Source organism: Paraburkholderia sp. GW821-FHT02A12, assembly GCF_059422005.1.
On sequence record NZ_JBWKWA010000001.1, the window covers coordinates 2,761,884 to 2,876,468 of the forward strand.

A 114,585-nucleotide genomic window follows, 5' to 3' on the forward strand; every position below is an offset into this window, starting at 1 on the left:
CAACTCAACGAGCAACTGCCCCGGTGCTCCTCGCTGGCGGTGCGATGGTGCTCGAGCGCCTCGTGCGCGTGCTGAAGCGTCTCCTTCCCGCCGCTCCGGTGGCTTCGTTCGCACGGTCGAACCCGTCCGTCACGCGCGAGCAGATGCGCGCATCTCGAAAGAGCGAAACGGCGCGTAAGCTGGATGACGAAGTCATGTCCATTCCCGGGCAGTCCGACCTTCGCACAATAGTCAGGTCATCATGCCGAACCATACCGAAACTCCGAACGCACTTCATACAAATCTCGATCTTTATCCAGTGGACCGTCTGATCGATACCTTTGTTAAAGACCAGATCAATGCGGTGAAGGCCGTATGGGCCAGCCGTACCCAACTGACTGACGCGGTGCGTGCAGCGGTACCCCGGATAGCTGCCGGTGGCCGCCTGATCTACGTCGGCGCCGGCACCTCCGGGCGCCTCGGGCTGCTCGACTCGGTCGAGCTCTACCCGACCTTCTCCTGGCCAAAAGCGCGCGCGATTGCTTTGCTGGCAGGAGGTGCCACCGCCGTCACCGAAGCGGTTGAGGGCGCCGAGGATAACGAGGAGCAAGGCGCGGCAGACCTGCTGGCAACGCAACTTTCTCCAGACGATGTGGTGCTGGCAATTGCGGCATCGGGGCGTACCCCATACGTGCTCGGTGCGCTGCGCGCCGCGCTGCGTGCCGGCGCGCTCACGATCGGCTTTGCCAATAACCCGCAATCCGCGATCGTGGTTGAGGCGGAGATCGGCGTTACCCTGGATACGGGGCCGGAGATCATCTCTGGTAGTACGCGGCTCAAGGCCGGCACCGCCCAGAAGATCGCGCTAAACAGTTTCTCCAGCGCGTTGATGGTGAGCCTCCACAAGGTATACGGCAACCTCATGGTCGACCTGCGGCCTACCAACGCCAAGCTGGTCCGTCGCTCGGTCAATTTGACCATGCGCGCGACGGGCGCCTCGAGTGACCTGGCGCGCCGGACGCTGGAGTCTTGCGGGTTCAAGGTCAAAGTGGCCATCGTCGCGTTAAAGCGCGGCATCTCGGTCGAAGATGCCGAGTCGCACCTGGCGGTTGTCGGCGGTAGCGTGCGCCGCGCCATCGAAGATTGAAGCAGCTTCACCCCGTTACGCGGAGTTTCGTCATGCAAGCCTTCAAGGTCCCGGTCGCGGGGGCTGACCGCGATCGAGGCCGAGGTCGTGCGCACAGGGCTTGCCGAAAAACCTTGAGGCGATGGCCGCGTTGGACGTCACACCGTCAGGGTGCCGCTTTCACATCGGCCGCCGGCGCCGGGACATACTTGTCCAGCAACCCTTGGGCAATCGCGTCGGTTTCGGCGTCCGGATTGCCCGCGTAATCGCGCGGACGGAAATGCATCTGGAACGCCGCGACGACACGGCGCGTGCGCTCATCGAACACGCCGTCAGTCGCCACTTCGTAGCCGTAGCGCGCAAGCTTCTCCTGCAGGCCGCGCACGTCGGCCGGAGCGTGGGGATCGCGGCCGGCCAGATGTGCGGCCACCGTCGCGGCATCCGGCCATGCGCCGATGCCCGCGTCGTAGAGCTGCTTCCACGGAAACAGCGGGCCTGGATCGATCTTTCGTTGAGGGGCGATATCGCTATGACCGACGACGCGCGTCGGCAGGATCGAATAGCGCGTGACGATATCTTTCGCGAGGCGGATCAGCGCATCGACCTGAGCCGGCGGATACGGCTGCCAGACGCAGCCCTGCGGCGTATCGACGGGCCCGCACCCACGGTTGACGCTCTCGATGCCGATCGACGCCGCATTCAGTTCGGTGGCGCCCTGCCAGTAGCTGACGCCCGCGTGCCAGGCGCGTTGCGGTTCCGGCACCAGTTGCCAGACGACCGGTTCGCCGTTGTTCTCCTGCGGCGCGTCGGGAACGACGTAGTGGGCGCTGACGGCTTCGGTGGTCAGGACGCGCAGCGATTGCTCCTCGTCGATCTCAGTGTAGTGCATCACGACGAAACGCACGCGGGAGTCGGAATGCTGCGCGTGGTAGCGGGTGTCGGCGATGTAGGTGCCGCGATTGATTTGCGTGGTCGAACAGGCGGCAAGGAGGAGCGTGCCGAGTGCTAAAGCAGCATGGCGCGCAAGCCGCACATGGCGAGCGGGTTGCGGTAATCGTGCGAAATCTGGCGCTGGTGTCTTGTCGGCCATTGCTTTAATTGATTTTCCAGAAATATGCCTCGACCCAGCCGGCGCCTGCCACCACGCTCAACGAGGCAGCGAGCAAGGCGACGACGGCCACCAGCCGTTGACTCCGCAGCATCCCGACTTCGGTCGCGGCAGCCATCCAGGCCCGCCGGGCAGCGCATTGTGCACATTGTGCGTCATGATCGTTCGCGGCTCCGCGTTTCAATGGGGTGGCGCGTCGGGGGTGGTCGGCAAGACCAGCACCGCGCGCCGCACCGCCCCGTCTTCGATCGCCGAAGGGCTCGACATCGGCAGGCCCGCCGGGAGCATGTCGGGAATCACAGAGGCCGCCGGCCAGGTCGTGGTGGCGCCCAGCGTGACGAAGTGCCACGGTTGCTGGAAGGCTTCCTGGTAGAGCGCGCCGTACCAGATCGGTGTATCGGTCACACCATCGGCCCTGGTACCGATCGCCAAGCGGTAACGGGACCGCCAGAGGCGCAGCACTAACCGGTTCATAGGCCGTCGCGGATCGAATTTCACGAAAACCAGCTCAGCGCTGTTTCCTTCCGAAAGTTTCTGCAGCACGGGCAACGCGGCCACCGATGTCTGGGGCGACAGCCACAGCAAGGCGGACGTGGCGGACCACGCCGGTGCCGGTTGCCAGCCCGCCGATTCGAGGCGATGTGCGATCGCACTGGAACTGGCGGCCCACTGCAACGGCAGAGACTCTTCCTCATCGCCGCTCAGCTCGGTCCGGCGACCCGGCAGCGCATGCCATCCTCCGTCTGTCCATTGGCTGAGCGCGAGCACGGTCGGGTGTGTTCTGGGAGCGTATCGCGCGAAATCGGCCTGAAAACGTTCAGGGTTCGTCCAGGGGCCGAAGACGGCGAGTACCCCGATAGCGATGCAGGCCAGAAGTCCTGGCTGCACGTCGTCATGCACCTGCCTGTACGTGTAGACACCGGCCAGTACCGCGAACCACGCGAGCCCCAGGCTCCAGCCGCCCAGCACGTCCGCCAGCCAGTTTTGCCCGAGATACAGGCGGGCAAACCCGGTGAGCGCGATCCAGATGGCGACGACGGAGATGACGGCGCCGCGCCAGAGGGGAGCTTGCCGGCGCACCAGCAGCCAGGCCAGGAAACCGTACACGAGCACGTTGAACGTGGCATCGCCGCTGGGTAACGGCGCATGCGCAGCGCCGGCCTGCCACGCGAACGGTCGCGCATAATCATGCCCGGGTTCGATCACCGGACTCAAGGCCCCCGCTATCCCGACCGCGAGAATCCAGTAGCCTGCCGTGCGCCAGCATCGCCGCACGATGAGCCAGGCAAGAACGGCGGCGGCTACCGCCAGACCCACATCGTATGCGCCCAGTTCAACCACGCCTGCCATCACGTAGTCGGTCGGCGCCGTCCGCAACGTCTGCAGGAAGCTGTAGATGATGGTGTCGGCGCGAACCAGCGGATCGTGCGCGACCACGTCCTGCAGGATCCCCAGAAACAGCCACACGCTGCCAATGAAAAGCAGCGCCAGCACCAGGAGTGTCTGCGCCTCAGGTCCGCCTGGATCGCCGAGGCCCGATAACCGGCTCGCCAGCCGCGGATGCCGGCGACTTAGGCGTCGTAGAGCCAGTTGGGAAGCGGTCCTGGCGAGCGGCACGCCGCGCTGAAGCCCCAGACGCGTCAGCCGGACGACCAGCCAGAGCAGTGCCGCCAGCAGGAGCAACATCGCGGCAAGGCGCCCGCTGACCGCTTCGGCGAGTTGCGCAGACGCGCCGAACACGATCCCCGGGCCGATATGCGTCGGCGACCAGGCCAGCGCCGACGCGATGTTGATCGGATAGAACCTGCGCCGCGGCATGTGCGCCGCGCCGACGACCAGCGGAACGATCGCGCGCACGGGCGCGAAGAAGCGGGCCAGAACGATACTTTTCCCGCCGTGCCGTTGAACGAAACGCTCGCCACGCTCCCAGACGGCCTCGTGTCCCTTCGCCACCCACCACGCGCGCACTTCCCGGTGATACCGGTGACCAAGCTCGAAGCTGATCCCGTCGCCGGCTACGGCGCCGAGTGCGCCGACGGCAAGCGTCACCCACCCGTTCAAGGCGCCGGCCCCGACCAGCGCGCCCGCGGTAAACATCACGACGGCCGCGGGGATGAAGGTCCCGACGACGGCCAGCGACTCCACGCACGCGACGCCGAAGACGACGGCGAGCACAATCCAGGGATGGGCGCCAATGCTGGCGAGCAACGCGTGCATATGCGGCTCCGGTTAGATGCGGGGTTCGCGAAAGTGCATTGATCACCCGCTCGATGCGGCGGCTGCAGGTTTCTTAGGGCTCCGCCAGCGTGTCGCGCTCGAAGCGGCCATAGCGCAACGCGAGCGTCGGCAGCACGATCAGGTTCAGGATCGTGGAGGTAGTCAGTCCGCCGAGAATGACGATCGCCATCGGCCCCTCGATCTCGTTGCCGGCCGCCCCGCTAGTCAGTGCAAGCGGCAGCAAGGCGAGCCCGGTCACGAGCGCCGTCATCAGGATCGGCACCAGCCGCTCGGACGCACCGCGCACGGCCGCCTCCATGCCCCATGCCATTTCGTCGACGTGCACCAGGTGCTCGTAGTGGCTGATCAGCATGATCGAGTTGCGCAGCGAAATGCCGAACAGGGTGACGAAACCCACCATGCCGCCCAGTGACAGGTCGCCGCCTGTCAGCAGCACGCTCAGCACCCCGCCCACCAGCGCGAACGGCAGGTTCACCATCACCAGCACGATCCCGCGCCGGCTCTTCATCGCGAGGAACAGCAGCAGTGCGATGCCGACGATGGACATCGCGCCATACGCGAGCAGGTCGCGCTGCGACTGCGTGCGCGCTTCACTTTCGCCCGAGAACACCGCGTAGGTGCCCTTGGGCATCACGATGTCGCGATTCACACGCACCTGCGCTTCGCTCACGAAATCGCTCACCGCCCGGCTGCCGAGGTTAACGGAGACCGTCTGCATCCGCCGGCCGCCGTCGTGCGTGATCTGGTACCGGCCGGAAACCTGGCCGATGCTCGCCAGTTCGCGCAACGGCACGGCCAGCCCATCCGGATTGCGCAGCATCAGCGCGCCGACGTCGGCCAGATTCCTGCGCGCACCGGGCGCGAGAATCACGGTGACGTCGTACGGTCGGCTGCCTTCATAAGTCTGTGCAACCGTGCTGCCTTGATAGGCGCTCTGGATCGCGTCGAGCACGTCGACTGGCCGGAAGCCCCGGCGGCTCAACGGGCCGGGCTTCAGTCTGACGTCAAGCTCTGGAATGCCCGGCGGCGATTCCACCCGAACGCTCGCCGCGCCGCGGATCGTGCCGAGCAGCCGGGCGATGTCCTGCGCCTTGCGATCGATCACATCGAGGTCGTCGCCGAAGACGTTGACCGCAACGGGCGCCGTCACGCCCGAAATGGTCTCGTCGATCCGTTCGACCAGAAATGTGTTGACTGAGGTGGTGAGGCCCGGAAAGCGGGCGAGCGTTTCCTGGATGCGGTACAGGATCGTACTCTGCCGGGCCGCGCTCATCGGCTCGAGGTCGACCTCGAACTCGCTCAGCTGAACGCCGACCGGATCGACGACCTCGTTGGCGCGGCCGGCCCGCTGCGCGACCAGTCGCACCCCCGGCACGTGCATCAGCGCCTGCGACACCTGCGTGCCGATGCGCATCGATTCGGCGAGCGACGTGCCAGGCGCCAGGCCCATGTGCACGATGTAGTGCCCCTCGCGTAGCTCAGGAATGAAGTTGCCGCGCAGAAACGGCAGCGCGGCCAGAGCCGCCATGCACATCACGGCGACCACCACCATGACCGTCTTCACGCGCTGCTCGACCCTCAGCAGCAACGCGGCATAGCGCGCCTTCAGCCACGTCAGCAGGCGCGGCTCGTGAGCCGGCAGCGGCCCGCGCGCCAGCAGCGCAAGCGCCATCGCCGGCGTGAGCGTGAGCGCGACGCCGAGCGACGCCAGCACCGCGAGGATGTAGGCGACGCCCAGCGGCGCGAACAGCTTGCCGGCTATGCCCGAGAGCGTCAGCACCGGCAGGAAGATCAGCATCACGATGAAGGTGGCGAATACGACCGCGCTGCGCACCTCGAGCGAGGCGCGCAACACCACGCGGAACGCCGCCAATGGCGCGGGCCGGGTGCGGTTCTCGCGCAGCCGACGGTAGATGTTCTCGACGTCGATGATCGCGTCGTCGACCACTTCACCGAGCGCGATCGCGAGGCCGCCGAGCGTCATCGTGTTCAGGCTCACGCCGAACGACGTCAGCACGATGATCGCGACCAGCAGCGAGAGCGGGATCGCGACGGCTGAAATCACCGCGGTCCGGACATTGAGCAGGAACAGGAACAGGACCGCGATCACCAGCACCGCGCCGACCAGCAGCGCGGTGCGCAGGTGGCCGACCGCCGCGTCGATGAAGTTGGCTGGCCTGAACACGTCCGCATTCAGGTCGACGCCTTGCTGGATCAGTGCCGGCTTGAGCGCGGCGAGCGTCTTCTCGATGTCCTTGGTGACGGCGAGCGTGTTGGTGCCGTACTGGCTTTCGAGGACCAGCATCACGCCGGGCGTGCCCATGATCGATGCGGCACCGACCGGAGGCGCGCTTCCCCAGGTGACGGTCGCAACGTCGCCGAGCCGCACGGCTGCGCCATTGCTCCAGCGCAGGACCACACCGGTCATGGCGTCGGGTGTCCGGATCTGGCCATCGGTATTGATGGCGATGCGCTGATTCGCGCTCTCGATGAAGCCCGCGCCGCGCACGCCGGTGGACGTCCGGGCTGCGGCGATCACGTCCTGGATCGACAGCCCGTAGCGCATCAGCCTGGCCGGATCGACCTGAATCTGCAACTGCCGCGTATCGCCGCCGAACACGATGGCGTCCGCGACGCCAGGCACGCTGAGCAGTTGCGGCTTGACCGTCCACTGTGCGATGTCGTACAGGTCCATCAGCGAACGGGTTTTCGACGTCAGGCCAATGGTGCGCACCACGCTCGTCGTGGTCGTGAGCGGCAGCAGCCTCGGCGGCTGCACGCCAGCGGGCAGCGTCGCGGCCAGCGCGTTGACGCGCTCGGACACCAGTTGCCGGACCTGCAGCAGGTTCGCGCGGCTATCGAACACCACCGTGATCGCGGACAGGCCTTGCAGCGACTTCGACCGCATCGACTGCAGGCCGACCATGCCGGCGAGCGCGTTTTCAACCGGCTGGGTTACGAGCGTCTCGACCTGCTCGCTCGTGAGACCCGGCGCCTCGGTTTGCACAATGCTCATCGGCGGAGCGAACTCCGGAAACACATCGAGCTTCGCGCGCGTGAGGGTATAGAGGCCATAGCCGGCCAGCAGCACGGCCAGCGCGTAAATGACACCGCGAAAGCGCAGCGAGAATCGGATGATGGCGTTGAGCATCGGCGGCCAGAAGTGTGCGGTGTGGGCGAAGCGGGAAACCGATCTGCGGATCAGTCGTCACATTCGGGCGGATCCTTGCACGCCGTCGCGATGCCCTGTGGCCGGAGTTCCTGGGAGAGCAGCAGCTGCGCGCCATGCATCACCACTTCATCGCCCGCGTGAAAACCATCGGTCACGACGAAACCCTGATCGCTGACAGAAGCATCCGGCACGTAACGTCGCGTGAAGCGATCGGGTGCGGTGCGCACGTAGACCCATAGCTGTCCGCCGTACCAGATCACGGCAGCTTCGGGAATCACGAGCGCGGACGCGCTCCGGCTCGACGCCGGCACATGCGCGTCCGTGTGCGTTCCCACGGGCAACGCGCGCCCGGCCGCGTAGAAATATGGGTTGCCCTGGACCGCCGGATCGCCTTGCGGCGAGGCAGAGAGTTTCTGTGCCGCGACCGGCTGGCCGTCCGGCGCGTCGACCTTGATGCGCTCGGGCGCAGCGCCGCTGTAGCCGGCGGGCAGCGTCACGCGCAATACAACCGCGCGGCCGGTGAGCAGGCGCTGGAACAGGTCCGAGGCCGGCGCCAGCGCGGCGCTGGCGAGCGCATCGCCGAACTGCTGCCGCATCGTCGCGTCCAGCCCGCTTTGCGCCGCTTCCGCCGACTGCAGCTTCGCCTGATCGCCCTGCATGGCCGCTCGCGCATCCTGCAGGCTCTTCTGCGAGACGTTGCGATCGTCTTCGAACAGCACGCGGTTGCGCTCGTATTGCGCGTGCGAATTGCCGGCCTGTGCGCGCAATGTGTCGTAGTCCGCCCGCGCGGCCGCGAGCCGGTTGCGCAGATCGAACAGAGGCTGCAGGTCGACCACCGTCGCGTATGCAGTGTTCTCAGGCTGGATGGCAACGACCGTGAGCGGCGCGACATCGATATGGCTGGCACGCTGCACGTCCGCGCCGACCACGACCACCGTTTCGCCGTTCTCCGTCTGCACGGACGGCTGGGCGACGGCCTGCGCAGGCGCGTCCGGCCTCGGTTGACTGGCAACGAGTGTCTGGTAGATGAACCAGCTGGCGCCGGCCGCCAGCAGCACGGAGACAACGGAAAGAATGACCAATGTGCGTTTCATCGGGGTATCTCTTGTTGGGTCACAGTGGGGTTGACGGCCTCCAACGCGAGCGGCCGCTGCATCGCGTCTTCGAGCGTGCCGGCTGCCTGCTGCGCGGCGATCACGGCGTCCAGATGAGCGATCTCGCTTGCCTCGTAGTCCGCCCTCGCTTGTGTGAAAGTCAGGCGGTCGCTGGTGCCGGCAGTGAAGCTGGCGGCCTGGCTGTCCAGTTGCTTTCGCGCGGTTGCCAGGCGTGCGACGGAGCGCTGCACGGCATCGAGGCTCGCCTGGTAATGGGCGAGTGCATGGTCAAGGTCGTTGAAAATCGTGTCCTGCAAGGCTGCAGTGCGTGCGGCCGCCTCCTTGCGTTTCGCCTCCGCCTGAGCGATGCCACCCTGGTTCTGGTCGAAGACCGGCAGCGTGATGCCGGCGAGGCCGAAGGCGATCTTGTGCGTGCCGGTGTCGTAGGTGTAGCCGGGGCCGAAATGAATGTCCGGATATTGCTTCGCGACCTCGAGCTGCAACGCCGATTCGGCGGCCGCGTACTCGGCAAGCGATGCCAACAGATCGGCGCGATGGAAAACCGCTTCGCGCTGCGCGTCAGCGGCGGGCGGCGCAGGTGGCGCGGTAACGAACGCCTCGCCATCGAACTGGATGTCCTTAAGCGCGGTTACCGGCACGCCAATTGCCGTCGCCAGTTGTGAACTCGCGTCCTGCGCGGCACTGCGTGCGGCGGCAAGATCGGCCTGTGCCTGGGTGGCTGCGAGCACCGCCGCATCGACGTCCGGTCCGGAGTTTTCGCCGACCGAACGGCGCTTCGTCACCATCGCGACGATCTGCTGCTGCGCGTCGGCTTTGCGCGCCAGGAACGCGGCGTGCTGCCGGGCCGCGTACAGCGAAATCAGCGCGTCACGCACCTGAGCGCGCACCTTCCAGGCCTCGTTGCCGATGGCGAGGCGCGCGGCTTCCGACAGGTGTGACGCCTGGTCGATCCGATAGCCGCGCTTGTGCGCGGTCTCGATCGGAATGTCGAGCGCGGGGCCGACGACCCATGGCGCACCCGGGCCCGGGTTGGGCGTTGCGTACTGGAACGGCAGTTGCAGGACCGGGTTCGGCATCGCGCCCGCGACATCGATGCCCGCTTTGGCGGTGCCCCATTGCGCACGGGCGATATCGAGGGCCGGGCTGTAGTAGTCAGCCGCGAGCGTGAGCATCTCGCGGTTCCAGCGCGGCAGAGGCCACGGATCGATATCGTGTCCCAGCTGCCGCGCGAGGTACGCGCGTAGTTCGGCGTCCGCAAGCGTACGCTCCTCGAAGCGTTGCGCGAGTTGCATCGGCGCGATGGGCTGCGGGTGGTAAGTCGCGCATCCCGTCAGCATCAGGCAGGCGAGCAGCAACGATCGGCGCATGGCGGCATCCAGGGTCTGTTGGCCATCTGTCGAGATGGCCACAGACGTGGATGCTACGCAAGCGGCTGTGAAGTTTTCGTCAAGAGGACGTCAGGTTCCTGTGAAGTCAGGAGAATTCTTGCCCGCGACCGGCAAACCGACCGACACGCAGCTGCCCTCGCCCGGTTTGCTGTCGAGCCGGACCGGCCACCCGTAGCGGTCGCAGATCTTCTTCACGATCGCCAGCCCGATGCCGAATCCTCGCCCACTCGTCTCCCCCGGACTGGCCTGATAGAACCGGTCGAACACCTGTGGCAGCGCGTGCGCCGGAATGCCGGGGCCAGTGTCCTCGATCCGCAACCAGCCGTCTGCGTATGAGAAGCACAGATGCCCATGCTCGGTGTGGCGTACGGCGTTGTCGATCACGTTTGAGAGCACGATCGCGAGTGCGGACCGGTTTGCTACGAGGTGAAGATCGCGATCCACATCAATGATCGCCTCAACACCCTTGTTCGCGAGACGCCCGGCGAACGGAGCGAGCGCAGTTTCGACCATGCGCGCCACGCTCACCGGTTCGGGGTCCTCTGCCGAATCCTCCCGCGCAAGCATCAGCAGCGCGTTGACCAGCTCGCGCATGCTGTCGGCGGCCCTGTCGATCTGCTTGAGCCGTGCGCGTGATTTCCCGCTGATCGTGGGATCCTGTTCGAGCAGCTCGCAGCTGGTCTTGATGGTGGTCAGCGGAGTGCGCAGTTCATGGCTGACGTTGCCGGTAAATTCTTTCTCGCGCTCGATCATCTCCGCCATACGCCGGTGATAGTCATTGAACGCCTCGACGAGCCCGACGAGCTCGGCTTCGTCGTATTTGCCCGGGTTGACCGGCGTCGATCCCCCGAGCCTGAGTGCTTTGACCTGCCGCGCGAGACCTGCGACCTGACGCACCAGCAGGCCCGACAGGCCAAACGAGAGCCAGATCGTCAGCAGCGCGAACACGCCGGTACCGGCCATCAGTGCGTTGATCACGTCCTTGAAACGCTGCTCGTAAGTGCTGAAGTTGTAGACCCGATACAGGCGGGTCGTGCCGAACGGCACGATCGCGACATGAATCTCCCGCTCATCGACGATGATCTCGTGAATGCCGTCGGGCAGATTCCTGGCCGATGCTGGCAGTGCGACCGGCGGGTGGTCCGCGGCCGACAGGTAGCCATTCAGGCGTGCATCGAAGGGTGGCAGCAGGGCCGGATTGGCGTGGTAGCCCTGCAGCACGTTGGTCATGTCGTCGTGGATCAGTGCGGCGATCAGTCTTTCTTCCTGCGCTTCAGCCAGCGTTTTGACGCCCAGTGCCTGGGCGACGAGCAGGATGATCGTCAGCGCGGAAAAGACGAGCGCGACCTTGAAGCGCAGGCTACGACGCATTGGCATCGCTTACGACGAACCGGTAGCCGAGGCCATGAACCGTCTCGATGAGGTATTTTTCGCCCGGTGCCGTCAAGGCGCGCCGCAGCGTATAGACGTGTGTGCGCAGCGTGTCGCTGCCCGGCAAATGCTCACCCCAGACTTCAGTTTCGAGCTCGGCGCGACCGAACACACGGTTCGGCGACTGCATCAGGATGCGCAGCAGCTGCAGGCACTTGGGCGGCATCTTGATCGGTCGACCGGCACGCTCGACGCTCAGAGTCTGCAGATCGAAGCGCACGTCCGCGCAGCAGAGGATCGCCTGCGTGACCTGCCCCCTGTAGCGTTTGATCAGCGCACTGAGACGTGCGCCGACCTCCTTGAGCGAGAACGGTTTGACCAGGTAATCGTCGGCGCCGTGCATGAAGCCTTCGAGCTTGTTGTCGAGTGTGTCTCGCGCGGTCAGCATCAGCACCGGCGTGTCCCGATGCGCCTCCTCGCGCAACTTTCGGCAGAGCGTCAGGCCGTCCATACCGGGCAGCGACAGGTCGAGCAGGATCGCATCCCAAGGCTGAGCCAGCGCGAACTGCAGACCTGCGTGGCCGCTCGCCGCGACGTCGACCTCATAGCCTGCGCCCTCCAGGTAGTCATAGAGGTTGGTCGCGATGCCCACGTCATCCTCGATAATCAGCACTTTCACCGTAGTCTTGCCAGAAATAAGCCGATGCGCGGGATTGTGCCACGTGCGCCTTGCATGCCGCTTGACGTCGTCACGGATCGGCTCATTGTGTGTGCCGATCTCAGCCCTCGTCAACCCCTGGCCTGAAACGTAATCAGAAACTTCGCCGGCGTCGTGCCATCGACGTCCCTTGGCATCGGATCGGATCTTTCCACAGCGGTGAGCGCTGCGCGGTCCCACTGCGGATCGCCGCTCGAGCGTCGCACCGTGGCACTGAGCAGCGCTCCGTCGGGTGCGCACGTGACAGCAATTACCGCAGACGGATTGCCCTCGATAGCGAACGGCGCAACGACGTTGGCGCGTACGCGACGTGCCACGATATCGGCGTAACCCGGCGATACCTCGGCGCCGGCATCTGTCCGCGGCGCCCCCGCCCGGGAAGCAGGCGTTGCGGCGAGGCTCTGCAACGCAGCCAACCGCGCTTCACGCTCCAGTTCCGCCGACCTGCCCGAGGGTGGTTCGATTTCCTGCACCACCGCCATGTGTGTCTGTCGCGCGCGGGCGGAGTGCGCGGTTAGCGACGCTTCGCCGTGTGCGCGGCGCGGCTTCGCAGTGCCGCTACGAGGCGGCTCGACAGCCGTGTGTTCGTCGCCGCCTCCGGGTCGCGCAGCCAGGGTCATGACAGGCGACGTGGGCGGGTGGTTCTCGATACGCGGTGCCGGCGCGGCAACCGGCGAGGCGGCGATCCGTCCGGTTGCCACCGCAATCGCCACACCCGCAGCGGCGGGAGTGTCCCGAGGCCAGTGCATCCCGGAGACCAGCAAAGCCAATAGCGCGGCATGCAGCGTCACCGACAGTCCGAAGGCTCGCCATGTGCCGGGCTCCCGCAGCGGCCCGGCACGATACCGGCCATACGGGCTGCCCGCGGCAATGCTGTCCGGGTCTTCCGCCTGAGCGCCGTGCAGATCAATGCGCGCCGTCTGGCGGCCGCATGGCGGGTTGATCTTCTGGCAAGACTTCGTGCTCATGGTGCGTTGGCACCGACCCGCGCTTCCGGTGTGAGCGGCCGTGAACCGGTGTCCCGTTTGTTGCTGATTCCAGTTTAGGCCGGTTATGGCGACAGGACACAATCTGTGGTCCCCGTGGGGTCTCGTGTATGAGGTTACTCCGTGCGACTGCTGACCCTGTTGCAACGTCGAACCGCTGACGGCGTGAGGCGACGGGCGCGCACGGGTCGACGCGAAACTTCCGTTGATACGCTCGATGTAACCTTTTCGGCCGAAGCAACGAATATTGAATACGAGTCTTCAGCAGACAGCGAAGCGCTGCGAAAAGCGATCGCGGAGCTTCCGCCGGGCCAGCGTCAGGCAATCGAGCTGCTCAAGCAGAAGCGATGTCCCTCAAGGAAGCATCTGCCGCGACCGGGATCAGCACCGCGGCGCTCAAAGTGGCGACGCATCGCGCGCTGAAGGCTCTGCGCGCCATGCTCGGCGCACCCAGGTGATATGGATACCCATGAACTCATTGCAGCCCTCGTCGCGGATCTCAAACCGGTCCGTCGGCTGCTGCCGCCCGTTTGGCGCCTGCTGGCATGGCTCGCAGCATCGGTCCCGGCCGCGGCAGTCGCGGTCGCCATGGCACGGACGCGCCCGGATCTCGCGGCGAAACTTGCGGAGCCGACCTACCTTGCCGAGCAAGTGGCCGCAGTCGTCACTGCGTTCGTGGCCGGGTGGGCCGCGCTTGTCGGATGCGTGCCCGGTGCGCCACGCTGGAAGTTGTGGGCACCGGGCATCCCGCTGATCTTCTGGATGCTGAGCCTCGGGCACCAGTGCTGGGACGAATGGGTGCGTTTTGGCGCAAGCGGAATGGCGTTTCGTGCCGACTGGATGTGCTTGCCGGGTATCGCCCTGACCGGAGCGATACCGGCGCTGGCTATCGTGATCGCGATCCGGCGCGGCGCCCGCCTGAACGCTGCGCCCGTGCTGTGGGGAAGCCTCGCTGCGGCGGCACTCGCCAACGTGGCACTGCGTTTGTTCCATGCCGAGGATGCGGCTTTGATGGTAATCATCTGGCAATTTGGCAGCGTTGCGCTTTTCACGACGATCCTCACCTCGTGCCAGCGTTTTCTGATACCTGCCCGAGGTGTGCATCGCCTGATCTGATCTGCGCTGCGGGCAACGACCGGATTCGTGCCTGTCCGGCATGTAACCTTTTTGCCGTGTCCGACGAAGTATTGGGTGTCGGTCTCGCGTCGAGGCCGTTCAGACCAGGAGACTTGCCATGAACAATCGACTTCTCGCCACCACCGCGCTGTCCACGGCTATGGGACTTGCGCTCGTCATGCAGGGCGTCGCGGCCAACGCACAGGCCATGAAGGACATGTCGAATGCACCGCCGATCGTGAAAGAAAACATGGACAAAATGATGAAGAACCATCTGGAAAAGTGTTACGGCATCAACGCGGTCGCCAAGAACGATTGTGCAGAAGGAGCCCACTCCTGCGCCGGACAGGCAACCCAGGCGCACGACACGAAATCGTTCGTGCTGTTGCCCGCGGGGGTCTGCGGCAAGATTGCGGGCGGGAACCTGAAGCCCGCGTGACCGGCCATGGACGCGGTCGTGAACCCTTCTGCCGTTCAGCGAACGGCAGGCCGTACCCCGATCCCGCCCTCGGCCGGGATCGGGCTGCGTTTCCCGCACCATCAGGTGTTCGTCGACATGCGTCCGCCGGTCGGATGGTTCGAGGTCCACACGGAGAACTACATGGGCGGCGGCACGCCGCTGCGCTATCTGGACGCATTGCGCCGCGACTATCCGGTGTCGCTGCACGGCGTCGGGCTGTCGCTTGGCAGCGCGGACGGACTGGACGCCGCCCATCTCGACCGGCTTGCGCGCGCCGTCGCGCGGATCGAGCCACACCTGATTTCGGAGCATCTTTCCTGGAGCGTCATCGGGCAAACGTATCTCGCAGATCTGTTGCCTTTGCCGATGACTGAGGAGGCGCTCAACATCGTCTGCCGTCACGTCGACCAGACCCAGGCGCGGTTGAGGCGGCAAATCCTCATCGAGAATCCGTCGACTTACCTGCAATTCGCGCATTCGACGATTCCCGAATGGGAGTTCCTGTCGAGCGTCGCGGCGCGTACCGGCTGCGGGATCCTGTGCGACGTCAACAACATTTACGTGAGCGCCCAGAATCACGGCTGGGATGCGTCGGCCTATCTGCGGGCATTGCCGTCGGCGGCGATTGGCGAGATACATCTGGCGGGCCACTCCGTGACGACGCTCGAGTCCGGCGCCACACTGCGGATCGACGACCATGGCTCGCGGGTCGCTCCGGCCGTCTGGGACCTCTATGAGGAAGCGCTGGCCCGCCTGGGTCCGGTTCCCACGTTAATCGAGTGGGACACCAACATCCCGCCGCTGGACGTACTGCTCGCCGAAGCCGCGCAAGCTGACCGGCATCTCTCGCATTGGCGGAACAGGAGCGACCATGCCATCCCTACGTGACCTGCAGGAAGCCGTACGACGCGCGATCGTCGATCACGATGACAGCGACGCCGTCGCGTCTATCGTGGCCGGCGACATCGCGCCGCAGGGGCGCCTGTCGGTCTACCGGAACACGTTTACGAGCACATTGGTCAGGGCACTGCGTCTCTCCTATCCGGCGGTCGACCGCCTCGTCGGCACGGCATTCTTCGATGCTGCGGCCCGTGAGTTCATTGCGCGGCAGCCGCCGCGCAGCAGCTACCTTGACGAGTTCGGCGGCGATTTTGCCAGCTTTCTGGGACAGTTTCCCCCGGCCGCCTCGGTGCCGTATCTTGCCGACGTGGGGCGTCTCGAATGGGCGGTAACCCGCGCCGTTCACGCTCCCGACGTACCCGCGTTGACAGTTACAACGCTGGATGCGGTCGAGCCCGCCGACCATGAGCGGATCTGTTTCACGCCACATCCGTCCGTCAGTCTCGTCAGCGCGCAGTTTCCCGCCGACGTGATCTGGCACGCCGTGCTGGATGACAACGATGCGGCGCTGGAGGCCGTTGACCCGTCAGCTGGTCCGGTCTGGCTCTTCGTGCAACGTGGCGAGTCCGGCGTCGAAGTTTCCCGACTGGATGAGGGGGTATGGAAATTTACTGACGCACTTTTCTCCGGGTGTCCGCTGGGGCGCGCGCTGGCGGGAACACCCGATATCAATGCGACGATCGCGCTGGCCGATCTGCTCGCCCGCGGGTGTTGCGCGGGGTTCAGCCTGAGCGTTTCCGGCGACGCCGCGCACGGACGGAAGGAGTGACATGATGCAACAGACCACATTACGGGCGAACGGGCCCATCGTGACGTTATGCAGGCATGCCGTTCACTGGCTGGATGGCATTCCCTACTCGTTGCTTGCCATCCCGCTAAGGCTCGCGCTCGCGAACGTGTTCTGGAGTTCGGCGATGGTCAAGCTTGCCAGCTGGGACACGGCCGTCGCATTGTTTCGCGATGAGTATCGACTGCCGCTCCTGCCACCGGAACTCGCGGCTTACATGGGCGTGTCCGTCGAACTCTCAACGCCCGTGCTGCTCGTGCTCGGCTTGCTGACGCGGCCGGCAGCCGCCGTCCTGCTGGGCATGACCACGATCATCGAAGTCTTCGTGTACCCGCAGGCGTGGCCCACCCACATCCAGTGGGCGGCTATGCTGCTTGTGCTGCTTGCCCGCGGACCGGGTCGATTCTCCCTCGACTGGCTGATCCGCCGACGCGCGTTTGGGGAAGTGTGATTCAGCTGAATAGACGAAAGTGCTGCTGATGCCGGAACCGTGGTTATCGTTGGCGGCGAAAGCGCGGGTACGCCAGTCTGACGGCTGACGCACCCGCAGATTCGGGCGCACGCGTGCGCTGCATTGCCCGAGGTCCTCAACGAATGCCCACCAACGATCAGCGCCCGAAAAAGACGTTGCATTGCGGACCATGACCGCACGGCGCACCGTACCCGTTACTCCGCCCGGTTTGTCCCGCACCTGCTGCCCCTGCCGGGCCACCGGACGCTGACGTTGCTGCAGGCACGCCTCCCATCGATTCATCGATCCCGGTAGCCGCGGCAGTCGCCTTCGACGCATCCTGAGTGTGTGGCGTGGATGCCGGAGCGGCCTGCGCTAATGCGGCGTGTCGCTGTTCGACAATTCGTTGGGCAGCCCAGAGATTATCCGGATAGTGATACCAGTCCCGAGGGTTGTAACCCGCAGCAACCAGCTCGGCCAGTTCCGCCTTGACCTGAACGCGGGTGGCCGGCGCCGAAGTTGCCGCATTGCCTTGAGCCCACGCGGGTGCGCAGAGTACGAATGCGCATAGCGCCAGCGCTGGTATGGCGAGGGGGGCGCGTAGCTGGGCGCCGCCAGGAAATGAATGTTTCATGGTAAGACTCCCGGTCATCTGCAAGATGACATGAGTGTGATCGGGGACGACAACGCGATTCCGATCGATCGGGCCGCGAATCGCGGTTTGAGGTGCAGAACGAAGAGCTTGCCGGTGATGAGCCGTTCGAACGAACATCGGTCTCCACGTGTTTCCTCACTTACTAATTCGTTCGGGCGCGGAAAAGGTTACAGACCCGGACCGCATGCCCGGTCGACGAAGGACTTCGGGTTCGTGCGGCAGCATCGAGGGCGCGGCAACCGCGTGGGCACCGCAGTGTTGACGGTTCCACCAGCCTTGAACCTTCGGGTTACATCACTCGGCAAGGTCTTCTAGCGTTTCTGATGTACGACGGTGCAGCCGCCACTTTCGCACCGTCTGCCGCATCCGTTTAAGCGCATCGCTACTCACTGCCGGCAGAAAACTGGTGAATCGCCGGTTGTGCTTACTCAGCGCCCCTGGGCCGGAACGTAAAACCCAGAAGCGTGAACTGCACATTCGGATAGGCTCCCGTGCGGTTGCTGTCCTTACAGTACACGACCTTCGATTCGTCTGGATGCATCTGAATCGCCGAGCCTATTTGCATCAGAACCCTTGCCTCGACCATAAAGAACCCATCGACCGTTTTGCTGGAAAAAAGGCAGAAAGATCGTCCTAGTCAGCTCCTTTACATGCTGTCAGAGTGGTGTCATGTGCATGTAGCCAAAGGAGCCGTGTGTGTCCCGCCTCGCAGAGAATCAAGCGATTTCAATCCGCCGGTTCACCCCCGACGACGTGGTTGCAGCTCACCTGCTATCGCGGGCAGTCAAGTGGAGACATCGAGTGGATGACTGGCGCTTCGTTGCGCGAGCGGGACACGGCTTCGTCGCGGAAGACGCCACGGGTATCGTCGGCACTGCGTTGTGCTGGAAGTATGGCCGCGGAGCCGGGTCGATTGGCATGGTGATCGTCTCCCCCGAGCGGCAACGGCAAGGCATCGGACGCAAGTTGATTGAAAAGGTCCTCGATGAACTGGGAGGACGCACTGCGCTGCTGCACGCCACCCCACCGGGCGAGCAGTTTTGTCGATCGCTCGGCTTCGCAGAAGTGGGCGCGGTCAGGCAGCATCAGGGCGCGGCGTTTCATCCCCCGCTTATCTCGTTGCCGCCTGGCGAACGCCTGCGACCTCTCGGAGGCAACGACGTTACGCGCATCATCGACCTGGCATCCCGCGCAAGCGGGCTCGATTGCAAGCCGGTTATGCCCGCGCTTTTGCGCGAGTCCGCTGGAATCGCGCTCGATCGCGAGGGCGAGCTGATCGGGTTCGCGCTATTCCGTCGCTTCGGCGACGGGTATGTGATCGGCCCGGTGGTCGCTCCCGCCTCAATCGATTCAAGCCGGGCAAAGGCGCTCATCAGTCACTGGCTATCGCTGAATGCGGGGATGTTCGTACGGGTCGATATTCCCGGAAACACCGGCCTCTCCGAATGGCTTGACGAACTCGGGTTGCCTCTCGTCGACGCTGTCGTGAAAATGTCACGCAATGGACCTCTTCTGTCTGATCCAAACGTTACGGAATTTGCTATCGGGAATCAGGCGCTCTGTCTGTGACTGCGGTTCGTCACGTGCGTTAAACACGGCGGTGTTGCGCTCGCATATTCTCACCATGGACGGCAAGCCAAACACATGCGATGAACATGGATTGCAAGCTAGATCGGACCGATTTGCGGATACTTTCGCAGTTGCAACGGCGAGGACGCATCACGAACCTCGAGCTTGCGGAGACCGTCGGCCTCTCACCGAGTCCATGTCTCATGCGCGTGAAACGGCTCGAGAAAGCAGGGTTCATCGTTGGTTATGGTGCGCAGGTTCAGCTCGAAAAGCTGGGAGACGTGCAGATCGTCTACACCAAAATCACCCTCGCCGATCACGGACTCAAGGACTTCGCGACTTTCTTGTCGGCAGTTATGCGTGTCGATGAAATCGTCGAATGCCATCTGGCGAGCGGCGGTTGCGACTACCTGTTGAAGTTCGTGACGCGTAGTGTGAGTCACTATCAAAGCGTCATAGAAGGTCTTCTCGAACGAGAGATCGGCATAGAAAAATTTTCCAGTTACGTGATTATCAAGTCACCGTTCATCAAGCGATACGACCCGCTTGAACCGCTTTTCGCGCCGGGCGAGCCACCAGGTGATCCATCGTCGGGAGCGTGAGTACCCGGCAGGCCTCGCAACAGCATGCCGCTTGTGCTTCGGGCGCCCGCCGTCCATCGCGAGTGACGGGAAGGCGAATACGGGACGCCGCCCGCACTCGCCGACAAATCAGAATCGATGTCTAAGACCGATGTTGACACGCGTCTGCGACGGCTTGCCAGCATCGATGTCCGTCGCGCCGATTACCGCCTGAGCGTTCCCTGCGCCGTTTTGTCCCGACGCGTGCGTATAGCTGACGATCGTATAAATGTCGGTCCGTTTGCTGAGCAGATAATCAGCACCTATGCTGACCTGGTGGTAGCGTGCCGCGGAATCGCCAGATGACTTCAGGAAGTTATAAGCGGTCTCCGCGAGCCAGGCGGGCGTCACTTTCCATACTGCGAACGCCGAAGTGTTCCGATAGATTTCGGTGCGCGAGAACTTCGATGCACCATCGGCCGAATAGCGCGAGTCGCTGTAGTACGCTCCCACCGTGAACGCAGAGAACGCGTATTGGGTCGCGACACGCCATACATCGATCGCTTTCGCGGAAGCATACGCCGCGTTGACCGAACTGTTGAACAGCGTATCCGATGATGCGGTACCGCGCGTCGATAAGGTGGGGTTGCCCCGGTCCATGTGCAGATAGCCGCCTGCGACCGTAAAGCCGCCCTGCCCGTAACTGAGCGCTGCGCTATACGTCTGGCCTGACACAACACTGCCGGCCACACCGCCGAATCCGTACATCAATTCGCCGGTCAGGCCGTACCAGTTGGGGCTCGCCCACTTTAACGCGTTGTTGAAGCGCGCGCTGCTGTCGGCGTTGTCGACGTCGCCCGGCGAAGTGAAGGTCTGTCCGAGATAGTTGTCACCCTGCGCCGGCTGAACGAGGTCCGTTAGCGGGTCATAGATGCGGCCCATCGTGAGCGCGCCGGCTTTCGAGCTCTTCAAGCCAACATAACTCTGACGCCCGAACAGCCGACCGCCCTGATTCATCTTGCCGGTGTTGAGATTAACCCCGTTCTCCAACTGGAAAATTGCGGACAACCCGCCGCCTAGCGGCTCAACTCCTTTGAGCCCCCAGCGCGACCCGGACAAGCTGCCGCTGATCAGGCCGACCTGGGTCGACTGGCCGCCGCTGTTGCGTGTATAAACGAAGCCGTTATCGGCAATGCCATACAACGTCACTGAGCTTTGCGCCAATGCGCTGGCGGCGACGCCGAAAGTTGCGATCGTTATCGCCCCTTTAATCGTGGTTCTTGCTGCACGCGACCTGTTCATCATGAACGTCCGGTAAAGAAAAGTGGATGAGGCGACCTGCGCACGAGGCGCGCGCCGACCGACCCGCCACCTGTCGTGGCGAGTCGAGCTGGAGATGCAAGAGAGGTCCGGAGACAACGGCTCCGAACCGGGTACCGAAAAGCGCTAGGCGCGTTGCATGCGAAGCCGGCGCCGAGTCTGGCGGACCTTCAAAGGTATTTCAGCCACCAGATATCCTTGCGGCGCTGCTTGAGTTTCGAGAACCAGCGCACCGGCAGGTACAGCGCGACCGCGAGGATCGCCCACCACAGCCAGATCCCCGCGAGGCTATCGAAGCCGTAGTACTGACCCTGGTTGGCTCCCCACACATGCAGCGCAATCAGGTAGAGGGCCTTCAGCACGTACAGGTGAAGCAGATAGAAGAACATCGGTGCGCCGCCAAGTACGGCGAGCATGCTTGAGATACGCTGGTCCTGAATCTTCTCGAAGCAGGCCAGCAAGACCAGCCCAAGTCCAAGCGTCGGCAGCAGAAACATCAACGACGGCGGATACTTCTTCGCGCTCATGAAGCTCATGAAAGTGCGCAGTGCATCGCCGGTATGCGCCCACGGCTTTTCGCCGTAGAAGTTCAGATAGCGAATCACGACGAAAGCGACCAGCACGCCCGCACCCACCTTCAGCAGCCGCGACGTGCGCTCGTTCGGATCGACCTGTTTGGCGAACCACGGGCCGATCGCATAGCCGAGCAGGATCACGCCGATCCACGGCAGAATCGGATACGTCGTGCGTGCCCGCGTAATGCCACCCAGGTCGATGAATACGCGTTGATGCAGGATCGACCACGGCACGAACAGAGGTGAATCAGGCCCAAGAGTGAATCCGTCGAGCAAATTGTGCCCGGCAATGATGACGATACCGATCGCAATCTGCCACTTGCGCGGCAAGTGCAGCAAAGCCGACAGCGCGATCATGCACAGCCCGATACACCAGATCACCTGCAGCCACAGCGTCTTGGGTGGAAATTCCGCGGTCCACGCGAAGCACACGAAAGTTAGCTCCAGCAACACCAGGAAGATACCTCGCTTCAACAGGAACGCGGAGGTTTCCTTCGGCGTATGCGACTGACCATACAGGTACGCGGACAGGCCGGTCAGGAAGATAAACACCGGCGCGCAGATTTCACTCACCATCCGCGTGAAAAACAGCTCCGGCGCTACGGTGAACGCATCCATCGGGTCGGTCACCTGACGATGCAGAAAAAACGTCTCCCGTACGTGATCGACAAGCATGCACAACATCACAAAGCCACGCAGTGCGTCGATAGCGATCATCCGCGTGCGTGACTGCACCGCCGGTGTCGCGACGGACCGTGCGGCCGCCGCCGCAGGGTTGGATAAACCCGAAGAGATAGTCATTTGATCACCCTTGTCTGAGATAGGGCATAGCGTTCAGGAAAGTGGCGGGCGCCTGCGGCCCGCCACCCGTTCAATGCCCGTCGGGGCGAAAGAGCTTTTCGTAGAAACCACTGGTCTTCACTTTGATCGTCACGGTTTCATCACCGCGATTGCGCCAGTACCAGCCATGCGTGCCGTCGAACGGCGCGGTGAACGACCCTTGCGCCGACGTCTGATCGACATCTTTCCAGTAGCTGGTGAAGGCCTTGCCCGCGTGCGGCCGTTCGCCGTGCATATCGACGTTGACCGGCCCGCCCGTTGCCGACCACCGGAAGATGTAGTGATCGCCCTTCTTCATCTGCGCCTTGATCTCGGCCCCCGCATTCGGTGGCAGGACGAGTTCCATCTCGTCGCTGCGATACGGCGTAGCCTGCGCAATTGACAGCCGGTTCGGAATCGGCAGATCGCCCGCTGTCTGCGCGGGCGCCACTCCTGAAACGGGCTCAGCGGTCGGACTCTTCATGCCCATCTTCGTCAGTCCGAGCACACCGCCGATTCCGGTGATATCGATGCCCCGCTCGGCAGGCAGAACGAACAGCGCGAGAATAACGAGGGCCGCGACCGCTGCGCCTGATGTGGCCTTCATCAGGCTTTGATTCGATACTTCGTATGTGCTCATGTCATGCCACCGTGGGAAAGAAATATCCGGAGAGCTGAAAGCCGACGAGCACGAAGCCCGCAGTCATCAGCACCGCGTTGGCGAGCAGCGCGTGGCGCCGAAAGCCTGGCGAACGACGCCAGTACGTCATCGCGATCAGGATCATGCTGAGTGCGATCAACTGGCCGATCTCGACGCCGACGTTGAACGCGATGATGTTCGGCACCATGCCGTCGCGCGAGATGGTCATCTCCTGGAGTTTCGTTGCTAGTCCGAAACCGTGAAAGAAACCGAACATCAGCACGGCGAGTCTCGGATTTGGCTCGAAACCGAGCGCCTTCTTGAAAGCACCGAGGTTATCGAGTGCCTTGTACACCACCGACAAACCGATCACCGCGTCGATCAGGTACGGATTCGCATGCACGTTCGCGACCACACCGAACAGCAAGGTCGTGCTGTGCCCGACAGCGAACAGCGTCACATAGCGGCCGACATCCTTGAGCCGGTAGAGAAAGAAGACCACGCCGAACAGAAACAGCAGATGGTCGTAGCCTGTGACCATGTGTTTTGCACCGAGGTAGATGTACGGAATGAGATTGATACCCGCACTTCCCTCGATGAACGACTTGTCGTCATCCGAGACGCCGTGTGCGTATGCGAGCGCCGTAGTGCCGGCGAGCAGCAGCAACATCAGCGGGCTGCCGTATGCGAGCCGGACTACCCAGGCGCGGCAGAGCTTGCAGATGCGATTCATCCGCTGTTCCTTTGCGAAAGACGTTAAAGAAAAGATGCGCACCGCCCGGCAGCCGATTTGTTGCCGTCAGAATGCGCGCGGCTTCACTGAACCTTGAACCGCGCGCTCACCTTGGTTGTACCGTCTGCCATCGTCAGCAACGCGGTGACGCGCGAGCCGGGCGGCACGTCAACATCCTTTGAACGAAGCTGGTTGCCGGAGACGGCGGCGATCGGCGTTTCCTTCTTCGTGCCGGTGGCGGATGTGACGGTCAGCACGCCCTTGATGTTGCGTGCGTCGACCGGAGCGTCATCGTCGGTGACGAACAGTTCGACGGTGCGGTTCTTCGCGACCATTTCGACGGCGACGAGCCCGGCGTCGTCCATGATTCCGCCATGCTGCGGAAGCGGAACGCCATGCGCGACAGCCTGGTTGACCGTGAATGCAGCAGCCGTGACAGCCAGGATACGAGCGAGGTAGTTCATCGATGCTCCTTGTCGGATATCGGTTGAGATCAGTGTGACGGTGTTCGCGTTTCGGAACGCGCCGCATACGAAGCAACCATGCGACGCCGTGCGGCGCTTTTTTACTTCGCGTTCAGACGTGCGATTTCTGACGCCGGGAGCGTGGACGGAGCGCGATGCATAGGCCCGGCGCCGGCTGCCTGGTAAAAGGAGAGCGTCGAACTGAAACTGCGGATCGCGTATTTCTCCGTGACGCCTTCGGTGTTCACCCGCTCGCCCGGGGTACGGTCGCGATACTCGATGCCGAGAACATAGGTGCCCTTCCAGGGCAACGGGAAGGACACCTTGCCTTCTCCGTCCGTGGTGCCGAGATAGTCCCAGCCCGACCACGACGACAGCGTCACCGGCTTGTTCGTCAGCGGTTCCTTCTGGTAGAACACCTGAAACTGCACGACATTGCCCTTGACCACGCCGGTCGGCACGATATCGAGTTCGAGTTCCGGCTGGCGCGCGCTGAAATCGCCGACCCAACGAGTAGCCGGGGTCCAGTAGGTATCCACGGTGCCACCCTCGTCGTGGACCTTGAAGATCGGATACTTATGATCCACCGCGACGAAGGAGTCGCCCCTACCCGGCTTCTCCGCTACCGAAAAGCTCGCCCGCTGCAGTTTCATATCCAGCGGCTTCGCGCCTGACTCCGAGATCGACTGGCCGGCGAGCGCCTTGAAGCGGTCCATGCCGCCCGGCGTGACTTCCAGCATGTTCTTGTCGAACTCGCCGTAATAGAACGTCATCGTCTTGTTAGGCGATTGCTCGAACCAGATCTGATGAGCGCTTGCGCCTGCGGCGCACAGCATCGACGCGGTGGCGAGAGCGAGAGTAGAGATGGCCAGCTTCATTGAAGTTTCTCCGTTGATCGATGGCGTACAAAGGACGGCTCGAACAATCCGGGCGACCTTCGTTACGCCAGTCTGCAATCCACGCCACGCAACTGATGGCGCTATCCGTTTGATGAGGGGGCGTCGTTCCTTTCAGGAAACCTCTACGACAACGACAGATGAATTACAGCACCAGCATTTTTCGAACAATTTCGAAACGTGCCCCCGTAGGTGCGTGGATATGTTGTTTTTGGTGTCCTGATTAGCGGAAAATTCTGTTGCACACTATGCGCGCGCGTTTTCCCGGATCTGGACAGGATTGCCCCGCGCATGTGCGCGACAGCCGCCGAAAAATGTTTATGAAAGACTGAGTCGAGCGCGGCGCACGGGTCTCGGCGTCATGGCAGCGCCGATGGGGAAAGATGAAAGGATCGTCCTAGCCTGAGCCGGAACGCAATGCGAGAGTAGGGGGAAGTACACCCACGTGCCTGTGGCTATATGAATTGCAGGGTCACTGCGGTGAGCAGAATATATCGGCCTGCTTTTGCGATCAGCACCAGCAGCATGAACCGCAGGAAAGGCGCCTCGTAGCCGTGACTATCCAGGTAGTCGCACAGGTTGGCCGCAATGTCTGCGTCGTCTTCGACAATGAGCACTTTCATGGCTGTTCAAGGTTGGGGGACGCCGGGATGTTCGCCCGGCCTGGCAACGGGTGGGGCGGCGCTGGAAAGCAAAGCCGGACTGTCAACCCCTTGCCATCAGGTCCCGTGTCAAGCGATACCGTGGCTCGATGTTGTTCGGCGATGCGCTTGACGATCGACAGTCCGAGGCCGCTGCCGGACGCAGGGTGGGCGCTGCCGCGGTAGAAGCGCTCCCAGACGTGCGCCCGATCGGCCTGTGGAATCCCCGGGCCGTTGTCGCTCACTTCGAGCACCGCAGTGCTGCAGTCCTGCCGCACCGAGACGTCGACACGCGCGTGCGCGCCGGCGTAGCGGATCGCATTGCCGACGAGGTTGTTGAGCAGGATGCGCAGGTTGTCCGCGTTACCCTCGACGATCACGGTTTCCGAACTGACCAGCCCCAGGTCGATCTGGTTTGCCTCGGCGATCCTCGCCCTGTCGGTCACGACCGACCGGCCGAGCGCCGACAGGTCCACGGTGCCGACCGACGCGACGTCAGTTTCCGGCGCGAGCCGCGCCAGTGTCAGCAACTGCTCGGCCAGGCGTGCGAGCCGCGTGGTGCCCGTCTGGATCTGCGTGAGGATGTTTTCCCGCTCATCGGCGCTCGTGGCCCGTTGCAGCAACTGTGCCTGGATGCTGAGTCCCATGATCGGCGTGCGCAGCTCGTGTGCGGCATCGGCGATGAAGTGCTTCTGCAGCGTAAACGAACGGTCAAGTCTCAGCAGCAGATCATTGAGCGCTTCGACCAGCGGCTTCACTTCGCCGGGCATCGCTGCCGTGTCGATCGGCTCCATGTTGTTCGCGTTGCGCCGCTTGAGTCCAGAAGCGATCTGCCGCAGCGGCCGCAGCCCGTAGTCGATGCCGAACCAGAGAAAGAGCGCGAGCAGCGGCAACAGCGACAGCACCGGCCAGAACAGGTGCACGGCAATGCCGGCGAGCGCTTCCCAGCGCGCCTGTCGTGCCTGCGCGACGCGGATCAGCGTATCGCCGCTCTGGCTGACGAACGTATGCCAGGTCTGGCCGTCTGCGACGATGTCGGCGAATCCGGGCTGCTGCGGGGGCGGTAACGGCGAGGCCGGATCGGTCGTGAACTGGACTGCCTGTCCGCGCCACACCTGGAGGAGCACACGATCGGCCTCGTCCCCCTTCGAGCGGCGCTTGCCGGCCACCGACAGTTTTCCGTCATCGTCGACTTTCACCTGTCGGGCGATCACACGCATCTGGTCATTCAGCAGGTCGTTAAGCTCATCCAGTGAGCCCCAGTACGTTCCCGCACTTGCCAGCACGCCGGCGAGGAACGTCGCCGGCAACAACCACAGCAGCAGGCGACGGCGCAGCGACGTCATGAACCAGCGCGTGAGACGCGTACGTAGTGCGGCCACACCCGCGGTCATGCCAGCTCCCCGATGCGATAACCGACGCCACGCACATTGCGGATCGCATCGGATCCGAGCTTCTTGCGCAGGTTATGGACATGAACCTGTACCGCGTTGCTTTCAACCTCCTCATTCCATCCATACAGGCGCTCCTCGAGCTGCTCGCGGGAGATGACCGCGCCGGGCTGCCGCATCAATTCGTGAAGCAGCGCGAACTCCCTGGGCGAGACCGGTACTTCGTCGTTGCGCAGCCACACCCGGTGCTGCACGGGATCAAGGCGCAGCGCGCCCACCGTAAGCACGGTTTGCGCGCGCCCCGCATGGCGGCGGTTCACCGCGCGGATCCGCGCGAGGAGTTCCTCAAGCGCGAACGGCTTCACCAGATAGTCGTCGGCACCGCCATCGAGTCCCGTGACCCGGTCAGGCAACCCATCCCGTGCGGTAATGATGATGACCGGTAAGGTGTCGTCGCGTTGCCGCAATCCTTTGAGCACCATCAGGCCACCCTGACTGGGTAACCCCAGATCGAGCAGCAGCAGTCCGTACGGCGTTGTGCGCAGTACGAGCGCGGCGGCATTGCCGTCCTGCACCCAGTCCACCGCGAATCCTTCCTGGCGCAGTCCGTGCTGCAACCCGTTGCCGATCAATGGATCGTCTTCGACGAGCAGTATTCGCATCTCATGATCCTGTCTCAATGCGCTTGCCATCTTCTCTGGCAAGTCGGCATGGTATCGGGCCGCACGTTAACGTTACGTTAACGCTTCGTTATCGAGCTTCGTTATCGAGGCCCCGCTACAGCGGCCGGCCTCACATTCACCCGTCTTCTCGGGCTTAAGTTTGGCTGCAATATGCTGTCCTCCGTCGCGGTCGTTGCGCCGCGGATTTTGTGTGCGAGAGGACCTCTAAATAAGACGATTATCGCCTGCCTGCTGGCCACCCCAGCTATTGGCGCCTATGCGCAATTTACTGAGCTATCAAACCAATTAGCATCAGCCCCCGCATACAAAACAGCCGGATTAGGTCGAACACCCTGGTCAATTTTCAGTCGGCATCACACCCTCTCAAACGGGTCAATTCCCGGTGGGTGTCAACAGCGCTCACGATGTCCTGCGACGTCGAGCACGCGCGCCGCATTCTTGCGTTGCACACGCGACTCCCATCATTTAATCTCAAAGTATTTAAGCCGGGGGAAAAGGGTACAAGGCGACGCGCCTTGTGGGACTGTTGACGCCTTTTTCGAGGCAACCGTGGCGCACTCCCCCCGTCCTGAGGTGATTCGCGAGATCGCCAGCCAAACCGGATTCCCGGAAGAATTTGTTGAGAGAGCCTACGAAGAAGCCCTTGAATACCTTAGCGTCGACGCTCGCATCAAGGACTATCTTCCCGTCCTGGCAAGAAAGAGAGTGCTTGATTACCTCACGTTACTGAGTCGCGCCGACACGGGCGATTCGTCTCGATAGTTGACTGTCGGCGCGTTAGCACGCGCAAGCGAGGACAGTCGTCTATCGCAACAGACCGAGGTTTCCACATTATCGGCTCGGCAGTGTAGTACGCACGGCCCCTGGGACGCTAGTCAGGGACGGCCCTGCCTCAGGCGCCTTGTTCCAAACCTCACTAATCGGAGCGGCTATCCTGCTGTTCCCAAGTCGCCGCAGCTGATACATATCAGTAATCATTGCCAGGACGCTGTAGTGATCGATTCGTTGATTGTAGATTCCGGGCTTGACCAGGGGACCGACAAAAATGGTCGGAATCCGGTTATCGGAGTGAGAGCCCTCGTCCCAGGTGATGATCAACAGGCCGTTATGGGTTTTGGCCCATCGGAGATACGGCTCGATATTCTTTCTCAGCCAGTCGTCGCCCTCCCGAATGGAGCCGCTGTGCATGTCGTGAATTTCGTTCGGAACCACGATGGAGACGGTCGGGAGCTGCTCGAGGTCGAAGCTTTCAAAAGGCAGGTTGGCTGATGCCGGGAGGTTCACGCCTTGCCAGTTCACCGCGGGGTTATGTTTGCGGGCGTAGCGTCCGTCCTCGCAGCCGGTATAACCGACGGTGGGCATCGATTCGGAGTAGATGGCGAAGCTGTGTCCCGCCTGCAGGAGTTCGGTGCCGAGATTATCCCCTGAGAAGGTGTGTGGGCAGGAGTCGTCGGCGACGCCCTGCGTAGAGCCCGAAAACAGGGCTAGGTAGTTCGGTTGACTTGGATGGGTGAGAGAAAACGATTGGGAAAAGATGGCGCCTTGGCGTACCAGCGAATTAATGTAGGGCGCATCCTCGCTCCCGATAATCTTCGAGTAGGGTTTGTTTTCTTCGATGACGATGACGATGTGATCCGGAAGCGGGAGAGCCCCCGCCCCGGTAGCTGCGCGTGCAGTTTGGTAGGCGGAAGCACCGAGCACCGCCACCAAAGCGAGCCATCGCCAGATTTCAAAGGTTTGCCGAATGATTCCCATGCTATACCCGCGATATCGTGACATTTCCATCTGCGTCGAAGTCTCACGAATCAGCGCGCTCGTGAGCTTCCCCTCGTTTGGCGTCTTCGAGAGGCCGAATCAGGTACACCGCCGCCGAGGTCAGGAGCTTCTCGATCTGATGCGCGATCAATCTGACGATAGACGTGATCTCGCCTGGAACCGGGAACATCGGGACGCCGTGGAAGGCCGGGTATCGTGCAAAGCCTGCGATCAAGGCGCCACTGATCGGCACATCGCGGGCGCTGCCGCCTTTACACACATACTTATTCCGCTGCTTGAAATGTTAGGGGCGAGCGAGGTGGCCTGGCATGGGTCATCGTCCTACAGATGCAGTAGTGAAAACCAGACGCCATTCTCCCGACTGGAGGGAGCGTGTCGGGCGCAACGGCAAAGTGTTCCGGCGTGCCGTTGACCGGCAACCCTCATTCAGGACGAGGCGGAGACCATCTCCCCAACAAAGTGTGGGAAGTCCCCCCATTTTTCTCACCAGACATCAAGCCGTAATATTCAAGCTGTAGGGCTTCGGCGAGGCGGCACATCAACGATATGCATGCTATTCACCCGCGTGGCCACCGCCCCTCTGGTTCGCGAGGATTCATGGATGCCGACTTTACGCGATGACACGACATCCTTGAGCCTGAAGGCGATCAGGCAATCCGTTCAGTTTTGAGCCGACCCGTGCTCTTCTGGATGCAAGCTGGCCATTCGTGTCGGATTCCTTACGTTTTGCATGATTGAATTCCTGGAAACGTTGGTCCAGCAGATTTTTGGCCTAAGCGGAAAAGAGTGATTGACACAGGGCGAGGACCAGATCGTGAAAAGAATTGTGGTTTATTCGCACGACGCCTACGGCCTCGGCAACATCCGGCGCATGCTTGAAGTCATATCTCACATGGTGCATGCCTATCCCGATGTCATCGTGTTGCTGATTACGGGTTCACCCTTGATCCATGCGTTCCGGATCCCGCCTCGGGTCGATTATATAAAGCTTCCCTGCCTTGCACGTAACAATACAGGTGAAGTGGAAGTGAAGACTCTCGATCTCTCCTTCGCGGATGTTGTGCATCTGCGAACCGAGGTGATCACGATGGCGCTCCAGGATTTCAACCCTGATCTCATCCTGGTGGACAAAAAACCTTTCGGCATTGCCAACGAACTGGCGCCCGTGCTTACTACACTGCGTAGCGGTCCGCACCGCCCCAAGATGGCGCTCCTGTTACGGGACATTCTGGACGAACCAGCAACGACTATCCTCGAGTGGCAGTCCGGCAGGTACCACGAAGCCATTCGGCAAAACTACGATCGGGTCCTGGTGGCGGGCGATCCGGCAGTTTTTGACGTCGTCAAGGAATACCGATTTCCTCCGCCCACCAAGGACAAGCTGCGATATTGCGGCTATATTGCGCGCCCCTTCCCGACCGTGTCACCCAGGCAAGTGCGAGCGCAGCTTGGGATTGGCGATGCGCCTCTCGTGCTGGTTACCGTCGGCGGTGGCGGCGACGGCGATTCGTTGATGATCTCTTATCTGCAGGGCCTGACGACATATTCAAAGCCCGGCTTCACCACCCTGCTGGTGACCGGTCCTGAGATGTCGTCGGATAACTGTCGCGCGGTGCGCGCCCTCGCCGCCCGCCGAAGAGATGTCATCGTCCATGAATTTTGCGACGACATGATGGGTGCCATGAACTGCGCTGATCTAGTCGTTTCGATGTGTGGCTACAACACCGTATGCGAGCTCTTGACCTTGAGGAAAAGTGCCATCGTCGTGCCGCGCGTGAGACCAGTACGGGAGCAGTGGATCCGCGCCGAGCGCCTTCAGGCGCGCGGCCTGCTGTGCGCATTACATCCAGATGAACTGGCGCCGCAACGCCTCATGGCAACAGTGATGGGCGAAATGTCCCGTGACCTCCCCGACGGGCTTTCGCGGCGAGAGCCCAGGATGAACGGCATACCGCGCATTGGTACGGCCCTGGCGAGGTTGCTCCAAACAGGCTCGCAATAGCTCTCATCGTATGCGTCTGGATGCACCGCCCCGGGAATAGAGATAGAGGTCTGGCTGAGCATGCAACACCCTGCCAACGCAGTGAGCCACAAAGTCGCCCTACTCGCTCAGGACAGGGTTCGTTTTATGCTGCGCTTTTCCAATCGTCACGGTATTGGCCACCTTATGCGGGGGCTGAACGTTTGCCGCGAGCTGGCAGCCATGGGGACTGCCGGACGCATCCTGTTCTATGGGCGCGCGGCGCCTCCGCAGCAACTCTGGGACCGCCGCTTTGAATTCCGCATTGAAGGCGAGACGGAAGGCTACCGCGACTGGCCTCAGGCCATGCGCTCGGCCAATCCAGCCGTCGTCGTGTACGACACGACCCTGCCCGCGGAGGAGGAATGGCCTCGGGAACCAGAGGGAGCGCGGCGGGCCTACATCATGCGCCGGTGGAAGGACGAACGGCAACGGGAACTGTTGGGTCACCGGCTGTTGCGGTGCATTGACGCAGTGATTATTCCCCACACGCAGGAGGAATTTGGCCACGAGCTGCCTGCGTGGCTACGCGAGCGAGCATCCTTCGTCGGTCCCATTGTGCGTCTGCCCGACCCCTTGGCGCAGGAAAAACTGCGTCGCAAGTATGCGTTGACCCCAACCGATTTTGTCCTCACGTCAACCTGCGGCGGCGGTGGTTTCCCCGAGCAGGCCAAGGAATTTTTCGCCACGGTATGGGCAGTCCACGGCTGTATCGCTCCGGAGAAGGTGAACCTGCGCCACATCGTCGTGCGAGGGCCGAATGGTTGCCAAACACCGAGGCCTCCGCCGGGGATGATCCTGGTGGACACCGAGCCTGAGATGGTCAGCCTCCTGGCCATCTCAGACCTTGTCATTGCGGAAGGAGGCTACAACACCGTGAACGAAATCCGGGTCAGCCGTACGCCGGCGCTGTTCATGCCTGGCACCCGGAACATAGATGACCAGGAACAGCGCGTGCGCCAGTTGGAGGCCCGAGGCCTGGCATGGGTCTGTGGGCCCTCAGAGCGCAACGTGGCCACCGCGAAAGCACTTGCCCTGTGCCGTGACCCCGACGCCCTTAGCGCGATGCGCCGGGCTTATGGATCAATTACACCGGAAGTCGGCAACCGACGGGCGGCTGAAATACTGACGGAGTTGGCGCCATGGAACTGAGAGCCTGGCGACGCCGAAGCCCCGCTAGCCGATGCCGGGAAATTCGACCGTTGCTGAACAAGGAGATGCCCCATGCTTTCCCCGGATGAAATGGATCTGGTCCGCCGCGACACCGCCATTCCTGGGTTGGCAGTGGCGCTTGATCCCGACGCACTCCTTGAAGCCCTGCGGCGGGCGGCGCCGGGCGCCGATCCGAGGGCAGCGCGAATCACCAGGTTGCGATATGAACCTCGACGCTACTGCCGGGCCGCCTATCGGATTTACCTGGGTGAAACCGAACTGGACGTAGGTGTGCGTGCTTGTCGACCGGCGGATCTTGCACCGTGGCTAGATCATGGGGAATCGAACGTATCGGGGCTGCTGGCGACGGGGCGCATTGTTCTGGAAGATTGCGCCGTCGTGCTGAATGTTTTTCCAAACGATCCCATGCTGCCGCAGCTTCAGCAGCTGACCGACCCGGTTGAACGGCAACACTTGCTCCGCAAGCTGTTGCCCGATCAGCCCGACCGCTGGCAGGGCGAACTCCGCTGCCTGCATTACAAGCCCGAACGGCGCTATGTGGCTGAGTTGCTTTCAGCAAACGGGGCTCGGGCGATCCTGAAATGCTATCCGAAAACGCTCTACGCTCGCTGCAAGCACAATGCGAAAGCATTCCAGTCCGACGGACTGCTTCGGATTGCCCGACCACTGGCTTGCTTCGATAGTCGCCATTTGATTGCCTACGAGTGGCTGCCAGGCCGGCTGTTGACAGATCTCTATCTAGCGCCCGACCTCGACTTCGCGGCGGTACGAGCCACCGGCGCGGCCTTGGCAACACTCCATGCGCAAAGGCCCGACGGACTCGATCGCTGGACCCATAAAGCGGAGGCACAGGCCCTGGTTTCGGTGTCTTCGACGCTTGGTTTCATTTGCCCGCGCTTCGCCCACTATGCGGGCGAACTGGCAGAGCGGCTCGCGACACAGTTGAATGGCACCGGAGTGAGCTGCCCCGTCCACGGCGATTTTTCCGCCAACCAGGTCCTGGTTCACGACCGGAAGACAGTGGCTATCATCGATCTGGATTCCGCACGCTACGGCGACCCGGCTGACGACCTGGGCAACATCATTGCGCAAGCCGAACGTGCAGGCCTCCGTGGCGATTTGTCGCCAAGCCGGGTTGAGCAGTTAAAAGATGCGCTGCTCGACGGTTACGCCACGTCCACGCAGCGTCCGCTGCCAGAGCAGATCGGGCTGTGGACGGCGGTGCAGCTATTCCGACGGACGCGCTTTCCATTCCGCACTCGCGAACCCGATTGGCCACAACGCACTGAGTCGCTGTTGGAACGGGTCGAGGCAATCCTGGACGCGTCGTCGTCTGCCCACGGTAAGCGCCAGGCGGGTTCCCGAATATCGAGGTGACATTCGCGAGACGGGTACGGGGGAAACGGGACATCGACGGGCGGCTGAAATACTGGCGGAGTTGGCACCATGGAACTGAGAGCCTTGGCGTTGGGCGAACAGGCACTGCAACGTGCGTGGCCCATGCGACCCGACTGGCGTTGGGACTTCAGGATCCTGCAGTGGCGGGAAGAGGAACGCCTGACCGCCGCCTGCACCCTGTGCCAACCCCAAACGCAACGATCGCGGCAACGGGTCATCGCCAAGTGGTATGGAGACGCCATGGGGAGTGCGACCTTTGCGTTGATGCAGTCCCTGGAGGTGCAACTGGAAGCCCAGAAAGAGTGCCTGTTGGCTGCGCCACGCCCACTGTTCTATGACCCGGCGTCGCAAATGCTTGTACAGGAGGCGGTGCCAGGTATGCCCTATCAGGACCTCCTGAAGCGCTCACGCTATCGTCACTATCTTCGAGAGGCTGGCAGGGCTCTCGCGCTTCTGCATCGCCTGCCTGGGGTAGCAGCAGCGCGGGGCAAGCACCTGGACGATCATATGAAAGAGCTGATGCGGCCCCATCCGCTCGTCCTGGCAGCAGCAGTGCCCGAACTGCGAGTACGTGTCGAAGCCTTGGCGGCGGCGATGCTTCGCATCGAGGCTAGCTGGGACACCAAGCAGGCGTCAGCCTGGCTGCACCGGGACTTTCATATCGGCCAACTGTTCTACGGTCAGAGGCGGGTATGGGTTATCGATTGGGATCTTGCGGCCTGCGGCGATCCGGCACTGGATGTAGGGAATTTCCTGCACAACCTGGACAAGCATCTGGCTGGGCTTGCACAGGCGGGCCGCGCCGCTTTTGTCAAAGGCTACCTGGAGAGTGGCGAGGCAGCAGTGGTACGGCGGTCTTCTCTGTATGAAGGGTTCACCTGTCTGCGGCGGGCATGCAAGGCCTTCCGCAACCAGGATCCGGGCTGGCGGTCGGACGCCTCACGGTTGGTCTGCGCGGGCGAAACGTGCATTTCGCGCCTGTAGGGATGGGCTAAACCATGTTCGAACGATTCTCCCCCTTCCACCAGATCGTCCTCAGCCACCTGCGGGCTGCCCGGGGCCAGCTGGCCCTGGGCCTGTTGTGTCTCGTTGGATCGAGCGCCTTGGCACTGCTGGAGCCTTGGCCATTCAAGATCGTCGTGGACTATCTGCTTCTGGCCAAGCCACTGCCGCATCGATTCGCCTTTTTGTCCGGCCTGCTTAGTGGAGATGCGCTGACTGCCCTGGCGGTGTTAGGGGCAGTGCTGGTGCTCGTCGTCATGGGTACGGGTTCCTTCGCCTATGGCCAGCAATTCATCACCTTCCGCATCGGTTATCAGCTCATCTACAAGCTGCGTGGCGAACTGTTTGACCATTTGCAGCGCCTGCCGTTGTCTTTTCACCATAAGACACGCGCGGGCGAACTCATGAACAAGCTGACCCAGGACACCACTGCGCTGCGGGACATGTACACCGAATATCTGCTGACGCTGGTGAGCAACGTCTTGACGGTAGTCGGCATGATGGCGGTGATGATGCTGATCGACTGGCGTCTGGCGCTTGTCGTACAGGCGACTTTCCCGCTGCTATCGGGGGCCCTCTTTTACGTTTTGCGCCGGGTCAAGGTCGCGGTCCGCAAGCAACGCTCGCGCGAGGGGAATTTAGCGTCCAGGCTTGGGGAAATGCTCGGGGCGGTGTCCCTGGTCCAGGCGTTCGGTCGCGAGAGTCATGAGCGGGCGCGTTTCGACGAGGAGAGCGCCCAATTCACCGAGGAAGGCATCCGCGCCATGCGCATGGAAAGGGCTGGCGCCCGCCTGGTCAACGTGATCACTGCCGTCGGCAGCGCCGCGGTGCTCATCTTCGGCGGATTGCGGGCGCTCCACGGCCACATGACTCCCGGCGACTTGCTGGTGTTCCTGACTTATGTCCAGCACATGTACAAGCCGGTGCGGACCATGGCCCGGCTGTCGGCGCGTGTGGCAAAGGCCTCGGCGAGCGTTGAGCGCATCAACGAAGTCCTGGAAACCGTGCCCGACGTTCAGGATGCCGCTGACGCCATCGAAGCCCGCGGGCTGCAGGGCGACATTCGCTTCGAAGCGGTGAGCTTCGTCTATGAGCCAGGCGAACCCGTTCTGGACAAAGTCTCGTTCCACATCCCGGCAGGCCGGCGAGTGGCCCTGGTAGGAGCCTCAGGGGCGGGCAAGTCCACCATCGCCAATCTGCTTATTCGCCTCTACGACGTAATCGAAGGCCGCATCCTCATCGACGGCGTTGACGTGCGCAGCTACCGGCACGAGTCCCTGCGCCGCGCGGTCGGCGTGGTATTTCAAAGCAGCCTGCTGTTTGGCGCCACCATCCGGGAAAACATCGCTTACGGCAAGGCCGACGCCACGGATCAGGAGATCGAAGAGGCAGCGCGTCAGGCGAACGCCCATCATTTCATCACTGTCTTGCCTAACGGCTACGACGAAGTGCTGGGCGAAGGGGGCGCAACCCTGTCAGGCGGTCAGCGTCAGCGCCTTTGCCTTGCCCGTGCCCTGGTGAGGCAACCCGCCATCCTGGTGCTTGACGAGCCAACCTCGGCCGTGGACGCCGAGTCGGAGGCCATGATCCGAGACGCCTTGGTGCGCGGCCAGGCCGGCAAGACCCTCATCCTGGTGGCTCATCAGCTCTGTACGGTGCGGGATGTCGATCTGATCCTGGTACTCCAGGGCGGACACATCGTCGAACAGGGCACGCACGAAGAGCTGGTGAACCTGGGCGGGCATTACTGCGAACTGTTTCAGATTTCTGGTTCGCTGCAGTCAATGCCTCAACCACGGGGGATATAGCTATGCGATTCAAGCCGGTGAAGGGAACGACAGAGCAGCGCGCTGCCATGCGCCAACGTTTCGAAGCGTTGATGGAGCCGGAGGTCGCGCTCGCCGTGATTCGCCGTCACGTTCGTTCCGATGCGATCAGGGTCCAGTGTTCCCCGGCGCGATATCCGAGCAACCGTTTCGTGGTGCGGGTGGATGCCGAGACGGCCGATGGGACCCGAGCAGTCTACGCGCTGAAGGGCTACGCAGATGGCCGTGGCGAACAAATCGGTGAGCTTTACCGGGCGCTCTTCCGCCACTGCGAACAACTGGGTGAGCCATGTCCGGTGATCAAGCCTCATGGCTACATCCGTGACGAAGGGCTGTTGATCACACCCTGGGTGCACGGGATATCGCTGGCCGAAGCCCTTCGCGCCGGACGCGCCGACATCATCGGAGATGCGCCCCGAGCTCTGGCACAACTGCACGCGATCCAGATCGTGCCGGAAGCGCCGACTACTGCTCAGGCATTCGTGCAATTCACGGTGGAGCGCTGGGAGCTGCGTTACCAGCAGTGTCCAGAAGCGCGCGAGTTGATCATGCCTCTTACCGACCTGCTGCAGGCGGCACTGCCGCACCTTTCCCCTTCCGCCCCGACGCTCGTGCATGGCGATGCCGGGCCGGGTAATTTTCTCCTGGACGGCGAGCGCTGGCTGCTGCTCGATCTGGATACCTACGGCTATGCCGATCCCGCATATGACGCTGGATATTTACTGGCAAGGCTGGAATACGAGTGTCTGAACCTTCCTGCGTTCGAGGCCCGAACGCCGGAGCTAATGACGACGATGCAACGTGCCTGCCTGAATGCGATGCCGGAACTGGGCAGCCGCCACATCGCCTTCTTCTACGCTATGACGCTGATTCGCAAGGTGCTTACCCGCCTCTTCAAGGTACCTCCCGTCGAACGGAGCACCCGATGGCCCGGTGTCGTGGCTCATGTCGCCGCAAGTGCGAACACAGCATTGAATGCAGTGCATGGCGGGAAATGGTGAACCCTTGAGGTTCAGCAGGGCGTTGTTGCATAAGTCGATTTTGAAGACAAACTGGATCCAGTTAAGGAGTGCAAAGACATGATCAGCATCATCGGGACTGGATATGTTGGATTGGTGACCGGCGCATGTTTTGCGGAGATGGGGAATAACGTGATTTGCGTCGATGTCGATGTCAAAAAAATCGACGAGTTGAAGCAAGGACACTTGCCGTTTTATGAGCCTGGACTGGACGCGATCGTGCTAAACAACAAAAAGGCGGGGAGGCTTCGTTTCACCGCCGATCTCGCGGACGCAGAGGACGCCAGTCTGGCTTTCATTGCGGTGGGAACGCCCCCGAACCAGGACGGTTCAGCCAATTTGCAGCATGTCATGGCATCGGCGCGCGCAATAGGGGAAATCATCACCGGCTACTGCGTGGTCGTCGTTAAATCGACCGTTCCCGTTGGTACCGCGGATAAGGTCAGGCAGTTCATCCAGCAGGAGCTCCACCGGCGCGGGGCCGAAATCGAATTTGACGTGGTGAGCAATCCGGAATTCCTGAAAGAAGGCGATGCGGTCCACGATTTCATGCGGCCGGATCGCGTCGTGGTGGGCTCCGACAGCGAACGAGCGACCAATATCATGAGGAACCTCTACGCGCCCTTCATGCGCAAGCATGAGCGCCTGGTGGTGGTCGGGCCGCGCGACGCGGAAATGGTCAAGTACGTCTCAAATGCCATGCTGGCGACGAAAATCTCCTTCATGAATGAAGTCGCCAACCTGTGCGAGCGCACGGGGGTCGATGTCGACAACGTGCGCAGGTGTGTCGGTTCCGACAGCCGAATCGGTCCTTCCTTCATTTACCCCGGTTGCGGGTACGGTGGGTCATGTTTTCCAAAGGACGTCAAGGCACTCACAAAAATCGCGGCAGAGGTCGGATTCGTTCCGACCATCCTCAATGCCGTCGAAGCCGTGAATGAAGGCCAGAAACAAAAGCTATTCGAAAAGATCGTCACGAGATTCGGCGCCAGGCTCGAGGGGCTGACCTTCAGCCTTTGGGGGCTGGCCTTCAAACCGGAAACGGACGACATGCGGGAGGCGCCTTCGCTCGTGCTGCTACACAGCTTGATCGGGGCGGGAGCGAAAGTTCAGGCCTACGACCCGGTGGCGATGGCGGTGGCAAAACAGATGCTGCCTGCCGCGTGGTTCACGGACAGCGCGCTGCAACTCGCTGATCATCAGTACGCTGCGCTCAGTGGTGTGGATGCCATGATCCTCGTGACGGAGTGGGTGCAGTTTCGCCAACCGGATTTCAACGCCATGAAGAAAACGATGAAGCGGAATGTCATTTTCGACGGGCGCAACCAGTATGACCCCATGCGCCTGAAAGCTGAAGGGTTCGAATACTACGGGATCGGCCGTTGACTCTATGGTTTGACCAGGCGAATAGCAACACGGTTAGAGATGGACCAGGCCCGCGGGAGCGCAATGATGAGCAACCAACTGTTTGCAGCAGCCCTTAGCATTTCTAAATGCATGGCACGTTGCGAGCGTATTTTTACGCTACGAATGAAGACTCCGACGATCGGCATCGACTTTGCCGTTGGCAGCGGGTTGACCGGCCGGGCGGCACACGCAGAGCAAGGAGCGATTCTCCATGAATAAATCGCGAACCCGTCTGGCGCCGCTGGGACGACGCGCAATTTTGCTCTCGGCGCTCTGCCTGCTTGGAGCAGGCGCTTACCTGTATTTCCCAGGATCCCCTGTGGCCAAACAAGGCCCCGGCACGAAGGGCCACCCAGGCGGTCGTGCGCTGCCGGTAGTGGCAGCGACGGTGCGGGCCGGGGACATCAACGTCTACGTGAGTGGCCTGGGCGCCGTGACGCCCCTCAACACCGTCACGGTCAAGACGCGGGTGGATGGTCAGCTCATGAGGGTGCTGTTCCGCGAAGGGCAGATCGTCAAGACAGGCGAACTCCTGGCGGAGATCGACCCGCGCCCCTTCCAGGTCCAGCTCACCCAGACGGAAGGGCAATTCGCGCGCGACCGGGCGCTGCTCCAGAACGCGCGCGTGGACCTCGATCGCTACCGCACCCTTTATGCCCAGGATTCGCTCTCCCAGCAGCAGCTTGCCACCCAGCAGACGCTAGTGCGGCAATACGAGGGCGTCGTCAAGATGGATCAGGGCCAGATTGACAACGTCCGGCTGCAGCTCGTCTACGCCCGCGTCACCGCGCCACTATCCGGGCGGGTGGGCCTGCGCCAGGTGGACCCTGGCAACATCGTCCATGCCTCTGATACCAATGGTCTGGTGGTGATCACCGAGCTCCAGCCCGTCACCGTGGTGTTCACCCTGCCCGAGGACAACCTGCCGCCGGTACTCGCCCGCCTGCGCAAGGACGAGACCCTGACGGTGGAGGCCTACGACCGTCAGGGGAGCACCAGGCTCGCCGTCGGCAACCTGTTGACCGTGGACAACCAGATCGACCCGAGCACCGGCACGGTCAAGCTCAAGGCCCAGTTTAGCAATGAGGATGGCGCCCTCTTTCCCAACCAGTTCGTCAACGCCCGGATGCGGGTGGAGACGCGCCACAGCGCCATCCTTGCGCCAACGGCGGCCATCCAGCGAGGCGCACATGGCACCTTCGTCTACGTGGTGAAGGCGGACAGGACCGTCACCGTGCGCCCGATAAAGCTCGGCCCTACCGAGGACGACACCGCCGCTATCGAAAAGGGCCTCGCTCCCGGCGAGCTGGTGGTGGTGGATGGTGCCGACAAGCTGCGGGAAGGGGCGACGGTGGAGCTCCCGACCCAGGGCGCCGGCCAGAAGGAGGTCCCCCACCGGTCGGGAAAGGGCTCGGGAAAGGGCTCGAAACACCGGCGAGACAGTGAAGGGGCGAGTGCTGTCCAGTAAGGCGTCCCGTCCGGCGCTCCCGATGCTTTCCGACGGTATGGCAACCATCGGCGCCCATTTGTGACATGAACTGGAACTAGCATGAACCCTTCGCGCCTCTTCATCCTTCGCCCCGTCGCCACCTCGCTGCTGATGGTGGCGATCCTGCTTGCCGGCGTCGTTGCCTACCGGATGCTTCCGCTGTCGGCGCTGCCCCAGGTAGACTACCCGACGATCCAGGTGGTTACTCTTTATCCCGGCGCGAGCCCGGACGTGATGACTACCTCGGTCACCGCGCCCCTGGAGCGCCAATTCGGGCAGATGCCCGGACTCAACCAGATGTCGTCCAGCAGCTCGGGCGGAGCCTCGGTCATCACCCTCCAGTTCAGCCTGGAACTTGCACTGGACGTGGCCGAGCAGGAAGCGCAGGCGGCCATCAACGCGGCCGGGACTTTCCTCCCGACCGACCTTCCCGCCCCTCCGATCTACAGCAAGGTGAATCCCGCCGACGCGCCGATCCTCAGCCTGGCGCTCACCTCGAAGACCCTGCCCCTGTTCAAGGTGGAAGACCTGGCAGACACCAGGCTGGCACCCAGGATTTCCCAGCTCCTCGGCGTGGGCCTCGTCACCCTCAGCGGCGGCCAGCGGCCCTCGGTGCGCGTCCGCGCCAACCCCAAGGCCCTGGCCGCCTACGGGATGAGCCTGGACGATCTGCGCAACGCCATTGGCAACGCCAACGTCAACCAGGCCAAGGGCAGCTTCGACGGCCCGCAGCGCGCCTCAACCATCGATGCCAACGACCAGCTACGCTCCGGCGCGGAGTACGCGCATCTGGTAATCGCCTACCGCAAGGGCGCGCCCATTCTCCTGTCCGACGTAGCCGAAGTGGCGGATGACGCCGAGAACACGCGGCTGGCCGCCTGGCGCAACGAAGTGCCCGCCGTGATCCTGAACATCCAGCGCCAGCCGGGCGCCAACGTGATCGAGGTGGTGGACCGCATCAAGCGCCTGCTGCCCGAGCTCCAGGGGGCGCTTCCCGCGGCCGTGGACATGACCGTGCTCAGCGACCGGACCGTCACCATCCGCGCCTCGGTGAAGAACGTCCAGTTCGAGCTGCTGCTGGCCGTCGCCCAGGTGGTCATGGTGATCTTCCTTTTCCTCAGAAACCTCAGGACCACCTTCATCCCCAGCGTCGCCGTGCCGGTGTCCCTGGTGGGCACCTTCGGTGTCATGTATCTCGCCGGCTTCAGCATCAACAACCTCACCCTGATGGCGCTCACCATCGCCACCGGCTTCGTGGTGGACGACGCCATCGTGATGATCGAAAACATCACACGCTACATCGAGCAGGGCGAGCCGCCCCTCAAGGCAGCGCTAAAGGGCTCGAGGCAGATCGGCTTCACCATCATCTCCCTCACCTTCTCCCTGGTAGCGGTGCTGATCCCGCTGCTGTTCATGGGCGAAGTGGTGGGACGGCTGTTCCGGGAGTTTGCCATCACCCTGGCGGTCTCCATCCTGATCTCGGCAGTGGTGTCCCTCACGCTCACTCCCATGCTCTGCGCCAACCTCCTGCGCCACCGGCCGGAGGCCGAACAGGGACGGGTCTACCGTGTCACCGGGCAGTGGTTCGATGTCCTGATCGCGCGCTACGGCCGGGCCCTCACCTGGGTCCTGGACCGCCAGGGGACCACTCTGCTGGTGGCGGCGGCCACCCTCGTGTTCACCGTCCTGCTCTACATCTACATCCCCAAGGGCTTCTTCCCGGTGCAGGACACCGGCGTGATCCAGGGCATCTCCGAGGCCTCCCAGTCCGTGTCCTTTTCAGCCATGGCCGAGCGCCAGCAGGCCGTGGCCGGGGTCATCCTCCAGGATCCGGCGGTCGAACGCCTGTCGTCTTTCATCGGCGTGGACGGCACCAACCCCACCCTCAACAGCGGCCGGCTGCTCATCGACCTCAAACCCCGGGAAGAACGGGACGGCGCCCTGGAAGTGATCCGCCGCCTCCAGCTGAAGCTCGCCCACGTAGGGGGGATCACCCTCTACATGCAGCCCCTGCAGGACCTCACTATCGAGAGCCGGGTGAGCCGGACCCAGTACCAGTTCTCCATACAGGACACTGATCCCGGGGAGCTGGCCGAGTGGGTACCGCGGCTGGTAGAGCGCCTGTCTCGCCTGCCCCAGCTCGCCGATGTCACCAGCGACCTGCAGGACAAGGGACTTCAGGCCTTCGTGTCCATCGACCGGGACACCGCGGGCCGCCTGGGCATCACCCCGGCGGCCATCGACAACGCCCTCTATGACGCGTTCGGCCAGCGGCTGGTGTCCAGCATCTTCACCCAGGCGAACCAGTACCGGGTCGTGCTGGAGGTGGGGCCCGAGTTCCAGAAGGGACTCGGCGCCCTGAACGGCATCTACCTTACCTCGGCCAGCGGCACCCAGGTACCCCTTGGCGCAGTCGCCCACGTCACCGAGCGGTACGCTCCCCTGTCGGTCAACCACCTGAGCCAGTTCCCCGCCGCCACCCTCTCCTTCAATCTCGCACCCGGGGCCTCACTGGGCGATGCGGTCCAGGCCATCGAGACGGCCCAGAAGGAGATGAACGTGCCGCCAAGCGTGCAGACCAGCTTCCAGGGCGCAGCGCTGGCGTTCCGCGGGGCGCTCGCAAACGAAACGTTCCTCCTCCTGGCGGCCGTGGTCACCGTGTACATCGTGCTTGGGGTTCTCTATGAGAGCTACATCCATCCCATCACGATCCTCTCCACCCTGCCTTCGGCCGGGGTCGGGGCACTGCTCGCCCTGATGGTTTCGAAGAACGATCTCGGCATCGTCGCCATCATCGGCATCATCCTGCTGATCGGCATCGTGAAGAAGAACGCCATCATGATGATCGACTTCGCGCTGGACGCCGAGCGCAACGCGGGCAAGTCGCCTCGGGAGGCTATCTACGAGGCCTGTCTGCTGCGTTTCCGGCCCATCCTCATGACCACGATGTCGGCGTTGCTCTCAGCTCTGCCCCTGATGCTGGGAACCGGCATGGGCGCGGAGTTGCGTCAGCCCCTGGGCATCACCATGGTGGGCGGACTGCTCGTGAGCCAGGTGCTCACCCTGTTCACCACACCGGTGATCTACCTGGCATTGGGCCGCCTGGCGCGACAGTACGCGGCAGTGCGGGGCGTGCAGGACATGGGGGAGGAAGCATGAGCCTCTCCACCGTCTTCATCCGCCGCCCCGTCGCCACCACCCTGCTCACCCTGGGGCTGGCGCTGGCCGGCTTGTCTGCCTTTCCGCTGCTGCCCATCTCACCCCTGCCCCAGGTGGATTTTCCGACCATCTCGGTACAGGCCAACCTGCCCGGGGCCAGCCCCGAAACCATGGCAACCACGGTGGCGACACCGATGGAGCGCCAGCTCGGGCGCATCGCCGGGGTAACGGAGATGACCTCGTCGAGTGCTCTGGGGAAGACTCGCGTTACCCTCCAGTTCGACCTGGACCGGGACATCGACGGCGCGGCGCGAGACGTGCAGGCAGCCATCAACGCGGCCCGCGCGCAGCTACCCTCGATGCCGCACAACCCCACCTATCGCAAGGTCAACCCGGCCGACGCGCCGATCATGATCCTGGCGCTCACCTCGAACACCATGGAGCGCGGCCAGTTGTACGACGCGGCCTCCACCATCCTGGCGCAGAAGCTGTCGCAACTGACAGGCGTCGGTGAGGTTGACGTCGGAGGCAGCTCGTTGCCGGCTGTGCGGGCGGAACTGAACCCCACGGCGCTGAGCAAATATGGCATCGGACTGGAGGACGTGCGCATGGCGCTCGGGGCGGCCAACGCCAACCGGCCCAAGGGCTTCGTCGAGGAAGGCGAGCGGCAATGGCAGATCGGCGCCTCCGACCAGGCGAAAAAAGCGGCCGAGTATCTCCCCTTGGTGGTGGCCTTCCGCAATGGCGCGGCGGTGCGCCTGTCCGACGTGGCCGAGGTGGCCGACTCGGTGGAGGACCTGCGCAACGCAGGTCTTGCCAACGCCAAGCCCGCGGTGCTGTTGATCCTGTACCGGCAGCCCGGTTCCAACATCATCGAGACCGTGGACCGGGTGAACGCCCTGCTGCCCGTGCTGCGTGCCTCGATCCCCAGCGCGATCGACCTGGACGTCATGATGGACCGCACCCCCACCATTCGCGCCTCGCTCCGCGACGTGGAGCTCGCCCTGATGATCTCGGTGTCGCTGGTGATCCTGGTGGTGTTCCTTTTCCTGCGCAACGTGCGGGCAACCCTGATCCCGGCGGTGGCAGTGCCGGTGTCCCTGATCGGCACGTTCGGCGCCATGTACCTCGCCGGCTACAGCCTGGACAACGTGTCTCTGATGGCCCTCGTCATCGCCACCGGCTTCGTGGTGGACGACGCCATCGTGGTGCTCGAGAACATCTCGCGCCACATCGAGGCGGGGATGCCCACCTTCCGGGCCGCCGTGCGCGGGGCGCGGGAAGTCGGCTTCACCGTTCTCTCCATGAGCCTGTCCCTGATCGCGGTGTTCATCCCGATCCTGATGATGGGCGGCATCATCGGCCGCCTGTTTCGCGAGTTCGCCGTCTGCCTGTCCGTAGCGGTGTTGATCTCCCTGCTGCTGTCTCTCACCACGACCCCCATGATGTGCGCCAGGATGCTTGGCAGTCGCAAGCAACCGCAACCCGGGCGTCTGATGCGCGGCGCTGAACATGCCTTCTCCTGGCTGCTGGCGCACTACAGGACCAGCCTGGCCTGGGCCTTGCGCCATCCCCGCCTGATGATGACGCTGCTCGCCGCCACTGTGGGCCTGAACGTCTACCTCTACACGGTCGTGCCCAAAGGTTTCTTCCCTCAGCAGGATACCGGCCGGCTGGTGGGCCATGTCGTGGCGGACCAAGGCATCTCCTTCCAGGCGATGCGACAAAAGCTCGCCGACTTCATGGCGATCGTGCGCAGCGACCCGGCAGTCGAAAACGTGGAAGGTTTCACCGGCGGTGGACAGCGCAACTCGGGCTCCATGTTCGTCACCCTCAAGCCGCTTGCCGAGCGCAAGATGTCCGCCGATGAGGTGATCGCACGACTGCGGCACAAGCTCGCCCGGGAGCCGGGGGCGAGCCTCTACTTCCGCGCTGCGCAGGACATCCGCATGGGCGGCCGGCAAGCCAGCGCCCAGTACCAGTTCACCCTCCAGGCCGACGAGATGGGCGATCTGGTGACCTGGACGCCTCGCATCGAGCACGCCCTGAAAGCGCTGCCCGAGCTTGCCGACGTCAACACCGACCTGCAGAACAAGGGGCTGCAGACCAGCATCGTGATCGACCGGCCCACCGCGGCCCGCGTCGGACTCACCCCGCGCCTGATCGACGCCACGCTGTACGACGCTTTTGGCCAGCGCCAGGTTTCCACCATCTATTCCGAGCTCAATCAATACCATGTGGTGATGGAAGTGGCACCCGAACACTGGCAGCGGCCGAGCGCCCTGGAGCAGGCGCAAATGCAAAGCCCCGCCGGCCAGCAGGTACCCCTTACGGCGGTCGGCCGCTACGAGACGACCTCGACTTCGCTGGCGGTCAACCATCAGGGGCAGTTCGCAGCGAGCACTATTTCCTTCAACTTGCCGCCCGGCGTGTCCTTGGGCGATGCGGTGAAGGCCGTCAACGACACCATGGACCGCATCGGCGTGCCAAGCTCGGTCCACGGTAGCTTCCAGAGCACGGCCCGCGCTTTCCAGGCCTCCCTTGAAAGCCAGCCCTGGCTGATCCTGGCGGCGCTGGTTACCGTCTACGTCGTCCTGGGCGTCCTGTACGAGAGCTACGTCCACCCGCTCACTATCCTGTCCACCCTGCCGTCGGCCGGGGTGGGGGCGCTGCTCGCCCTGCTCGCTTTCAAGAGCGAATTCACCATCATGGCCCTGATCGGCGTGATCCTGCTGATCGGCATCGTCAAGAAGAACGCCATCATGATGGTGGACTTCGCCCTGGACGCGCAGCGCAGCCAGGGGCTGCGCCCCGAGGAGGCGATCTTCCAGGCCTGCCTGCTGCGCTTCCGGCCGATCATGATGACCACCCTGGTCGCCATGCTGGGCGCCCTGCCCCTGGCTCTAGGCGGCGGCGAAGGGGCGGAGCTGCGCCACCCTCTGGGGATATCCGTCGTCGGCGGGCTGATGGTGAGCCAGATGCTCACCCTCTACACCACGCCAGTCGTGTACCTCTATCTCGATCGCTTCCGTCTGTGGTGCCGCGGGATATGGAGCACACGCGGTTCAAGCGTTGCGCGCGAGGGATAAGGAGATTTGACCATGGTTCGCTGGACAAGAATTTTGCTGCTTGCCGTGCTGCCGGTGTTTTCCGCCTGCATGGTCGGCCCCGACTATGTGCGCCCGACAGTGGAAGCACCTGCCGCCTACAAGGAGGCCGCGGGCTGGAAAGTCGCCCAGCCCACGGACCACCTCACCCGCGGCCGATGGTGGGAGATCTTTGGCGATGCGCGGTTGAATGCGCTGGAAGCCCAGGTGGACATCTCCAACCTGAACATCCGCGTCGCGGAGGCCCAGTTCCGCCAGGCCCAGGCCATCGTGCAAGCATCGCGGGCAAGCTACTTCCCCCTCGTGACGGGGGACATCTCGGTGACTCGCAGCCGTTCCCCTGCGACGCCGACCAAGCGCTCCACCACCGTCACCGATCACAGACTCTCCCTCGATGCCTCCTGGGAGGCGGACGTGTGGGGCCGCGTGGGACGACAGGTGGAGGCGAGCCAGGCCAACGCCGAGGCTAGCGCAGCAGACCTGGAATCGGTACGCCTCAGCGCCCAGGCAGCCCTGGCCCAGGACTATTTCCTGCTGGGGACGGCAGACGCCCAAAAGGACTTGCTCGAGCGCACCGTGGCGGCGTACGAGCGCTCGTTCCAGTTCGTGCGCAACCAGTATGCAGCGGGCGTGGCAACGAAGGCAGACGTAGCCCAGGCGGAGACCCAACTCAAGACTGTCCAGGCCGAGGTGATCGACATCGACGTGCAGCGCGCCCAGCTGGAGCACGCTATCGCTTTGCTGGTGGGCAAGGCGCCGGCCGACGTTGCTGTCGAGCGGGCGCCCCTCCTCGCCAACCTGCCGGCGATCCCCTTCGGGGTGCCGTCGGCCCTGCTGGAGCGCCGCCCGGACATCGCCGGAGCGGAGCGGCGGGTGGCCGCAGCCAACGCCCAGATTGGTGCTGCCAAGGCCGCCTACTTTCCCGCCATCACCCTTTTGGGCTCCGCGGGCTACGACAGTATTGCCTTCGCCCGTTGGTTCACGGCCCCCAGCAGCTTCTGGGCTCTCGGTGGTGCCATCGCCCAGGTGATCTTCGACGGCGGCTTGCGGCGCGCCCTGAGCGACCAGGCGGTGGCGGCCCACGACGCCACGGTCGCCAGCTACCGCCAGACTGTCCTCGGCGCCTTCCAGGAGGTGGAGGACAATCTGGCGGCCGTGCGCCTCCTGGAACAGGAGGCGCGGGTCCAGGACGGCGCGGTGAAGGCCGCGCAAGAGTCGGTGGTGCTCACTGCCAATCAGTACAAGGCGGGCACGGTGAGTTACCTTAACGTGGTGATTGTGCAGGCCACGGCGCTGGCCAACGAGCGGTCCGCGGTGGATATCCAGGGGCGGCGCCTGACCGCGAGCGTGCTTCTGATCAAGGCGCTCGGCGGAGGTTGGAGCGAGCCCGGGCAGCAGAGCGAGACTGCCCGGGGCGCATTAGGCCAGAAAGCCATGTAGGCGCTGCCGCTCGCCTGCCTGGAGCCTGACGGGCGCGCAGCAGGCCGTCGCGCCGGCGCCGCGTTTGTGCCGCCCCGGTCCAACGCACAAGCTCGAAGCGGCCATCCTCATGTTCAAGAAGGCCGGTGCAGGATTCGCCCCAGTCACCGGTGTTGAGGCAGCGGAGGCCGCCCAGATCGTGGTCGGCAGCATGATCAATATGCCCGCACACCACGCCCTGTGCACCGTGCCGCCGGGCTTGCGCGAAGAGGCTTTCTTCAAACTGGCTGATGTAGCTGACTGCACGCTTGATCTCGTGCTTCGCCCAGGCGGAGCACGACCAGTGACCCAGACCCAGACTGCGGCGGACCACGTTCAGGGTGGCATTGAGGGCGGACAATCCGTGATACGTAACGTGGCCAAAAGCAGCCAGCCAGGGCATGTGCCGCAACACCGCGTCGAACTCGTCGCCGTGGGTGATCAGGTAACGCTGTCCGCCGGCGGTTTCGTGGACAGCGCGCAAAGCGATCTCGATCCCGCCGAAGCTGAATCCGGCGTACCTCCGTAGCAACCGGTCGTGGTTGCCCGGCACGTAGATGACGCGGGTGCCGTTGCGTGCCTTCGTCAGCAGTTCCGCCACGACGCCGCGATGTCGCTCGGACCAGGGCCGGTCCGACGTCAGACGCCGGGCTTCGATGATATCCCCGACCAGATAGATCGTGCTTGCCTCGTAGTGGCGCAGAAAATCAGTCAGCAGCTCCGCCTGGCAGCCCATCGTGCCGAGATGAAGATTGGAAAGGAACAGCGTTCTGACACGGACCTGTGCGGTCCTCGCCGACGTGGCCGCCGCCTCGCACGGCTGCACGCTGGTGGCATCATCCGTTTGACACGTCGTGCGACGAGCCGCACTGGTTGAGCCCGGCGAGCCGGATTTCTGCTGTGATGGCTCCTCGGCCTCGCAGGCGATCGATGCAGGACCGTCTGGTTCCCCACGCTCAATCGCGAAACCACAAGAATGCAAAAGTGTAAGTATTGCGCGTAGCTCACGCGCGCTGGTCCGCTGGACGGCGGGACGTTCGCCAACCCAAATCATACGGTTCTCCCGAAACGGCCCGTTAGCGCGTGATACCTGATCCCAAAAACGGCACCGACGCATCTGGGCGAATCGGCGATCCACCGGATCGCCTGTCGACAGCCTAGGTGGGCCACACTTAAGTCTTGCTTAACGATCCGGGGTCGCTCACGCCACTCCGGCAGATAAACCCCGATCATTTGCTGTTCAGACCTTAAGCTGTGACCGGCGGTCAGAAAGCGCAATTAGACGGCGGCGGGTACGTGCAATGTCGACCAGATGAGCTGCCCGCTTCAGCCTCGACGAAATCGCGGACCTGCTGAAACTGGAAGATGACGCGCTGCGATGAGGCGAGCAGTTTCGCTGAACACAAGCTCAGAGACATACAGGACAAGCTCACCGATCTCGGGCGCATGGAGGCCGTGCTGACCCAGCTTGTGCGCGCGTGTCATTCGCGCACGGACAACGTGTCATGTCCGCTGATTGCGTCGCTGCAGCGAGGCGAAGAACTACGCGACATCGATGCCTGGTAAGGGCTATCCGGTCTTAGCGTCCGACAAAGTCCGCTCTTGATGGATCCCCGAAACGCGTACGTACAGTTCCGATTCACTTGGTCCGTCACCGACCGGGCTGCATTTTCATCGCATAGCGACGGACATAAAAATATCGCGCGGACATAGGAATAATCCCGCTGCGATGACGTTTTAGTACCGTAGTGAGCAGACGGGCGGAGCGGTCAGTCCTCGAACCGCACTCGGGCCTTGACTTCATTGCCTCTTGCGACGACTACGACTCGTACGGCGACGTGAGCAACGCACGGATGTCAGCTAATGACGCATGTAGATGTCCGCGAAGACAGCATGTCGCTTTTTATTGCTGCGTCCAGACCTGAGCAATGAAGCGCGTGGCGCCGGCGTCTTGCATAGGGCGATCAGCCATGCGCGGATGCTCGGGTGATTTGCGGAGGACAACGTGATGATCTCTGCTCCACGCACCGCAATCTTCCTTGGTATGGTCGCGCTCGGCCTCGTTTGGAGCCCTGGTTACGCCAATTCGACGATAAAAATCACGCTCCTCGACAACGCGATCCAGCTTGATGCTAGTCGCGTCAAGGCGGGCACAATCACTTTCGAGGTAAGTAACGCATCGGACACCAACCTGACACATGAACTGGTCGTGCTAAAAACGGACCTGGCCGCCGGCAGACTGCCAGTTAATAGGGGACACGTGCCAGAGAGCCGGTTCAAAAAAATGGGAGAGGCGGAAGATATGGCCCCCGGCAAGAACAAGCGTTTGACGCTCAAGTTGACACCCGGTCGCTACGTACTGATGTGCAACAAGTCCGGCCATTACTCAATGGGCATGCATACATCGTTGGTCGTCACATCCTGACTGGCCTGGGTCAACCGTTCTTTAATCGGCCACGTTTCGCTTAGCCGCAATGGCGTCTATCCGTGCGCGCCGATCGTGTCCTCGGGCCGAATTGAAAGCGTGCCGAGACCGATGAAGTGCGCCACTAACTCGTTGACCTGATCGCGATAGATATCGAGGGGCCGACTGACCTGCGCAATGCGTCGAATGCACGGTCAGCTTCATCCGCGAGGTCTGGGCGACGCTCGAGGCGACAATCGACTGACGGCCGCGACCACGTCGCCAGAGACACGGGGGTGTACGGTCTTCATGGCGGTGGTTGCCGACTTGCCGGTGGCGTCGTGCAAGCTGGTCGCCGCGCGTGCCGGGGCGCGCGCACTCAACGCGCCGCTGCCGAACAAACTGTGACGTGATGGGTGGAATAACCGGGACAGCGCATTCGTTTAAGACTATCAACAGCGAATGCGCAGCGTGCGTCGCACGCTGGGGAGGTCTCAGCCATGAAGATGCGTTTCCCGGGCGCGCGTGCCGTCGCGCGCTGTGCGGCGGCCGTCGCGGTCGTCGCGCTAGGCAGCCTGGCCGCCTGTGGCGGCCATTCGGACGGCATCGTAGGCAGCCATTACAAGGCGACAGTGCTGGTTTCTGATGGCGCGGTGGCCGCGCCGCACACCGATCCCCACCTGAAGAACCCGTGGGGCATCGTATTCAATCCGACCGCTTTTGTCTGGGTCGCGGACAACGGCGCGCAAGTCGCCACGCTGTACGACGGCAACGGCGTCGCGCAGTCGCTGGTTGTCAGCATTCCGGCCGGCAGCAACGGGCCGGCGAATCCGACCGGCATCGTATTCAGCGGCACGCAGGACTTCATGATCACCGCAGGCGGCAAGACAGGTGCCGCCGCCTTCATTTTTGCGGGCGAGGGCGGCACAATCACCGCCTGGTCGCCCGCAGTCAGCCTGACCGCCGCCTTGACGGAGTTCGATGACGGCAACGGCGGTGCGGTTTACAAGGGGCTGGCACTGGCAAACAACGGCACGGCCAGTTTCCTGTACGCGGCGGACTTCCACAACAACAAAGTCGACATGTTCGACAGGACGTTCAAGCGCGTCACACCGGCGGGCGCATTCACGGATCCGGCGTTGCCGGCCGGGTTCGCGCCCTTCGGGATCCAGGCGTTCGGCTCGAAGATCTTCGTCACCTACGCGAAACAGGACGCGAACGCGCACGACGACGTGAAAGGCGCGGGCCTGGGCCTGGTCAACGTATTCGATCTGAGCGGCCAGATGCTGCAGCGCTTTGCGACGGGCGGGCCGCTGAACGCACCGTGGGGCATCGCTCAGGCGCCACCGAACTTCGGCCCATTCAGCAACGACGTGCTGATCGGCAATTTCGGCGACGGCACGATCAACGCGTACGAGCGGAACAGTGGCAATCTCCACGGGCAACTGAGACAGAAGAACGGCTCGCCGATCGTGGAGGATGGAATCTGGGGACTCGCGTTCGGCAACGGGATCAACGCGCAGCCGGTGAATACGCTGTTCTTTGCCGCCGGCCCGAATGACGAGGCTGACGGCGTGTTCGGCCGGATCGACCTGCAGTAACAGGAGAACTGGGCCAGCGCCTTTGAAAAGCCGGAGCGAATGTGGCGACTGTCAGAAGAAAACCTCTTTCAGCGGCCGATATGACCCGTTGCCGGGTCGCATATTCCGTCGAGCTGGCGCGGGGTAGCTCCTACATCTGCAGTACGCAGTCGGCCGCCTCGCACAGGACAGCGGTTGACGAAACCATCGAGGAGTTTGTGACGCTGCAGGGCACGCAGGATTTGCCCGCGTTCATTGAACTCCTCGCCTGCCGCCTCGAAGAAAAGGGGAAGCCGAAATCAGCGTCCGCGGTTCGCCAGTGGGCGCACATCGCGCGCAGATGGCAGTTAGGGGAAGGTCTATAGCGATCGTTTTCGTACGTGAGTATGCAGCGATGGTGCAGGCGACTGTTGATCAGCGCAGCTCAGGAGCCCTTCGCAAGAACACGATCTCCGTGCGTGACGTGCCCTACGTTGTGATCACCACGAGTACAAATCCACCGCAGCTACGGCTGCATGAACGACGATCAGCCACTCTGGGCGTGGCGAGCAAATAATTACTTGTAACTTACGCTACATAGATGTAGCTTAAGTTACATGAATACTTTAACTACCTGGTCATTGCTCGTCCTGACGTTTCCCACCGAGAACGCCACCGCGCGCATGCGGGCGTGGCGGGCGTTGAAAGCGAAGGGATGCGCCGTGCTGCGTGACGGCATCTACCTGTTGCCGCATACCGCGGAGCGTGAGGACATGCTGCGCGAACTTGCCGGCAGCATCGACGAAGCCGGCGGCACTGCGCATCTGTTGCGGGCGCAAAGCATGGACGCATCGCAGGAAGCGGACTTTCGCGCACTGTTCGATCGGAACGACGACTACGCAACATTTCTCGCGTCCCTCGGCGCCGCGCGGAAAACGTTGGGAGGCCTCCCGCCGGCTGAAGTCACCCGGTTGTTGCGCCGCCTGGGCAAGGACTATGACGCGATCCGTATGATCGACTACTTTCCTGGCGCGGCGTCGACCAACGCGGAGGTTGCCTGGGAAGATTTTCTGGCCCTCGCGGATACCGTACTGTCGCCTGGCGAGCCGCACGCGGACGAGCGGGTCATTCGGCCCCTACGGCGCGACGACTATCAGGCCCGGACGTGGGCGACCCGGCAACGGCTATGGGTTGATCGCGTCGCGAGCGCCTGGCTGATCCGCCGCTTCATCGATCCGCAGGCACGCTTCCTCTGGCTGGCTTCGCCGGATGCCTGCCCGCCCGACGTGCTCGGATTCGATTTCGACGGTGCCGCCTTTACGCATGTGGGCGATCGCGTGACGTTCGAGGTATTGCTCGCCAGCTTCGGCCTCGATGAGGATGCGGGCCTCCTTCGGCTTGGCGAACTGGTCCACGTACTCGATGTCGGCGGCGCACCGGTGCCCGAGGCGATCGGCTTCGAAGCGGTGATGGCCGGCGCACGTCAACGCGCGTCGGACGACGATCAATTGCTCGATGAAATGGGTCGCGTGCTTGATTCGCTGCACGCGCACTTTGTGGCGAGCACAAAAACCAACGCCGGGGGGCGCCCGTGACCACCACCACTACGGCCGCGCCGGGCTATACGCTTGGCCAGTTGATTCTTTACATGCTGCGCCTCGGCACCTTCGGGTTTGGCGGCCCGGTGGCGCTGGTCGGCTACATGCACCGCGACCTGGTCGAGCGCCGGGGCTGGATCAGCGAAGCGGACTACAAGGAGGGGCTGGCGCTGGCTCAAATGATGCCGGGGCCGCTCGCCGCACAGCTCGGCATTTACCTCGGCTACGTCCACTACCGCGTCGTCGGTGCGACGCTGGCCGGTCTCGCCTTCGTCCTGCCTTCGTTCCTGATGGTCGTCGCGCTGGGCTGGGCCTACGCCCGGTTCGGCGGCCTCTCCTGGATGCAGGCGGTGTTCTATGGCGTGGGCGCCGCGGTGGTCGGAATCATCGCGATGAGCGCGTACAAGCTGACCACGAAGACCATCGGCACGAACAGGCTCCTGTGGGCGATCTACCTGACGCTCGCGGTCGTGACCGTTGTCACCGAATCCGAAATCGCGTGGCTGTTTATCGCGGGCGGCCTGCTCAACTGGTTCTGGCGGGCGCCGCCGAAATGGCTGCACAAGGGCGGACTGAATGCGCTCGCAGTGACGCAGGCGCCGGGCATGAGCGGCGTCCTGAGCGGGCTTGATCTGTCATTGCTCGGCCAGATCGCCCTTTTTTTCACCAAGGCGGGCGCGTTCGTGTTCGGCTCGGGACTCGCGATCGTGCCGTTCCTCTACGGTGGCGTCGTGACTGAACATCACTGGCTCAACGACAAGCAGTTCGTCGATGCAGTCGCCGTCGCGATGATCACGCCGGGGCCGGTCGTCATCACGGTCGGGTTCATCGGTTATCTGGTCGCGGGATTCGGCGGCGCCTGCGTTGCCGCACTCGGGACCTTCCTGCCCTGCTACCTGTTCACGGTGCTGCCCGCGCCGTACTTCAAGAAGTACGGCAAGCTGCCCGCCGTCAAGGCGTTCGTCGACGGCATCACGGCGGCCGCCGTGGGCGCCATCACCGGCTCGGTGATCGTCATCGCGCGGCGCTCCATCGTTGACTGGCTGACCGTTGTGCTCGCGCTCGCGACGGTCCTGCTGCTGTGGCGCTTCAGGAAGCTGCAGGAGCCGGTGATTGTCGCAGGTGCAGCACTCATCGGGTTGGTGGCCCATTCACTGATCCACCATTGATCTTGTTCAAGGAGGAGATGCTCATGACCTGCCAGATGAAGCCATTGGCCTGCGATCCCGCCAGGCTCACAGGCTTGTCAGAGAAGCTGATCGTCAGTCACTACGAGAACAACTACGGCAGCGCCGTCAAACGCCTGAACGCGATCACCGCAGTGTCGGCGAGATCGAAAAGCAGACCGCTAAAGGCGCAACGCGCTACGCCGTCACGCTCGGTTCTGGCAACCAGAAGCAGGAGCTGCTCATCGACGAAGGCGGCAAGATGATTGCCGCCGACACGGGTAAAGAAGACGACGATTGAACGCCGTTGATGCCGACTCACACATCACGCGGCCACGCGGCTACACGGCTACACGGCTACACGGCTACACGGAGAAAGATCATGAAATGGATCACCCGAGAACGTCCCAAGGTCGATCGGATCGCCTGTCCCTGGCTGATCGTCAATTTCATCGACAGGGACGCCGAGTTCCTTTACGTGTCTCGCGATGACGTGCGTCGGGTGGCGCACGAGACCGGTGCAATCCCGTATGACGTGCCGGACGTCGAACTGGGGCACCACGGCGAGCTGTGCAGTTTCGACGCATTCCTGCATAAGTACCAGCTGAGCGATCCCGCGTTGCTGAAACTCGCGCGGATTGTGCGCGGGGCGGACACCAGCCGCCTCGACCTCGCTCCTGAATCGAGCGGCCTCTACGCAATTTCTGTCGGGCTGTCGCGCCATTTTGCCGACGATCACGAACAGCTGCGGTATGGCATGGTCGTCTACGACGCACTGTATGCGTGGTGTCAGGGCGATGCGCGCACCTAGGGACGCAGCGGCTTCAATCCCACGTCGCGGCGCGGTGTCGCGCCTGGTGCTGCCCGCCGGTGCGGACGCGAGCGCGTTGCCGTTGCTCATCGGCCGCGGGTTGCGCGGTTTCTGCGACGGATTTATCGCCGTGCTGTTGCCGGCGTACCTGCTCGCGCTCGGTTTCAGCCAGCTGGACGTGGGTTTGGTCAGCAGCGCCACGCTGATCGGCTCGGCCCTCGCGACCATCCTGGTCGGTATCGTCGCCCATCGTTATCCCCTGCGTCGCATGCTCGCATTGGCGGCAAGCCTGATGGCCGCGACCGGGTTCGGTTTCGCCGGCCTGTCTTCTCTTTGGCCGCTGCTGATCGTTGCGTTCGTCGGGACGCTCAATCCGAGTTCAGGGGACGTCAGCCTGTTCCTCCCGCTCGAACAGGCACGCCTCGCCGAATCGGCCGGCACCGGTACCCGCACTGCTCTATTCGCGCGCTACAGTCTGGTCGGCGCGCTGTCTGCAGCGGTGGGTGCGCTAGTGGCAGCTTTCCCGGACTGGCTCATCGCGCATGGGGGGCTGTCACGGCTCGCGGCACTGCGTGCGATGTTCATCGTCTACGCGCTCGTCGGTGCCGCGCTCTTGTTGCTCTATCGCAGGTTGCCCGAGCGCTCGTCGTCCGCCGGATCACGCGGCGTGCCGCTGGGCCCGTCGCGCGGGATCGTCACTCGCCTCGCGCTGCTCTTCAGCGTGGACGCGTTTGCCGGCGGCCTGCTCGTGAACTCGTTGCTGGCACTGTGGCTGATGCAGCGCTTCGGCCTTTCGCTCGGTGCAGCGGGTCAGTTTTTCTTCTGGGCGGGCCTGTTGAGCGCAGGCTCACAACTCGCCGCAGTGCCGCTGGCTCGCAAGATCGGCTTGCTGAACACGATGGTGTTCACCCATATCCCGGCCAGCCTCTGCCTGATCGCTGCTGCGTTCGCCCCTTCGTTGGCGCTGACCCTGGCATTGTTGCTCGCACGCAGTGCGCTGTCGCAAATGGATGTGCCCACCCGGACCGCCTACGTGATGGCGGTCGTGACGCCGCCCGAGCGTCCGGCCGCGGCAAGTTTCACGGCGGTACCGCGAAGCCTGGCGGCAGCGCTCGCGCCCACGCTCGCCGGCGCGCTGCTGGCTGTCGGCTGGATTGGCGTGCCGCTTGTCGCCTGTGGGCTGCTCAAGATTGGCTATGACCTCGCGCTGCTGGGGGCATTCCGACGGGTGAAACCCACTGATTGAAATTCGCATCCCGGCGACGATCCATCAGCATATGACACAAGAACAGCCGCGCATCCTGTTCCTGCATTACTGGGGCAAAGGCCGGGCCGTCGACCTCGCGAAGGGCGTCAAGAGCGCCCTCGATGCGCAAGCGGGCGTCCGTCGATAGCGCTACCGCGACGCAAGTCTGGCAGCAGTCTGCGATCGCCGACGGTAGGCGTAACGGAGCACACGTGTCATGAACGCACTTCACACCCGGCCTTCTGCTCGCTGGCTGGTCCTTGTCGCGTGCGCTATCGCGGTCGCGCTGGGGTCCTTTGTGTTCGCAGCGTCAGGTGCGGACGACGGCTCCGATATAGCCGGCCTGCCGTTGAAACGAGTCGCCGACGTGCCGCTGGGCGGACGGCCGACGCGGCTCGACTACGCAAGCGTCGATCCCGATCGCCACCTCCTGTTTATCGCCCATCTGGGCGACAGCGAGATTGTCGTATTCGACACGCGGGCTACGCGTGTGATCGCCCGGATTCCGAACGTGGCCTCCGTGCACGGCGTACTGGCGATTCCCGAGCTGGCACGCGTGTATGCGTCAGCCACCGGCTCGAATGAAATCGTCGCGATCGATGAAACCACGCTGAACATCACCGCACGCATGCCTGGCGGCGTTTACCCGGACGGCATGGCTTACGCGCCGGATGCGCACAAGCTCTATGTTTCCGATGAAACGGGTGAGACTGAGACGGTGATCGACGTTCGCTCGAACACCCGGATCGCGACGATTCCGCTCGGTGGCGAAATCGGCAATACGCAATACGATCCGGTTTCCCGGCACATTTTTGTGAACGTGCAATCGAGACGGCAACTGATCGAGATCGACCCTGCCACCGACCGGGTCATCACGCGGACGGACCTGCCGGGTGCACGGGGTAACCACGGCCTGTTGATCGAGCCGCAGCAACGGCTCGCTTTCATCGCGTGCGAAGGCAATGACAAGCTGCTGGTGCTCGACATGCGGACGATGCATATCACCTCGTCGTTCGATGTCGGCAAGGATCCGGATGTGCTCGCCTTTGACCCGCAACAGCACCTGCTTTACGTCGCCGGAGAGGCGGGAATCGTCTCCATGTTCGAAGCCGACGCAGGCAAGGTGTCGAAGATCGGCGACGGCCACGTCGGTCCCAATGCGCATGTCGTCGCGGTGGATAGCGCGACGCACCGCGCCTATTTCCCGCTCAAGGATGTTCGGGGGCGAACGATATTGCGCATCATGCAACCTGAAGGCTGAAGCCATCGCGGTGCGGTCAGGCGCACAGGACGGTCGGCTTCGATATCGCCTGAAGCGCATCTCCGTCGCAAGTGTCGCAGCGGCGAAGCCGAGCTTTTTATGCCAACCGCTTACACCACGCCCACGTATTCGCCTCGGGCCGGATAGTCGTTCTTGATGATGAAATCAAGCGCCTGGAGCAGCTCGCTGAAGTTCGGCCGCACGAAAGGCATCGATTGCACTGAGAGATAGTAGATCGACCGGTCCGGTCTGACGAGGAACACTCCGGGCTCCGAGAACAACGGGGGTTCTTCGATGCCGATCGAGGTCTTGCCGCGCGAGGCGGAGATATAGAGGCCCCATTTGCGCGCCTCGGCCAACGGCAGCCCATAGCCGACGCGCAGGTTTCCGGCCGCAATCTTTTCCCCCATCTGGCGCGCGCGTTCCTGATTATCCGAGCTGATGGCGATGGTCGTGACGCCACGCTCGGCGAAGGCCGGTGTCAGACGTTCGAGTTCCTTGAGATACGTTGCGCAGATCGGACAATGCAGGCCGCGATAAAAGCAGATGAGCGTCATGCGGGCTGGCATGTCAAGTGCGAGACTGAAGCGCCCATGGTCAAGCGTCTCGACGATCAGTTCGGGGGCTGTCTGACGGGGAACAGGCATGATTTGCTTCCTTTCATGTGATTGCTGAAGAAGGACGGAAATGGTTGACGCGCACATTGAACTTTCCCATACTTTGTAACATGAAACGTCCAAATAGCATGATCGAAAGTCCATTCACTCCAGCAAAATGCGACCGTCTATCAGCCTTCTTCAAGGCTTTCGACTTTTCGGTCCATCCGGTCGCGCCGGCTGCGCCGCACGGCGATGCGAAGCTGGTCGTCCTTGCCGGCCCTCACCGGCAGCCGCTGCAGCTCGTCTTTTACGCACGCGGGCAGGCAACGCGCGAGTCGGAAGACGACGTCCTGGTCGCGGTCTCAATCAGCTTCGGCGGCCCGGCAAATCCGCTCGTCACCGCCCTGCCGGATCGATTGACGTTGACCCTCGACGAGTCATCGACATTGCGCGCCATCGCCGACGCCTTTGTGGAAGAGACGTTGGACACACGCTGCGGTCGCGACGCAGCGCTCAGCCGTTTGTGTGAGGTGATTGTGCTGATGATCTTGCGGAATGCGATCGACGCCGGGACAACGGCGCCGGGACTGCTCGCCGGACTTTCCCATCCGGCGCTTCATCGGGCGTTGGTCGCGATGCATGATGCGCCCGCGCGAGCCTGGCGCATCGACGACCTGGCCTCGCTCGCCGGGATGTCGCGCAGCCGGTTCATGGCGCTGTTCCGCGACACCGTGGGCACGACGCCCGGCGCATATCTCACTGGCTGGCGTCTGATGCTCGCCCGGCGGGCGTTGGAGGAAGGCGGCCGCGTCAAACCCACTGCGCTGCGGGTCGGTTTCGGTAGCGCCGCTGCATTCTCGCGTGCGTATTCGCGCCAGTTCGGCCACGCGCCAGTGGCAGCACGCCGGCACTAGAGACATTGCCGCCTGCCATCATCAGACCACCCAGCGCAGCCTCCGCGATCAATACAGTTATCGTTTTCACAGCCGCTGCTTGCCGAGCCCTCGTGCCGCGCCCGCACGGCCGGGCATTTCGCCGAGCCAAATGAACAGAACACACAGCAATCACCGGGATTCGGACGCAGCAACGCCTTGCAGTTCTCACACTCGTAAAAGAACTGGCACGCATCCACTGGCATCGTCTCTCGCCTGGCAAAGCCGCAGCGCGGGCACGTCAGGACAGACTCCAAAACGGCTTCGCTCGTCATGCCACTCACCTTTGCACCGTGGACGGATAGCCGGCGTCGGTCGTCGCCCTGATGAGCGCTGCAGCATTGGTCTTATCCGGCGCGATGCTCACGGTTGCGGTTTTCCTGTCGAAGTCGATCTTCACGCCCTTCACACCGGGTACACGACCCAGCGCCGCCTTGACCGTGATCGGACATAGCGTACACGTCATGTTTTGCACGTCCAGCACGACGGTCTGTGTGCCGGCTGCGAATACCGCGAGCGGTACCCAAAGCAATACGGCTATCAGCAATTTACGCATGGCGGCTCCCCTCAATAGAAAAGCGGCGCGAGCCATGGCACAGCCAGCAGCGCGATCAGCAGCACGCTAACAATCCAGAACACGAGCCGTTGCCGCCTGACGACAGGCGGCGCTGCACAAGCAGTACCCGGCGCGCAACGTCGCGGGACGAGATAGAGCGTGCGAAAGGCAAGACCCAGAAACAGGAACACCAGGCCGATAAAGATCGGACGATACGGCGTGAACGCGGCCAGATTGCCGACCCATGCGCCGCCGATGCCGAGCGCCAGCAGTACCAGCGGGCCAACGCAGCATATCGACGCACCGACACCGGCCAGTACGCCGGCGACAAGCGAGCTTTTCGCGCTGAACTGCGGCATTCCGAATACTCCGAACCTGTTGTCTCACACATACTCTAAACTCCGTACTATGGTACGGAATCAAGGGGTTCATATGAATCTGGAATTGACAATCGGCAAACTGGCGCAACAGGCGGGCGTGAACGTCGAGACAATCCGCTACTACCAGCGCCGGGGCCTGCTCGATGAGCCCCCCAAGCCACCAGGCGGGCATCGCCGTTATCCTGGCGCGATCGCAAAGCGGGTACGCTTCGTCAAGCGCGCGCAGGCGCTGGGTTTTACACTCGATGAAGTGACTGGGCTGCTGCGACTGGGTGACGCCCATGCGTGTGCTGAAACGCGCGATCTCGCGGTGCGAAAACTGGCACTGATCGAGCGCAAGCTGGCAGATCTTGCCGCCATGCGCGAGGCGCTGAGAGGGTTGGTTCACCAATGCGACCACGGCAGCGCCGCGGGCGCATGTCCGATCATTCAGGTGCTCGAGCGCGACTGACTTCCGAGGCGTCCCTGAGGACAACCTGTGCGATGCATCAAGACGATTCACATTTGGCGTCGTTGATGGCTGCGGCCCAGCGTGGCGATCAGGCAGGCTACACGCGCCTGCTGCACGAGATCACGCCGATCCTGCGTCGCCTCGCCAGGCAAGGGTGGCCAGCGGGCAGCGCTGCCGACATCGAGGACGCGGTGCAGGACACGCTGCTGACCATTCACGTGATCCGTCATACCTATGATCCGGCTCGCCCGATCATGCCGTGGCTGATGGCGATCCTGCGGCGCCGCCTCGTGGACAGCGTGAGGCGGCGCTCGCGGACGAACCGCAGAGAACTCGTGGTTGACATGCTCGACGTAACCTTTCCGGTCGAGCCGGCGAATGATGAGTATGAGACCCCGGTGGATAAGGACACGCTAAGAAAGGCCATCGCCGCACTGCCATCCGGCCAGCGACAGGCGATCGAACTGCTCAAGCAGAGGGAAATGTCGCTCAAGGAAGCGTCGGCGGCGACCGGGATGAGCATTGCGGCACTCAAGGTGGCGACACATCGGGCGTTGAAAACGCTTCGCGATCTACTGCTGGTGACGAAGTGACATGAATACCGATGATCTCATCGACTCGCTCGCCGCCGACCTGAAGCCGGTCCGACGCCTGCTGTCCCCCGCCTGGCGCCTGCTCCGCTGGCTCGCGGTGTCGGTCCCGGTCACGGCCCTCATGGTGATCGCGATGCGACTCCGCCCCGATCTCCAGGCGAAGCTGGCCGATCCGGTTTTCCTGACGCAGGAACTGGCATCGCTGGCCACGGCGTTAATGGCCGGGTGGGCCGCTCTCGTCACGTGCGTTCCGGGCGAACCGCGCTGGAAGCTGTGGGCACCCGTGGCCCCGCTTGCCCTCTGGATGGCGACCCTGGGTCGTCAGTGCTGGGACGAGTGGGTGCACCTGGGAGTGAGCGGGATGGGGTTTCATTCCGACCTCATGTGCGTGCCGGCCATTGCGATGACCGGCGCTGTCCCGGCCCTGGCGATGGTGCTTGCTATCCGGCGTGGCGCGCGTCTGCGCGCGCCCTTTGCGGTGTTGTGGGGCAGCCTGGCTGCTGCGGCGTTCGCCAACGTGGCGCTGCGGCTCTTTCATACGGAAGACGCCGCGTTGATGGTGATCGTCTGGCAATTCGGCAGCGTGCTGCTGTTCATGACGACGCTCACGCTGTGCCGGCGCTATCTGGTGCCGCCGCGGACGGTGCGCGCCTTTCGTTGATCAGGCCCATTCCGGCTTATGCGCGACGCCCGGCCCGATCCCGCCGTCGGGTGGGGGGTTGAGTTTTTCGACGCCGCGGCGAGCGGGTTCATCGTGCAGCAGCCGCCCCGCAGCAGCTACCTCGATGAGTTCGGCGGCGATTTCGCCGGCTTGCGCTGACACGATGCTCAATGAACGGAACCCGAGCGATGATGCCGATTGAGAACACCGAAGACCGCTTCGGAGCGGTCGCGATCCTGCTCCACTGGTCCATGGCGGTTCTTGTCATTGGACTTGCGGCATTGGGTCTTTACATGGTCACGCTTCCCGATGTCGGGTTCGATACGAAAAAGATCGTGCTGATTCTCTACCACAAGGAGATCGGCTTGTCGGTACTCGTTCTACTCGTAGTGCGGTTGGCCTGGCGTTTAACCCAGATACTGCCGCAACTGGTTGCACACCTGCCTGCCTGGCAAAAAATCGCGGCCCGATTCGTCCATCTTTCCTTTTACGCACTGATGTTCGCGTTGCCGGTGACGGGTTGGCTGATGTCTTCCGCCGCTGGCATCCCGGTATCGTTTTTCGGGCTCTTCACGCTGCCTGATTTCCTTGCTCGCGACGACTATCTGTTTCAGCGACTCATCGACATCCACAAATGGTTGGGCTACGTGCTCATCGTTCTCATATTCGTTCATGTGGGCGCGGCGCTGTTGCATCATTTCGTATTCAAGGACGACACCTTACGCAGAATGCTGCCTTAATGTGCTTTCTCGATTACGAACCTCGCGAGTTCCCGCAATAGTTTTGCCATAGCCTCATTGGCCGCCGCAACTCCTGCGGCAGCGTTCCCCTCCCGCATGGGTTCCCGCACCGACAATTCTCTCGTCGCAATCACCTGGTTCACTGCCTCGCGGCTCAGAGAGACGCGCATCGCAATCTGTAGCGTCGCGGGCTCCGAAGTGAAATCCTGCTCGAGCGTCAGGATTTCGGTGCGAAGCGCGAAAGTGTGGCGGCCGAAATGAGGGGGCGACAGAACCTCGCTGAAATAGTGCGTGTGTCGAAGCGTCTCTACGATCAAAGGCTGAATCATCTGCGCGGGTGTTTCCGCCCATTCATTCTGACTGAAATACGCGACCTGATACGCCTGGGTCGTATACGCCATCTGCGTTGTGGCGTAGATCGGCTCGGCCTCGGGGACCAGGACCAACAGGGTCGCGGAGTGCGTCTGTTCGCTGGGCAGATCGAGCGGGATACTGTTCAGCACATATTTTTTCGTATCAATCCTGACCGGCGAGAAGAGAGTGCAGCCCGACAACGAGACGACGCATAGCACGATGAAAGCCGCCCTGCCCATATCGATTTTCATTTCCGCTCGCCCGGCCCCGGTGGCGGCGGTACCGCACCGCGAATCACGATTGACGGGTCTCGATTGATCCTGGTCACTACGTCATTGACGGAACTGGACAGATTGTCAAGGTTGGAAAGCGCCTTGTGCGTTTCCGGCAAGATCTGCATCTGGAGCGCTGTCACGGTGTCATGGCTCGATTCCAGCAGCGGCTCAAAACGATGACTGGCACGCTCCGTGTTAGCAACGATAGCGTTCAGCTTCCCGGTATTGTCCGCCAGTACTTTGGTTACCTGCTGCAAGTTGTCGGCTGATTGCTTCAGCGAAGCTACGGTCGTCTTGTCGAGTATTGATTCCAGCAGTTCCGTGACGACCTGAAAATTTTTATTTACCTGATTCATCGCCGTATCGAGTGTCACGGCTCTCGAAGGTGTCGTCGGTATGATCGGATAAGGCTCGCCTGGTCGTGTGGTCAGTGGGCGGGAATCGCTGCCGACGTCTTCGAGAGAAATATAAACGTAGCCAGTAAATCCCCGTGCCGCAAGGCCTCGGGATGTGATCGTCGCTACACTCGCCGAAGTAACCGGCGCGGTCCTGTCGATACTCAACACGATGCCCACTGAATGCGGGTTGACCAGCCTGACGCTTTTCACCTTTCCCACATCGACGCCGTGGAATTCGACCGGAGCATCGGCAATGAGACCGGAGACCGACTCCTGGGTATAGATCTGATAGGTCGCGTATTGGCTTACGGAAAAGAAATACCAGCCTGCCCCAGCGACAGTCGAGACAAGCAGGAACGCCGCGAACGCGAGTCTCGCTTTCGTGTTGATATCGTTTTTCATCGTGCATCGCCTCCATGGCCACCCTGACTCCACCAGACGTAGGCCTGGGGCCGGTGCCGACCTGATCCGCGATGACCGACTGGCCAGTGCCGCCCAACTCACCGGTTCGGATCCGGCCGGACCAGGGCCGTCCAGACATCTGGCGTAAGTATGCTTCCGAAGCCTGACGGCATCTAGTTTGCGACGCGTCCGTAGTGGTTAATATCCACCACCACTGCTGCTACTGCTGGCGCCACTGCTCGACGCCGCACTGCCGCCATGCGTGCTCGCGTCTGATGGGCATCCCGTTAAGGTGACCGACAAAACCATGAGGAATGCTGCTAATAGTCTGGTTGTTTTCATCTTGATCTCCGGTGGACGCGACTAGCGCTCATTGCCCAACTACGGGCCTTGCCATGTGTCATATGCCCTCAAAGCGGTCATCATTCGTGTCGACGGCTTCTTGTCCAAGGCTAGACGGAACAGAGGTGCCGCTCGTTTGCTCGCGGGCGTTTTCCGTCGCTGCTTTCGATGAAACTCCTCGGTGTGGCCGCCTTTGCCAAATCCGTCCGCCAGCGCTTCAGCGCGGTGTGTGTGGCGGACGCCGTCGCACGAACTTCTCCAGACACGGCGTCCGGGTCGAAAACGTGAGGGTTCTCGCCGTCTTCGTCGATCCATTTTCCGGCCTTCCGCCCTCGGCGTTCCCGTCAAACGCCGTAGCAACAAGACCCGTACCGCGGGCAGCAAGATCGACGTCCCCGGTGTCTTGCTCCTCCTTGGCCAGCGACCAATCCATAGATAGGGAAATGTGTGGCGCATCGCGCGATCACGACAGGTAAACGTCCCGTGGCACCGCTCTATTCCATTCGGGGCGGGTGAACGGTTGGCGTGATGGAACCGACCTTGATTTCGCCACGAGGCCGTAACTTTTCCTCTGGTTCATGCCGTAACCGGCGCGGTCGCGTTCGCCTCCCGCATCCGCGCGGTCCGCAACGTCCTTGACCGTCGCGTTTAACTGGCGCTCGAACCGCCTGAATCCAGGTGACCATGTCCGCTTGCACATTAAAGCGTCATCGTGCCAATGATCTGTGTCGGTGTGCCGTGCGCGGAGACACGGGTTCGTGCGTGCCTGCGCAGATGTATACCCATCGCAGGCGCGGCCATGCCGCTGCAACGGTCTGTGGCTTGGCCCGCTGTCGCCGCCCGTGTAAGTGCGTACGCTGGTCGTTGGCATTGCACGAAACGTGTGCGTGCAGATCCGATGCAGCGGGATACGTCATGGTCCGGCATGCATCTATCACTGGATAGCGGCCGACATAAAACTAGCCGTAAAAACTGGAATAAATACGCTGGACTGGACGTTTTTATATCGTAGTCGGCAGGTGGGTTGCATGATCAGCGCTCGACGCGTATTCGAGCATGAAATTCATCTTCCTGCGTGTCGACTATTACTCAGACGGCGGTCTGAGCAACGCCCCAATGTCGGGTATTGACATCATGTTGATGCTGATCGATGGCACGTCGCTTCCCGGCGCCGCGTCTGGACCCTGGCAATGAAACGCCCGCCCCTGGCATCATGCATAGAGCGATCGGCGACACGAATGATGCTAGCGGCGATCTGTGGAGGAAAACGTCATGATCTCCAGTTCACGTACTGTGGTATTCCTTGGCATGGTCGCACTCGGTCTCGTGTGCAGCCCTGGTTACGCAAATGAGACGATAAAAGCCACGTTGCTCAAGAACAACACGATCCAGCTTGATACGAGTCGCGTAAAGGCAGGCTCAGTCACGTTCGAGGTAAGCAACGCACCGGACACCGGTCTGACACATGAACTGGTGGTCCTCAAAACGGACCTGGCTGCCGATAAGCTGCCAGTTAAATACGGGCAAGTGCCAGAGAGCCAGTTCAAGAAAATGGGAGAGGTAGAGGACATAGCGCCTGGCGCGAGCAAACATATGACGCTCAAGTTGACACCGGGCCGCTACGTTCTATTCTGCAACAAGCCTGGCCATTACTCGATGGGCTTGCATACGTCTTTGCTCGTCTTGCCCTGACGGGCTCGGGTTATGTGTGGGTGGCACGCAGCGATGAGTGCCGGGGTGGCAGGCAGTGCGAACGATGGCCGCACTTCGCGGCACGCGAACTAACATGTGAGCCAGGTCCCATGGACACGCATCGAAGAACATTTCCGCTGAAGCATCACCGTTCACCGGAGTTGCCAGACTTTGCCAGACTATATATGGAGGGATGAGGTGCGTCGGTCAGCACTTCGTTCTGACGATAGTGTGGCCAGCAAGCTGACGTCGCGAAGACTGGGCGCTATGCCACGAGAGCGGCGCGATGAGCCGCCGACATGCACGTGCCACGCGACACCATCCCGCTACTTGCCCGCGCGAAATCCATATCGCCGCAACGAATCTTGCCTATAGTGAGACAGTGTCCTCCTTCCTGTGACGAACCGCCGTTTCGGCGTCGTATCTTTGAGGAGTTGCCATGCTTACTTCAAGACTTAATCTTCGGCCTGCTTACTTCGCATCGAAGCAGGTACTCGCCGCAGGAATTCTATTGTGCGCCGCCGCGAGCGGTGCTTATGCGTCGAGCCATCGCGAGGCGCCGCTGATTGCAACGATGCCGAAGGTGGATGGCACCGACTTCTACATGTTCAACAGCTATGAGCCGAACCGACGCGGCTATGTGACGCTGATCGCGAACTACTCGCCTTTGGAAGACGCCTACGGCGGCCCGAATTACTTCACCCTCGACCCCAATGCGCTGTACGAAATTCACATCGATAACGTCGGCGACGGCAGAGCGCACCTGACGTTTCAATTTCGTTTCAAGAATACAGTTGGCAATGTCGCACTGAACGTCGGCGGCAAGCAGGTGGCGATTCCGCTCGTTCAGGCGGGCCCGGTGTCAGCGGGCGATTCATCGAAGCTGAACGTTAACGAAACGTACACGCTCAAGGTATCGCGTGGTGCCGATCACGAAGATTCTGACGAAGTGGTCACGGGCCCGGGCGGCATTACGACCTTCACCAAACCAACGGACTTCATAGGGACCAAGACGTTTGGCAGCGTAAGTGGTTATGCCAGCTACGCGCGGCAATATGTGTACACGATCAACATTCCCGGGTGCGGTGCTCCAGGGCGCGTCTTTGTGGGCCAGAGAAAGGAGTCGTTTGCGGTGGCGCTCGGCAAGACGTTCGACTTGCTTAACCTTAATCCTCTGGGTCCCCGAAACGGTAACCCGAACGATCTGTCCGACAAGAACATCACCTCGATCGCGCTCGAGGTTCCGACCCAGTGTCTGACTGGCGAGCGCGGCGGCCCGGTCATCGGTGGCTGGACGACGTCAAGAATTCGCAAGGAGAGGCTGAGCGATAACGACGCAGCAGGAATATCAGAGAGGGGCTGGACGCAAGTTTCCCGGCTCGGTATGCCACTGGTTAACGAACTCGTGATTGGCTTGAAGGACAAGGACAAATTCAATAATTCAAAGCCCGCGAACGATGGGCAGTTTGCGGACTATGTGACGAATCCCACGCTTCCTGCGTTGATCGAGAGCCTGTTCCCGGGGGCCAAAGCGCCCACAAACTTCCCGCGCCTCGATCTGGTTTTCACATTCCTCACAGGATTTCAGGGACTCAATCAGCTGAGAACGGTCACACCATCCGAAATGTTGCGTCTGAACACGTCTATTCCGCCCACGCCCAAAGGCAGTCAGAAGAATCTGGGGGTCCTGGCAGGCGACAACGCGGGCTTTCCAAACGGACGGCGGCCAGGGGACGACGTCGTCACGGCATCACTCAGGGTGGTGATAGGCGTGCTGTGTACGTTCAATAAGCCGGGAATCTTCGGCTGCTCGCCGTCCGACGCTCCAGCCGGAGCGGCTCCGCTGACAGACGGCGCAGCCATCGACGACAGCGTATTTGACAATTCCTTTCCTTATTTGACCACGCCGATCCCTGGTGCGATGAATTGATAACCGGGCAAGCGCAACCTGAATGAGTCACAGCAGACCACGGTGCGGCGCGGGGTTCACCCTGTCGCCGCATGGCAGACTGAGGCCGCTATGGCACTAAGAAGATCGACCGCCCTCAAGGTGCTACGGGCCTCTCTTTCGAACCGGACGCGTGTCGTTAAAAGGGAAACGAATGTGCGCCGCATCCTGTGCGTATCGTGTCTCTTCGTTGGACTGGCAGGCGCGTTGGTGAACGCGGCTCCCGTGCGGCCGCAACAGGACTCACAGGTGCTGGAAACGCTCGCGCCCCGTGCGCACGACGCACTTAACTCGGCCATCGCGAGCATGCACGCAGCCCTGGCTGCGGGCGGTCACAACTTCGAGCTGGCGGCTGAGCTCGCGAAGCGCCACCTGGAGCGTTTTCGGCGCGATCAAGACCCGCGCGACCTAGGCCAGGCTGAAGCCGCAATCGAACCGTGGCTTCGGCAGCCAGACCCACCGCCGCGCGCATTAGTGTTGCGTGCGAGCGTCCGGCAAAGCAACCATTTCTTTGCGAGCGCGCTCGACGATCTCGATCACGCAATTCACGCCCAGCCGGACAACGTGGACGCGTGGCTGATCCGTGCGAATATCCTGCAAGTGCAAGGCCGCTACCTGGAAGCACGGCAGAGTTGCGGTCGGCTCATCCTGATGAATACCGTCATCGCGGGGATATGCCTCGCCAATGTGGCCGCGGTCAGCGGCAGGCTCGAGCAGGCTTATCTCCTTTTACAACATCTTGACGCGCAGATACCGCCCACAGATTCGCTCTACACCTGGCTGATGGTCAGTCAAGCCGAAACGGCGGTCTGGATGGACAAGCAGGAAGCCGCCGAACAGTTCTTCCGCAATGCGCTGGCCGCCAATCCGCGCGACGCATACCTTAAAGCATCCTGGGCTGACTTCCTGCTCGACCGGAACCGGCCTAGGGAGGTCCTCGCCCTGCTCGCGGCCGACATCCGCAACGACAACCTGCTCCTTCGCCTGGCGCTGGCAGAGAAACAGGCGGGGCTGAATGCTGATTTGGCGCCTCATATCGAAGACTTGCGAAGCCGGTTTGCGGCATCCGCCGAGCGCGGTGATCGCGTGCATCTGCGCGAGGAAGCCATTTTCAACCTGAAACTCCTTAACGACCCGGAGCAAGCGCTCAGCCTTGCCGAGGCTGACTGGCAGGTGCAAAAAGAGGTCGCGGACTGCCGGATCCTGATGGAGGCGGCGATCGCCGCCCGGCAGCCTGCCCGTGCCGCTCCCGCGATGATATGGCTAAAGACCGCCCGTTTGCGCCAGCCGGCCTTGACACGCCTTGAAGCGCGGCTGGCAAGCCTTGTCTTGGGGACCGGGTTCGCGATGCAGGCGCCGCGCGGCGAGCCGTCTGCATGAAACGGCGAGCGTCCGGGTGGGTTGCTCTCTTCATGTTGTGCTGGGCTGCCGCGGTGCAGGCGCACAAGCCGAGCGACAGTTACCTGACGCTTACAGTCGGCGACAAAACGATTGCGGGCCGATGGGATATCGCACTTCGGGACCTGGACAATCCGCTTATCCTCGATGCCGACGGGGACGGCGCGCTGACGTGGTGCGAGGTCCGCGTCCGCGAAGCGGACATCAAGTCGTATGCCTTCACGCGGATCAAGCTTACCGGTGACGGGCGAACGTGCACGATTCATCCCGGCGACATGCTGATCGACCACCACAGCGACGGCGCGTACGCGGTGCTCGAATTCGAGGTGGCCTGTCCAACTCGACCGGCCCGGCTCGGCATCGACTACCGTTTGTTTGCCGACGTCGACACGCTGCACAAGGGCCTCGTGCACGTCGTGAGCAACGGCGCGACAACGACCGCGATTCTTGGACTCCGTCATCCGACCGAGATTCTGGACATACGCGGGAAGGGAGTCGGGCGCGCCTTCATCGATTTCGTTGGCGAGGGCATGTGGCACATCTGGCGCGGCTTCGACCACGCCTTGTTTCTCCTGTCACTGATGTTGCCGGCAGCTTGCGTGTTGCACGGGAAAAAGTGGTTCCCCGCCGCCTCCCCGGGTGCCGTATCGATCGATGTATTGAAGCTCGTCACTGCGTTCACGGCGGCACACGCAATCACGTTGTCGCTTGCCACGCTGCACGTTGTGGCGTTGCCGTCGCGGTGGGTGGAAGTCGCTATTGCCGTGACGATCCTGCTTTCCGCGCTCAACAATATTGTTCCGCTGGTGCGCAGGCGCCGTTGGCTGGTCGCGTTTTCTTTTGGCTTGATCCACGGCTTCGGTTTCGCAAGCGTGCTCACCGATATGGCCCTCCCGACATCCCTGCTTGCGGCTGCCCTTGCCGGGTTCAATACCGGTGTCGAATTGGGGCAGATCTCGCTGGTCCTGCTGCTATTGCCCATTCTTTACATCTATCGGTCAAGTCGTTGGTTTCGCCTGGCTACCTTGTACGGCGGATCGGCAGCCATCACGGTTTTCGCAAGCTTGTGGATTTATGAACGAACGACCGGGCTGACAGTGCTTGCACTTTAGATGCCATTGACGGCCATGGAGATGACCTAGGAGAGGAGCAACGCACGTTGAGTGAGACTGAGAACGAGAAGCCCGATTGCCGCGGCCCAACTGCCCGCGACGCGCACGGCAATGGCGATCCAGGTGGGCCGTAGCCGCAGCAGGAACGAGGTCGCCGCAACCGTGTAGGCGATCAGGATGAAGCTCGCGAACACCATGCCCGCTATGAAAACGCCTGGGCGGATTTGACCCACGATGGCTGATCCGTTTGCGTACCCATGGGTCAGGCCAAACCCGACCGATAGAATCAAGATCAGCCATGACGGCAGCGTCAAGGCAGCCGCAAGGAGGGAACCCAGCAATACGGCTGAGACCACGTTGAGCAGGAGAACACCACGCAGATCCGGAACTGAAAGGGCAGTGCACGCGCCGGCCGCCATGGCGGCCGGAAATGCCCAAAGCACGAATTCACATCGTTTCAGGCCGTTCTGCCCCGCCAGCGCGCCGAGTACCAGCATGGGCAATACATGTTCCGGCGACGTCAACGGATGTAGCATCCCGGCGTAAAAGTCGCCCGCGCCCTGGTACACCGCGTGTGCTTCGGCTGATGCAAGCAACATCAGCGCACTCAGACCGGCAGCGGCTTGCCGGACCACCCGGTGCAATGCGCGCATGCGTCACGCTCCCCGAATCGCATACGTGAGGAAATAGACACCGCAGCCGGAGATGAGGGCTCCGCCTGCCCGCAGTGCATAGCCGCCCGCCTTCCAGCGATTGACTGTGCCGGTCAGGATGCCGAGTGCATGAAGTGTGCCGGTGGCCGCGACGAAGCCGATCGCGTAGGTCATTGGGTTCGCGGACCCGGGCAGTTCCGCCCCGTGTGCGTGTCCATGGCAGATCGCGAACAGGGCAACCAGCAGACCCGCAATCCAGAGCGGCGGCGTCAACGCAAGTGCCACCGCCGCACCGAGCGCCAGTGCCGATAGCGCAATGCCGACCTCGATCCCCGGAATCGGGACGCCCAGGCCGCCGAGAACAGCGCCGAAGGCCATGACGATCGGGAACGTGACCGGCAGCACCCAAATCGCCGGCCTCCCCAGCTGGGCACCCCACAATCCAACTGCAACCATCGCGACGACATGATCCAGGCCGGAAATCGGGTGTCTGAAACCGGCGAGCAGGCCGCCGGATATGTCGCCTTGGCCGATATGCGCGAATGCGATGAGCGGAAAAAGACACCCATACCCGAATACAAGTCCCGCGTGGATCGCGCGTCGCATTCCGAAAGTCATGATGTTCCTGTCGAGGTGTCTGCACCCGTCTGACACCGGACTGAGCACGCATCGGAGCTGGCTTTTCCAGGCTTCGTTAAATCATCTGCAGGGGCGTCATCCGTGGACTATCCGGCGTTCCCCAACACTATAGGTCGCCTGCAGCGAGTCGCCAACGGCGTTGGTGCGCGGATCGGAGTCCGGGAAGGCTGTGAGGCAAACTTCCGGCTTGCCAGCGCCTGCCGGAATTCAATGCCGAACAAACGCAACGCTGCGCGCCGACACCGCATGCCGACGATATCGTTCGGGGTGACGATCTGGCGTGTTTCCGTAGCTTTGTCGACGGAAGGGCGTAGAGGCGAGCGTGAGCGCGACGTGAGGCGACGCTACGCTGTACATCAACAAGAACTACATTGCAACGGACGGCGCGTGTCAGCCTTAACTTGCCGGAGGTGGCGGTGGCGGGAAGCCTGGGGGCGGCGGTGCATAGGGCCGTGTGCCCGGCGCGATCATCATGCGTCCGCGGACCGGAATGCGATCACCGGCGGCATACATGCACTGGAGGTACGCATAGTCGTAGCGGCGCTGCACGTCGTAGGCCGAGCCTTGCGCGGCGCCCGCGCCAAACGCGCTCCCGACAAGCAGGCCGGCACCGGCGCCCACGGCCGCGCCGGAGCCTCCGTTGAACGCCGCACCCGCAGCCGCGCCGAGTGCCGTTCCAACGGCGGCACTGCCCACCGCGCTTGCGGTTGCCGCCTGGTTGGCTGACACTCCGCCCACCTGTTCGAACGCAAATTGCCGGCACGAGGCGTCGTCCGCGCGGAACTGATCAAACGTTTTTCCGGTACCGGGCAACGCCATCACGCTCGGGGCAGTCGGCAGGACGGAGCACGCGCTGACCCAGGTCAGCGCGGCGATCAGGGCAAGCCTTGAATAGTTCATGTCGCTTTGAAAATCCGTTTGATCGTCAACGGGACGGTGCTGGCTGTGGCGACACTTCACGCCACCCGCCAGGGCACTGGTTCACGTACGGGTAATAGGCCCTGGACGCTTCGCAGTAATACCAGGATCCGCTCGACTGACCCGGTCCGGCTGACGGCTGCCCCTGTTCGACGTAGTTTGTCGGAGCAGCCGGCACGACGACGACGGGCTGGTAGTAGTACGGGAGCGGAGCGACCGGATAGTAGAAAGGAACGCCTAGTCCGACAAAGACGCGGACGCGCGCGGCATCTGCTGACCCGCATGCGCACGCTGCGGCAACCACCGACAGCGTGACGCAAATTTTCAGGCGCTTCACGACGAACTCCTCATAGGACGTTTTTCTCCATCAACTTGACGCCGACATCGTCTCCGGCTAACAGCGACCGGCAGTACCGCTGAACCCCTTGCCGGCTTGCGTTGTTCGCTCTTCAGTGGCGCCCCTGCTCTATCCCGGATGCAAAGTGCGAACAGGAAACGTTGAATTAGTGCCGTCGCATTCCACCGAACCCGCGCATGCCACCGCCGGGGAATGGTGTGCGGTGAAAGCCTCCTCCCATTGGCGCACCGAAGCGGTTATGGCCCATCTGATGAAAATGGCCGAAACGATCGAAACGATGGAAACGATGGAAACGATCGACAAAGATAAAGCTCGCTCCTGCGCCGACGAAAAGCGGGGGCCCCCAATACCAGGGGTCGGGATACGGGTAGGCCGCGACCGGATACCACAACACGCTATCAACCGGGCTTTGCACGATCTGCCATGTTCCGTCACTTTGCAGGCATGCACGTCCAACGATCTGCTGCGTCGTGCCGTCGATTTGTGCCTGCCCGACGACCGCCCGACAATTGGTGACGTCGGCCAATACGGGTAGATCATCATATGTTTGCGCGAGTGCAGGCGCAGAAAAGGTGAGACAGACGAGTAATGTCCCAAAAGGAAGTAATTTGTCCATGATGGGGTCCCGAAATGGATCCCCGACGTTTCGACGCGCCGCTTCACCGGCGTCACCCAGCACATCGGTTTGCTTGCGCAAATCCACGCCGCGGCGGTAGAGGCTTGCCGCTCGGGGCGTGATTGCCTGATGGGTAAACGATGGAATACACCGGGTTATTCCAGGGCGTGAAGGAGTCAGTCGATCGCCGAGGCGATCACCATGCGATTCCACAGTCTGCGTGCCCGGATCGCGGTTGTCGTCGTGCTATTGATGCTGGCACCGCAGGTGGCTGGATACATCGTCGTCAGCTCGGCCATCCGTTCGAATGCCCGCAGCAATTCTTAGGGCAGCTCTCGGTCGCTGAGCGCGTGTTCAGGCAGGTACTGCGGAGCAAACGGGTTACATCAAGGCGATCTCGCACTGGGTCGCCGAGAAAGCGATCCAGCAATGCGCGGCATGGCATGCGAAAGGGATCGAAACTTCCGCTTCGGCATAAGGCCGCTCCCCTGTATCTGTCGACGACACGCGCTGGCGTCGACGTCACCGCAAATCGTCAAGATCCAGCGACATCTGTTTCTTCGTGTTTGCGCCAGGAGCACGGCCGGATGCATCGCCCTCTGGCAACGATGCCTTCAGCACATCGAGATGAAAAACCACAGCCTCGCCGATCCTCACAATGCAGGCATCCCTCTGCTTCGGGACGTGGCCGCTTTCCGGGATAGCACCGCTGCCTTCGATCGCCTGCGCCACCCTGTTCACACTGCATCCGCCAGCATCGACTGACGACAGTCCACCGCGGCGCACCGGCACGCATACTGCGCCCGAACGTCTTCATCCAGCGGATCGTCGGTGGCGAGCAGATATTCAATAAACAGTTCTTCACCGGCCTCGATCGGCCGGAGCGTGTGGATGAAAATGCGACCGGCGTCTTCGATGGTCTCGCAGTTTGGCGCGCAGGCGTGGTTCAGCCATCGTGCGCTATTGCCGCCGCGGCTGCCGTCGATCACGCGCCCGTCTGACAGGCCAAAAAGAAACGTATGCCCGGCGACGCCTTCACGCCGATGCCGGCGCACTGCTTCCCGCCACGCCGTGACTTCACCCTTGTACTCGAGCACGCGTTCGCCCGCTGCGAGCGGCCGCATCGCGAACACACCCTTCCCATGAACTGACGACCGCCGGACGATCACGCGCCGCATACTGCTCCCCTGAGACTGATACCCGCACCAGTATAAAAGCGGCCAATTTCCGCATTCACTGCGACGTGATGCGTGACTCGTCGCAGCTCAGCGGGGCCGGTCGTCATATTGAAGCTGGAGAGCCGGAGTGTCCCGCGGTGCACCCAACCCTGGCGGCGACATTTCCGCAAATCTCGACACCCGACTGTCCGCGGCCGGCGGCTGTCGCTGCGGTCAGGCCCCGTTCACGGCATCCTTGAACGCCTTGCCCGCCGTGAACTTGACAGTCTTCGCGGCCGGGATCTGGATTTCGGCGCCGGTCGCCGGATTGCGGCCGACCCGCGCGGCGCGCGCGCCCGTCGAAAACGACCCGAAGCCGATCAGCTGCACGGTGTCGCCTTTTTTGACGGCCGCCGTGACCGCGCCGATGAACGCATCGATCGCCTCGCCCGTTGCCGCCTTGCTCGCGCCCGTCGTTGCGGCGACCGCATCCACCAGTTCCTGCTTGTTCATTATCGATTCCTCGTTGTGGTTGGGATGTCGCCACCCTACCCGATGCCCGCGCCTTCACGCAATCACCGCCTGCAGGCAGACCGGTTCCGCGACGACCGGCTCAACGGCAGGTGCATTGACTTCACCACGCGCCGTCCGGGGCGGCCGGACGCGCGCGAACACGCTTGATCGGCTGCGAATTTATCGGGGACACGGTCCATTTTCTGCGACTCGTTCCCGCAGACGAAATGCAGGCAGAAGCATTTCCCGTGGCCCCGCGGGCAACGCCTATCACGGGTGAAGGTCAACGCTCGGTGGAAGACTGGGGCGGCCTGCGGCGACGCCTGGACAACGCGACGCATTCCGCATCTCTGCCTCAGGCGCGGGTCTGCATTGGGACACCCTCGACGAAGACATCAGTGTCGCCGGATTACTTCGCGGCCAGATGGATGCGACTGTCCGGTGAATCGTCCCTCGCCGTTCGAGCAGACTTTGTTGTCTGCTAACGCGTCGGTAGCGATTGGTGCAGACTTTGTTGTGCGCCCATAAGCGCACAAAAAAAAGGCGTCACGTTGCCGTGACGCCTTAAAAGTTCTAGCCATTCCGAGGGCCGTGCTAGAACCTGAGAGACGGTATTTCGAAAGTTTTGCCCGGCGACGCGGGCGTGAACAGCGCGGACAACTGGCAAATTCCATGTGAACAGCAGCGCAGACCAAGTTCGGTTCAAAAACTTCAAATTCTCGAACACCAAACCGTCTTTCGAAATGAGATTCCATTTTTTATGGTTATGCTGACTAAGTCAAGCAAAATCTGGCGAGTCTTCGTTCGTTTCGGCAAAATATTCCGATACAATGAATCTTCAGAAGAAAAATGGACTACATGCCCCACCAGGGGGTCCGTCGGAAGAACATTGCCGGACGGTCGCCATCAGCATGTGAACAGATAAATTGAAATATAGTTCCAAAAAAACGAGATGACCCAACCCACGCCTTCCCGGACTGCTGCTGACCTCCCCAGAGAGAAAGAGGGCTCGGGAGACGAAGTTACCGCGCTGGCACGCGGCTTGACCGTGCTGCGCTCGATCGCCTCGGCCGACGCGCCGCTCAGCAATCGCGATCTGACCGAACTCACCGGCATTCCGAAGCCGACCGTCTCGCGGATCACGGCCACGCTGGTCGGCGCGGGTTTCCTGTTCCGCCTGCCGGACAGCGAACGTTTCGTGCTGACCTCGTCCGTTCTGGAACTGAGCAACGGTTTTCTGCGCAATTTCGACATCCGGGCCCGCGCGCGGCCGTTCCTGATCGAACTTGCCGAACGCACCGCCCTGTCCGTGCATCTGGCCGTGCGCGACCGCCTCGACATGGTGGTGATCGACGCGATCCGGCCGCGTTCGGCGGTGCTGGTGTCGCGCCTCGAAATCGGCTCGCGGATGAATCTGAGCCGCACCGCCATCGGCCGCGCCTATCTCGCGACGCTCGGCGAACCGGAACGGGAAAAGCTGCTGATCGGCTTGCAGGCCGCCGAAGGCGACGACTGGGGGCCCATCAGCAACCGGCTCGTCAGCGCACTGCAAGAAACCGCCGAACAAGGCTTCGCCATCGCGACAGGCGAATGGTACGACGGCCTGAATGCGATCGCGGCGGGTTTCATCGGACCGTCGGGCGAACGCTATGCGGTCAACTGCGGCGGTTCAGCGGACCAGTGTCCGCGCGACTGGCTGGTATCGCGCGCGGCGCCGGCGCTGCTCGAATGCATCTCGAAAATCACGCTCGAAATCGGCGGCACGCCTGGGCGCCGTCTCGATAACTAAACCGCGCCGAAGTGTCCCCCGTCAACGCCGGGTGCATCCTGTAACCTTCGTAATCAAAAGAAAAATACACGGGTGGACTGTTACCGAGCGTGCGACGTACGATCATGCTTTCCCGTTGCGGGGCGCTGCCGAGATTGCCGTTATGAAGTGTGCGCGCGGCTCGCTTGCAGCTGCGTCCGGCACGGCGCCTTGCTGGCATCGTTGCCGCGCATCGTCGCGGTGCACAGCGCTGTGCACCGCGCTTGCACCGAATTCGCTGCGGCAATCCGGCTCACAGCACAGCTCCATAACGGCCCAGCCGACCTGTCATGATGGCGCACTGCATTAACATCTTTGTCCCGCGCCTCGGGTAGCATCGCGCTGAACAAGCGCGGCGCCCCGCTGCCGAAACCGCCTGTTACGCCGAGTGCGTGCCGAGCCGCCGAACAACTGTCGAGGCGGCCCCTCGCGCAGCGGCTCACATCCAAGCCAGCCACCTGACCGAACCGATGGACGAACTACAAAAGCATTCGGAAACCTCACGCCCTGCCGCTCCGGCTTCACAGCCGGCTGCACAACCGGCTGCACAACCGGCCGCACAACCGGCCGCACAACCGTCCACCCCCGGCACGCAGGCAGGCGGTCCCGCGAACGCGCCAGGCGAGGTGCGGCGGCATCGCGGCCGCAACATCGCCTTGATCGTCGCGGCGCTGGTGATCCTCGGGTTCGTGCTGTGGCGCTGGCATCCTTGGGGCGGACCGGCCGGCGGCGCCAGCGCGGCTGCCGGTGCGAGCGGCGGCCGCCCGGGCCGCGGCGGTCCCGGCGGCATGGCCAACATGCCGCAACCGGTCCATGTCGCAAGCGCCACGCAAGGCGAAATGCCGGTCGTGCTGACCGCGCTCGGCACGGTCACGCCGCTCGCCAACGTGACGGTGCTGCCGCAGTTGAGCGGCGTGCTGCAGGACGTGTATTTCAAGGAAGGTCAAATGGTCCAGAAGGGCGATGTGCTCGCGCAGATCGACCCGCGTCCGTATCAGATCTCGCTCGACAACGCGCAAGGCACGCTGGCGCGCGACGAGGCGCTGCTGCAAACCGCCCGTCTCGACCTGAAGCGCTATCAGACGCTGCTCGCGCAAGACTCGATCGCGAGCCAGCAGGTCGATACGCAGGCCTCGCTCGTCAGACAGTACGAAGGCACGGTGAAATCCGACCGGGCCAACATCGACACCTTCAAGCTCGACCTCGTCTACGCGCGCATCACCGCGCCGGTGTCGGGGCGCGTCGGTCTGCGCCAGGTCGATCCGGGCAACTACGTGACGCCGAGCCTGACCAACGGCATCGTCGTGATCACGCAGTTGCAGCCGATCAGCGTGATCTTCACGACCTCCGAAGACAACCTCCAGCAGATTCTCCAGCAGACCCAAACCGGCGCGAAGCTTTCGGTCACCGCGTATGACCGCAGCAATACCACGTCGCTCGAAAGCGGCACGCTCGAAACGCTCGACAACCAGATCGACACCACCACCGGCACGGTCAAGCTGCGCGCGGTCTTCCAGAACACGAAGAGCCTGCTGTACCCAAATCAGTTCGTCAACACGCGCCTGCTGGTGAATACGATCAAGGACGCGGTGATCGTGCCGACAACGGCCGTGCTGAACGGCTCGATGGGCCAGTTCGTGTACATCGTGAAGCCGGACAACTCCGTCACGGTGCGGCCCGTCAAGATCGGTCCGGTCGACGGTGAACGCACCAGCATCAAATCCGGCCTGCAAGTCGGCGAGCGTGTGGTGATCGACGGTTCGGACCGGCTGCGCGAAGGCGCGAAGATCACGATCCCGGCCGACAAGCCGCGCGCCGCCTCGGGTGCCCGTGGCGCGAGCGGCGCGGCCGCAGCGTCGGGCGCATCCGGCGCACGCGGACATCACGGCAAACACCCGGCGCAAGCCTCGCAATAAAGGCATGGCAATTACCGCATGAATCCCTCCCGCGCCTTTATTCTGCGTCCCGTCGGCACCGCCCTGCTGATGGCGGCGATCATGCTGGTCGGTCTCGTCGCGTTGCGCTTCCTGCCGCTGTCCGCGCTGCCCGAGGTCGACTACCCGACGATCCAGGTGCAGACCTTCTATCCGGGCGCGAGCCCGGACGTGATGACGTCCTCCGTCACCGCGCCACTCGAACGGCAGTTCGGGCAGATGCCGTCGTTGAATCAGATGTCGTCGCAAAGCTCGGCCGGCTCCTCGATCATCACGCTGCAGTTCAGCCTCGATCTGCCGCTCGACATCGCCGAGCAGGAAGTCCAGGCGGCGATCAACGCAGCCGGCAACCTGCTGCCGTCCGATCTGCCCGCGCCGCCGATCTACGCCAAGGTCAATCCGGCCGACGCGCCGATCCTCTCGCTCGCGATCACGTCGAAAACGCTGCCGCTCACGCAGGTGCAGGATCTCGCCGACACGCGCCTCGCGCAGAAGATTTCGCAGGTGGCGGGCGTGGGTCTGGTGAGCCTGTCGGGCGGTCAGCGCCCGGCCGTGCGGATTCAGGCGAACCCGCGCGCGCTCGCCGCCTATGGACTGAATCTCGACGATCTGCGCACCACGATTTCGAACCTGAACGTCAATACGCCGAAGGGCAACTTCGACGGCCCCACGCGTAACTACACGATCAACGCGAACGATCAGCTGACCGACGCCGACGCGTACAGGAGCGCGGTGGTCGCCTACAAGAACGGCCGCGCGGTGATGCTGACGGACGTCGCCACCATCGTGCAAGGCGCGGAGAACACCAAGCTCGGCGCGTGGGTCAACAACACGCCGGCGATCATCCTGAACGTGCAGCGCCAGCCGGGCGCGAACGTGATCCAGGTGGTGGACAGCATCAAGACGCTCCTGCCGCAGTTGCAACAGGCGCTGCCCGCCGCGCTCGACGTCCAGATCGTCACCGACCGCACCATCACGATCCGCGCATCGGTGCGCGACGTGCAGTTCGAACTGCTGATGTCCGTGGTGCTGGTGGTGCTGGTGATGTACCTGTTCCTCGCCAACATCTACGCCACGATCATCCCGAGCCTGTCGGTGCCGCTGTCGCTGATCGGCACGCTCGCCGTGATGTACCTGTGCGGCTTCTCGCTCGACAATCTGTCGCTGATGGCGTTGACCATCGCGACCGGTTTCGTGGTCGACGACGCGATCGTGATGATCGAGAACATCGCGCGTTATGTCGAAGAAGGCGACTCGGCATTGGAGGCCGCGCTGAAAGGCTCGAAACAGATCGGCTTCACGATCATTTCGCTGACGGTTTCGCTGATCGCCGTGCTGATTCCGCTGCTGTTCATGGGCGACGTGGTCGGGCGCCTGTTCCACGAATTCGCGATCACGCTGGCCGTGACGATCGTGATCTCGGCGATCGTTTCGCTGACGCTCGTGCCGATGATGTGCGCGAAACTCCTGCGCCACACGCCGCCGCCCGAAAGCCACCGCTTCGAAGCGAAGGCGCATGCGTTCGTCGACTACGTGATCGCCCGTTATGCCGTCGCGCTCACGTGGGTGCTGAACCGGCAACGCTCGACGCTGTTCGTCGCGGTGCTGACGCTGGTGCTGACCGGCGTGCTGTATGTCTTCATTCCGAAGGGCTTTTTCCCGGTGCAGGATACCGGCGTGATCCAGGCGATCACGCAGGCGCCGCAGTCGGTGTCGTATGCGTCGATGGCCGAGCGGCAGCAGGAACTCGCCGCGCAGATCCTGAAGAACCCGGACGTCGACAGCCTGACCTCGTTCATCGGCGTGGACGGCAGCAATATCACGCTGAACAGCGGCCGCATGCTGATCAACCTGAAGCCGCGCGACGACCGCAAGAACACCGCGAGCGAAGTGATCCGCCAGTTGCAGCAGGACGTCGCGCATATTCCCGGCGCGTCGCTGTATATGCAGCCGGTGCAGGATCTGACGATCGACTCGACAGTCAGCCCGACGCAGTACCAGTTCATGCTGACCGATCCGAACATCGGCGAATTCACCACGTGGGTGCCGAAGCTGGTCGAGCGGTTGAAGCAGGCGCCGGAACTGGCGGACGTGGCCACCGACCTGCAGGACAACGGTCAGTCGGTCTACATCGAGATCGACCGCGCCACCGCGTCGCGTTACGGCATCACGCCCGCCACCGTCGATAACGCGCTGTACGACGCGTTCGGCCAGCGCATCATCTCGACCATCTTCACGCAGTCGAATCAGTACCGCGTGATTCTGGAAGCGCAGCCGCAGGTCCAGCACTACACCGAATCGCTGAATGCGATCTATCTGCCCTCTTCCACGTCGTCGGGCGGCCAGGTGCCGCTGTCGGCCATCGCGCGCTTCGTCGAAAAGCCCGCGCCGCTGCTGGTCACGCACCTGAGCCAATTCCCCGCCACCACCGTCTCGTTCAATCTCGCGCCCGGTTCGTCGCTCGGCGCGGCCGTAAAAGCGATCGCCCAGGCGGAGAAGGATATCGGCTTGCCGGCTTCGTTCCAGACGCGCTTCCAGGGCGCGGCGCTGGCGTTCCAGGCGTCGCTGTCGAACGAACTGTTCCTGATTCTGGCGGCGATCGTCACGATGTATATCGTGCTCGGCGTGCTGTACGAGAGCTTCATCCACCCGATCACGATTCTGTCGACGCTGCCGTCGGCCGGGGTCGGCGCATTGCTCGCGCTGGTGATGACGGGGCATGATCTCGACATCATCGGCATCATCGGCATCGTGCTGCTGATCGGTATCGTGAAGAAGAACGCGATCATGATGATCGACTTCGCGCTCTACGCCGAGCGCGAGGAAGGCAAGGCGCCGCGCGAGGCGATCTATCAGGCGTGTCTGCTGCGCTTCCGGCCGATTCTGATGACCACGCTCGCCGCGCTGCTTGGCGCGCTGCCGCTGATGCTCGGCACCGGCGCCGGCTCCGAATTGCGCCGGCCGCTCGGTATTGCGATTGCCGGCGGCCTGGTCGTCAGCCAGTTGCTGACGCTGTTCACGACGCCGGTGATCTATCTCGCATTCGACTCGCTCGCCCGCCGCGCGCGCGAGCGCTTCAATCGCGGCAGGCCTACGCCGCCCGCCACCGATGCAGGGAACTGACCGATGAACCTGTCGCGTCCGTTTATCTCCCGCCCGGTCGCCACCACCTTGCTGGCGATCGGCATCGCGCTGTCCGGCATTTTCGCGTTCACCAGGCTGCCGGTCGCGCCGCTGCCGCAGATCGATTTCCCGACCATTTCGGTGCAGGCGACGCTGCCGGGCGCGAGCCCGGACACGGTCGCGACGAGTGTCGCCAGTCCGCTCGAACGGCATCTCGGCTCGATTGCCGACGTGACCGAAATGACCTCGCAGAGCTCGGTCGGCTCGACGCGGATCACGCTGCAGTTTGGCCTGAACCGCGACATCGACGGCGCCGCGCGCGACGTGCAGGCGGCCATCAATGCCGCGCGCGCCGATCTACCGGCGAGCCTGCGCAGCAACCCGACGTATCACAAGGTGAATCCGGCCGACGCGCCGATCCTGATTCTCGCGCTCACCTCGAAGACGCTGACCGCCGGCCAGTTGTACGACTCCGCGGCCACCGTGCTGCAGCAGTCGCTGTCGCAGGTGGACGGGGTTGGCGAAGTGGATGTGAGCGGCTCGGCCAACCCGGCGGTGCGCGTCGAACTGGAACCGCAGGCGCTGTTCCACTACGGCATCGGTCTCGAAGACGTGCGCGCGGCGCTCGCCGCGGCCAACGCGAACAGTCCGAAAGGCTCGATCGAGTTCGGCCCGAACCGCGTGCAGATCTATACCAACGACCAGGCGAGCAAGGCGGCGCAGTATCGCGACCTCGTGATCGCGTATCGCAACGGCGCGGCGGTGAAACTGTCCGATGTCTCGGAAGTGGCCGATTCGGTCGAGGACCTGCGCAACCTCGGCCTCTTCAACGGCAAGCGTTCAGTGCTGGTGATTCTGTACCGCCAGCCGGGCGCGAACATCATCGAAACGATCGACCGCGTGACCGCGATGCTGCCGCAGTTGCATGCGTCGCTGCCCGCCGACGTCGACATCGCGCCGGCCGCCGACCGTTCCACGACGATCCGCTCGTCGCTGAAAGACACCGAGCGCACGCTGATGATCGCGGTGGCGCTGGTGGTGATGGTGGTGTTCCTGTTCCTGCGCAACTGGCGCGCCACGCTGATTCCGAGCGTCGCCGTGCCGATCTCGATCATCGGCACGTTCGCCGCGATGTACCTGCTCGGCTTTTCGATCGACAACCTGTCATTGATGGCGTTGACGATCGCAACCGGCTTCGTGGTCGACGACGCGATCGTGGTGCTGGAGAACATTTCACGGCACATCGAGAACGGCGTACCGCGCATGCAGGCGGCGTTTCTCGGCGCACGCGAAGTCGGCTTCACGGTGCTGTCGATCAGCATCTCGCTGGTCGCCGTGTTCCTGCCGATTCTGCTGATGGGCGGCATTGTCGGGCGGCTGTTCCGCGAGTTCGCGCTGACGCTCTCGCTGGCGATCGCCGTGTCGCTGCTCGTCTCCCTCACCCTCACGCCGATGATGTGTTCGCGCCTCCTGCGCGAACCGCACGAGCAGCAGGAAGAAGGACGTTTCGGACGCTGGCTCGAACGCGGCTTCGCGACGATGCATCGCGGCTATGAACGCACGCTCGGCTGGGCGCTGCTGCATCCGCGTCTGATCGTGGCGATTCTGCTCGCGACCATCGGACTGAACATCTGGCTGTACATCATCGTGCCGAAGGGTTTCTTCCCGCAGCAGGACACGGGCCGGCTAATCGGCGGCATCCAGGCCGACCAGAGCACGTCGTTTCAGGCGATGAAGGGCAAGTTCTCGGAAATGATGGAGATAGTCGGCAAGAATCCGGCGGTGGACAGCGTGGCCGGTTTCACCGGCGGCCGGCAGACCAACTTCGGCTTCATGTTCGTTTCGCTGAAACCGAAGAGCGAGCGCAAGATATCCGCTGACCAGGTGATCCAGCAACTTCGCGCGCCGCTCGGCGACGTGGCCGGCGCGCGGACTTTCCTGCAAGCGGTGCAGGACATTCGCGTCGGCGGGCGGCAATCGAATGCGCAGTATCAGTTCACGCTGCTGGCCGATTCGACCGCCGATCTGTATCTGTGGGTGCCCAAACTCACCGAGGCGCTGCAAGCGCGCCCCGAACTCGCCGATGTGAATTCCGACCAGCAGCAAGGCGGTCTCGAATCGATGGTGACGATTGACCGGGCGAGCGCCGCACGCCTCGGCATCAAGCCGGCGCAGATCGACAACACGCTGTACGACGCGTTTGGCCAACGCCAGGTGTCGACGATTTACAACCCGCTGAACCAGTATCACGTCGTGATGGAAGTCGCGCCGAAGTACTGGCAGAGCCCGGATATGCTGAAACAGATTTACGTCAGCACGTCGGGGGGCAGCGCGAGCGGCGCGCAGACCACCAACGCGCCGGCCGGCACCGTGACCGCGAAGGCAACGGCATCGTCGAGCACGAGTGCGTCGACGGGCGGCACGGCGGGCACGACCGCATCGAGCGCGGCGAGCATTGCGGCCGATTCCGCGCGCAACCAGGCGATCAATTCGATTGCGGCGAGCGGCAAGTCGAGTGCTTCGTCGGGCGCGGCGGTGTCGACCTCGAAGGAAACGATGGTGCCGTTGTCGGCGATAGCGAAATTCGGACCGGGGAATACGCCGTTGTCGGTGAATCACCAGAGCCAGTTCGTGGCGTCGACGATTTCGTTCAATCTGCCGCCTGGCGTGTCCTTATCGACGGCAACGCAAGCGATCTACGACACGATGGCGCAGCTCGGCATGCCGGGGACGATCCACGGCAGTTTCCAGGGGACTGCCCAGGCGTTCCAGCAGTCGCTGTCGGACCAGCCGATTCTGATTCTGGCCGCTCTCGCGGCGGTGTATATCGTGCTGGGGATCCTGTATGAGAGCTATATCCATCCGCTGACGATTTTGTCCACTTTGCCTTCGGCCGGGGTTGGAGCGTTGCTGGCTTTGTTGTTGTTCAAGACCGAGTTCAGCATCATCGCTTTGATCGGGGTGATCCTGCTGATCGGGATCGTGAAGAAGAACGCGATCATGATGGTGGACTTTGCTATTGAAGCCTCCCGGCGGGGGCTGTCGTCGCGGGATGCGATTTTTCAGGCTTGTTTGCTGCGGTTCCGGCCGATCATGATGACGACTTTTGCCGCCATGCTGGGGGCGTTGCCGTTGGCTTTTGGCCGGGGGGAAGGGGCTGAGCTTCGAGCTCCGCTGGGGATCGCTATTGTCGGTGGACTGATTGTCAGTCAGATGCTGACCCTGTATACCACGCCGGTGGTTTATCTCTACATGGACCGGATTCGGGTCCGGTGGGAAGCGAGGAAGGCTCGGAGAACCGGAATAGCGCCTTCCTGATTTTTTCTGCCTGCGCGGCGCTTATGTTCGTGCTGCCTGCGGCAGTGGCTTTCCCTGTTCTGACTTCTTTGGCCTTTCCCTGTTCTGACTTCTTTGGCCTTTCCCTGTTCTGACTTCTTTGGCCTTTCCCTGTTCTGACTTCTTTGGCCTTTCCCTGTTCTGACTTCTTTGGCCTTTCCCTGTTCTGACTTCTTTGGCCTTTCCTTGATCTGACTTCTTTGGCCTTTCCTTGATCTGACTTCTTTGGCCTTTCCTTGATCTGACTTCTTTGGCCTTTCCTTGATCTGACTTCTTTGGCCTTTCCTTGATTTCTTTGTGGTCTATTAGCTTTCCCCCTGTGCGGGGGAGCACCTACTTTTCTTTGCCGGCCGCAAAGAAAAGTAGGCAAAAGAAAGCGGCTTCACACCGCAAGTACTAAGCGGGCACCTCTATGATCAACGGGAGGTGGAGGCCACCTGATCTGTGCCAGTGCACCTTCACGCCCCGGTGACAAGGCAGTCATCCACCCCTTCTCGCGCTACGCGCTCGCCGGAAAGGTACTTCATCCAACCACCCACTACGTTTGGCGCCTGCGCTTTGCGCAGGGCGTAGCTCGCCATTTCACGCGTGCGCGCCGCGCCATTACGCCCAGGTTCTGCTCGGTAATCCAGATCTGCACCTCGCCGAGGCGAAAGCCGATGGCCCCTGCTCGCGCAATACGAAGCGGGAGGTGTGGGATGGACCTTGCCGGCGAGCGCGCAGCGCGAGAAGGGGTGGATGACTGCCTTGTCACAGGCACTCATGGACCACGGTGTGGTCCGGCAGGTTTCCACTACCCGTGGTTGACCGAGGTGCCCGCTTCAGAATTGGCGGTGTAAAGCCGCTTTCTTTTGCCTACTTTTCTTTGCGGCCGGCAAAGAAAAGTAGGTGCTCCCCCGCACAGGGGGAAAGCTAATAGACCACAAAGAAATCAAGGAAAGGCCAAAGAAGCCAGAACAAGAAAAGACCAACGCCGCAGGCAGCACAAACATAAGCGCCGCGCAGGCAAATAAAAACCTATTGCGCAAAATGCACCGCGGCGCAGGCAAAAATCTATGGCTGCTTGTGCGCCGCCGCCCAATCCTTCACCGCCTTGAGCGTGTTCTCGACATGCTTCTCCGGCGACAGACTCGTGTACTCATAGATGATCTTGCCGTCCGGCGCGATCACGTACGACACGCGATTGGCCATCGAACTATGCATCGGCAAACCGGCGTCGTATTTGCCGATCACCTTCGAGTCGGCGTCGGCGGCCACCGGGAATTTGCTGCGGCACTCGCTGACCGAAAACTTCGTCAACGTGCCGATGTTGTCGTGCGACACGCCGATCACCGTCGCGCCATATTTCTTGTACTCGTCGACCGCTTCGGCAAACTCGTGCGCCTCGATCGTGCAGCCCTGCGTGAAAGCCGCCGGATAGAAATACACCACGACCGGCCCTTTCTTCAATTCGTTGGCGAGCGAATAGGTGTAGGTCTTGCCGCCCAGAGATGCCTGCGCGGTAAAGGGCGGCGCCGCGTCGCCCGGCTTGAGCGTTGCCGACGCAGTCAGCGAATGCATGGCGAACCCCATCGACATGACAGCAGCAAGCGCTGCCGGTATGAATTTCCTCTTCATCTGCAGTCCCTCGAAGCGTTAAAAGCGTTAATACACGCAGTGCACGCAGTTCGTGCAATGAGCCAGGGGCGCAACGTTCATCCGAACGCCGCGCAGCCCTCCTTCGCTATTGGACCACGTCTGGAGCAATCCAGCGAAACCCAACCGCGCGGCATGCGCATCGTGCACGCGTCAGGTAGCCGCCTCTTCGATATGCGCGCCGAACCACGCAGCCGCCGACAGGTTCAGTTCGGCCAGCACTTCCGGCGTAAGCGCGGCGAAGCCGGCCGGCACATCGGGACCGGCTGCGATCGACGCGGCATCGGCGCCCTCGCCCGCCGCTTCGGCAATGCGCAACAAGGTGCCGAGCGGACCGCTGCGCGAGACGATCGCGTCGCGGATCTGCGGCGCGAGGCCGAGCTTCTCGAGCACAGCCGCGGGCGTGCTGCCGAGCACCACGTGGACCAGAGAAAAAATACCGGTCATGAAAGCGGCATCGGCAAAATCGTCGTCGGCCGGGCGCAGCCAGCTTGCGGCCAGCTCCATAAAGCGCGAACGCGTGCCCGCTAGTTGCACCAGCGGATCGGCGCGCCACGGCAGCTCACCGCCGTCGGCGTAGAGCAGCAGTTGTGCCCAGCGCGCAATCTGCCGCGTGCCGGCGGCGATGATAGCCTCGCGCAACGACGCAATGTCGCGCCCCAAGCCGAACGCACTCGAATTGACGAGGCGCAGCAACTGCACCACCACGCTCGGATTGAGCTTCAGTTCCGCTTCGAGCTCGACGATGCCGGCATCGCACGAGAGCAACGCGAGCAGACGCAGCAAGGCCGGCCGCGGCGAGCGGTTGCGCGGCGCGGCCAGCACCTGCGGCCGCGCGAAGAAGTATCCCTGGAACAGGTCGAAGCCGAGCTCGCGCGCCAACATGAAATCGTCGCGCGTCTCGACCTTCTCGGCGATCAATGTCTTGCCGTGGCCGCGCACGACCGAGGCCAGCCTGGCCAGTGCCGCCCGCTCGGTGAGCAGGAAATCGATCTTGACGATGTCGGCGTACGGCAGCACGGCGATCAGCTCGTTCGACAGTTCGCTGACATCGTCGAGCGCCACCTGGAAGCCGGCGCGGCGCAACTCGGTCAGCCGGCGCACCAGTTGCGCGTCGAACGTCACGGTCTCGAGAATCTCGAGCACGAAGCGCTCGGGCGGCATCAGATGGACGATGTCGTTGAACAGCAGTGCGCGGTCGATATTGACGAAGCCGCGGTGCGGGCCCAGCACCGCCGGCACACCGATTCCGCCGATCGTGCGCGCCACCACCTGCGCCGTCGCCTGGGCGTCGTCGCTGACTTCGGCGTAGTTATGCGCGCCGGATCGAAACAATAATTCGTAAGCATTGAGCGCGCCGTTGCGATCGAGAATCGGCTGGCGGCCCAGATAGACGAACTGCGAGACAAACTGCGCCTGAGCGGCCGGATCGACGCTGTCGGCGCATTGAGCAAGCACCTCGACGTGCCCGGGCTCGGCCCTGACAGGGTGACGTTCAGACATGGATCATCGGTGCGTGGATTCGGAAACGCTATGCAGCGGCGTGACGCGCCGACGCTGCATAGCGGCTTGCCGCAGGGGTTTGCCGCCGTCGGGTTGGCCCTCAGATCGGCCCTTGGGTTGGCCCTTGGGTTGGCCCTTGGGTTGGCCCTTGCGTTGGCCCTTGCGTTGGCCCTTGCGTTGGCCGCCCTTGGGTCTGTCCCTGTTAACGGATACAACGAGCCCGCACTTTAATCGAATCAATCCCGCCGCGGCGGTGGCTCGCGCAGCCATTCCTTACCAATGGTTTTTTGCAGCCGGCGCGCTAAAGATTTCCCGCCGCGGGTCGTTATCCTGTTCTGATGGGGCGGCCTGATACCCCTCGACCGCCCGGGCCCGGCGGCCAGCGAGCCGCCCCGCCTGCAGACGAACACAGGTTCTCAGCGACAAACATGGAAGCGAACAGGATCACCGCGCCCCGCCGGGGCTCCTTGCGCACGGTCATCGACCGGTTTCGTGCGTTCGGCCGGCGCGCGGAGCACAAACCGCAGTTGGGCGCAAGCCGCACTGCGCAACTGGAACAGGTGGTCGGCGCCGTCGACCTGCTGGCGCACGTCGATCACGAACTGCGCTTTCTCTACGTTTCCGACGCCAGCCTGCGCTTCATCGGTTATCACCGCGAGTATCTCGAGACCATCACGCTGCACGATCTGGTGGCGCCCGCCGACGTCCAGCGCCTCGACGCGCTGCTCGCCCGCGCCACCGCGACGGGCAACGTCGAGAAAGCCACGCTCGGCCTCATCAAGTCGCTGACCTACCCGATCACGGTCGAGTTGCGCGCGGTGCGCAATAACCACGACGGCCTCGACGGCTATGCGATCGCCGGCTTCGACGTCTCGGCCTGGCGCGCCACCGAGGAACGCTTGACCCAGGCGCTGCATCACGACCGTCTGACCAACCTCGCCAATCAGTCGGCGCTGATCCCCATGCTGCTCGAAGCACAGCAGCAAGCCGATGTGCACGGCACGCCGGCCGCGCTGCTGCTGCTCGACATCGACGACTATCAGCGCGTGAACCGCGCGCTCGGCTACGATGCCGGCGACGAGATGCTGCGTGACACCGCGCGGCGTCTATTGAACATGACGAGCCCGAGCGAGACGGTCGCGCGCGTGGCCAGCGACGAATTCGCGATCCTCGTGAAGGCGGCGGCGAACCGCACCCACGCGGCAGCCGCCGCCGAAGCACTGGCCCGGCGCCTGTTGACCGCGATCCAGCAGCCGTATGTATTCAACGGCCAGCAGGTGCATCTGTCGGCGAGCATCGGTATTGCGCTCTATCCCGACGTGCGCCACGCCAACGACACCGCTGCGCACGACACCCATCTGCTGCGCTGGGCCGACCATGCGCTGCAGCAGGCCAAGGCGGCCGGCGGCAACACGCTCGCCTTCTACGTGCCGGACGACAATCCCGCCGACGCCGAACGTCTGAAGCTCGAGGCCGATCTGTACGACGGCGTGCGCAACGGCGAATTCTCGCTGCACTTCCAGCCGATCACCAGCAGCCGCACGCATGGCGTGGTCGGCGTCGAGGCGCTGATCCGCTGGCTGCATCCCGTGCATGGCCTGGTGCCCCCTTCGATGTTCATTCCGCTCGCGGAGTCGGTCGGCCTGATCAACTTCCTCGGCAACTGGGTGCTGAAGGTGGCCTGCATGCAGCTGATCCAGTGGGACGCACAGGGCATCTCGCTGCAGTATGTGGCCGTCAACGTCTCGCCGCAGCAGTTCCGCGATCCGCGTTTCAAGGACGCCGTGCACGAAGCCATCGAGCTGACCGGCATCGACCCGCGCCGCCTCGTGTTCGAGATCACCGAAAGCCTGCTGATGCACGACCCGGCGCACGCCAAGGGCCTGCTCGAGGATTTCACCGCGATGGGCATACGCTTCGCCGTCGACGATTTCGGCACCGGCTATTCGAGTCTCGCCTACCTGCAACGATTTCCCTTGGCCAAGCTCAAGATCGACAGGAGTTTTGTCGAGAATCTGCTAACCTCGCGAAACGATCAGGCAATCGTTAGCGCGGTCGTGGGTCTTGCGCAAACACTCGATCTCGAACTGGTCGCCGAGGGCGTCGAAACGGAAGCACAACGCGCCCTTCTGACCGAAATGGGATGCGACCATATTCAGGGTTGGCTCGTCTGCAAGGCGTTGCCCTCCGACGAACTCGCGCGGCGTTTCGAAACGCGCTCGCTTCACTTGCACGCTTCGTAGCGATGCAGGCCAGACGCTTGCGCAGCAGAAGCCGGCTCAACGCCGGCGTGGCACTCATTGGAACATGTATGGCTTTTGCGGGAATCACATGGTAAAGGCGGCGGTGCTCGACAGGCTCTGGACTCGGATGAGCGAGCGCGGCGATTTCCCTATGCTGTCGCAGTCGCTGCGCACCACCATGGCGGCAATGAACAATGACGACCTCGACTTCACCGGCCTCGTGCAAGTCGTGTTGTCGGATTTCGCATTGACGCAAAAAGTGCTGCGCCTTGCCAACTCGGCCATGTACATGGCGTTCGGCGGCAACATCACGACTGTGTCGCGCGCGCTGATGGTGCTCGGCATGGATGCGGTCGGCCACCTCGTCGTCGGGCTGAAGATCGTCGATCACTTTCATCACAGCGCGCCGCGCCGCATCGACGCGAAGCTCGAACTCAACCGTACGCTGCTGTCGGGCTGCGTCGCGCGCAAGCTGACTGAGCGCGGCGATCTGCGCGCCGGCGAAGAGGCCGTGGTCTGCACGCTGATGCGCCAGATCGGCAAGCTGCTGGTGGTGTTCTATCTCGACGCCGAATGGGATCAGATCCGCCGCCACATCGATGCCGGTGCGCTCGAAGCCGACGCCTGCGTGCTGGTGCTCGGCGTGACGTTCGACGAAATCGGCATGGAAGCGGCCACGCGCTGGCGTTTGCCGGACATGATCCGCTCGGGCATGGGCGAGTTCGATCCGCAGGATACCGAACAGCCGCGCCAGGTGCAGTGGCTGCGCGCCATCACCAACTATTCGACGGCCGTGGCGGACGTGCTGACGCAGCAGAACATGCCGGACTGGGAACGCGAATCCCGCATGAGCGAGTTGGCCCACGACTACAGCCGCACGCTGAACACCGACCCGGACGTGCTGCTCGAAATGAGCGTCGCGCTCGCCCGTGAAGAAGGCGGCGACGGCGTGATGCGCGAGATCGTCGAGTTGCGCGCCAATGCGGACGCGATTGCGCGCGAGGCGCTCAATCCGGAGGCGCGCATCACGGCGGGGGTCGAAGATCTGCGTGCGCTGCCCGCCGACAGCCCGCTCGCGCCGGCGCTGGCGATGGCCTCCGAAACCGTGCTGGCCGGGCTCGGCTTTGCGCGCACGGTCGTGTTCGTCAAGCACAGCAACGGCACTTTCCGTGCGCGCCTGGGTCTCGGTCCGAAGATCGACGCGGCGCTGCCGAAGCTGTCATTCAGCACCGCCTTCGAGCCCGATGTGTTTCATCTCGCGATCGCAAACTCGGTGGGCATCTTCATCGAGAACGCGCGCGATCCGAAGATGGTCGCGCGGCTGCCCGAGTGGTTCCGCCGCTCGTTCGACGACACGCGAGCGTTCGTGCTGCTGCCGGTGGTCGACGGAACCGGGAAAACAGTCGCGCTGCTGTACGGAGACTGGACCGATACCCAGGAGGCGCGCCGAATATCACAGAAAGAGATGGGCGCGCTGAACGAACTAGCCAAGGAGTTGGGACGTTTTTTCGCCCAGGGGCAAATGCGGGAAATGGAGATGATGTGAAGACGTGGCGTGACCGTTGATCACGCTGCGTTACTCCTCCCGGATTTGCCCTGATTCAGGCGGCAACGAAAAGCAAAACGACGTGCCGCGGCCCCCACCTGGTTCGCTGCGTCGGCAAATGCGCCGAACTCAGTCCTCGATCCGCTCCAACCCCTCCGCGCTCCGGTCCGCGACTCCGGCCCATGCCCCTGCCGCGAGGCCAAGCTGCGCGACCTCTTGCACCGTCAACGGCTGCAAGCGCGCGCAAACGGCGCCGAGCTCATCCCAGGCGCCCCGCTCCAGCGCTTCGACCGCGCTCAGCAACGCCCCCAGCACGCCCTCGCGATGCAGGATCGCCGCCTGGATCGGCCGCGACAGCGTCAGCACATTCAAGGTGCTCTCGAGCGAGCCGCCGAACACCGCGTCGACAAACGAAAACACGCCGGTCAGAAAGGCCGCATCGGCCTCATCGCGCCCGGCTTCGGGCAAGCGCGCGATCGCCAGTTCCATGAAGCGCGCGCGGGTCGCCGCCAGTTGCAACAGCGGATCGTCTTCCAGTGCGACCTTGCGGCCGTCCGCATACAGCAGCAACTGCGTCCAGCGCGCGATCCGGTCGGTGCCGGTCGCGTTGATCGCTTCGCGCAGCGTCGTCACCTTGTGCCCGACCGCCAGCCCGCTCGAATTCGCGAGCTTCATCAGATGCATCACCAGCACCGGATTCAGCTTGAGTTCCGCTTCGAGTTGCGCGACGGTCGGATCGCCCGCCAGCAGTTGCAGCAGGTTCAGCAAGGCGTGCCGCGGCGCGCTGACACGCCGCGTCGACGAGGACTGGGCACGCGCGAAGAAGTAGCCCTGGAAACGGTCGAAGCCGAGACCTTGCGCCGTTTCGAAATCGGCCTGCGCATCGACGCCCGATGCGATCAGCAGCTTGCCCGCGGACTTGAGTACGCTGCCCAGCTTGGGCAACAGCGCGCCCGAGGCACGTGTGAAATCGATCTTGACGACGTCCGCGTAAGGCAGGAGCCGCGCGAATGTGTCGTTGGGCTGGGCCACTTCGTCGAGCACGAAGCGATAGCGCCGCCCATGCAGCTGAACGATCCGCGCGATCAACGCCTCGTCGACCTCGATCGAAGACGACAGTTCGAACATGAAACGGTCGGCGGGCAGGTGCATGATCGAGTCGTCGAACAGCATCTCGCGGCTCACGTCGACGTAGGCGGGATGCCCGGTGAGCGCGCCGCGCACATTGCCTTGCATCAGGCCGCGAAGCACGGCTCGCGCCACTAGTTGCGCCGGCTCGGGCGGACGGCCCGGCAACGCGCCAACGTTTGCGCTCGGGTCCGCATCAGTGGCCTGAGTTGCCGCGGCAGGGTCCGCGGCCGGCAACGCCGGCGCGCGCACCTTGAGCTCATAGCCGCAGAGCATGCCGTCCCGATTCAGGATCGGCTGACGGGCAAAACTGGCGTTCAATTGCGCGTCGTCTGCGCCGTCCGGCGCACCGCCCGTCCGGCGCGGATTCTCGATTGCGATGGTGGTCATTCCGGTCCCCCGCTAAGCGCCGCCCTGGCGCTTCCTGCTGTATTTTGGTTTCCGCTGACGGCGCGTCCAAACCCCCGCGGCTCGCGGCACCGTGCGGCGCCGGCTATCGGCGCCCGGCGATTTTAGCGCAGGCCGCCGCGCTCGGACACGGCCATACCGCAATATCTTGAAATAATTGGATGCCGGCTTCGCTGAACGTCGGGAAGGAATCGACGATACTGTCGTGCAGCGCAAAAGCGCGCCCCCCGCGCTACCCCGTCGCTCACCACCGAAAGGAAAACTATGGACGTCAAAAGCGTGCTGTCAAATGCTTTCGCGATGCCGATTACCAGCCCGGCGTTTCCAATGGGACCGTATCGTTTCACCGATCGGGAATTTCTGATCATCACCTACCGCACCGATCCGGACAAACTGCGGGCCGTGGTACCGGAGCCGCTGCAAATCGGCGAGCCGCTCGTACATTACGAATTCATTCGCATGCCGGATTCGACCGGTTTCGGCGACTACACGGAAAGCGGCCAGGTGATTCCGGTGTCGTACAACGGCGTGGCGGGCGGCTACACGCTGGCGATGTATCTGGACGACCACCCGCCGATTGCCGGCGGCCGTGAGTTGTGGGGTTTTCCGAAGAAGCTCGCCAAGCCGGTGCTCGAAGTTCACACCGACACCCTGGTCGGCACGCTCGACTACGGCCCGGTGCGTATCGCCACCGGCACGATGGGCTACAAGCATCGGCAGCTCGATCTCGCGCAACAGAAAAAACGCCTGGAAGCGCCGAACTTCCTGTTGAAAGTGATTCCGCACGTGGACGGCACGCCGCGCATTTGCGAACTGGTGCGTTACTACCTGCAAGACATCGACCTGAAAGGCGCATGGACCGGCCCGGCCGCGCTCGAACTGGCGCCGCACGCGCTGGCGCCGGTCGCCGCCTTGCCGGTGCTCGAAGTCGTCGAGGCGCGGCATCTGATCGCCGACCTCACGCTCGGTCTCGGTGAGGTCGTGTTCGATTACCTGAGGTGATACAGGCGGCGATGGACGCGTGCGGCCGTTCCCTGTTTTCTTGTTGACCTGGCCATACCGATCAGATTGCAGCCACCATGCAAACCGGCCGCTTAAGCGGCCGGTTTGCATGCAGCGAATAACGACAACCCACGACAACTCACGACAACCCACGCTTTACTTCAACACGACCTTCACGTCGAAGTACTTTGCAGCGAAGCGGTCGATCGTGCCGTCCGCCTTCAGTTCCTTGAGCGCCTGGTTCAGCGCATCCTTCAGCGCCTTGTCGCCCTTGCGGATGCCGTAGCCCACGCCTGCGCCGAGCAGTTTCTCGTCGGCGACCGCCGGACCGGCGAATTCAAAGCCGGCGCCTTGCGGCTTTTTCAGAAATCCCTTCGACGCGGCTTCCGCGTCCTGGAATGCGGCGTCGAGACGCCCCGAGGCGAGGTCGGCGTAGATCTGATCCTGCGTCTGATACGGCACGACGTCGACGCCGGCCGACGCCCAGCGCGCCTTCGCGTACGCTTCCTGAATCGTGCCTTGCAGCACGCCGACGTGCTTGCCCTTCAGCGATGCCGGCGTCGGCAGCAGGCCGCTGCCCTTCTTCGCGATCATCTGATTCGGGATCGTGTAGATCGGATCGGTGAAGTCGACCGCCTGACGGCGCTGCTCGGTGATCGTCATGTCCGAGTTGATCGCGTTGAACTTGCGCGCCTGCAACGCCGGAATCAGGCCGTCGAACGAATTCTCGACCCACACGCATTTCGCCTTCAGTTTTGCGCACACGGCGTTGCCGACATCGATATCGAAACCTTGCAGTTCGCCCGACGCCGACTTCGATTCGAACGGCGCGTACGACGCCTCGACGCCGAAGCGCACTTCCTTGATATCCGCTGCGGACGCGGCGCCTGCCGCTACCGTTGCCGCCGCGAACAGCGCGAGCGCAACCGTGTTTCGCCAATTCATCTTCATTACGGGTGTTCCTCTACGGTATTGAATAAGACGGAGCCGAATCCAGCAGGCATGATTGCCGCGCCAAAATTGCGATTCAAACCCGTGCGGCCGGTGTGGTGCCGCGCAACAGCCGCGAGGCGGCGATTGTACAGACTTCGCAGCGCACGCCTGGCGGGCGCGTCCGCGTGTGCCTCGTTCGGCCCAGCCGGCATGGCGCACGGAAAGGTGCAATTGCGTGTCGCGCTCAGACAAGCAACGGGCGACCCAGCGCCGGGCAAACCGCCGTCAAGGCGCAAACGGGCGACGAACAAAGGGCAAACGAACGGATACCAGGCAGTGAACAAGCAGCGAACCGGCGCGCGCGTTCCCGCGCACATCAGAGCGCGCCGTCGCCGCCGGCGAAATCGCTGCCGAGCCGCTGCGACAGATGCGTATAGACCAACGCGACATGCGGCAGATGACGCGATTCCGGATGCGCCAGCACCCAGACTTGCGATTCCGCTTCGTCGAGCGGCGGCGTCAACTGCACGAGATCGTCGCGGCCGCGCGCAAGGAAGGTCGGAAAGATGCCGACGCCGAAGCCGCGCGCCACCAGTTCGAACACCGCCATCACGCTATTGGTCTTGTAGCGCGGCTCGACAGTCGGGCAATGGCGCTTGCGCCACAGGACCGAAGGATGATCGCCGAGCGAGCTATCCGGCGCCGCCCAGTCGCAGCGTGACAGTGCATCGGCGTCGCTCGCGTGGATGCCGCTCCCCTTCGCGGCAAACACCGCGATACGCAGCGGGCCCACATGTTTGCCGACCAGATGATCCGGCGCGCGGCGCGTGGCGCGCACGGCGATATCGGCATCGCGTTTGGTCAAGCTCGCCAGGCTGTTGGTGGCGGTCAGCTCGAACGACAACGCGGGATGCAACGCCGCGAAATCGTGCAGCGCGGGCAGCACGAGGCCGTACAGCACGGTGTCGGTGGTCGTGACATGAACGCTGCCGGACACGCGATCGCTGCTCGCCTGCACCGTCGAGCGCGCCGCCGCCAGTTCGCTTTCGATGCGCTCGGCGTGGCGCGCCAGTTGCGCGCCGAGCGGCGTCGCGCGATAACCGCTGCGCGAGCGTTCGAACAGACGCTGCCCGAGCCCGCGTTCGATCCGCTGCACGGAGCGGAAAATCGTCGACGCGTCGATGCCCAGGCGCTGCGCCGCTTCCGCCAGCGTGCCGGCGCGCACCAGCGCGAGGATGGTCTGGGTATCCGCCGAAGTCAGTTCGTATTGCGTTTTTGCATGCATGGTTTGGCAAGCCGCCTGTTTATTCCGAACGCGATCCGGGCTACTTTTACCACATCGACTTGTCGGCCGACGAGCCTTGCCACCGGCGCCTGCCGGGATTTCACTCTCGTTTATAGCGGTGACACCATGAAACTCTATTACTCGCCGGGCGCCTGCTCGCTGGCCGTTCACATTGCCTTGCGCGAAGCGGAGCTCGACTTCGAAACCATCAAGGTCAACCTGCAAACGCACAAGCTCGCCAACGGCGACGACTACTACGCGATCTCGCCGCGCGGCTATGTGCCGCTCGTCGAGATCGCCGACGGCTCACGGCACACCGAAGGCGCCGCGCTGCTGCAATACATCGCCGATCTCGCGCCGGAGTACGCGTTGTTGCCACCCGCCGGATCGCCGCAACGGCTCGCAGCGGTCGCATGGCTCACCTACATCAGCACGGAATTGCACAAGACGTTCAGCCCGTGGCTTTGGCATCAGGAGACAGCGGAATCGACGAAGGCCGAATGCCGCGCGAAACTCGCCGCGCGGTTCAGCGAACTCGATCGCGTGCTGACTGACCGCGATTATCTGACCGGACAGTACTCGGTCGCCGATGCGTATGCGTTCACGGTGTTGAGCTGGGCGCGGATGCTGTCGGTGGATCTGAGCGCGTATCCGTATCTGAGCGCGTATCTGGAGCGCGTCGCGGCGCGGCCGACGGTGCGTGAAGCGATGGTGGCGGAGGGCCTGCTGAAGGCGAACGCGGCTTAAGCTGCACGAAGCGCGCATGGTGTGAGACGTTGCGGGTCAAGGCGCGCGACGTCTCACCACCAACGGCGCGACTACACGAGTCGGGACAGCGTGTCCTGAGTCGTCTCGACCACCATCAAGCCGGCGCGCAAGCCCGGCTTGACCGTCGCGTTCGGGAACACGATGCGTTCTTCGTCGCGACGCACGACATAGCGATAGTCGCCGTCACAGGCGAGCACCGTATCCTTCACGAACGGCGTGAAGTTCGGCACGTCCGCTGCAACCCGCAATTCGAATGCATCGCTTTGCTTGGTGATCTGATCGATCACAGTGAATGCACGCGGCAGCGCTGCCTTTGCACCACCGCTTGTACCACTGGTACCAGCCAGCAAATGACGCAACGCTTCGTCCGCGCCTGCAAACCGCTTCAGATCGTTCTGGCCGAACGGACGCACTTTGCCGAGTTCCAGCGTACACGCCTCGGCGCCGCACGCTTGCGCGGTGAAATGCGAAAATGTATGGCCCTTGGTCGTGTGGAGCAGTACCGCGCTGATGCGCGCCTCGCCGAGCCACTCGAACATCGCACGCGAAAACGGCGTGCCTGTATGCGGCAGCAGCGCAAACTGCTCGAACGCGGAGGCGCGGATCGCCGTGTGCATGTCGATATGCCAACGCGCGCCGCGTTCAGCCGATGCCGCGGCAAAGAACTGCGTCGCCGTGCGTTCCAACGCTGCGGCGCGCGGGGCTTCGTGACTGTGCGGCACCTGCGCATGACGTCCGCTGAAGAGGCGGTTCAGGTCGTCGTCGCGATAACGGCACGCGTCGCGCATCGCATCGACGTTACCGAGAATCACCAGCAAGCGGCACGTCAGCCCGGCGTCGCCTTGCGCGATATCGCGCACGAGATACGACAGCAGTTCGATCGGCGCGGTCTCGTCGCCGTGCACGCCGGCAGACGCGAGCACGCTGCGTGTGGCCGGCTCCTGAGGTGTGGGTTCCGCGGGTTCCATTTGCAGAACCCCGTCATCGAGCCAGCGCCAGCGCACGCCGTTCGCGCACACTCCTTCAGCGTCATGCGCGGCGGGCCGCTTGCCCGCCAACGTGTACGCGAGGAAATCGTCGAGCATCGAAGCCGGCATGCTCCGCTCAGCGCTGGAAGTCATACAGCGAACCCAGACCGAGAATCTGCGTCAGCTCGTCGAGCGCGGTACGCGACTCGGAGAGCAATTGCGGATCGGTCAGGTCGGCCGGCGCGAGACGGTCGCGATAGTGCTTTTCGATCCACGTATCGAGGCGGCCGAACAGCTTGTCGTTGATCCACACGCCGGGCGCCACCGCCACGCGCTCCGCGTCGTTCAGCACCACGCGCAAACGCAAACACGCCGGACCGCCGCCGTTCTTCATGCTTTCACGCAGATCGAACACGAGCACGTCGTCGATCGGGCCGGTGTGCGAAGCCAGGTCGTCCAGATACGCGGCCACGCGCGCGTTCTCGCGGCATTCCTGCGGCACCACCAGCACCTGCTTGCCGTCCGGGCGCGTCAGCAACTGGCTGTTGAACAGATACGACGTGACGGCATCGGACACGCTCACCTGTGCGTCCGGCACCTCGATCACGTTGAACCCGGCTTTCAGTGCTGAGAGCTTCGAGCGCAGTTCGCCGTACACCGCGTTCTGTTCGACAAACGCGAGTTGATGGCAGAACAGCGTGTTGCGATTGCCGACCGCGATCACGTCGTTATGGAATACGCCGGCGTCGATCACATCGGGGTTTTGCTGCGCGTACACGGTGGCCGCTTCTTCGAGACCATGACGGTGTGCAACCGCGCGGCTCGCCTCGAAGGTTTGCCGTGCCGGGAAGCGCTTCGGCTCCGGTCCGCGGCGATACTCGCTGCGGCCGTACACGAAGAATTCGACGCCACGTGTGCCGTATTCCGCGCAAAAACGCGTGTGGTTCGCCGCGCCTTCGTCGCCGAGCGCGGGCGTGCCGGGCAATGCTTCGTGCACCGCGAAACGGTCGGCATCGCTGAAGATCGCGCGCAACGTACGGCGCGTCGATTCATGTTCGATCGCGCGATGCAGCTTGCTGCACAGATTGGCCGGCGTGAAATGCACGCGGCCGTCGTGCGTATCGGACGATGGACTCACGGTCGCGGCATTCGCGGTCCACATCGCCGACGCGGAACTCGCGGCGGCCAGCAACTCGGGCGCGTCTTTGGCAACGCGAGCAATCACCGTCGCGTCGTCGCCGGAAAAACCGAGTTCGCGCAACAGTCGCATCGACGGACGTTCCTGCGGCGGCAGCACGCCTTGATGAAAACCGAGGTCGGCCAGCTGCTTCATCTTGCGCAGGCCCTGTTTGGCCGCCGCTTTCGGATTCGCAATCGACTTCTCGTTGTTCTGCGACGCGACGTTGCCGAACGAGAGCCCTGCGTAATTGTGGGTCGGGCCGACCAGGCCGTCGAAATTGGCTTCAGTGGCTTGCATCGTCGATCCTCAGAATTGAAGGCCCGGCGAGACGCTCGCGGGCATTTGCAGTTGCGCGCTTTCGACGGAAGCCATCGGATACGCGCAGTAGTCGGCGGCGTAGTACGCGCTCGGCCGGTGATTGCCGGAACGGCCCGGACCGCCGAACGGCGCGCCCGACGACGCACCGTTGGTCGGCCGGTTCCAGTTGACGATGCCGGCGCGGATGGTGCGCTGGAAATGCGTCCACAGTGCTTCGTCGTCGGCGAGCAGGCCCGCGGACAGGCCGAAGTCGGTGTCGTTGGCTTGTTCCAGCGCTTCGTCGAAGCTGCCGTAGCGGATGATCTGCGCCAACGGCCCGAAATGCTCTTCGTCCGGCAAGTCCTGCACGCCGGTCACGTCGAGAATCGCCGGCGTCACGAAACCGAGTTTCGGATCGCGCTGCTCCATCGTCAGCAACGACTTCGCGCCGTCGGCCAGCAGACGTTGCTGGGCCGCGACCAGGCGCGAAGCGGCGCGCGCCGAGATCACCGCGCCCATGAACGGCTGCGGATCGGCGTTGTATTCCCCGACGCTGATCCGCGACGTGACCTCGGTGAGGCGTTCGATAAAGCGGTCGCCGAACGCATCGTTCGGCACGAAAATGCGCCGCGCGCAGGTGCAACGCTGCCCCGCCGACAGAAACGCCGACTGGATCGTGTGATGCACGGCGGCGTCGAGATCGGCCACCGGCCCGATCACGAGCGGATTGTTGCCGCCCATTTCCAGCGCCAGCACGATTTCCGGACGGCCGCCGAACTGCTTGTGCAGCAATGTTCCGGTATCCGAACTACCCGTGAAGAACAGGCCGTCGATCTGCCGATGGTTCGCGAGCGCAATGCCGGTTTCCTTCTCGCCTTGCACGAGGTTCAGCACGCCCGCGGGCAAGCCGGCATCGCGCCAGATCTGCACTGTGAGCGCGGCCACGCCCGGTGCGAGTTCGGACGGCTTGAACACCACGGCGTTACCGGCGATCAGCGCCGGCACGATATGCCCGTTCGGCAAGTGCCCAGGGAAGTTATACGGCCCGAACACCGCGACTACGCCATGCGGACGATGCCGCAACACGGCCGTGCCGTCCGCCATCGCCGAGCGCTTTTCGCCGGTGCGTTCGTTGTACGCCTGAATCGAGATCTCGACCTTCGCGGCCATCGACGCCGCTTCAGTACGCGCTTCCCACAGCGGCTTGCCGGTCTCGCGGCCGATCGCTTCGGCCAGCGCTTCCTTGCGCTCGGTCACGAGCGCAGCGAAGCGGCGCACCACGGCGCAACGCTCGTCGAGGCTCGACGCCGACCACGCCGCGAACGCGCGGCGGGCGCTGCGCACCGCCCGGTCGACGTCATCCGCCGACGCGCTATTGCCTTGCCAAACCGTCGCGCCCGTGCCCGGGTTGCGCGACGCGAATGCGGGTCCTGTGCCGGCGGCCCATTCGCCGTCGATGAAAAGCTCGCTCATGATCATCCTTGTTTGTGTTTCAGCGGCAGCACCCGCACCGGGTCGCCTGCCTTGACGCCAAGTGCGGCTGCCTCCGCGGCGCTCAACCGGAACACGCCGTTTTCCGGCACACCCGCGGTCACGCCCACGCGAAAATCGCCCAGCGACGTATTCGACACCATCGATTTCGGTCCATCCGCCGGCGCATTCGACGCGCCGATCTCGACCGGCGCCACCACGCTTTCGCGCACGGTGCGCAAGTCGGCGATATGGCATTCGAGCACCGGACCCGCGTCGAAGATATCGACGTGATTCTCGTAGCGCAGCCCTTCCGCTTCGAGCATGCGGCGCGCCGGAATCGTGTCGCTATGCGTGAGGCCCACGCATTGCTGCGCCTCTTCCGGCAACAGCTCCACATACACCGGATAGCGCGGCATCAGCTCGGCGAGAAACGCCTTGCGGCCATGCGAACTCAGATAGTCCGCCGCGTTGAAATCGATCTGGTAGAAATGCGAGCCGACCGCGCGCCAGAACGGCGAAGTGCCGTCCGCGTCGAAATGGCCGCGCAGTTCCGCGCAGAGACGCTCCGGAAAGCGCTCGCGAAACTGCGCGAGAAACATGAAGCGCGAACGCGACAGCAATCCGCCGACGCCGCTCGCACGGTAACGCGGGCTCAGGAACAGCGAGCACACTTCGGCATAACCCGTCAGGTCGTGCGAGATGTTCAGCGCGCGCATGCGCGTCCAGATGCCGAGGTCCTGGCTCGCGTGCACCACGGTGCTCACGCGATAGTTGTAAAACGGCTGCTCGAGGCCGACCGAGGTTTCGATGCCGCATACGCCCGCCACGTCGCCGGTGCCGGTGTCTTCCATCACGAAGAAGTAACCCGCTTCGTGCGGCGCGGCCTTGTCTTCCATCGTGCGGCGCGCGCGTTCGATGCGTGCCGCGAGCGCCTCGCGATCCGGCTTGAAGGTGGTGAGACCGGGGCCGGTCTCCTGGGCGAGCGCCATCAGCGCGTCCACATCGCCCCGTTGCACAACGCGAACGACGATCATTGTGCGTCTCCCGAAGAGTCTTCCTGATACGGCTGGTGCAGCGGCACGCAGCGCACCGCGTCGCCCTCCTGCACGCCGAGCGCAGCGCGCGCCGCGTGCGGCAACGGTGCGCCGGCTTCCTTGCCGGCCGCCAGCTCGCCCAGCACGCAGCGGAATTCGCCGCCGGCGGCGTTATGCGCGATCAGATACGTCGAACCGGCTGCTGCCGCGCCGGCTTCATGCACCACACGCGTTTCGTTGCGTGTCACGCAGGCGCTGCGATCCACCTGCGCGGTCAGCACTGGACCGGCGTCGAAGATATCGACGTAGCGGTCGGTCTCGAAGCCTTCCTCGAGGTGAATCTCATAGGCGAGCAAGGCCTTCGAATCCGGTTCGCCGAGCACGCGCTGCGCCGCTTCCGGCAGCAACGGCACGTACACCGGATAGGTCGGCATGACTTCGGCGATAAAGGTGCGGCTGCGGCCGCCCGATTCGATTTCGATGTCGGCGAAGTTGCGGCCGAAGAACTTGCGCCCCACCGCTTCCCAGAACGGCGACACGCCCGCGTCGTCGGTAACGCCGAGCAGCAGCGAGAACACCTCGGACGTGAAGCGCTTGCGATTGGCGGCGATGTACATCATCCGTGCCCGCGACAGCAGATGCGCGGCCGCATCGCCACGCAGCGAAGGATCGATGTAGTAGCCCGCAAGGCGGCTCTTGCCGGTCAATTCATGCGACATGGTCAGCGCGTGAATCTTGCGGTTCACGTGCAACTCGCGCGACGCATGAATCAGCGCGTCGTTGCGAAACGCGTAGAACGGGTCCGAATAGCCGGCCGCCGCGACGATGCTCGCCGTGCCCATCAGCTTGCCGCTTTCCGCGTCCTCGAGCACGAACAGATAGAACTCCTCGCCCGGAAAATCGACGTCCGCGCGAAACGAGTCTTCCGACAACGCGACGCGCGCTTCGAGCGCACGGCGGTCGTGCGGCAGCGAATGCAGCACCGGTTGCGCGGTGCGCGCCATGTGTTCGAGCGCATCGAGATCGGCGAGGCGGCCGGGGCGTACGAAGAGCATCATCGTTCCTGTTGAATGTGGCGCATGAATCGGTGCTGCAACTCGATGCAGCAACTCACTTCGACGCCGCTTCGGCCTGCGCGCCGACGATCTCTTCGATCGCCTTCGCCAGTCGCTCGAAGCCTTCGTTCATATCGTCGAGCGGCATGATCAGCGACGGCACGAAACGCAGCACGTCCGGACCCGCCATCAGCATGATCACGCCGTGCGTGCCCGCAGCGGTGACGAAATCTTTTGCGCGGCCCTTGTAAGCGTCGGTCAATTCGGCGCCGATCAGCAGACCCTTGCCGCGCACTTCCCTGAACAGACCAAAGCGTTCGTTGAGCTTCGCGAGGTGGCCCTTCAGCGCTTCGCTGCGTGCATGGACGCCGTCGAGCAGCTTCGGATCGCTGATCAACTCGACCACCTTCTCGGCGATCGCCGAGGCGAGCGGATTGCCGCCGTAGGTCGTGCCATGCACGCCGACCTTGAAATGCGCGGCCAGTTCGTGGGTGGTCAGCATCGCGCCGATCGGGAAACCGTTGCCGAGCGCCTTCGCGGTGGTCAGGATGTCCGGCGTCACGCCCGTTTCCTGATACGCGTAGAAATAGCCGCTGCGGCCCACCCCCGTTTGTACCTCGTCAAAAATCAGCAGTGCGCCGTGCTGATCGCAGGCTTCGCGCAGCGCCTTCAGGAACGCCGGATCGGCGGGAATCACGCCGCCCTCGCCCTGGATCGGCTCGACGATCACCGCGCAGGTCTTCGCGCCGATGGTCTTCTTTGCCGCTTCGATATCGTTGTACGGCAAGTGGATGATGCCGGCCGGCACCGGGCCGAAGCCTTCCGAATACTTCGGCTGGCCGCCCACGCTCACGGTGAAGAAGGTGCGGCCATGGAACGACTGCGTGAACGAAACGATTTCGAATTTGTCCGCGCCATGACGCTCGAACGCGACGCGGCGCGCCAGCTTCAGCGCCGCTTCGTTGGCTTCCGCGCCCGAATTGGCGAAGAACGCGCGGTCGGCGAAGGTCAGGTCTTCGAGGCGCTTCGCGAGGCGCAGCACCGGTTCGTTGGTGTAGCCGTTACCGATGTGCCACAGCTTGCTGCCCTGCTCATGCAGCACTTTCAGCAGTTCAGGATGCGCATGACCGAGCGCGGTGACGGCGATACCGCCGGCGAAGTCGATATAGTCGCGGCCTTGCGTATCCCAGACGCGCGAGCCGAGACCGCGATCCGGTACGAAGGCGGCGGGCGAAAACACCGGCACCATGACTTCGTCGAAGGTCTGGCGTGTCACAGTCAGGTCGTTCATGGCAAATCCTCGTTACAGGTGAGAGGTAATACACGTAGTGTAGGAAACCGCACGCGATACGTCTTGCGCATACGCGACGCTTTCTATGAGCTTCCGGGCGGGCATGCGCGGTGCGGCGCTTATTTGCCCGCTTATTCGGCTGCTTATTGGGCTGCTTATTGGGCTGCCAATTCGGCCACTCATTCGGCCGCTCATTCGACCGCTTTTTCGGCCAGCCTATCCGCTCGCTTATTCAGTCCGGTCAGGCCGTTCGATCAACGCGCCGGGGCGCGGCTCGCTCGCCGCGGCGCCCGTCGCGCCGGTCTGCTTGTCGATCCAGTTACGACGATCCTCGCGCGGTGTGACGCCAAAGCGTTCGCGATACGCATTCGAAAAGTGCGCCGCCGACGAAAATCCGCACGCGAGACTGATCTGCACCACCGACTTGCTGGTGCGCTGCAATTGCGTACGCGCTTTCGAAAGCCGCAGCCCCAGGTAGTATTTGGACGGCATCGAGCCGAGATACTGGCGAAACAGGCGCTCCAGTTGCCGCCGCGAGACGCCCACCAGACCGGCGATTTCATCGGTGGTGAGCGGATCCTCGATATTCGCTTCCATCAGCAGGAGCGCATCGTTCAGGCGCGGATGGCGCTCGCCCGGCGCGGTCACGAACGGAATGCGCTGCCGCTCCTCGCCCGCGCGCAATACGCCGACACCCAGCGTATCGGCGATCCGGTCGGCGAGTTCCGGGCCATGATCGCGGCCGATCATCGCCAGCATGAAGTCGACCGTTGCCTGACCGCCCGCACAAGTCGCGCGATCACGGTCGATTTCGAAAATCTGTTGAGTGACGATCGAGCGCTCGAACTGCTCGGAGAACTGCTGATAGGTTTCCCAGTTGACGCTCACGCGATAGCCGGACAATTGCCCCGCCATCGCGAGCCACCAGACGCCGTGATGAATGCCCGTGACGAGCGGCGTGCGCTGTCCGACGCGCGACAGGCTCGCGAGAAAGAGCCGGTAATCGGCGAATTGCTGAAACCGTTCGCTGACGATGATCAGCCAGTCGCACGAGATCGCATCGCCGAAGGCGGCATCGGCCGGCCATTGCGCGCCGCCCGAGAGCGGCACCGGGCGGCCGTCCCACGAGCAGACCTGCACGCGGTACAGCGCGCGGCCGTCGATTTCGTTGGCGAGATTGAGCGCGTCGACAATCGGCCCGACGCCCGACATCGACACAGGCGGCAATGCGACGATTGCGACCTGAGTGGTGCGTGCCGGGCCGGACGTGCGAGCCATCGTTGATGAGTGAAACGCGGAAAGCGCGAGGCGCGCGTTACTTCAGGCTGCCGGACAGGAACTGCCTGAGCCGTTCGCTGCGCGGTGCGGTCAACACCTCGGCGGGCAAGCCCTCTTCTTCGGTGCGGCCCTGATGCAGGAACATCACATGGTTCGACACGTTGCGCGCGAAACCCATTTCGTGCGTGACGACGATCATCGTGCGGCCCTCTTCGGCGAGCTTCTGCATTACCTTCAGCACTTCGCCGACCAGTTCGGGATCGAGCGCGGAAGTCGGCTCGTCGAACAGCATCACGTCCGGGTTCATCGCCAGCGCGCGGGCAATCGCGACGCGCTGCTGCTGACCGCCGGACAGATGCGACGGATACTGTTTTTCCAGGCGCGGCGCGAGACCGACTTTCTCGAGATATTCACGCGCGCGATCTTCCGCTTCGCGACGCGACAAACCGAGCACATGAATCGGCGCTTCGACGATGTTCTCGATCACATTCATGTGCGCCCACAAGTTGAAGTGCTGGAACACCATCGCGAGCTTGGTGCGGATGCGTTGCAGCTGCTTGTGATCGGCGACTTCGAGGTTGCCGTGACGGTCGGCTTTCGTCTTCACCGTTTCGCCGTCGACGACGATCTGGCCGGCGTTCGGCCGCTCGAGGAAATTGATGCAGCGCAGGAAGGTGCTCTTGCCCGACCCGCTCGCGCCGATGATGCTGATCACGTCACCCTTGTTCGCGTTGAGCGAAACGCCCTTGAGCACTTCGTTGTCGCCATAGCGTTTGTGGATGTCCTGCACGGCGAGCTTGCAAGCTTCGGTTTGAGTCGTGTGGAGCAAGATGCTCTCCCAATGAAATACAGATCGATCTTCGTGACGGCGCACACCGGTCACACCCGCCGCGCCGCTCGATGCCAACGCGCCCGCTCAGTGCGTGTCAATGCGTACGTACCGCCAGGTAACCCAGCCAGTGACGCTCGGCGCGCCGGAACAGCGCGACCAGCGCGAACGACACCACCAGGTAAATCAGCGCCGCGAGTCCGAACGCATCGAACGACTGGTACGTGGCCGAATTCGCGTCGCGCGCCACCTTCAGGATGTCCGGCACCGTGGCCGTGAACGCGACCGTGGTGGCGTGCAGCATCAGGATCACTTCGTTACTGTACAACGGCAGCGCACGCCGCAGCGCGGACGGTATCACAATGCGCCGGTACATCGTGAACCAGCTCATGCCGTAGGCGCGCGCCGCTTCCACTTCGCCGTGCGAGGTCGAACGGATCGCGCCGGCGAAAATCTCGGTGGTGTACGCGCAGGTGTTCAGCGCGAAGGCGAGAATCGCGCAGTGAAAACCGCTGCGGAAAAACGCGTCCAGCAGTTGATGCGAGCGCACGAATTCGAGGCTGTACATGCCGGTGTAGATCAGCAGCAGCTGCACGTACAGCGGCGTGCCGCGAAACACGTAAGTGTAGAGGCGCACCGGCGTCGACAGCCAGCGCTTCTTCGAAACGCGCGCCACCGCCAGCGGAATCGCCGCCACGAAGCCGATCCCGATCGAGGTCACCAGCAGCCACAGCGTGACCGCGAGACCGGAAATCCGCTGACCGTCCCAGTACAGGAACGCGCGCCAGAACTGGTTGAGAATGTCGATCATCGTCTTAGAGCTCCGCGTGCCGCACGCCAATCGAATAGCGCCGTTCCAGCCAGATCAGCACGAGATTCGAAGCGGTGGTGATCGCCAGGTAGATCAGCGCGGCGACCAGAATGAAGAAGAACATGTTGAACGTGCTCTTGCCGGCGTCCTGCGCGGCCTTGACGACATCGGCGAGACCGATGATCGACACCAGCGCGGTGGCCTTCACCAGCACCTGCCAGTTGTTGCCGATGCCCGGCAGCGCGAAGCGCATCATCTGCGGAAACAGGATGCGCGTGAACACGCGCAGGCCGCTCATGCCGTACGCCGCGCCCGCTTCGAGCTGACCGCGCGGCACCGCGAGAAACGCGCCGCGGAAGGTCTCGGTGAAATACGCGCCGTAGATGAAGCCGAGCGTCAGCACGCCGGCCACGAACGGATCGATGTCGAACTGCGGCAGATCGAGCGCATCGGTCAGATTGTTGACCGCGATCTGAATGCTGTAGAACAGCAGCAGCATCAGCACCAGGTCGGGCACCGAGCGAATCAGCGTCGTATAGCCGGTCGCGATCGCCCGCAGCGGGCGGTTGAACGAGAGTTTCGCCGCCGCGCCCGCGAGGCCGAGCAGCACGGAGGCTGCCAGCGAGAGGACGGACAGCTCGATCGTCTGGATCGTACCGGCCAGCAGCACCGGACCAAAGCCGTAAAGGAACACGCGCGTCTCCATCCAGGTTCATTGAGGATGTCACGGACGGCGCCGGCAGCTCTCTTTGCCTGGCTCGTCCGACATGGCGCGGAGTCTCGCAAGCGAAAATTAATTGCTCAAATAGAGGGCGGGAGGTTTGCTGCGTCGCAGCATGACGCGGTTTTCTGCCGCCGAAGGCTCCTGGGACTTGGTTTTGCGGGGGATATCGGTTTGTAAGCCCGCTCGCGGGCGGCTTGGGCCGCCGCGATTTAGCAAGTTTCGGGTCGCTTTTTCGATAGACGGAGCGGCTGCACCAACGGCAGCGGCGCGCAGGCAACAAGAAAACCTCAATCAATCCCCAAGCGAGCGCGAATCGCCGGCAACATATACTCAACCGCCGCGCGCCCTTCCTCAATCGCCGGCGCCGCACGATGAAAATCGAAAATCCCCATGCCGCCAAGCCGCGGCTGAATCAAGATATCCGCCGGTTCGCCTGCAAGGCGGCTGCGCGTAATCCGCACTTGCATGATGTCGATGCTCTGCGCAATCGAGCTCAGCATGGAAGGCACCCGCGCACTCGGTGCAGGGGGCACCCGCACGTCGTCGCTAGCGCGCACCTCGGCAGGCGCAAGCCAGCGCGGCCAAGGTTTGCCGTTGCGGCGTAACGCGACCGGCGGCGGCGCCGTCGGATCAATCGCGGGCGTATCGACCACCGCACCGCCGAAATCGCGGCCGTTCAGAATATCGTTGTTCAGATCGACAGCGATCACGCAGTCCGCCCGCATGCCGCGCGCCACCGAAACCGGCACCGGATTGCTCAGGCCGCCATCCACCAGCCACACGCCGTTATGCCAAACCGGCGTGAAAATCCCCGGAATCGCAATCGACGCGCGCACGGCATCGACCACGCTGCCGTCCTGCAACCAGCTTTCGCGCCCTGTGTCGAGTTCGGTCGCGACCGCCGCGAACGGCATGTTCAACTGCGCAATCGAGCGTCCGTCGAATTTGTCCGCGAACAACTGGATCACTTTACGCCCGCCCAGCAAGCCGCCCGACAGACGCAGATCGAGCAGACGCACCACCGTCTGCCAGGTGAGCCGGGAGACCCATTCTTCAAGCCAGTCGAGGTCGCCGTTCGCATAGACCGCGCCGACCAGCGCCCCGATCGATGTGCCGCACACCACATCCGGCTTGATGCCCGCGTCGAGCAACGCGCGAATCGCGCCGATATGCGCCCAGCCGCGCGCGGCTCCCCCACCCAACACCAGCCCGATACGGCTATATCGACGTCGACGTATCATTTTTTCCCGCCTGTTCTCTGTTCCCGACTTTTCTCGTCGTTCCTCATCTATCGCCCGCGCACCACGTCCGAGCGCGATGTGGTGTACACCTTCTGAAACTGGTCGAAATGCACGTTGAAAATGCCCTCTTCCGTCACGCCGCCCTCGCGCCACTTCCAGCTCCACACGGTTTCCGGCTTCAACGGAAACACGGCGACTTCGCCTGGCTTGCCGAGCAGGCGGCGCACTTCATCCTCGGTCATGCCGATGCGAACCTTCGCGAAGTTGGCGGCAGTGAGCACCTGCGTGATGGCTTGCAGTTTGCCGTCTTGGTCGATGTCGACCATGTAGGTGTTCAGCCCTTGCGGGCCGCGCGGATATTCGAGGCGCTTCGAGCCGTCGGTAAACGTCCGTTCGGTTTCCGGATTGCCCATCTGGTCGCGGACCTGCGCTTCGCTCGTGACGCCGGGCGTCATATTCTTGAGCAGTAACGCGTCCGGTTTGACGGCGTTGAAAAATTCCTTGAGTTTTTGCACGGCGCGGTCGCTCTGTTGGTCGTCACAACCGGCAAGCGCTACGCACGCGCTCAGCATGGCGACGGTAAGCAGTTTGAGGCTCACAGCAAGTTTCCTGTACGGATGCGGGCGCGTCATGCGCACGCATCCCGTTGTGTAGGGTGTCCACCAAGGGGACTTCCTCCGGGGCGCCCCCCAAGGGGACTTCCTTCGGGGCGTGCTACAGGATAACCGCGTGTGGAAAAAACCGCGAGCGCCGCCTGCAGGAAGGCTGTCAGCCCTCTTGCGGCGCAGTCGGCGGCGGCGTGATTTGCCGCGGGTCGACGCAGATGGACAAGGCGGGAAAAATGCGGCGCACGAGTACTCAGAAGCATGCGGAAAAGCGCGCACAAACAGGCACAAACAGACACAGGCACGCACAAGCCCAGGCACGCACAGGCATGCACAAACGGCGCACAAGCAAAAAGGCGACGCTGTGCTACGCGTCGCCAGACCGGTCGGTACGGTCACCGAGCGGTGGAGGCGGCAGAACGGCCGCCCGAAACGAAGCACCATGGACGACGCGCAGCGGCCCGATTCGGGGCGAGGCGGCGAGAGACCTTGGCCTCTGACCTTACACCATCGCCGCAATAGCGGACCGCTGCTTGTCTGGCCGCCCTGGTCCCTCGATAAGCCTTCCAAGTGCAGCTAATCTAAACGCATTGGCGGTATTAGACGAGAGCGCGTTTACACCGAATCGGCAGATGATTTGCAGCTGAACGGCGCAGGCGCGGCTCCGGTCCGCATCGCCCCCTCATACGGGCAAGAACGAAGCGAAACCCGCCCGCCCCGCGCCCAGCAGCACCGAATCGTTTTGCGGCGTATGGATCCGCGCGCACAGCACATCGCGATAGTGGCGCTCGAGAGGATTGTCGCGGCTCAAGCCGGGATTGCCGCTTGCCTCGACGGCGAGTTGCACGGCCTCGATCGAATGATTCGTCACCGTGTATTTGACGAGCGGCGCTTCGTCGAGCGTCACGTGCTCGCCGCGCGCACTCGCGTCGAGCAACACACGATTGTCGAACAACAGCGCATCGATGCGGCCGAGCGTCTGCGCAAACGCCGGCAGGCTCGCGAGCGGCGCGCCGAGATTGCCGGGTGTGCGATGCGCGGCCCACTGCGCGAACCAGTCGCGCGCGGCCCGCGCCACGCCGTCGTAGACCGCCGACAGCAGCACGCTCATCCACGCGAATCCGAGCGGATCGAGCCCGGCGCCGGGCTCCCCCGGCGGATGCACATCGACCGCATGCGTAGCCGGCACGAACACGTCGTCGAACACCAGCTCGTGACTGCCGGTGGCGCGCATGCCGAGGTGATTCCATTCGCTGCCGACCCGCACGCCCGGCCTATCGCGATGCACCAGCCACACGCCGACGCGCGGCGGCGTCTCGTCGCTGCGCGCCCACACCGCGAGCCACGTGAGACCGGGGCTGCCGGTCGAATACAGTTTGCTGCCGTCGATGCGCCAGCCGTCGCCGCTGCGTTTCGCGACGGTCGACGGCAAGCCGCCGCGCGCCGGCGTGCCGAGTTCGGGTTCGACGCGCAGCGAGTTGATCAGCGCGCCGTCGCGCACCGCTTCGCGCGCGACGCGTTCGCGCAGCGCCACAGGCCAATGCGGATTGCCCTGCAAGCGGTGGTGAAACAGGTACTGCATGACCAGCACCAGCGCCGTGGACGGCTCGCCGCGCGCCACCGCGCGGATCACTTTCAACGCCTGCGGCAAGCTCGCGCCCGCGCCGCCGAGCGATGCAGGCACCGTCAGCGAGAGCAGATCGAACGCGTGCAGGCGCGCCAGATTGGCGTGCGGAAATTCGGCAGTGCGGTCATAGTGCGCGGCGCTCGCGGCGAACTCGGCGGTGAGTTGCGCGAGCAGCGCGTCGAACGCATCGCTATCGAGCGGCGGATGACGGCGTGTCACCGCGCTGTCGGCAATCGGGGCATTCATGCGGGAACTCCGGCACGCCGCGTTACGGCAGAGGGAAACTGCGATCGAAGCTCGTGCGCACATCGAGATGCGCGCGGATCACGTTGGCGGCTTCGTAGGTATCGGCGGTGCGCTGCTGCGCGGCGACGACGCTGTCGTCGATCGGGACCGGATGCACCTGGCCGCGCTGATAGACAGTTTTCAGCACGTCGGTCGGCAGGCCGGTCACGCGCGATTGCATCGCCGCGACTTCGTCCGGATGCAAGAGCGCCCAACGTTGCCCGATCGCGACGCGCCGCAGGAAGTCGGCGAGCTGCGCGCGCTTGTCCGCGATCGCGCGTTCGGTGGCGACCTGGTAGCTGAGTCCTTCCGACAAGCCGACGCCGTTGGCGATGATACGGTCGTGATCGCGCGCTTCGCCCAGCGCCGTGTACGGGTCCCACACCGACCACGCGTCGACGCTGCCCGAAGCGAGTGCCGCCTTCGCATCCGCGGGTGCGAGAAACACGAACTTGACGTCGGCTAGCGGCACGTTGGCCTTCTTCAACACGGCGAGCGCGAGATAGTGGCCGATCGAACCGCGAGTCGTCGCGATACGCTTGCCCTTCAGACTCGCCGCATCGTTCAGCGGCGAATGAGCGCCGACGACGATCGCCAGATCGAGCGGCGTCGAACGCGTTGCCGCGACCGCTCGCACGCGCGCGCCGGCAGCGAGCGCGAACACGAGCGGCGCATCGCCGAGTCCGCCGACATCCACCGCGCCCGCATTCAACGCTTCGCCGAGCGGCTGCGCGGCGGGAAAGTTGAACCATTCGATCTTGTACGGCAGGTCTTTCAATTGACCGGATGCTTCGAGAATGCCGCGCGTT

General features: G+C 63.1%; 104 protein-coding genes and 5 pseudogenes (1 of these 109 cut by a window edge). 51 read left to right on the plus strand and 58 right to left on the minus strand.

The features are described from left to right. Positions 1 to 241: 241 nt before the first annotated feature. On the plus strand, positions 242 to 1,126 hold the full coding sequence (locus AC07WT_RS12520) for an N-acetylmuramic acid 6-phosphate etherase (RefSeq protein WP_492593927.1): 885 nt from the start codon (positions 242 to 244) through the stop codon (positions 1,124 to 1,126). A 145-nt stretch (positions 1,127 to 1,271) separates the two neighbouring features. Here AC07WT_RS12520 and AC07WT_RS12525 read toward each other — a convergent pair whose 3' ends face one another. From AC07WT_RS12525 to AC07WT_RS12565, 9 genes are all read right to left on the minus strand, one after another. Next, on the minus strand, positions 1,272 to 2,195 hold the full coding sequence (locus AC07WT_RS12525) for an N-acetylmuramoyl-L-alanine amidase (protein WP_494947330.1): 924 nt from the start codon (positions 2,193 to 2,195) through the stop codon (positions 1,272 to 1,274). Positions 2,196 to 2,199: 4 nt separating this feature from the next. Then, positions 2,200 to 2,331, minus strand: coding sequence for a hypothetical protein (locus AC07WT_RS12530; protein WP_494947331.1), 132 nt, complete (start codon positions 2,329 to 2,331; stop codon positions 2,200 to 2,202). Between the two features lie 62 nt (positions 2,332 to 2,393). After that, positions 2,394 to 4,430, minus strand: a complete 2,037-nt coding sequence (locus AC07WT_RS12535) for a bifunctional DedA family/phosphatase PAP2 family protein (protein WP_494947332.1) — start codon at positions 4,428 to 4,430, stop codon at positions 2,394 to 2,396. 73 nt (positions 4,431 to 4,503) lie between these two features. After that, positions 4,504 to 7,602 (minus strand): efflux RND transporter permease subunit, encoded by a 3,099-nt coding sequence (locus tag AC07WT_RS12540; RefSeq protein ID WP_494947333.1) that lies wholly within the window; start codon positions 7,600 to 7,602, stop codon positions 4,504 to 4,506. A gap of 50 nt (positions 7,603 to 7,652) precedes the next feature. After that, the gene (locus AC07WT_RS12545; RefSeq protein ID WP_494947334.1) at positions 7,653 to 8,717 is read right to left on the minus strand and encodes a metal transporter; all 1,065 of its coding nucleotides are present in this window, start codon (positions 8,715 to 8,717) and stop codon (positions 7,653 to 7,655) included. After that, positions 8,714 to 10,105, minus strand: coding sequence for a TolC family protein (locus AC07WT_RS12550; RefSeq protein ID WP_494947335.1), 1,392 nt, complete (start codon positions 10,103 to 10,105; stop codon positions 8,714 to 8,716). The genes AC07WT_RS12545 and AC07WT_RS12550 overlap by 4 nt, the downstream gene beginning before the upstream one ends. A gap of 90 nt (positions 10,106 to 10,195) precedes the next feature. Then, positions 10,196 to 11,497, minus strand: coding sequence for a sensor histidine kinase (locus tag AC07WT_RS12555; RefSeq protein ID WP_494947336.1), 1,302 nt, complete (start codon positions 11,495 to 11,497; stop codon positions 10,196 to 10,198). Further along, positions 11,487 to 12,176 carry a response regulator transcription factor gene (locus AC07WT_RS12560; RefSeq protein ID WP_494947337.1) on the minus strand — a complete coding sequence of 230 codons (690 nt, stop codon included), beginning with the start codon at positions 12,174 to 12,176 and terminating at the stop codon, positions 11,487 to 11,489. Before AC07WT_RS12560 ends, AC07WT_RS12555 begins: the two co-directional genes overlap by 11 nt. A gap of 110 nt (positions 12,177 to 12,286) precedes the next feature. After that, the gene (locus AC07WT_RS12565) at positions 12,287 to 13,183 is read right to left on the minus strand and encodes an energy transducer TonB (RefSeq protein WP_494947338.1); all 897 of its coding nucleotides are present in this window, start codon (positions 13,181 to 13,183) and stop codon (positions 12,287 to 12,289) included. A gap of 477 nt (positions 13,184 to 13,660) precedes the next feature. On the opposite strand from AC07WT_RS12565, the gene AC07WT_RS12570 reads away from it, so the two are divergent. From AC07WT_RS12570 to AC07WT_RS12590, 5 genes are all read left to right on the plus strand, one after another. Beyond that, complete coding sequence (locus AC07WT_RS12570; RefSeq protein WP_494947339.1) at positions 13,661 to 14,317, plus strand: NrsF family protein; 657 nt, start codon at positions 13,661 to 13,663, stop codon at positions 14,315 to 14,317. Positions 14,318 to 14,435: 118 nt separating this feature from the next. Continuing rightward, positions 14,436 to 14,756, plus strand: a complete 321-nt coding sequence (gene bufA1, locus AC07WT_RS12575; protein WP_494947340.1) for a BufA1 family periplasmic bufferin-type metallophore — start codon at positions 14,436 to 14,438, stop codon at positions 14,754 to 14,756. 18 nt (positions 14,757 to 14,774) lie between these two features. After that, a complete protein-coding gene (gene bufB, locus AC07WT_RS12580) occupies positions 14,775 to 15,665 on the plus strand; it encodes an MNIO family bufferin maturase (protein ID WP_494947341.1) in 891 nt (296 codons plus the stop codon). Continuing rightward, complete coding sequence (locus AC07WT_RS12585; RefSeq protein ID WP_494947342.1) at positions 15,649 to 16,446, plus strand: HvfC/BufC family peptide modification chaperone; 798 nt, start codon at positions 15,649 to 15,651, stop codon at positions 16,444 to 16,446. Before bufB ends, AC07WT_RS12585 begins: the two co-directional genes overlap by 17 nt. 4 nt (positions 16,447 to 16,450) lie before the next feature. Continuing rightward, entirely contained in the window at positions 16,451 to 16,915 is a 465-nt protein-coding gene (locus tag AC07WT_RS12590; RefSeq protein ID WP_494948426.1) for a DoxX family protein, read from the plus strand. Between the two features lie 157 nt (positions 16,916 to 17,072). Here the strand turns inward: AC07WT_RS12590 and AC07WT_RS12595 are convergent, their stop codons facing one another. Then, positions 17,073 to 17,549 carry a DUF4148 domain-containing protein gene (locus tag AC07WT_RS12595; protein WP_494947343.1) on the minus strand — a complete coding sequence of 159 codons (477 nt, stop codon included), beginning with the start codon at positions 17,547 to 17,549 and terminating at the stop codon, positions 17,073 to 17,075. A gap of 717 nt (positions 17,550 to 18,266) precedes the next feature. Between AC07WT_RS12595 and AC07WT_RS12600 the strand changes: the two genes are divergently transcribed. Both AC07WT_RS12600 and AC07WT_RS12605 read left to right on the plus strand, forming a co-directional pair. Then, the gene (locus AC07WT_RS12600; protein WP_494947344.1) at positions 18,267 to 19,139 is read left to right on the plus strand and encodes a GNAT family N-acetyltransferase; all 873 of its coding nucleotides are present in this window, start codon (positions 18,267 to 18,269) and stop codon (positions 19,137 to 19,139) included. A gap of 80 nt (positions 19,140 to 19,219) precedes the next feature. Continuing rightward, on the plus strand, positions 19,220 to 19,741 hold the full coding sequence (locus AC07WT_RS12605) for an Lrp/AsnC family transcriptional regulator (RefSeq protein WP_494947345.1): 522 nt from the start codon (positions 19,220 to 19,222) through the stop codon (positions 19,739 to 19,741). A 108-nt stretch (positions 19,742 to 19,849) separates the two neighbouring features. On the opposite strand, the gene AC07WT_RS12610 is transcribed toward AC07WT_RS12605, so the two are convergent. From AC07WT_RS12610 to AC07WT_RS12650, 9 genes are all read right to left on the minus strand, one after another. After that, positions 19,850 to 21,001: a porin gene (locus AC07WT_RS12610; RefSeq protein ID WP_494948427.1), complete on the minus strand. Its 1,152-nt coding sequence runs from the start codon at positions 20,999 to 21,001 to the stop codon at positions 19,850 to 19,852. Positions 21,002 to 21,189: 188 nt separating this feature from the next. Then, positions 21,190 to 22,395 carry an acetyltransferase domain-containing protein gene (locus AC07WT_RS12615; protein ID WP_494947346.1) on the minus strand — a complete coding sequence of 402 codons (1,206 nt, stop codon included), beginning with the start codon at positions 22,393 to 22,395 and terminating at the stop codon, positions 21,190 to 21,192. Positions 22,396 to 22,465: 70 nt separating this feature from the next. Further along, positions 22,466 to 23,053, minus strand: a complete 588-nt coding sequence (locus AC07WT_RS12620) for a transmembrane anchor protein (protein WP_494947347.1) — start codon at positions 23,051 to 23,053, stop codon at positions 22,466 to 22,468. Between the two features lies 1 nt (position 23,054). Further along, a complete protein-coding gene (locus AC07WT_RS12625) occupies positions 23,055 to 23,786 on the minus strand; it encodes a HupE/UreJ family protein (RefSeq protein ID WP_494947348.1) in 732 nt (243 codons plus the stop codon). Between the two features lie 83 nt (positions 23,787 to 23,869). Next, positions 23,870 to 24,250 carry a hypothetical protein gene (locus AC07WT_RS12630; RefSeq protein ID WP_494947349.1) on the minus strand — a complete coding sequence of 127 codons (381 nt, stop codon included), beginning with the start codon at positions 24,248 to 24,250 and terminating at the stop codon, positions 23,870 to 23,872. Between the two features lie 101 nt (positions 24,251 to 24,351). Next, on the minus strand, positions 24,352 to 25,128 hold the full coding sequence (locus AC07WT_RS12635; RefSeq protein ID WP_494947350.1) for a DUF4198 domain-containing protein: 777 nt from the start codon (positions 25,126 to 25,128) through the stop codon (positions 24,352 to 24,354). 473 nt (positions 25,129 to 25,601) lie between these two features. Beyond that, positions 25,602 to 25,769, minus strand: coding sequence for a hypothetical protein (locus AC07WT_RS12640; protein ID WP_494947351.1), 168 nt, complete (start codon positions 25,767 to 25,769; stop codon positions 25,602 to 25,604). Beyond that, a complete protein-coding gene (locus AC07WT_RS12645; RefSeq protein WP_494947352.1) occupies positions 25,766 to 27,181 on the minus strand; it encodes a sensor histidine kinase in 1,416 nt (471 codons plus the stop codon). Before AC07WT_RS12645 ends, AC07WT_RS12640 begins: the two co-directional genes overlap by 4 nt. Next, positions 27,178 to 27,840 (minus strand): response regulator, encoded by a 663-nt coding sequence (locus AC07WT_RS12650; RefSeq protein ID WP_494947353.1) that lies wholly within the window; start codon positions 27,838 to 27,840, stop codon positions 27,178 to 27,180. The genes AC07WT_RS12645 and AC07WT_RS12650 overlap by 4 nt, the downstream gene beginning before the upstream one ends. A gap of 171 nt (positions 27,841 to 28,011) precedes the next feature. Between AC07WT_RS12650 and AC07WT_RS12655 the strand changes: the two genes are divergently transcribed. After that, entirely contained in the window at positions 28,012 to 28,623 is a 612-nt protein-coding gene (locus tag AC07WT_RS12655; protein ID WP_494947354.1) for a DUF3562 domain-containing protein, read from the plus strand. Between the two features lie 69 nt (positions 28,624 to 28,692). Here AC07WT_RS12655 and AC07WT_RS12660 read toward each other — a convergent pair whose 3' ends face one another. Together AC07WT_RS12660 and AC07WT_RS12665 are read right to left on the minus strand one after the other, a co-directional pair. Further along, on the minus strand, positions 28,693 to 29,616 hold the full coding sequence (locus tag AC07WT_RS12660; protein WP_494947355.1) for an alkaline phosphatase family protein: 924 nt from the start codon (positions 29,614 to 29,616) through the stop codon (positions 28,693 to 28,695). A gap of 43 nt (positions 29,617 to 29,659) precedes the next feature. Further along, complete coding sequence (locus tag AC07WT_RS12665; protein WP_494947356.1) at positions 29,660 to 29,806, minus strand: hypothetical protein; 147 nt, start codon at positions 29,804 to 29,806, stop codon at positions 29,660 to 29,662. Between the two features lie 645 nt (positions 29,807 to 30,451). Here AC07WT_RS12665 and AC07WT_RS12670 point away from each other — a divergent pair. From AC07WT_RS12670 to AC07WT_RS12725, 12 genes are all read left to right on the plus strand, one after another. Beyond that, entirely contained in the window at positions 30,452 to 31,639 is a 1,188-nt protein-coding gene (locus tag AC07WT_RS12670) for a glycosyltransferase family protein (protein ID WP_494947357.1), read from the plus strand. 126 nt (positions 31,640 to 31,765) lie between these two features. After that, complete coding sequence (locus AC07WT_RS12675; protein WP_494947358.1) at positions 31,766 to 32,809, plus strand: glycosyltransferase; 1,044 nt, start codon at positions 31,766 to 31,768, stop codon at positions 32,807 to 32,809. 72 nt (positions 32,810 to 32,881) lie between these two features. After that, entirely contained in the window at positions 32,882 to 34,207 is a 1,326-nt protein-coding gene (locus tag AC07WT_RS12680; protein ID WP_494947359.1) for a phosphotransferase family protein, read from the plus strand. A gap of 69 nt (positions 34,208 to 34,276) precedes the next feature. Then, the gene (locus AC07WT_RS12685; RefSeq protein ID WP_494947360.1) at positions 34,277 to 35,212 is read left to right on the plus strand and encodes a phosphotransferase family protein; all 936 of its coding nucleotides are present in this window, start codon (positions 34,277 to 34,279) and stop codon (positions 35,210 to 35,212) included. Between the two features lie 14 nt (positions 35,213 to 35,226). After that, positions 35,227 to 37,038 (plus strand): ABC transporter ATP-binding protein, encoded by a 1,812-nt coding sequence (locus tag AC07WT_RS12690; RefSeq protein ID WP_494947361.1) that lies wholly within the window; start codon positions 35,227 to 35,229, stop codon positions 37,036 to 37,038. Positions 37,039 to 37,040: 2 nt separating this feature from the next. After that, positions 37,041 to 38,057: a phosphotransferase family protein gene (locus tag AC07WT_RS12695; RefSeq protein WP_494947362.1), complete on the plus strand. Its 1,017-nt coding sequence runs from the start codon at positions 37,041 to 37,043 to the stop codon at positions 38,055 to 38,057. A 78-nt stretch (positions 38,058 to 38,135) separates the two neighbouring features. Beyond that, positions 38,136 to 39,461 carry a UDP-glucose dehydrogenase family protein gene (locus AC07WT_RS12700; RefSeq protein WP_494947363.1) on the plus strand — a complete coding sequence of 442 codons (1,326 nt, stop codon included), beginning with the start codon at positions 38,136 to 38,138 and terminating at the stop codon, positions 39,459 to 39,461. 66 nt (positions 39,462 to 39,527) lie between these two features. Then, on the plus strand, positions 39,528 to 39,701 hold the full coding sequence (locus AC07WT_RS12705) for a hypothetical protein (protein WP_494947364.1): 174 nt from the start codon (positions 39,528 to 39,530) through the stop codon (positions 39,699 to 39,701). After that, the gene (locus AC07WT_RS12710; RefSeq protein ID WP_494947365.1) at positions 39,694 to 40,950 is read left to right on the plus strand and encodes an MdtA/MuxA family multidrug efflux RND transporter periplasmic adaptor subunit; all 1,257 of its coding nucleotides are present in this window, start codon (positions 39,694 to 39,696) and stop codon (positions 40,948 to 40,950) included. The genes AC07WT_RS12705 and AC07WT_RS12710 overlap by 8 nt, the downstream gene beginning before the upstream one ends. Positions 40,951 to 41,031: 81 nt before the next feature. After that, positions 41,032 to 44,130 (plus strand): MdtB/MuxB family multidrug efflux RND transporter permease subunit, encoded by a 3,099-nt coding sequence (locus AC07WT_RS12715; protein ID WP_494947366.1) that lies wholly within the window; start codon positions 41,032 to 41,034, stop codon positions 44,128 to 44,130. Further along, a complete protein-coding gene (locus AC07WT_RS12720; RefSeq protein WP_494947367.1) occupies positions 44,127 to 47,219 on the plus strand; it encodes a multidrug efflux RND transporter permease subunit in 3,093 nt (1,030 codons plus the stop codon). The genes AC07WT_RS12715 and AC07WT_RS12720 overlap by 4 nt, the downstream gene beginning before the upstream one ends. Before the next feature lie 12 nt (positions 47,220 to 47,231). Further along, positions 47,232 to 48,677, plus strand: a complete 1,446-nt coding sequence (locus tag AC07WT_RS12725; protein ID WP_494947368.1) for an efflux transporter outer membrane subunit — start codon at positions 47,232 to 47,234, stop codon at positions 48,675 to 48,677. Here the strand turns inward: AC07WT_RS12725 and AC07WT_RS12730 are convergent. After that, on the minus strand, positions 48,595 to 49,749 hold the full coding sequence (locus AC07WT_RS12730; protein ID WP_494947369.1) for a UDP-2,3-diacylglucosamine diphosphatase: 1,155 nt from the start codon (positions 49,747 to 49,749) through the stop codon (positions 48,595 to 48,597). The two genes, AC07WT_RS12725 and AC07WT_RS12730, sit on opposite strands and share 83 nt — an antisense overlap. Before the next feature lie 271 nt (positions 49,750 to 50,020). Between AC07WT_RS12730 and AC07WT_RS12735 the strand changes: the two are divergent. The 7 genes and pseudogenes from AC07WT_RS12735 to AC07WT_RS12765 all read left to right on the plus strand — a co-directional run. After that, positions 50,021 to 50,261, plus strand: a pseudogene (locus AC07WT_RS12735) (MerR family DNA-binding protein); the annotation flags it as partial. A gap of 442 nt (positions 50,262 to 50,703) precedes the next feature. After that, the gene (locus AC07WT_RS12740; protein WP_494948428.1) at positions 50,704 to 51,120 is read left to right on the plus strand and encodes a cupredoxin domain-containing protein; all 417 of its coding nucleotides are present in this window, start codon (positions 50,704 to 50,706) and stop codon (positions 51,118 to 51,120) included. A gap of 177 nt (positions 51,121 to 51,297) precedes the next feature. Beyond that, a complete protein-coding gene (locus AC07WT_RS12745; RefSeq protein ID WP_494947370.1) occupies positions 51,298 to 51,507 on the plus strand; it encodes a hypothetical protein in 210 nt (69 codons plus the stop codon). Positions 51,508 to 51,599: 92 nt separating this feature from the next. After that, entirely contained in the window at positions 51,600 to 52,700 is a 1,101-nt protein-coding gene (locus tag AC07WT_RS12750; protein ID WP_494947371.1) for a TIGR03118 family protein, read from the plus strand. A gap of 575 nt (positions 52,701 to 53,275) precedes the next feature. Next, the gene (locus tag AC07WT_RS12755; RefSeq protein WP_494947372.1) at positions 53,276 to 54,253 is read left to right on the plus strand and encodes a chromate resistance protein ChrB domain-containing protein; all 978 of its coding nucleotides are present in this window, start codon (positions 53,276 to 53,278) and stop codon (positions 54,251 to 54,253) included. Beyond that, the gene (locus AC07WT_RS12760) at positions 54,250 to 55,425 is read left to right on the plus strand and encodes a chromate transporter (RefSeq protein ID WP_494947373.1); all 1,176 of its coding nucleotides are present in this window, start codon (positions 54,250 to 54,252) and stop codon (positions 55,423 to 55,425) included. The genes AC07WT_RS12755 and AC07WT_RS12760 overlap by 4 nt, the downstream gene beginning before the upstream one ends. A gap of 23 nt (positions 55,426 to 55,448) precedes the next feature. Then, positions 55,449 to 55,577 (plus strand): annotated as a pseudogene (locus AC07WT_RS12765) (superoxide dismutase); the annotation flags it as partial. Here AC07WT_RS12765 and AC07WT_RS12770 read toward each other — a convergent pair. Further along, positions 55,538 to 55,744, minus strand: coding sequence for a hypothetical protein (locus AC07WT_RS12770; RefSeq protein WP_494948467.1), 207 nt, complete (start codon positions 55,742 to 55,744; stop codon positions 55,538 to 55,540). The pseudogene AC07WT_RS12765 and the gene AC07WT_RS12770 overlap by 40 nt on opposite strands. 60 nt (positions 55,745 to 55,804) lie before the next feature. Here AC07WT_RS12770 and AC07WT_RS12775 point away from each other — a divergent pair, with 60 nt between their 5' ends. The 4 genes and pseudogenes from AC07WT_RS12775 (at position 55,805) to AC07WT_RS12790 (ending at position 58,740) form a co-directional block, all read left to right on the plus strand. Then, a complete protein-coding gene (locus tag AC07WT_RS12775) occupies positions 55,805 to 56,233 on the plus strand; it encodes a chromate resistance protein ChrB domain-containing protein (protein WP_494947374.1) in 429 nt (142 codons plus the stop codon). Beyond that, complete coding sequence (locus AC07WT_RS12780; RefSeq protein WP_494947375.1) at positions 56,220 to 57,479, plus strand: MFS transporter; 1,260 nt, start codon at positions 56,220 to 56,222, stop codon at positions 57,477 to 57,479. Before AC07WT_RS12775 ends, AC07WT_RS12780 begins: the two co-directional genes overlap by 14 nt. A 19-nt stretch (positions 57,480 to 57,498) precedes the next feature. Further along, positions 57,499 to 57,627: pseudogene (locus AC07WT_RS12785) on the plus strand (DUF1259 domain-containing protein); the annotation flags it as partial. A 69-nt stretch (positions 57,628 to 57,696) separates the two neighbouring features. Next, the gene (locus tag AC07WT_RS12790; protein WP_494947376.1) at positions 57,697 to 58,740 is read left to right on the plus strand and encodes a hypothetical protein; all 1,044 of its coding nucleotides are present in this window, start codon (positions 57,697 to 57,699) and stop codon (positions 58,738 to 58,740) included. Between the two features lie 110 nt (positions 58,741 to 58,850). Here the strand turns inward: AC07WT_RS12790 and AC07WT_RS12795 are convergent, their stop codons facing one another. Further along, positions 58,851 to 59,444 (minus strand): peroxiredoxin-like family protein, encoded by a 594-nt coding sequence (locus AC07WT_RS12795; RefSeq protein WP_494947377.1) that lies wholly within the window; start codon positions 59,442 to 59,444, stop codon positions 58,851 to 58,853. Between the two features lie 41 nt (positions 59,445 to 59,485). Here AC07WT_RS12795 and AC07WT_RS12800 point away from each other — a divergent pair, with 41 nt between their 5' ends. After that, positions 59,486 to 60,253, plus strand: a complete 768-nt coding sequence (locus tag AC07WT_RS12800; RefSeq protein ID WP_494947378.1) for a helix-turn-helix domain-containing protein — start codon at positions 59,486 to 59,488, stop codon at positions 60,251 to 60,253. Positions 60,254 to 60,327: 74 nt separating this feature from the next. On the opposite strand, the pseudogene AC07WT_RS12805 reads toward AC07WT_RS12800, so the two are convergent. The 3 genes and pseudogenes from AC07WT_RS12805 to AC07WT_RS12815 all read right to left on the minus strand — a co-directional run. Continuing rightward, positions 60,328 to 60,546, minus strand: a pseudogene (locus tag AC07WT_RS12805) (GDCCVxC domain-containing (seleno)protein); the annotation flags it as partial. Between the two features lie 5 nt (positions 60,547 to 60,551). Then, positions 60,552 to 60,827, minus strand: a complete 276-nt coding sequence (merP, locus tag AC07WT_RS12810) for a mercury resistance system periplasmic binding protein MerP (protein ID WP_494947379.1) — start codon at positions 60,825 to 60,827, stop codon at positions 60,552 to 60,554. Positions 60,828 to 60,838: 11 nt separating this feature from the next. Further along, positions 60,839 to 61,186 (minus strand): mercuric transporter MerT family protein, encoded by a 348-nt coding sequence (locus AC07WT_RS12815; RefSeq protein ID WP_492593879.1) that lies wholly within the window; start codon positions 61,184 to 61,186, stop codon positions 60,839 to 60,841. Between the two features lie 73 nt (positions 61,187 to 61,259). Here AC07WT_RS12815 and merR point away from each other — a divergent pair, with 73 nt between their 5' ends. From merR to AC07WT_RS12830, 3 genes are all read left to right on the plus strand, one after another. Beyond that, positions 61,260 to 61,658, plus strand: coding sequence for a mercury resistance transcriptional regulator MerR (merR, locus tag AC07WT_RS12820; RefSeq protein ID WP_494947380.1), 399 nt, complete (start codon positions 61,260 to 61,262; stop codon positions 61,656 to 61,658). Positions 61,659 to 61,723: 65 nt separating this feature from the next. Next, positions 61,724 to 62,251 carry a sigma-70 family RNA polymerase sigma factor gene (locus AC07WT_RS12825; protein WP_494947381.1) on the plus strand — a complete coding sequence of 176 codons (528 nt, stop codon included), beginning with the start codon at positions 61,724 to 61,726 and terminating at the stop codon, positions 62,249 to 62,251. Between the two features lies 1 nt (position 62,252). Continuing rightward, positions 62,253 to 62,912: an NrsF family protein gene (locus AC07WT_RS12830; protein ID WP_494947382.1), complete on the plus strand. Its 660-nt coding sequence runs from the start codon at positions 62,253 to 62,255 to the stop codon at positions 62,910 to 62,912. Here AC07WT_RS12830 and AC07WT_RS12835 read toward each other — a convergent pair whose 3' ends face one another. After that, the gene (locus AC07WT_RS12835) at positions 62,913 to 63,083 is read right to left on the minus strand and encodes a hypothetical protein (protein WP_494947383.1); all 171 of its coding nucleotides are present in this window, start codon (positions 63,081 to 63,083) and stop codon (positions 62,913 to 62,915) included. Between AC07WT_RS12835 and AC07WT_RS12840 the strand changes: the two genes are divergently transcribed. Beyond that, entirely contained in the window at positions 63,083 to 63,652 is a 570-nt protein-coding gene (locus AC07WT_RS12840; protein ID WP_494947384.1) for a cytochrome b, read from the plus strand. The genes AC07WT_RS12835 and AC07WT_RS12840 overlap by 1 nt on opposite strands. Here the strand turns inward: AC07WT_RS12840 and AC07WT_RS12845 are convergent. Both AC07WT_RS12845 and AC07WT_RS12850 read right to left on the minus strand, forming a co-directional pair. Continuing rightward, positions 63,649 to 64,257, minus strand: a complete 609-nt coding sequence (locus AC07WT_RS12845; RefSeq protein ID WP_494947385.1) for an ABC-type transport auxiliary lipoprotein family protein — start codon at positions 64,255 to 64,257, stop codon at positions 63,649 to 63,651. The two genes, AC07WT_RS12840 and AC07WT_RS12845, sit on opposite strands and share 4 nt — an antisense overlap. Beyond that, positions 64,254 to 65,081: an MlaD family protein gene (locus AC07WT_RS12850; RefSeq protein ID WP_494947386.1), complete on the minus strand. Its 828-nt coding sequence runs from the start codon at positions 65,079 to 65,081 to the stop codon at positions 64,254 to 64,256. Before AC07WT_RS12850 ends, AC07WT_RS12845 begins: the two co-directional genes overlap by 4 nt. 1,398 nt (positions 65,082 to 66,479) lie before the next feature. Between AC07WT_RS12850 and AC07WT_RS12855 the strand changes: the two genes are divergently transcribed. The 5 genes from AC07WT_RS12855 to AC07WT_RS12875 all read left to right on the plus strand — a co-directional run bounded on the left by AC07WT_RS12855 (position 66,480) and on the right by AC07WT_RS12875 (position 71,573). Then, entirely contained in the window at positions 66,480 to 66,617 is a 138-nt protein-coding gene (locus tag AC07WT_RS12855; RefSeq protein ID WP_492593872.1) for a hypothetical protein, read from the plus strand. A 78-nt stretch (positions 66,618 to 66,695) separates the two neighbouring features. Continuing rightward, positions 66,696 to 67,115: a cupredoxin domain-containing protein gene (locus AC07WT_RS12860; RefSeq protein ID WP_494947387.1), complete on the plus strand. Its 420-nt coding sequence runs from the start codon at positions 66,696 to 66,698 to the stop codon at positions 67,113 to 67,115. Between the two features lie 439 nt (positions 67,116 to 67,554). Beyond that, positions 67,555 to 69,045 (plus strand): DUF4331 domain-containing protein, encoded by a 1,491-nt coding sequence (locus AC07WT_RS12865; RefSeq protein ID WP_494947388.1) that lies wholly within the window; start codon positions 67,555 to 67,557, stop codon positions 69,043 to 69,045. Between the two features lie 267 nt (positions 69,046 to 69,312). Beyond that, complete coding sequence (locus AC07WT_RS12870; RefSeq protein WP_494947389.1) at positions 69,313 to 70,443, plus strand: hypothetical protein; 1,131 nt, start codon at positions 69,313 to 69,315, stop codon at positions 70,441 to 70,443. 53 nt (positions 70,444 to 70,496) lie between these two features. Next, a complete protein-coding gene (locus tag AC07WT_RS12875) occupies positions 70,497 to 71,573 on the plus strand; it encodes a HupE/UreJ family protein (protein WP_494947390.1) in 1,077 nt (358 codons plus the stop codon). 26 nt (positions 71,574 to 71,599) lie between these two features. Here the strand turns inward: AC07WT_RS12875 and AC07WT_RS12880 are convergent, their stop codons facing one another. The 8 genes and pseudogenes from AC07WT_RS12880 to AC07WT_RS12915 all read right to left on the minus strand — a co-directional run. Then, entirely contained in the window at positions 71,600 to 72,226 is a 627-nt protein-coding gene (locus AC07WT_RS12880; RefSeq protein WP_494947391.1) for a HupE/UreJ family protein, read from the minus strand. 3 nt (positions 72,227 to 72,229) lie between these two features. After that, the gene (locus AC07WT_RS12885) at positions 72,230 to 72,844 is read right to left on the minus strand and encodes a HupE/UreJ family protein (RefSeq protein ID WP_492593551.1); all 615 of its coding nucleotides are present in this window, start codon (positions 72,842 to 72,844) and stop codon (positions 72,230 to 72,232) included. Between the two features lie 417 nt (positions 72,845 to 73,261). Beyond that, positions 73,262 to 73,765 (minus strand): hypothetical protein, encoded by a 504-nt coding sequence (locus AC07WT_RS12890; RefSeq protein WP_494947392.1) that lies wholly within the window; start codon positions 73,763 to 73,765, stop codon positions 73,262 to 73,264. A gap of 25 nt (positions 73,766 to 73,790) precedes the next feature. Then, the gene (locus AC07WT_RS12895; RefSeq protein ID WP_494947393.1) at positions 73,791 to 74,120 is read right to left on the minus strand and encodes a hypothetical protein; all 330 of its coding nucleotides are present in this window, start codon (positions 74,118 to 74,120) and stop codon (positions 73,791 to 73,793) included. Positions 74,121 to 74,286: 166 nt separating this feature from the next. Then, entirely contained in the window at positions 74,287 to 74,757 is a 471-nt protein-coding gene (locus AC07WT_RS12900) for a hypothetical protein (protein WP_494947394.1), read from the minus strand. 522 nt (positions 74,758 to 75,279) lie between these two features. Then, positions 75,280 to 75,498: a hypothetical protein gene (locus tag AC07WT_RS12905; protein WP_494947395.1), complete on the minus strand. Its 219-nt coding sequence runs from the start codon at positions 75,496 to 75,498 to the stop codon at positions 75,280 to 75,282. After that, complete coding sequence (locus tag AC07WT_RS12910; RefSeq protein ID WP_494947396.1) at positions 75,495 to 75,935, minus strand: SET domain-containing protein; 441 nt, start codon at positions 75,933 to 75,935, stop codon at positions 75,495 to 75,497. The genes AC07WT_RS12905 and AC07WT_RS12910 overlap by 4 nt, the downstream gene beginning before the upstream one ends. A gap of 213 nt (positions 75,936 to 76,148) precedes the next feature. Continuing rightward, positions 76,149 to 76,442 (minus strand): annotated as a pseudogene (locus AC07WT_RS12915) (HU family DNA-binding protein); the annotation flags it as partial. A 286-nt stretch (positions 76,443 to 76,728) separates the two neighbouring features. Between AC07WT_RS12915 and AC07WT_RS12920 the strand changes: the two are divergent. The 5 genes from AC07WT_RS12920 to AC07WT_RS12940 all read left to right on the plus strand — a co-directional run bounded on the left by AC07WT_RS12920 (position 76,729) and on the right by AC07WT_RS12940 (position 86,609). Beyond that, positions 76,729 to 76,872 carry a DUF2442 domain-containing protein gene (locus AC07WT_RS12920; protein ID WP_494948429.1) on the plus strand — a complete coding sequence of 48 codons (144 nt, stop codon included), beginning with the start codon at positions 76,729 to 76,731 and terminating at the stop codon, positions 76,870 to 76,872. Positions 76,873 to 77,379: 507 nt separating this feature from the next. Continuing rightward, positions 77,380 to 78,216: an IclR family transcriptional regulator gene (locus AC07WT_RS12925; RefSeq protein ID WP_494947397.1), complete on the plus strand. Its 837-nt coding sequence runs from the start codon at positions 77,380 to 77,382 to the stop codon at positions 78,214 to 78,216. Between the two features lie 488 nt (positions 78,217 to 78,704). After that, positions 78,705 to 80,150 carry an MdtA/MuxA family multidrug efflux RND transporter periplasmic adaptor subunit gene (locus AC07WT_RS12930; protein ID WP_494947398.1) on the plus strand — a complete coding sequence of 482 codons (1,446 nt, stop codon included), beginning with the start codon at positions 78,705 to 78,707 and terminating at the stop codon, positions 80,148 to 80,150. A gap of 18 nt (positions 80,151 to 80,168) precedes the next feature. Further along, positions 80,169 to 83,291 carry an MdtB/MuxB family multidrug efflux RND transporter permease subunit gene (locus AC07WT_RS12935; RefSeq protein WP_494947399.1) on the plus strand — a complete coding sequence of 1,041 codons (3,123 nt, stop codon included), beginning with the start codon at positions 80,169 to 80,171 and terminating at the stop codon, positions 83,289 to 83,291. A 3-nt stretch (positions 83,292 to 83,294) separates the two neighbouring features. Then, the gene (locus tag AC07WT_RS12940; protein ID WP_494947400.1) at positions 83,295 to 86,609 is read left to right on the plus strand and encodes an efflux RND transporter permease subunit; all 3,315 of its coding nucleotides are present in this window, start codon (positions 83,295 to 83,297) and stop codon (positions 86,607 to 86,609) included. Positions 86,610 to 86,630: 21 nt separating this feature from the next. Here AC07WT_RS12940 and AC07WT_RS12945 read toward each other — a convergent pair whose 3' ends face one another. The 3 genes from AC07WT_RS12945 to AC07WT_RS12955 all read right to left on the minus strand — a co-directional run bounded on the left by AC07WT_RS12945 (position 86,631) and on the right by AC07WT_RS12955 (position 89,765). Then, the gene (locus AC07WT_RS12945) at positions 86,631 to 86,960 is read right to left on the minus strand and encodes a hypothetical protein (RefSeq protein WP_494947401.1); all 330 of its coding nucleotides are present in this window, start codon (positions 86,958 to 86,960) and stop codon (positions 86,631 to 86,633) included. A gap of 720 nt (positions 86,961 to 87,680) precedes the next feature. After that, a complete protein-coding gene (locus tag AC07WT_RS12950) occupies positions 87,681 to 88,244 on the minus strand; it encodes a peroxiredoxin (protein ID WP_494947402.1) in 564 nt (187 codons plus the stop codon). A 171-nt stretch (positions 88,245 to 88,415) separates the two neighbouring features. Then, a complete protein-coding gene (locus AC07WT_RS12955; RefSeq protein WP_494947403.1) occupies positions 88,416 to 89,765 on the minus strand; it encodes an EAL and HDOD domain-containing protein in 1,350 nt (449 codons plus the stop codon). Positions 89,766 to 90,193: 428 nt separating this feature from the next. Between AC07WT_RS12955 and AC07WT_RS12960 the strand changes: the two genes are divergently transcribed. Together AC07WT_RS12960 and AC07WT_RS12965 are read left to right on the plus strand one after the other, a co-directional pair. Beyond that, a complete protein-coding gene (locus AC07WT_RS12960; RefSeq protein ID WP_494947404.1) occupies positions 90,194 to 92,008 on the plus strand; it encodes a putative bifunctional diguanylate cyclase/phosphodiesterase in 1,815 nt (604 codons plus the stop codon). An 88-nt stretch (positions 92,009 to 92,096) separates the two neighbouring features. Then, positions 92,097 to 93,554, plus strand: a complete 1,458-nt coding sequence (locus AC07WT_RS12965) for an HDOD domain-containing protein (RefSeq protein ID WP_494947405.1) — start codon at positions 92,097 to 92,099, stop codon at positions 93,552 to 93,554. A gap of 129 nt (positions 93,555 to 93,683) precedes the next feature. Here the strand turns inward: AC07WT_RS12965 and AC07WT_RS12970 are convergent, their stop codons facing one another. Then, positions 93,684 to 95,072, minus strand: coding sequence for an EAL and HDOD domain-containing protein (locus tag AC07WT_RS12970; protein ID WP_494947406.1), 1,389 nt, complete (start codon positions 95,070 to 95,072; stop codon positions 93,684 to 93,686). A 282-nt stretch (positions 95,073 to 95,354) separates the two neighbouring features. Between AC07WT_RS12970 and AC07WT_RS12975 the strand changes: the two genes are divergently transcribed. Next, the gene (locus AC07WT_RS12975; RefSeq protein ID WP_492593565.1) at positions 95,355 to 96,092 is read left to right on the plus strand and encodes an acetoacetate decarboxylase; all 738 of its coding nucleotides are present in this window, start codon (positions 95,355 to 95,357) and stop codon (positions 96,090 to 96,092) included. A 156-nt stretch (positions 96,093 to 96,248) separates the two neighbouring features. Here the strand turns inward: AC07WT_RS12975 and AC07WT_RS12980 are convergent, their stop codons facing one another. Both AC07WT_RS12980 and AC07WT_RS12985 read right to left on the minus strand, forming a co-directional pair. After that, complete coding sequence (locus AC07WT_RS12980; RefSeq protein WP_494947407.1) at positions 96,249 to 97,043, minus strand: ABC transporter substrate-binding protein; 795 nt, start codon at positions 97,041 to 97,043, stop codon at positions 96,249 to 96,251. A gap of 358 nt (positions 97,044 to 97,401) precedes the next feature. Beyond that, on the minus strand, positions 97,402 to 98,310 hold the full coding sequence (locus tag AC07WT_RS12985; protein ID WP_494947408.1) for a LysR family transcriptional regulator: 909 nt from the start codon (positions 98,308 to 98,310) through the stop codon (positions 97,402 to 97,404). A 126-nt stretch (positions 98,311 to 98,436) separates the two neighbouring features. Here AC07WT_RS12985 and gstA point away from each other — a divergent pair, with 126 nt between their 5' ends. Further along, entirely contained in the window at positions 98,437 to 99,057 is a 621-nt protein-coding gene (gene gstA / locus AC07WT_RS12990) for a glutathione transferase GstA (protein ID WP_494947409.1), read from the plus strand. 71 nt (positions 99,058 to 99,128) lie between these two features. Here the strand turns inward: gstA and astE are convergent, their stop codons facing one another. The 14 genes from astE to AC07WT_RS13060 all read right to left on the minus strand — a co-directional run. Beyond that, positions 99,129 to 100,175, minus strand: coding sequence for a succinylglutamate desuccinylase (astE, locus tag AC07WT_RS12995; protein WP_494947410.1), 1,047 nt, complete (start codon positions 100,173 to 100,175; stop codon positions 99,129 to 99,131). A 7-nt stretch (positions 100,176 to 100,182) separates the two neighbouring features. Next, entirely contained in the window at positions 100,183 to 101,523 is a 1,341-nt protein-coding gene (gene astB / locus AC07WT_RS13000; RefSeq protein WP_494947411.1) for an N-succinylarginine dihydrolase, read from the minus strand. 9 nt (positions 101,524 to 101,532) lie between these two features. Next, positions 101,533 to 102,996, minus strand: coding sequence for a succinylglutamate-semialdehyde dehydrogenase (gene astD, locus AC07WT_RS13005; RefSeq protein ID WP_494947412.1), 1,464 nt, complete (start codon positions 102,994 to 102,996; stop codon positions 101,533 to 101,535). 2 nt (positions 102,997 to 102,998) lie between these two features. Then, the gene (gene astA, locus AC07WT_RS13010; protein WP_492593572.1) at positions 102,999 to 104,030 is read right to left on the minus strand and encodes an arginine N-succinyltransferase; all 1,032 of its coding nucleotides are present in this window, start codon (positions 104,028 to 104,030) and stop codon (positions 102,999 to 103,001) included. Beyond that, positions 104,027 to 105,085 carry an arginine/ornithine succinyltransferase subunit alpha gene (aruF, locus tag AC07WT_RS13015; RefSeq protein WP_494947413.1) on the minus strand — a complete coding sequence of 353 codons (1,059 nt, stop codon included), beginning with the start codon at positions 105,083 to 105,085 and terminating at the stop codon, positions 104,027 to 104,029. The genes astA and aruF overlap by 4 nt, the downstream gene beginning before the upstream one ends. Before the next feature lie 55 nt (positions 105,086 to 105,140). Further along, complete coding sequence (locus AC07WT_RS13020; RefSeq protein ID WP_494947414.1) at positions 105,141 to 106,376, minus strand: aspartate aminotransferase family protein; 1,236 nt, start codon at positions 106,374 to 106,376, stop codon at positions 105,141 to 105,143. A 228-nt stretch (positions 106,377 to 106,604) separates the two neighbouring features. After that, positions 106,605 to 107,654 carry a GlxA family transcriptional regulator gene (locus AC07WT_RS13025; protein WP_494947415.1) on the minus strand — a complete coding sequence of 350 codons (1,050 nt, stop codon included), beginning with the start codon at positions 107,652 to 107,654 and terminating at the stop codon, positions 106,605 to 106,607. A gap of 37 nt (positions 107,655 to 107,691) precedes the next feature. Next, positions 107,692 to 108,483, minus strand: a complete 792-nt coding sequence (locus tag AC07WT_RS13030; RefSeq protein ID WP_494947416.1) for an ABC transporter ATP-binding protein — start codon at positions 108,481 to 108,483, stop codon at positions 107,692 to 107,694. A gap of 97 nt (positions 108,484 to 108,580) precedes the next feature. Beyond that, on the minus strand, positions 108,581 to 109,294 hold the full coding sequence (locus AC07WT_RS13035) for an ABC transporter permease (RefSeq protein ID WP_494947417.1): 714 nt from the start codon (positions 109,292 to 109,294) through the stop codon (positions 108,581 to 108,583). A gap of 4 nt (positions 109,295 to 109,298) precedes the next feature. Continuing rightward, on the minus strand, positions 109,299 to 109,988 hold the full coding sequence (locus AC07WT_RS13040) for an ABC transporter permease (RefSeq protein WP_492593578.1): 690 nt from the start codon (positions 109,986 to 109,988) through the stop codon (positions 109,299 to 109,301). A gap of 317 nt (positions 109,989 to 110,305) precedes the next feature. Further along, positions 110,306 to 111,259 carry a patatin-like phospholipase family protein gene (locus tag AC07WT_RS13045; protein ID WP_492593579.1) on the minus strand — a complete coding sequence of 318 codons (954 nt, stop codon included), beginning with the start codon at positions 111,257 to 111,259 and terminating at the stop codon, positions 110,306 to 110,308. A gap of 47 nt (positions 111,260 to 111,306) precedes the next feature. Beyond that, positions 111,307 to 111,858: an outer membrane protein assembly factor BamE domain-containing protein gene (gene bamE, locus AC07WT_RS13050; RefSeq protein WP_494947418.1), complete on the minus strand. Its 552-nt coding sequence runs from the start codon at positions 111,856 to 111,858 to the stop codon at positions 111,307 to 111,309. 688 nt (positions 111,859 to 112,546) lie between these two features. Beyond that, positions 112,547 to 113,737 (minus strand): acyl-CoA dehydrogenase family protein, encoded by a 1,191-nt coding sequence (locus AC07WT_RS13055; protein WP_494947419.1) that lies wholly within the window; start codon positions 113,735 to 113,737, stop codon positions 112,547 to 112,549. Between the two features lie 22 nt (positions 113,738 to 113,759). Further along, positions 113,760 to 114,585: the 3' portion of an ABC transporter substrate-binding protein gene (locus AC07WT_RS13060; RefSeq protein WP_494947420.1), read on the minus strand. The gene runs 173 nt beyond the window's last position; the window shows 826 of its 999 coding nt (coding positions 174-999); its start codon lies off the right edge, out of view; its stop codon occupies positions 113,760 to 113,762.

Coding starts and splice junctions, on each gene's coding strand:
- AC07WT_RS12520 (WP_492593927.1), top strand. CDS start 242: ATGCCGAACCATACCGAAACTCCGAACGCACTTCATACAAATCTCGAT.
- AC07WT_RS12525 (WP_494947330.1), bottom strand. CDS start 2,195: ATGGCCGACAAGACACCAGCGCCAGATTTCGCACGATTACCGCAACCC.
- AC07WT_RS12530 (WP_494947331.1), bottom strand. CDS start 2,331: ATGGCTGCCGCGACCGAAGTCGGGATGCTGCGGAGTCAACGGCTGGTG.
- AC07WT_RS12535 (WP_494947332.1), bottom strand. CDS start 4,430: ATGCACGCGTTGCTCGCCAGCATTGGCGCCCATCCCTGGATTGTGCTC.
- AC07WT_RS12540 (WP_494947333.1), bottom strand. CDS start 7,602: ATGCTCAACGCCATCATCCGATTCTCGCTGCGCTTTCGCGGTGTCATT.
- AC07WT_RS12545 (WP_494947334.1), bottom strand. CDS start 8,717: ATGAAACGCACATTGGTCATTCTTTCCGTTGTCTCCGTGCTGCTGGCG.
- AC07WT_RS12550 (WP_494947335.1), bottom strand. CDS start 10,105: ATGCGCCGATCGTTGCTGCTCGCCTGCCTGATGCTGACGGGATGCGCG.
- AC07WT_RS12555 (WP_494947336.1), bottom strand. CDS start 11,497: ATGCGTCGTAGCCTGCGCTTCAAGGTCGCGCTCGTCTTTTCCGCGCTG.
- AC07WT_RS12565 (WP_494947338.1), bottom strand. CDS start 13,183: ATGAGCACGAAGTCTTGCCAGAAGATCAACCCGCCATGCGGCCGCCAG.
- AC07WT_RS12570 (WP_494947339.1), top strand. CDS start 13,661: ATGGATACCCATGAACTCATTGCAGCCCTCGTCGCGGATCTCAAACCG.
- bufA1 (WP_494947340.1), top strand. CDS start 14,436: ATGAACAATCGACTTCTCGCCACCACCGCGCTGTCCACGGCTATGGGA.
- AC07WT_RS12585 (WP_494947342.1), top strand. CDS start 15,649: ATGCCATCCCTACGTGACCTGCAGGAAGCCGTACGACGCGCGATCGTC.
- AC07WT_RS12590 (WP_494948426.1), top strand. CDS start 16,451: ATGCAACAGACCACATTACGGGCGAACGGGCCCATCGTGACGTTATGC.
- AC07WT_RS12595 (WP_494947343.1), bottom strand. CDS start 17,549: ATGAAACATTCATTTCCTGGCGGCGCCCAGCTACGCGCCCCCCTCGCC.
- AC07WT_RS12605 (WP_494947345.1), top strand. CDS start 19,220: ATGAACATGGATTGCAAGCTAGATCGGACCGATTTGCGGATACTTTCG.
- AC07WT_RS12610 (WP_494948427.1), bottom strand. CDS start 21,001: ATGAACAGGTCGCGTGCAGCAAGAACCACGATTAAAGGGGCGATAACG.
- AC07WT_RS12615 (WP_494947346.1), bottom strand. CDS start 22,395: ATGACTATCTCTTCGGGTTTATCCAACCCTGCGGCGGCGGCCGCACGG.
- AC07WT_RS12620 (WP_494947347.1), bottom strand. CDS start 23,053: ATGAGCACATACGAAGTATCGAATCAAAGCCTGATGAAGGCCACATCA.
- AC07WT_RS12625 (WP_494947348.1), bottom strand. CDS start 23,786: ATGAATCGCATCTGCAAGCTCTGCCGCGCCTGGGTAGTCCGGCTCGCA.
- AC07WT_RS12630 (WP_494947349.1), bottom strand. CDS start 24,250: ATGAACTACCTCGCTCGTATCCTGGCTGTCACGGCTGCTGCATTCACG.
- AC07WT_RS12635 (WP_494947350.1), bottom strand. CDS start 25,128: ATGAAGCTGGCCATCTCTACTCTCGCTCTCGCCACCGCGTCGATGCTG.
- AC07WT_RS12640 (WP_494947351.1), bottom strand. CDS start 25,769: ATGAAAGTGCTCATTGTCGAAGACGACGCAGACATTGCGGCCAACCTG.
- AC07WT_RS12645 (WP_494947352.1), bottom strand. CDS start 27,181: ATGACCGCGGGTGTGGCCGCACTACGTACGCGTCTCACGCGCTGGTTC.
- AC07WT_RS12650 (WP_494947353.1), bottom strand. CDS start 27,840: ATGCGAATACTGCTCGTCGAAGACGATCCATTGATCGGCAACGGGTTG.
- AC07WT_RS12655 (WP_494947354.1), top strand. CDS start 28,012: ATGCTGTCCTCCGTCGCGGTCGTTGCGCCGCGGATTTTGTGTGCGAGA.
- AC07WT_RS12660 (WP_494947355.1), bottom strand. CDS start 29,616: ATGGGAATCATTCGGCAAACCTTTGAAATCTGGCGATGGCTCGCTTTG.
- AC07WT_RS12665 (WP_494947356.1), bottom strand. CDS start 29,806: ATGTTCCCGGTTCCAGGCGAGATCACGTCTATCGTCAGATTGATCGCG.
- AC07WT_RS12675 (WP_494947358.1), top strand. CDS start 31,766: ATGCTGCGCTTTTCCAATCGTCACGGTATTGGCCACCTTATGCGGGGG.
- AC07WT_RS12680 (WP_494947359.1), top strand. CDS start 32,882: ATGCTTTCCCCGGATGAAATGGATCTGGTCCGCCGCGACACCGCCATT.
- AC07WT_RS12685 (WP_494947360.1), top strand. CDS start 34,277: ATGGAACTGAGAGCCTTGGCGTTGGGCGAACAGGCACTGCAACGTGCG.
- AC07WT_RS12690 (WP_494947361.1), top strand. CDS start 35,227: ATGTTCGAACGATTCTCCCCCTTCCACCAGATCGTCCTCAGCCACCTG.
- AC07WT_RS12695 (WP_494947362.1), top strand. CDS start 37,041: ATGCGATTCAAGCCGGTGAAGGGAACGACAGAGCAGCGCGCTGCCATG.
- AC07WT_RS12700 (WP_494947363.1), top strand. CDS start 38,136: ATGATCAGCATCATCGGGACTGGATATGTTGGATTGGTGACCGGCGCA.
- AC07WT_RS12705 (WP_494947364.1), top strand. CDS start 39,528: ATGAGCAACCAACTGTTTGCAGCAGCCCTTAGCATTTCTAAATGCATG.
- AC07WT_RS12710 (WP_494947365.1), top strand. CDS start 39,694: ATGAATAAATCGCGAACCCGTCTGGCGCCGCTGGGACGACGCGCAATT.
- AC07WT_RS12715 (WP_494947366.1), top strand. CDS start 41,032: ATGAACCCTTCGCGCCTCTTCATCCTTCGCCCCGTCGCCACCTCGCTG.
- AC07WT_RS12720 (WP_494947367.1), top strand. CDS start 44,127: ATGAGCCTCTCCACCGTCTTCATCCGCCGCCCCGTCGCCACCACCCTG.
- AC07WT_RS12725 (WP_494947368.1), top strand. CDS start 47,232: ATGGTTCGCTGGACAAGAATTTTGCTGCTTGCCGTGCTGCCGGTGTTT.
- AC07WT_RS12730 (WP_494947369.1), bottom strand. CDS start 49,749: ATGATTTGGGTTGGCGAACGTCCCGCCGTCCAGCGGACCAGCGCGCGT.
- AC07WT_RS12740 (WP_494948428.1), top strand. CDS start 50,704: ATGATCTCTGCTCCACGCACCGCAATCTTCCTTGGTATGGTCGCGCTC.
- AC07WT_RS12745 (WP_494947370.1), top strand. CDS start 51,298: ATGCGTCGAATGCACGGTCAGCTTCATCCGCGAGGTCTGGGCGACGCT.
- AC07WT_RS12750 (WP_494947371.1), top strand. CDS start 51,600: ATGAAGATGCGTTTCCCGGGCGCGCGTGCCGTCGCGCGCTGTGCGGCG.
- AC07WT_RS12755 (WP_494947372.1), top strand. CDS start 53,276: ATGAATACTTTAACTACCTGGTCATTGCTCGTCCTGACGTTTCCCACC.
- AC07WT_RS12775 (WP_494947374.1), top strand. CDS start 55,805: ATGAAATGGATCACCCGAGAACGTCCCAAGGTCGATCGGATCGCCTGT.
- AC07WT_RS12780 (WP_494947375.1), top strand. CDS start 56,220: ATGCGCGCACCTAGGGACGCAGCGGCTTCAATCCCACGTCGCGGCGCG.
- AC07WT_RS12790 (WP_494947376.1), top strand. CDS start 57,697: ATGAACGCACTTCACACCCGGCCTTCTGCTCGCTGGCTGGTCCTTGTC.
- AC07WT_RS12795 (WP_494947377.1), bottom strand. CDS start 59,444: ATGTGCGCGTCAACCATTTCCGTCCTTCTTCAGCAATCACATGAAAGG.
- AC07WT_RS12800 (WP_494947378.1), top strand. CDS start 59,486: ATGATCGAAAGTCCATTCACTCCAGCAAAATGCGACCGTCTATCAGCC.
- merP (WP_494947379.1), bottom strand. CDS start 60,827: ATGCGTAAATTGCTGATAGCCGTATTGCTTTGGGTACCGCTCGCGGTA.
- AC07WT_RS12815 (WP_492593879.1), bottom strand. CDS start 61,186: ATGCCGCAGTTCAGCGCGAAAAGCTCGCTTGTCGCCGGCGTACTGGCC.
- merR (WP_494947380.1), top strand. CDS start 61,260: ATGAATCTGGAATTGACAATCGGCAAACTGGCGCAACAGGCGGGCGTG.
- AC07WT_RS12825 (WP_494947381.1), top strand. CDS start 61,724: ATGGCTGCGGCCCAGCGTGGCGATCAGGCAGGCTACACGCGCCTGCTG.
- AC07WT_RS12830 (WP_494947382.1), top strand. CDS start 62,253: ATGAATACCGATGATCTCATCGACTCGCTCGCCGCCGACCTGAAGCCG.
- AC07WT_RS12840 (WP_494947384.1), top strand. CDS start 63,083: ATGAACGGAACCCGAGCGATGATGCCGATTGAGAACACCGAAGACCGC.
- AC07WT_RS12845 (WP_494947385.1), bottom strand. CDS start 64,257: ATGAAAATCGATATGGGCAGGGCGGCTTTCATCGTGCTATGCGTCGTC.
- AC07WT_RS12850 (WP_494947386.1), bottom strand. CDS start 65,081: ATGAAAAACGATATCAACACGAAAGCGAGACTCGCGTTCGCGGCGTTC.
- AC07WT_RS12855 (WP_492593872.1), top strand. CDS start 66,480: ATGAAATTCATCTTCCTGCGTGTCGACTATTACTCAGACGGCGGTCTG.
- AC07WT_RS12860 (WP_494947387.1), top strand. CDS start 66,696: ATGATCTCCAGTTCACGTACTGTGGTATTCCTTGGCATGGTCGCACTC.
- AC07WT_RS12865 (WP_494947388.1), top strand. CDS start 67,555: ATGCTTACTTCAAGACTTAATCTTCGGCCTGCTTACTTCGCATCGAAG.
- AC07WT_RS12880 (WP_494947391.1), bottom strand. CDS start 72,226: ATGCGCGCATTGCACCGGGTGGTCCGGCAAGCCGCTGCCGGTCTGAGT.
- AC07WT_RS12885 (WP_492593551.1), bottom strand. CDS start 72,844: ATGACTTTCGGAATGCGACGCGCGATCCACGCGGGACTTGTATTCGGG.
- AC07WT_RS12890 (WP_494947392.1), bottom strand. CDS start 73,765: ATGAACTATTCAAGGCTTGCCCTGATCGCCGCGCTGACCTGGGTCAGC.
- AC07WT_RS12900 (WP_494947394.1), bottom strand. CDS start 74,757: ATGGACAAATTACTTCCTTTTGGGACATTACTCGTCTGTCTCACCTTT.
- AC07WT_RS12910 (WP_494947396.1), bottom strand. CDS start 75,935: ATGCGGCGCGTGATCGTCCGGCGGTCGTCAGTTCATGGGAAGGGTGTG.
- AC07WT_RS12925 (WP_494947397.1), top strand. CDS start 77,380: ATGACCCAACCCACGCCTTCCCGGACTGCTGCTGACCTCCCCAGAGAG.
- AC07WT_RS12930 (WP_494947398.1), top strand. CDS start 78,705: ATGGACGAACTACAAAAGCATTCGGAAACCTCACGCCCTGCCGCTCCG.
- AC07WT_RS12935 (WP_494947399.1), top strand. CDS start 80,169: ATGAATCCCTCCCGCGCCTTTATTCTGCGTCCCGTCGGCACCGCCCTG.
- AC07WT_RS12940 (WP_494947400.1), top strand. CDS start 83,295: ATGAACCTGTCGCGTCCGTTTATCTCCCGCCCGGTCGCCACCACCTTG.
- AC07WT_RS12950 (WP_494947402.1), bottom strand. CDS start 88,244: ATGAAGAGGAAATTCATACCGGCAGCGCTTGCTGCTGTCATGTCGATG.
- AC07WT_RS12955 (WP_494947403.1), bottom strand. CDS start 89,765: ATGTCTGAACGTCACCCTGTCAGGGCCGAGCCCGGGCACGTCGAGGTG.
- AC07WT_RS12960 (WP_494947404.1), top strand. CDS start 90,194: ATGGAAGCGAACAGGATCACCGCGCCCCGCCGGGGCTCCTTGCGCACG.
- AC07WT_RS12965 (WP_494947405.1), top strand. CDS start 92,097: ATGGTAAAGGCGGCGGTGCTCGACAGGCTCTGGACTCGGATGAGCGAG.
- AC07WT_RS12970 (WP_494947406.1), bottom strand. CDS start 95,072: ATGACCACCATCGCAATCGAGAATCCGCGCCGGACGGGCGGTGCGCCG.
- AC07WT_RS12975 (WP_492593565.1), top strand. CDS start 95,355: ATGGACGTCAAAAGCGTGCTGTCAAATGCTTTCGCGATGCCGATTACC.
- AC07WT_RS12980 (WP_494947407.1), bottom strand. CDS start 97,043: ATGAAGATGAATTGGCGAAACACGGTTGCGCTCGCGCTGTTCGCGGCG.
- AC07WT_RS12985 (WP_494947408.1), bottom strand. CDS start 98,310: ATGCATGCAAAAACGCAATACGAACTGACTTCGGCGGATACCCAGACC.
- gstA (WP_494947409.1), top strand. CDS start 98,437: ATGAAACTCTATTACTCGCCGGGCGCCTGCTCGCTGGCCGTTCACATT.
- astE (WP_494947410.1), bottom strand. CDS start 100,175: ATGCCGGCTTCGATGCTCGACGATTTCCTCGCGTACACGTTGGCGGGC.
- astB (WP_494947411.1), bottom strand. CDS start 101,523: ATGCAAGCCACTGAAGCCAATTTCGACGGCCTGGTCGGCCCGACCCAC.
- astD (WP_494947412.1), bottom strand. CDS start 102,996: ATGAGCGAGCTTTTCATCGACGGCGAATGGGCCGCCGGCACAGGACCC.
- astA (WP_492593572.1), bottom strand. CDS start 104,030: ATGATCGTCGTTCGCGTTGTGCAACGGGGCGATGTGGACGCGCTGATG.
- aruF (WP_494947413.1), bottom strand. CDS start 105,085: ATGCTCTTCGTACGCCCCGGCCGCCTCGCCGATCTCGATGCGCTCGAA.
- AC07WT_RS13020 (WP_494947414.1), bottom strand. CDS start 106,376: ATGAACGACCTGACTGTGACACGCCAGACCTTCGACGAAGTCATGGTG.
- AC07WT_RS13025 (WP_494947415.1), bottom strand. CDS start 107,654: ATGGCTCGCACGTCCGGCCCGGCACGCACCACTCAGGTCGCAATCGTC.
- AC07WT_RS13035 (WP_494947417.1), bottom strand. CDS start 109,294: ATGATCGACATTCTCAACCAGTTCTGGCGCGCGTTCCTGTACTGGGAC.
- AC07WT_RS13045 (WP_492593579.1), bottom strand. CDS start 111,259: ATGATACGTCGACGTCGATATAGCCGTATCGGGCTGGTGTTGGGTGGG.
- AC07WT_RS13055 (WP_494947419.1), bottom strand. CDS start 113,737: ATGAATGCCCCGATTGCCGACAGCGCGGTGACACGCCGTCATCCGCCG.